General features: G+C 72.4%; 110 protein-coding genes and 1 pseudogene (1 of these 111 only partly in view). 62 read left to right on the forward strand and 49 right to left on the reverse strand.

Features of this window, described 5'->3' with window-relative positions; all coding sequences use genetic code 11:
• From ACY34M_RS28215 to ACY34M_RS28255, 9 genes are all read left to right on the forward strand, one after another.
• Positions 1 to 245, forward strand: partial view of an amidohydrolase family protein gene (locus ACY34M_RS28215; protein WP_462721123.1) — the end only. 607 nt of this gene lie to the left of the window's left edge; the window shows 245 of its 852 coding nt (coding positions 608-852); its start codon lies off the left edge, out of view; it ends in the stop codon at positions 243 to 245.
• Positions 246 to 320: 75 nt separating this feature from the next.
• The gene (locus tag ACY34M_RS28220; protein WP_462721124.1) at positions 321 to 1013 is read left to right on the forward strand and encodes a GntR family transcriptional regulator; all 693 of its coding nucleotides are present in this window, start codon (positions 321 to 323) and stop codon (positions 1011 to 1013) included.
• 26 nt (positions 1014 to 1039) lie between these two features.
• Positions 1040 to 2629, forward strand: a complete 1590-nt coding sequence (locus ACY34M_RS28225) for a carboxylesterase/lipase family protein (protein WP_462721125.1) — start codon at positions 1040 to 1042, stop codon at positions 2627 to 2629.
• A gap of 14 nt (positions 2630 to 2643) precedes the next feature.
• The gene (locus ACY34M_RS28230) at positions 2644 to 3681 is read left to right on the forward strand and encodes an ABC transporter substrate-binding protein (protein ID WP_462721126.1); all 1038 of its coding nucleotides are present in this window, start codon (positions 2644 to 2646) and stop codon (positions 3679 to 3681) included.
• 32 nt (positions 3682 to 3713) lie between these two features.
• Positions 3714 to 4580: an ABC transporter permease gene (locus ACY34M_RS28235; RefSeq protein WP_462721127.1), complete on the forward strand. Its 867-nt coding sequence runs from the start codon at positions 3714 to 3716 to the stop codon at positions 4578 to 4580.
• A gap of 58 nt (positions 4581 to 4638) precedes the next feature.
• Complete coding sequence (locus ACY34M_RS28240; protein WP_462721128.1) at positions 4639 to 5841, forward strand: lactonase family protein; 1203 nt, start codon at positions 4639 to 4641, stop codon at positions 5839 to 5841.
• A complete protein-coding gene (locus ACY34M_RS28245) occupies positions 5838 to 7745 on the forward strand; it encodes a hypothetical protein (RefSeq protein ID WP_462721129.1) in 1908 nt (635 codons plus the stop codon). The genes ACY34M_RS28240 and ACY34M_RS28245 overlap by 4 nt, the downstream gene beginning before the upstream one ends.
• Before the next feature lie 124 nt (positions 7746 to 7869).
• Entirely contained in the window at positions 7870 to 8976 is a 1107-nt protein-coding gene (locus tag ACY34M_RS28250) for a phosphotransferase (protein WP_462721130.1), read from the forward strand.
• A gap of 45 nt (positions 8977 to 9021) precedes the next feature.
• On the forward strand, positions 9022 to 10389 hold the full coding sequence (locus ACY34M_RS28255; protein WP_462721131.1) for an aspartate aminotransferase family protein: 1368 nt from the start codon (positions 9022 to 9024) through the stop codon (positions 10387 to 10389).
• Here the strand turns inward: ACY34M_RS28255 and ACY34M_RS28260 are convergent.
• Entirely contained in the window at positions 10383 to 11912 is a 1530-nt protein-coding gene (locus ACY34M_RS28260) for an MFS transporter (protein ID WP_462721132.1), read from the reverse strand. The genes ACY34M_RS28255 and ACY34M_RS28260 overlap by 7 nt on opposite strands.
• A gap of 191 nt (positions 11913 to 12103) precedes the next feature.
• On the opposite strand from ACY34M_RS28260, the gene ACY34M_RS28265 reads away from it, so the two are divergent.
• A complete protein-coding gene (locus ACY34M_RS28265) occupies positions 12104 to 12562 on the forward strand; it encodes an SRPBCC family protein (protein WP_462721279.1) in 459 nt (152 codons plus the stop codon).
• Positions 12563 to 12574: 12 nt separating this feature from the next.
• Here ACY34M_RS28265 and ACY34M_RS28270 read toward each other — a convergent pair whose 3' ends face one another.
• Positions 12575 to 13252, reverse strand: coding sequence for an AIM24 family protein (locus tag ACY34M_RS28270; RefSeq protein ID WP_462721133.1), 678 nt, complete (start codon positions 13250 to 13252; stop codon positions 12575 to 12577).
• A 103-nt stretch (positions 13253 to 13355) separates the two neighbouring features.
• On the opposite strand from ACY34M_RS28270, the gene ACY34M_RS28275 reads away from it, so the two are divergent.
• Complete coding sequence (locus ACY34M_RS28275; protein WP_462721134.1) at positions 13356 to 14471, forward strand: PP2C family protein-serine/threonine phosphatase; 1116 nt, start codon at positions 13356 to 13358, stop codon at positions 14469 to 14471.
• Here ACY34M_RS28275 and ACY34M_RS28280 read toward each other — a convergent pair whose 3' ends face one another.
• From ACY34M_RS28280 to ACY34M_RS28290, 3 genes are all read right to left on the reverse strand, one after another.
• Positions 14472 to 15626 carry a methyltransferase gene (locus ACY34M_RS28280; protein ID WP_462721280.1) on the reverse strand — a complete coding sequence of 385 codons (1155 nt, stop codon included), beginning with the start codon at positions 15624 to 15626 and terminating at the stop codon, positions 14472 to 14474.
• A 130-nt stretch (positions 15627 to 15756) separates the two neighbouring features.
• Positions 15757 to 16047 (reverse strand): tetratricopeptide repeat protein, encoded by a 291-nt coding sequence (locus tag ACY34M_RS28285; RefSeq protein ID WP_462721281.1) that lies wholly within the window; start codon positions 16045 to 16047, stop codon positions 15757 to 15759.
• A 147-nt stretch (positions 16048 to 16194) separates the two neighbouring features.
• Complete coding sequence (locus tag ACY34M_RS28290) at positions 16195 to 16767, reverse strand: helix-turn-helix domain-containing protein (RefSeq protein WP_462721135.1); 573 nt, start codon at positions 16765 to 16767, stop codon at positions 16195 to 16197.
• A gap of 132 nt (positions 16768 to 16899) precedes the next feature.
• Here ACY34M_RS28290 and ACY34M_RS28295 point away from each other — a divergent pair, with 132 nt between their 5' ends.
• Positions 16900 to 20127, forward strand: coding sequence for an amidohydrolase family protein (locus tag ACY34M_RS28295; RefSeq protein ID WP_462721136.1), 3228 nt, complete (start codon positions 16900 to 16902; stop codon positions 20125 to 20127).
• A 35-nt stretch (positions 20128 to 20162) separates the two neighbouring features.
• Here the strand turns inward: ACY34M_RS28295 and ACY34M_RS28300 are convergent, their stop codons facing one another.
• The 5 genes from ACY34M_RS28300 to ACY34M_RS28320 are packed head-to-tail and all read right to left on the reverse strand — an operon-like array spanning position 20163 to position 25456.
• Complete coding sequence (locus ACY34M_RS28300) at positions 20163 to 20807, reverse strand: ABC transporter permease (protein ID WP_462721137.1); 645 nt, start codon at positions 20805 to 20807, stop codon at positions 20163 to 20165.
• Positions 20807 to 21556 (reverse strand): ABC transporter permease, encoded by a 750-nt coding sequence (locus tag ACY34M_RS28305; protein WP_462721138.1) that lies wholly within the window; start codon positions 21554 to 21556, stop codon positions 20807 to 20809. Before ACY34M_RS28305 ends, ACY34M_RS28300 begins: the two co-directional genes overlap by 1 nt.
• On the reverse strand, positions 21553 to 22518 hold the full coding sequence (locus ACY34M_RS28310) for an ABC transporter ATP-binding protein (protein ID WP_462721139.1): 966 nt from the start codon (positions 22516 to 22518) through the stop codon (positions 21553 to 21555). Before ACY34M_RS28310 ends, ACY34M_RS28305 begins: the two co-directional genes overlap by 4 nt.
• 23 nt (positions 22519 to 22541) lie before the next feature.
• On the reverse strand, positions 22542 to 23438 hold the full coding sequence (locus ACY34M_RS28315) for an ABC transporter substrate-binding protein (protein ID WP_462721140.1): 897 nt from the start codon (positions 23436 to 23438) through the stop codon (positions 22542 to 22544).
• A 2-nt stretch (positions 23439 to 23440) separates the two neighbouring features.
• Positions 23441 to 25456 (reverse strand): CocE/NonD family hydrolase, encoded by a 2016-nt coding sequence (locus ACY34M_RS28320; protein ID WP_462721141.1) that lies wholly within the window; start codon positions 25454 to 25456, stop codon positions 23441 to 23443.
• A 143-nt stretch (positions 25457 to 25599) separates the two neighbouring features.
• Here ACY34M_RS28320 and ACY34M_RS28325 point away from each other — a divergent pair, with 143 nt between their 5' ends.
• Positions 25600 to 26394 (forward strand): N-formylglutamate amidohydrolase, encoded by a 795-nt coding sequence (locus tag ACY34M_RS28325; protein WP_462721142.1) that lies wholly within the window; start codon positions 25600 to 25602, stop codon positions 26392 to 26394.
• A gap of 15 nt (positions 26395 to 26409) precedes the next feature.
• On the opposite strand, the gene ACY34M_RS28330 is transcribed toward ACY34M_RS28325, so the two are convergent.
• The 3 genes from ACY34M_RS28330 to ACY34M_RS28340 all read right to left on the reverse strand — a co-directional run bounded on the left by ACY34M_RS28330 (position 26410) and on the right by ACY34M_RS28340 (position 29103).
• Positions 26410 to 27567 (reverse strand): alpha-hydroxy-acid oxidizing protein, encoded by a 1158-nt coding sequence (locus tag ACY34M_RS28330; RefSeq protein ID WP_462721143.1) that lies wholly within the window; start codon positions 27565 to 27567, stop codon positions 26410 to 26412.
• Between the two features lie 109 nt (positions 27568 to 27676).
• Positions 27677 to 28561, reverse strand: a complete 885-nt coding sequence (locus tag ACY34M_RS28335) for an alpha/beta hydrolase fold domain-containing protein (RefSeq protein ID WP_462721144.1) — start codon at positions 28559 to 28561, stop codon at positions 27677 to 27679.
• Positions 28546 to 29103, reverse strand: coding sequence for a quercetin 2,3-dioxygenase (locus tag ACY34M_RS28340; RefSeq protein WP_462721145.1), 558 nt, complete (start codon positions 29101 to 29103; stop codon positions 28546 to 28548). The genes ACY34M_RS28335 and ACY34M_RS28340 overlap by 16 nt, the downstream gene beginning before the upstream one ends.
• Positions 29104 to 29221: 118 nt before the next feature.
• Between ACY34M_RS28340 and ACY34M_RS28345 the strand changes: the two genes are divergently transcribed.
• From ACY34M_RS28345 to ACY34M_RS28375, 7 genes are all read left to right on the forward strand, one after another.
• Entirely contained in the window at positions 29222 to 29656 is a 435-nt protein-coding gene (locus ACY34M_RS28345; RefSeq protein ID WP_462721146.1) for a MarR family winged helix-turn-helix transcriptional regulator, read from the forward strand.
• 103 nt (positions 29657 to 29759) lie between these two features.
• Positions 29760 to 30413 carry a GntR family transcriptional regulator gene (locus ACY34M_RS28350; RefSeq protein ID WP_462721147.1) on the forward strand — a complete coding sequence of 218 codons (654 nt, stop codon included), beginning with the start codon at positions 29760 to 29762 and terminating at the stop codon, positions 30411 to 30413.
• Between the two features lie 47 nt (positions 30414 to 30460).
• Positions 30461 to 31213 carry a PIG-L deacetylase family protein gene (locus ACY34M_RS28355; protein ID WP_462721148.1) on the forward strand — a complete coding sequence of 251 codons (753 nt, stop codon included), beginning with the start codon at positions 30461 to 30463 and terminating at the stop codon, positions 31211 to 31213.
• Entirely contained in the window at positions 31213 to 31917 is a 705-nt protein-coding gene (locus ACY34M_RS28360; protein WP_462721149.1) for a 4-carboxy-4-hydroxy-2-oxoadipate aldolase/oxaloacetate decarboxylase, read from the forward strand. Before ACY34M_RS28355 ends, ACY34M_RS28360 begins: the two co-directional genes overlap by 1 nt.
• Complete coding sequence (locus ACY34M_RS28365) at positions 31914 to 33035, forward strand: 4-oxalomesaconate tautomerase (RefSeq protein WP_462721150.1); 1122 nt, start codon at positions 31914 to 31916, stop codon at positions 33033 to 33035. The genes ACY34M_RS28360 and ACY34M_RS28365 overlap by 4 nt, the downstream gene beginning before the upstream one ends.
• Positions 33032 to 33985 carry a catechol 2,3-dioxygenase gene (locus tag ACY34M_RS28370; RefSeq protein ID WP_462721151.1) on the forward strand — a complete coding sequence of 318 codons (954 nt, stop codon included), beginning with the start codon at positions 33032 to 33034 and terminating at the stop codon, positions 33983 to 33985. The genes ACY34M_RS28365 and ACY34M_RS28370 overlap by 4 nt, the downstream gene beginning before the upstream one ends.
• A 64-nt stretch (positions 33986 to 34049) precedes the next feature.
• The gene (locus tag ACY34M_RS28375) at positions 34050 to 35411 is read left to right on the forward strand and encodes an MFS transporter (protein ID WP_462721152.1); all 1362 of its coding nucleotides are present in this window, start codon (positions 34050 to 34052) and stop codon (positions 35409 to 35411) included.
• Positions 35412 to 35669: 258 nt separating this feature from the next.
• On the opposite strand, the gene ACY34M_RS28380 is transcribed toward ACY34M_RS28375, so the two are convergent.
• Positions 35670 to 36260, reverse strand: coding sequence for a TetR family transcriptional regulator (locus tag ACY34M_RS28380; RefSeq protein WP_462721153.1), 591 nt, complete (start codon positions 36258 to 36260; stop codon positions 35670 to 35672).
• 131 nt (positions 36261 to 36391) lie between these two features.
• Between ACY34M_RS28380 and ACY34M_RS28385 the strand changes: the two genes are divergently transcribed.
• Both ACY34M_RS28385 and ACY34M_RS28390 read left to right on the forward strand, forming a co-directional pair.
• Positions 36392 to 37153 carry a class I SAM-dependent methyltransferase gene (locus ACY34M_RS28385; protein ID WP_462721282.1) on the forward strand — a complete coding sequence of 254 codons (762 nt, stop codon included), beginning with the start codon at positions 36392 to 36394 and terminating at the stop codon, positions 37151 to 37153.
• A gap of 84 nt (positions 37154 to 37237) precedes the next feature.
• Positions 37238 to 37495 carry a hypothetical protein gene (locus ACY34M_RS28390; protein ID WP_462721154.1) on the forward strand — a complete coding sequence of 86 codons (258 nt, stop codon included), beginning with the start codon at positions 37238 to 37240 and terminating at the stop codon, positions 37493 to 37495.
• Between the two features lie 34 nt (positions 37496 to 37529).
• Here ACY34M_RS28390 and ACY34M_RS28395 read toward each other — a convergent pair whose 3' ends face one another.
• The 3 genes from ACY34M_RS28395 to ACY34M_RS28405 form a co-directional block, all read right to left on the reverse strand.
• Positions 37530 to 39182, reverse strand: a complete 1653-nt coding sequence (locus ACY34M_RS28395; protein ID WP_462721155.1) for a hypothetical protein — start codon at positions 39180 to 39182, stop codon at positions 37530 to 37532.
• A gap of 102 nt (positions 39183 to 39284) precedes the next feature.
• Positions 39285 to 39518: a hypothetical protein gene (locus ACY34M_RS28400; RefSeq protein ID WP_462721156.1), complete on the reverse strand. Its 234-nt coding sequence runs from the start codon at positions 39516 to 39518 to the stop codon at positions 39285 to 39287.
• A 102-nt stretch (positions 39519 to 39620) separates the two neighbouring features.
• A complete protein-coding gene (locus ACY34M_RS28405) occupies positions 39621 to 40790 on the reverse strand; it encodes an FAD-dependent oxidoreductase (RefSeq protein WP_462721157.1) in 1170 nt (389 codons plus the stop codon).
• A 125-nt stretch (positions 40791 to 40915) separates the two neighbouring features.
• On the opposite strand from ACY34M_RS28405, the gene ACY34M_RS28410 reads away from it, so the two are divergent.
• Both ACY34M_RS28410 and ACY34M_RS28415 read left to right on the forward strand, forming a co-directional pair.
• Complete coding sequence (locus ACY34M_RS28410; RefSeq protein ID WP_462721158.1) at positions 40916 to 41602, forward strand: TetR/AcrR family transcriptional regulator; 687 nt, start codon at positions 40916 to 40918, stop codon at positions 41600 to 41602.
• Positions 41595 to 42164 carry a MarR family winged helix-turn-helix transcriptional regulator gene (locus tag ACY34M_RS28415; protein WP_462721159.1) on the forward strand — a complete coding sequence of 190 codons (570 nt, stop codon included), beginning with the start codon at positions 41595 to 41597 and terminating at the stop codon, positions 42162 to 42164. Before ACY34M_RS28410 ends, ACY34M_RS28415 begins: the two co-directional genes overlap by 8 nt.
• A 15-nt stretch (positions 42165 to 42179) precedes the next feature.
• Here the strand turns inward: ACY34M_RS28415 and ACY34M_RS28420 are convergent, their stop codons facing one another.
• Positions 42180 to 43871, reverse strand: coding sequence for a chloride channel protein (locus ACY34M_RS28420; RefSeq protein ID WP_462721283.1), 1692 nt, complete (start codon positions 43869 to 43871; stop codon positions 42180 to 42182).
• A gap of 239 nt (positions 43872 to 44110) precedes the next feature.
• On the opposite strand from ACY34M_RS28420, the gene ACY34M_RS28425 reads away from it, so the two are divergent.
• Positions 44111 to 45109, forward strand: a complete 999-nt coding sequence (locus ACY34M_RS28425) for an NAD-dependent epimerase/dehydratase family protein (RefSeq protein ID WP_462721160.1) — start codon at positions 44111 to 44113, stop codon at positions 45107 to 45109.
• 32 nt (positions 45110 to 45141) lie between these two features.
• Here ACY34M_RS28425 and ACY34M_RS28430 read toward each other — a convergent pair whose 3' ends face one another.
• The 4 genes from ACY34M_RS28430 to ACY34M_RS28445 all read right to left on the reverse strand — a co-directional run bounded on the left by ACY34M_RS28430 (position 45142) and on the right by ACY34M_RS28445 (position 49030).
• Entirely contained in the window at positions 45142 to 45474 is a 333-nt protein-coding gene (locus ACY34M_RS28430; protein WP_462721284.1) for an ankyrin repeat domain-containing protein, read from the reverse strand.
• Between the two features lie 142 nt (positions 45475 to 45616).
• Entirely contained in the window at positions 45617 to 47080 is a 1464-nt protein-coding gene (locus ACY34M_RS28435; RefSeq protein WP_462721161.1) for a catalase, read from the reverse strand.
• An 89-nt stretch (positions 47081 to 47169) separates the two neighbouring features.
• Positions 47170 to 48294, reverse strand: a complete 1125-nt coding sequence (locus ACY34M_RS28440; RefSeq protein WP_462721162.1) for a sensor histidine kinase — start codon at positions 48292 to 48294, stop codon at positions 47170 to 47172.
• Position 48295: 1 nt separating this feature from the next.
• On the reverse strand, positions 48296 to 49030 hold the full coding sequence (locus ACY34M_RS28445) for a response regulator transcription factor (protein WP_462721163.1): 735 nt from the start codon (positions 49028 to 49030) through the stop codon (positions 48296 to 48298).
• A 123-nt stretch (positions 49031 to 49153) separates the two neighbouring features.
• Between ACY34M_RS28445 and ACY34M_RS28450 the strand changes: the two genes are divergently transcribed.
• The 3 genes from ACY34M_RS28450 to ACY34M_RS28460 are packed head-to-tail and all read left to right on the forward strand — an operon-like array spanning position 49154 to position 51245.
• The gene (locus tag ACY34M_RS28450) at positions 49154 to 49846 is read left to right on the forward strand and encodes a glycosyltransferase family 2 protein (protein WP_462721164.1); all 693 of its coding nucleotides are present in this window, start codon (positions 49154 to 49156) and stop codon (positions 49844 to 49846) included.
• A complete protein-coding gene (locus tag ACY34M_RS28455) occupies positions 49843 to 50499 on the forward strand; it encodes a TIGR04282 family arsenosugar biosynthesis glycosyltransferase (protein WP_462721165.1) in 657 nt (218 codons plus the stop codon). The genes ACY34M_RS28450 and ACY34M_RS28455 overlap by 4 nt, the downstream gene beginning before the upstream one ends.
• Positions 50500 to 50507: 8 nt before the next feature.
• On the forward strand, positions 50508 to 51245 hold the full coding sequence (locus ACY34M_RS28460) for a class I SAM-dependent methyltransferase (RefSeq protein WP_462721166.1): 738 nt from the start codon (positions 50508 to 50510) through the stop codon (positions 51243 to 51245).
• Here ACY34M_RS28460 and ACY34M_RS28465 read toward each other — a convergent pair.
• On the reverse strand, positions 51143 to 51616 hold the full coding sequence (locus ACY34M_RS28465) for a hypothetical protein (protein ID WP_462721167.1): 474 nt from the start codon (positions 51614 to 51616) through the stop codon (positions 51143 to 51145). The two genes, ACY34M_RS28460 and ACY34M_RS28465, sit on opposite strands and share 103 nt — an antisense overlap.
• A gap of 5 nt (positions 51617 to 51621) precedes the next feature.
• Entirely contained in the window at positions 51622 to 52902 is a 1281-nt protein-coding gene (locus ACY34M_RS28470; RefSeq protein ID WP_462721168.1) for a molybdopterin-dependent oxidoreductase, read from the reverse strand.
• A 65-nt stretch (positions 52903 to 52967) separates the two neighbouring features.
• Between ACY34M_RS28470 and ACY34M_RS28475 the strand changes: the two genes are divergently transcribed.
• Complete coding sequence (locus tag ACY34M_RS28475) at positions 52968 to 54317, forward strand: hypothetical protein (protein ID WP_462721169.1); 1350 nt, start codon at positions 52968 to 52970, stop codon at positions 54315 to 54317.
• Positions 54318 to 54354: 37 nt separating this feature from the next.
• Here ACY34M_RS28475 and ACY34M_RS28480 read toward each other — a convergent pair whose 3' ends face one another.
• From ACY34M_RS28480 to ACY34M_RS28495, 4 genes are all read right to left on the reverse strand, one after another.
• On the reverse strand, positions 54355 to 54981 hold the full coding sequence (locus ACY34M_RS28480; protein WP_462721170.1) for an NADPH-dependent F420 reductase: 627 nt from the start codon (positions 54979 to 54981) through the stop codon (positions 54355 to 54357).
• A gap of 111 nt (positions 54982 to 55092) precedes the next feature.
• A complete protein-coding gene (locus ACY34M_RS28485; protein WP_462721171.1) occupies positions 55093 to 55782 on the reverse strand; it encodes a phosphoribosyltransferase in 690 nt (229 codons plus the stop codon).
• Between the two features lie 79 nt (positions 55783 to 55861).
• Positions 55862 to 56266, reverse strand: a complete 405-nt coding sequence (locus ACY34M_RS28490) for an SseB family protein (RefSeq protein ID WP_462721172.1) — start codon at positions 56264 to 56266, stop codon at positions 55862 to 55864.
• A 95-nt stretch (positions 56267 to 56361) separates the two neighbouring features.
• Entirely contained in the window at positions 56362 to 56775 is a 414-nt protein-coding gene (locus tag ACY34M_RS28495) for a hypothetical protein (RefSeq protein ID WP_462721173.1), read from the reverse strand.
• Positions 56776 to 57240: 465 nt separating this feature from the next.
• Here ACY34M_RS28495 and ACY34M_RS28500 point away from each other — a divergent pair, with 465 nt between their 5' ends.
• Positions 57241 to 57480, forward strand: a complete 240-nt coding sequence (locus tag ACY34M_RS28500; protein ID WP_462721174.1) for a hypothetical protein — start codon at positions 57241 to 57243, stop codon at positions 57478 to 57480.
• On the opposite strand, the gene ACY34M_RS28505 is transcribed toward ACY34M_RS28500, so the two are convergent.
• Positions 57446 to 58192: a Pr6Pr family membrane protein gene (locus ACY34M_RS28505; RefSeq protein WP_462721175.1), complete on the reverse strand. Its 747-nt coding sequence runs from the start codon at positions 58190 to 58192 to the stop codon at positions 57446 to 57448. The two genes, ACY34M_RS28500 and ACY34M_RS28505, sit on opposite strands and share 35 nt — an antisense overlap.
• A 210-nt stretch (positions 58193 to 58402) precedes the next feature.
• Between ACY34M_RS28505 and ACY34M_RS28510 the strand changes: the two genes are divergently transcribed.
• Both ACY34M_RS28510 and ACY34M_RS28515 read left to right on the forward strand, forming a co-directional pair.
• A complete protein-coding gene (locus ACY34M_RS28510) occupies positions 58403 to 58600 on the forward strand; it encodes an antitoxin (RefSeq protein ID WP_462721176.1) in 198 nt (65 codons plus the stop codon).
• A 103-nt stretch (positions 58601 to 58703) separates the two neighbouring features.
• Positions 58704 to 59018, forward strand: a complete 315-nt coding sequence (locus ACY34M_RS28515) for an EthD family reductase (RefSeq protein WP_462721177.1) — start codon at positions 58704 to 58706, stop codon at positions 59016 to 59018.
• A gap of 12 nt (positions 59019 to 59030) precedes the next feature.
• Here ACY34M_RS28515 and ACY34M_RS28520 read toward each other — a convergent pair whose 3' ends face one another.
• The 3 genes from ACY34M_RS28520 to ACY34M_RS28530 form a co-directional block, all read right to left on the reverse strand.
• Positions 59031 to 59552: a hypothetical protein gene (locus ACY34M_RS28520; RefSeq protein WP_462721178.1), complete on the reverse strand. Its 522-nt coding sequence runs from the start codon at positions 59550 to 59552 to the stop codon at positions 59031 to 59033.
• Between the two features lie 99 nt (positions 59553 to 59651).
• Positions 59652 to 60179: an NUDIX hydrolase family protein gene (locus tag ACY34M_RS28525; protein ID WP_462721285.1), complete on the reverse strand. Its 528-nt coding sequence runs from the start codon at positions 60177 to 60179 to the stop codon at positions 59652 to 59654.
• A 23-nt stretch (positions 60180 to 60202) separates the two neighbouring features.
• Positions 60203 to 60862, reverse strand: coding sequence for a TetR/AcrR family transcriptional regulator (locus ACY34M_RS28530; protein WP_462721179.1), 660 nt, complete (start codon positions 60860 to 60862; stop codon positions 60203 to 60205).
• Between the two features lie 143 nt (positions 60863 to 61005).
• Here ACY34M_RS28530 and ACY34M_RS28535 point away from each other — a divergent pair, with 143 nt between their 5' ends.
• The 9 genes from ACY34M_RS28535 to ACY34M_RS28575 all read left to right on the forward strand — a co-directional run bounded on the left by ACY34M_RS28535 (position 61006) and on the right by ACY34M_RS28575 (position 70513).
• Positions 61006 to 61914, forward strand: a complete 909-nt coding sequence (locus ACY34M_RS28535; protein WP_462721180.1) for an aldo/keto reductase — start codon at positions 61006 to 61008, stop codon at positions 61912 to 61914.
• 258 nt (positions 61915 to 62172) lie between these two features.
• The gene (locus ACY34M_RS28540; protein ID WP_462721181.1) at positions 62173 to 62940 is read left to right on the forward strand and encodes a crotonase/enoyl-CoA hydratase family protein; all 768 of its coding nucleotides are present in this window, start codon (positions 62173 to 62175) and stop codon (positions 62938 to 62940) included.
• Entirely contained in the window at positions 62937 to 64082 is a 1146-nt protein-coding gene (locus ACY34M_RS28545; RefSeq protein ID WP_462721182.1) for a CaiB/BaiF CoA transferase family protein, read from the forward strand. The genes ACY34M_RS28540 and ACY34M_RS28545 overlap by 4 nt, the downstream gene beginning before the upstream one ends.
• 23 nt (positions 64083 to 64105) lie before the next feature.
• The gene (locus ACY34M_RS28550) at positions 64106 to 65782 is read left to right on the forward strand and encodes a class I adenylate-forming enzyme family protein (protein WP_462721183.1); all 1677 of its coding nucleotides are present in this window, start codon (positions 64106 to 64108) and stop codon (positions 65780 to 65782) included.
• Complete coding sequence (locus ACY34M_RS28555; RefSeq protein ID WP_462721184.1) at positions 65779 to 66708, forward strand: acyl-CoA thioesterase; 930 nt, start codon at positions 65779 to 65781, stop codon at positions 66706 to 66708. The genes ACY34M_RS28550 and ACY34M_RS28555 overlap by 4 nt, the downstream gene beginning before the upstream one ends.
• 74 nt (positions 66709 to 66782) lie before the next feature.
• On the forward strand, positions 66783 to 67940 hold the full coding sequence (locus tag ACY34M_RS28560; RefSeq protein WP_462721185.1) for an acyl-CoA dehydrogenase family protein: 1158 nt from the start codon (positions 66783 to 66785) through the stop codon (positions 67938 to 67940).
• Between the two features lie 63 nt (positions 67941 to 68003).
• The gene (locus tag ACY34M_RS28565) at positions 68004 to 68762 is read left to right on the forward strand and encodes a 3-hydroxyacyl-CoA dehydrogenase (RefSeq protein WP_462721186.1); all 759 of its coding nucleotides are present in this window, start codon (positions 68004 to 68006) and stop codon (positions 68760 to 68762) included.
• A gap of 37 nt (positions 68763 to 68799) precedes the next feature.
• Positions 68800 to 69960, forward strand: a complete 1161-nt coding sequence (locus tag ACY34M_RS28570) for a thiolase family protein (RefSeq protein ID WP_462721187.1) — start codon at positions 68800 to 68802, stop codon at positions 69958 to 69960.
• A 52-nt stretch (positions 69961 to 70012) separates the two neighbouring features.
• Positions 70013 to 70513 (forward strand): nuclear transport factor 2 family protein, encoded by a 501-nt coding sequence (locus ACY34M_RS28575; protein ID WP_462721188.1) that lies wholly within the window; start codon positions 70013 to 70015, stop codon positions 70511 to 70513.
• Here ACY34M_RS28575 and paaI read toward each other — a convergent pair.
• Positions 70494 to 70874, reverse strand: a complete 381-nt coding sequence (paaI, locus tag ACY34M_RS28580; protein ID WP_462721286.1) for a hydroxyphenylacetyl-CoA thioesterase PaaI — start codon at positions 70872 to 70874, stop codon at positions 70494 to 70496. The two genes, ACY34M_RS28575 and paaI, sit on opposite strands and share 20 nt — an antisense overlap.
• A 361-nt stretch (positions 70875 to 71235) precedes the next feature.
• On the opposite strand from paaI, the gene ACY34M_RS28585 reads away from it, so the two are divergent.
• Positions 71236 to 72042, forward strand: coding sequence for an acyl carrier protein (locus ACY34M_RS28585; RefSeq protein ID WP_462721189.1), 807 nt, complete (start codon positions 71236 to 71238; stop codon positions 72040 to 72042).
• On the opposite strand, the gene ACY34M_RS28590 is transcribed toward ACY34M_RS28585, so the two are convergent.
• The gene (locus ACY34M_RS28590; RefSeq protein ID WP_462721190.1) at positions 72036 to 73166 is read right to left on the reverse strand and encodes an NDMA-dependent alcohol dehydrogenase; all 1131 of its coding nucleotides are present in this window, start codon (positions 73164 to 73166) and stop codon (positions 72036 to 72038) included. The two genes, ACY34M_RS28585 and ACY34M_RS28590, sit on opposite strands and share 7 nt — an antisense overlap.
• A gap of 254 nt (positions 73167 to 73420) precedes the next feature.
• Here ACY34M_RS28590 and ACY34M_RS28595 point away from each other — a divergent pair, with 254 nt between their 5' ends.
• The 3 genes from ACY34M_RS28595 (at position 73421) to ACY34M_RS28605 (ending at position 77179) form a co-directional block, all read left to right on the forward strand.
• On the forward strand, positions 73421 to 74476 hold the full coding sequence (locus tag ACY34M_RS28595) for an AraC family transcriptional regulator (protein WP_462721191.1): 1056 nt from the start codon (positions 73421 to 73423) through the stop codon (positions 74474 to 74476).
• A 133-nt stretch (positions 74477 to 74609) separates the two neighbouring features.
• Positions 74610 to 76160, forward strand: a complete 1551-nt coding sequence (locus ACY34M_RS28600; RefSeq protein ID WP_462721192.1) for an acyl-CoA synthetase — start codon at positions 74610 to 74612, stop codon at positions 76158 to 76160.
• Positions 76157 to 77179, forward strand: coding sequence for a phosphotransferase family protein (locus ACY34M_RS28605; protein ID WP_462721193.1), 1023 nt, complete (start codon positions 76157 to 76159; stop codon positions 77177 to 77179). Before ACY34M_RS28600 ends, ACY34M_RS28605 begins: the two co-directional genes overlap by 4 nt.
• A gap of 48 nt (positions 77180 to 77227) precedes the next feature.
• On the opposite strand, the gene ACY34M_RS28610 is transcribed toward ACY34M_RS28605, so the two are convergent.
• The 7 genes from ACY34M_RS28610 to ACY34M_RS28640 all read right to left on the reverse strand — a co-directional run bounded on the left by ACY34M_RS28610 (position 77228) and on the right by ACY34M_RS28640 (position 86182).
• Complete coding sequence (locus ACY34M_RS28610; RefSeq protein ID WP_462721194.1) at positions 77228 to 78142, reverse strand: crotonase/enoyl-CoA hydratase family protein; 915 nt, start codon at positions 78140 to 78142, stop codon at positions 77228 to 77230.
• Between the two features lie 35 nt (positions 78143 to 78177).
• Positions 78178 to 78996, reverse strand: a complete 819-nt coding sequence (locus tag ACY34M_RS28615; protein WP_462721195.1) for a crotonase/enoyl-CoA hydratase family protein — start codon at positions 78994 to 78996, stop codon at positions 78178 to 78180.
• 72 nt (positions 78997 to 79068) lie between these two features.
• Complete coding sequence (locus tag ACY34M_RS28620; RefSeq protein ID WP_462721196.1) at positions 79069 to 80442, reverse strand: phosphotransferase family protein; 1374 nt, start codon at positions 80440 to 80442, stop codon at positions 79069 to 79071.
• Complete coding sequence (locus tag ACY34M_RS28625) at positions 80439 to 81620, reverse strand: acyl-CoA dehydrogenase family protein (RefSeq protein ID WP_462721197.1); 1182 nt, start codon at positions 81618 to 81620, stop codon at positions 80439 to 80441. The genes ACY34M_RS28620 and ACY34M_RS28625 overlap by 4 nt, the downstream gene beginning before the upstream one ends.
• Before the next feature lie 36 nt (positions 81621 to 81656).
• Complete coding sequence (locus ACY34M_RS28630) at positions 81657 to 83303, reverse strand: AMP-binding protein (protein WP_462721198.1); 1647 nt, start codon at positions 83301 to 83303, stop codon at positions 81657 to 81659.
• 205 nt (positions 83304 to 83508) lie between these two features.
• A complete protein-coding gene (locus ACY34M_RS28635; RefSeq protein WP_462721199.1) occupies positions 83509 to 85257 on the reverse strand; it encodes a PP2C family protein-serine/threonine phosphatase in 1749 nt (582 codons plus the stop codon).
• A gap of 100 nt (positions 85258 to 85357) precedes the next feature.
• On the reverse strand, positions 85358 to 86182 hold the full coding sequence (locus ACY34M_RS28640; RefSeq protein ID WP_462721200.1) for a triphosphoribosyl-dephospho-CoA synthase: 825 nt from the start codon (positions 86180 to 86182) through the stop codon (positions 85358 to 85360).
• Between the two features lie 192 nt (positions 86183 to 86374).
• Between ACY34M_RS28640 and ACY34M_RS28645 the strand changes: the two genes are divergently transcribed.
• The 5 genes from ACY34M_RS28645 to ACY34M_RS28665 are packed head-to-tail and all read left to right on the forward strand — an operon-like array spanning position 86375 to position 90896.
• Positions 86375 to 87460, forward strand: a complete 1086-nt coding sequence (locus ACY34M_RS28645) for a PIG-L deacetylase family protein (protein ID WP_462721201.1) — start codon at positions 86375 to 86377, stop codon at positions 87458 to 87460.
• Positions 87453 to 88514, forward strand: a complete 1062-nt coding sequence (locus tag ACY34M_RS28650) for an ATP-grasp domain-containing protein (protein ID WP_462721202.1) — start codon at positions 87453 to 87455, stop codon at positions 88512 to 88514. The genes ACY34M_RS28645 and ACY34M_RS28650 overlap by 8 nt, the downstream gene beginning before the upstream one ends.
• On the forward strand, positions 88511 to 89251 hold the full coding sequence (locus ACY34M_RS28655) for a PHP domain-containing protein (RefSeq protein WP_462721203.1): 741 nt from the start codon (positions 88511 to 88513) through the stop codon (positions 89249 to 89251). The genes ACY34M_RS28650 and ACY34M_RS28655 overlap by 4 nt, the downstream gene beginning before the upstream one ends.
• Positions 89239 to 90741 (forward strand): glycosyltransferase family 2 protein, encoded by a 1503-nt coding sequence (locus ACY34M_RS28660; protein ID WP_462721204.1) that lies wholly within the window; start codon positions 89239 to 89241, stop codon positions 90739 to 90741. The genes ACY34M_RS28655 and ACY34M_RS28660 overlap by 13 nt, the downstream gene beginning before the upstream one ends.
• Entirely contained in the window at positions 90738 to 90896 is a 159-nt protein-coding gene (locus ACY34M_RS28665; RefSeq protein ID WP_462721205.1) for a hypothetical protein, read from the forward strand. Before ACY34M_RS28660 ends, ACY34M_RS28665 begins: the two co-directional genes overlap by 4 nt.
• A gap of 2 nt (positions 90897 to 90898) precedes the next feature.
• On the opposite strand, the gene ACY34M_RS28670 is transcribed toward ACY34M_RS28665, so the two are convergent.
• Complete coding sequence (locus ACY34M_RS28670) at positions 90899 to 92119, reverse strand: hypothetical protein (protein WP_462721206.1); 1221 nt, start codon at positions 92117 to 92119, stop codon at positions 90899 to 90901.
• Between the two features lie 138 nt (positions 92120 to 92257).
• Between ACY34M_RS28670 and ACY34M_RS28675 the strand changes: the two genes are divergently transcribed.
• From ACY34M_RS28675 to ACY34M_RS28685, 3 genes are all read left to right on the forward strand, one after another.
• Positions 92258 to 93382, forward strand: coding sequence for a PP2C family protein-serine/threonine phosphatase (locus ACY34M_RS28675; RefSeq protein ID WP_462721207.1), 1125 nt, complete (start codon positions 92258 to 92260; stop codon positions 93380 to 93382).
• A gap of 53 nt (positions 93383 to 93435) precedes the next feature.
• Positions 93436 to 93702 (forward strand): hypothetical protein, encoded by a 267-nt coding sequence (locus ACY34M_RS28680; protein WP_462721208.1) that lies wholly within the window; start codon positions 93436 to 93438, stop codon positions 93700 to 93702.
• Between the two features lie 369 nt (positions 93703 to 94071).
• Complete coding sequence (locus tag ACY34M_RS28685) at positions 94072 to 95727, forward strand: tetratricopeptide repeat protein (RefSeq protein ID WP_462721209.1); 1656 nt, start codon at positions 94072 to 94074, stop codon at positions 95725 to 95727.
• 160 nt (positions 95728 to 95887) lie between these two features.
• Here ACY34M_RS28685 and ACY34M_RS28690 read toward each other — a convergent pair whose 3' ends face one another.
• Positions 95888 to 96616 carry a TetR/AcrR family transcriptional regulator gene (locus ACY34M_RS28690; RefSeq protein WP_462721210.1) on the reverse strand — a complete coding sequence of 243 codons (729 nt, stop codon included), beginning with the start codon at positions 96614 to 96616 and terminating at the stop codon, positions 95888 to 95890.
• Positions 96617 to 96705: 89 nt separating this feature from the next.
• Here ACY34M_RS28690 and ACY34M_RS28695 point away from each other — a divergent pair, with 89 nt between their 5' ends.
• Positions 96706 to 97566 (forward strand): SDR family oxidoreductase, encoded by an 861-nt coding sequence (locus ACY34M_RS28695; protein ID WP_462721211.1) that lies wholly within the window; start codon positions 96706 to 96708, stop codon positions 97564 to 97566.
• 45 nt (positions 97567 to 97611) lie between these two features.
• Positions 97612 to 97722: pseudogene (locus ACY34M_RS28700) on the forward strand (IS481 family transposase); the annotation flags it as partial.
• On the opposite strand, the gene ACY34M_RS28705 reads toward ACY34M_RS28700, so the two are convergent.
• The 4 genes from ACY34M_RS28705 to ACY34M_RS28720 all read right to left on the reverse strand — a co-directional run bounded on the left by ACY34M_RS28705 (position 97719) and on the right by ACY34M_RS28720 (position 101272).
• Positions 97719 to 98480, reverse strand: coding sequence for a hypothetical protein (locus ACY34M_RS28705; protein WP_462721212.1), 762 nt, complete (start codon positions 98478 to 98480; stop codon positions 97719 to 97721). The pseudogene ACY34M_RS28700 and the gene ACY34M_RS28705 overlap by 4 nt on opposite strands.
• 115 nt (positions 98481 to 98595) lie before the next feature.
• Positions 98596 to 99303, reverse strand: a complete 708-nt coding sequence (locus ACY34M_RS28710) for a TetR/AcrR family transcriptional regulator (RefSeq protein WP_462721213.1) — start codon at positions 99301 to 99303, stop codon at positions 98596 to 98598.
• A gap of 30 nt (positions 99304 to 99333) precedes the next feature.
• Positions 99334 to 100539, reverse strand: a complete 1206-nt coding sequence (locus ACY34M_RS28715) for a serine hydrolase domain-containing protein (protein ID WP_462721214.1) — start codon at positions 100537 to 100539, stop codon at positions 99334 to 99336.
• Positions 100540 to 100612: 73 nt separating this feature from the next.
• A complete protein-coding gene (locus tag ACY34M_RS28720) occupies positions 100613 to 101272 on the reverse strand; it encodes a TetR family transcriptional regulator (protein ID WP_462721215.1) in 660 nt (219 codons plus the stop codon).
• Between the two features lie 59 nt (positions 101273 to 101331).
• Here ACY34M_RS28720 and ACY34M_RS28725 point away from each other — a divergent pair, with 59 nt between their 5' ends.
• The 4 genes from ACY34M_RS28725 (at position 101332) to ACY34M_RS28740 (ending at position 105042) form a co-directional block, all read left to right on the forward strand.
• Positions 101332 to 102201, forward strand: a complete 870-nt coding sequence (locus ACY34M_RS28725) for an SDR family NAD(P)-dependent oxidoreductase (protein ID WP_462721216.1) — start codon at positions 101332 to 101334, stop codon at positions 102199 to 102201.
• Positions 102202 to 102384: 183 nt separating this feature from the next.
• On the forward strand, positions 102385 to 103266 hold the full coding sequence (locus ACY34M_RS28730) for a universal stress protein (protein ID WP_462721217.1): 882 nt from the start codon (positions 102385 to 102387) through the stop codon (positions 103264 to 103266).
• A complete protein-coding gene (locus ACY34M_RS28735) occupies positions 103263 to 104657 on the forward strand; it encodes an MBL fold metallo-hydrolase RNA specificity domain-containing protein (RefSeq protein WP_462721218.1) in 1395 nt (464 codons plus the stop codon). Before ACY34M_RS28730 ends, ACY34M_RS28735 begins: the two co-directional genes overlap by 4 nt.
• 163 nt (positions 104658 to 104820) lie before the next feature.
• The gene (locus tag ACY34M_RS28740; RefSeq protein WP_462721219.1) at positions 104821 to 105042 is read left to right on the forward strand and encodes a hypothetical protein; all 222 of its coding nucleotides are present in this window, start codon (positions 104821 to 104823) and stop codon (positions 105040 to 105042) included.
• Positions 105043 to 105044: 2 nt separating this feature from the next.
• On the opposite strand, the gene ACY34M_RS28745 is transcribed toward ACY34M_RS28740, so the two are convergent.
• On the reverse strand, positions 105045 to 105737 hold the full coding sequence (locus ACY34M_RS28745; protein ID WP_462721220.1) for a DUF899 domain-containing protein: 693 nt from the start codon (positions 105735 to 105737) through the stop codon (positions 105045 to 105047).
• Between the two features lie 266 nt (positions 105738 to 106003).
• On the opposite strand from ACY34M_RS28745, the gene ACY34M_RS28750 reads away from it, so the two are divergent.
• Complete coding sequence (locus tag ACY34M_RS28750) at positions 106004 to 107818, forward strand: alkyl/aryl-sulfatase (protein WP_462721221.1); 1815 nt, start codon at positions 106004 to 106006, stop codon at positions 107816 to 107818.
• Between the two features lie 42 nt (positions 107819 to 107860).
• Here the strand turns inward: ACY34M_RS28750 and ACY34M_RS28755 are convergent, their stop codons facing one another.
• Complete coding sequence (locus ACY34M_RS28755) at positions 107861 to 108616, reverse strand: IclR family transcriptional regulator (protein ID WP_462721222.1); 756 nt, start codon at positions 108614 to 108616, stop codon at positions 107861 to 107863.
• Between the two features lie 204 nt (positions 108617 to 108820).
• Between ACY34M_RS28755 and ACY34M_RS28760 the strand changes: the two genes are divergently transcribed.
• Positions 108821 to 109957, forward strand: a complete 1137-nt coding sequence (locus tag ACY34M_RS28760) for a zinc-dependent alcohol dehydrogenase (RefSeq protein WP_462721223.1) — start codon at positions 108821 to 108823, stop codon at positions 109955 to 109957.
• A gap of 93 nt (positions 109958 to 110050) precedes the next feature.
• Positions 110051 to 111337, forward strand: a complete 1287-nt coding sequence (locus ACY34M_RS28765; protein WP_462721224.1) for a Rieske 2Fe-2S domain-containing protein — start codon at positions 110051 to 110053, stop codon at positions 111335 to 111337.
• The last annotated feature ends 76 nt before the right edge of the window (positions 111338 to 111413 follow it).

The following is a 111413-nucleotide window of genomic DNA, read 5'->3' on the forward strand; positions in this document are numbered from 1 at the left end:
TCACCCACCGCAACCTCGAACGGCTGCGGGACGCGGGGGAGCGGGCCGCGGACTTCCTCGACCCGGTCGTCGAGGCGTTCGGCGCGCGCCGCATCGCCTGGGGCTCCAACTGCCCTGCCGCCGAACAGTCGTTGCCCGAACTCCTCGCCCTCGCCCGGGGCGTCCTCGAAGCACTGCCGGAGCAGGACCGGCAGGAGATCTTCGCGGGCACGTCCCGGCGCCTGTACCCGGCGCTGCGGGGATGAGGAGCTGACCTGGCATGCGGTCGGCTACTGTGCCCGCCTCGGCTCTCATCCTCACGGAAGACAAAGGCGGTCAAGGTGAACAGCGAAGGCATCGATGCCGAAATCGGGGCGAAGGCGTCTGGTACCCGCTACAGCCATGCCTACGAGGGGCTGCGTTCCCTGCTGCTGTCGGGCAGCATCCCGCCCGACACCCGGCTGACCGAGGCGGACCTCACCCGGATGTTCGACGTGTCGCGGAGCACCATGCGCACGGCCCTCGCCCGGCTGACGCAGGAGGGCTACGTCGTCGGCGAGGTCAACCGGGGCGTGCGCACCCGCAGCTTCTCCATCGAGGAGGCGGCGGACATCCTGGAGGCCCGCGAGATCCTGGAGGCCGCGCTCGCCGGCAAGGCGGCGGAGCGGGCCACGCAGGAGGAGATCGAAGACCTGCGCCGCACCCTCCACGACATGGAGGAAGCGCAGTCCCGCGGGGACCAGGACGCCTACTCGCGGGGCAACCGGCAGTTCCACCAGCAGGTCAAGCAGGCCGCGCACCAGCACACCCTGGCCCATGCCTACGACACACTGCTCTACCCCCTGGTGATGCGGCAGTACCGCAACCTCTCCGCACAGCATCCGCGCGCCGGGTCGCTGGAGGAGCACCAGACCATCTTCCTGGCCGTCGTCACCCGCAACCCCGATGCGGCGAGCGCGGCCATGCGCCATCACGTCGGCTCCGCCCGCAGGGCGCTGCTGCTGGACAAGTCCCCGGAGCCGCCCATCAGTTGACGGGCGGCTGGGGCGGAAAGGACTCCATGCGCCCCACCGTGGACACCGAGGCGGGACCCGTCGAGGGAATACCGTGCCGCGACCGCTCCGTCACGGTCTTCCGAGGCATCCCCTACGCCGCCGCGCCGGTCGGCGACCTGCGCTGGCGGCCCCCCGTGGCACCGCCGCGCCGGGAGGGGGTGAGACGCGCCGACCGGTTCGGCCCCCTGTGCCCGCAGGCGCCGACCGAGGCCGCCGCGACCGGCGTCGACGTCCCGATGAGCGAGGACTGCCTCAACCTGAACATCTGGACGGGCGCCCCCTCGCGCGAGGAGCGGCGACCGGTCCTCGTCTGGATCTACGGCGGCGGCTTCCGCGAGGGCACCGGCGCACACCCCCGCTACGACGGCGAGAACCTGGCCCGCCAGGGCCTCGTCGTCGTCACCTTCAACTACCGCCTCGGCGCCTTCGGTTTCCTCGCCGCACCCGAACTGAGCGAGGAGTCGGGGCACGACTCCTCGGGCAACTACGGGCTGCTCGACTGCGTCGCCGCCCTGCGCTGGGTGCGCGACAACATCGAGCGCTTCGGCGGCGACCCCGGCCGTGTCACCATCGCAGGGCAGTCCGCGGGCGCCGGCATGGTCAACTTCCTGGCCATGTCCCCGCACGCCAAGGGCCTGTTCCAGCGGGCGATCGCGCAGAGCCACGCCCGCTACTCCCGCGACCCCGAACTGCGCTACCTGTCCACCTCCTACCGGCGGCCGGCCGACGCCGAACGCGCGGGGGAGCGGTACATCCGCGAGCACGGCGCACGTGACATCCACGAACTGCGCACCCTGCACTGGCACAAGCTGGTCGACGGCAACCACCCGGTCGACACCGACGTCGAGACCGGGACCACGTCCGCGCCCCCACTGTTCCGCCCCGTCGTCGACGGCTGGGTGATCCCCGCCGGCTACGACACCACGTACGCCAAGGGGCTGCAGAACGACGTCGACTACCTCACCGGGAACAACCTCGACGAGGGCGGCGCCGTACCCGAATCGCTGGTCGCCGCGCTGCGCGCCGGGCGGCGCACACCCCGGCCCGGATCGCCGCCCGTCCACGTGACACTGGAGCAGCACCGCGCGGCGGCCACCCGGAAGTTCGGCCCGCTCGCCGACGAGTTCCTGCGGCTCTACCCGGCCACCACGGACGACGAGGCGGCGCGTGCGAGCAGCGACGCGGCCCGCGACAACTCCCGCCTGTCCACGTACCTGTGGGGTCAGGACTGGACGCGGCACACCACCGGCAGGCTGCACACCTACTTCTGGACCCACCGCACACCCGCGCGAGGCACCTCGCCCGGAGGTGCCTTCCACGGCTCGGAGATCGACTACGTCTTCGGCAACCCCGCGGGAGGTACCGCCGCGTGGACCGAGCAGGACCACGAGATCGCCCGGACCCTCTCCTCGTACTGGATCAACTTCGCCGCCTGCGGCGACCCCAACGGGTCCGGTCTCGCCCACTGGCCCGCTTTCTCGCCGGCCGCCGCGACCGTGATGGAGGTCGGCGCGCGGTTCGGCCCGGTCCCGGTGGCGGACCCGGCACACCTCGACTTCTGGACCCGCTTCTTTCGTACGCAACAAGCCTGGTGAACAAGGGAGTTCCCATGAACCAACGTATGAAGCACTCCTCGCTCGCACTGTCCGCCGTCACGATGTGCGGCGCCGCGCTGCTCACGGGCTGCGGCGGCGACGGCTCCTCGTCGGTCGGCTCGGACGGCAAGACGACCGTCTCGGTGGGGGTGAGCAGCAATGTCTTCGACCTGTCGATACGCCTGGCGGAGGAGAAGGGCTACTTCGACCGGCAGAACATCAAGATCAAATATGTGACGCTGACCGCCGCCACCGGCACCTCGGCCCTCCAGTCGGGCTCGGTGCAGTTCCTCAACTCCAGCCCGACGAGCTACATCGCGGGCCTTTCCAAAGGGCTGCCCGAGCTGTCCGTCGCCCACAACGGCGGCGGCAACCCGCTCGGCATCGTCGTCAGCACCACGTTCGCGAAGGAGCACGGACTGACCGCCAAGACGCCCGCGGCCAAGGTGGCCAAGGCCCTGGCCGACTCGACGGCCGGCGCGAGCTCCGCCAACACCAAGGCGGAGGCGGGCATCTTCCTCAAGGCCCACGGCGTCGACCCCGGCAAGCTGAAGTGGGTGTCGCTGCCGAGCCCGGCCGCAGACAAGGCCGCGCTCGCCAAGGGCGAGGTCGACTGGTTCATCACCTCCGAACCCATCCCGCTCCAGGTCCAGCACGAGGGCGACGGCGTCGTGGTGGCCGACCCGACCAAGGTGCCCGAGTGGTCGTACGAGCAGGCCGGCTACGGGCAGGCCGTGGTGGTCAAGAAGAGCTACGCGAAGACCGACGCGAAGACCGTGAAGGGCTTCGCCACCGCCGTCCAGCAGGCGACCGCGTACCTCGACTCGCACCCCTCCGACGACAAGAGCGTCCTGGCCGCCTCCCGCAAGACCCTGCCGGGTGTGCCCGACGACGTGCTGAGCGCGGCCGTCGAACAGGTCGAGTGGCCCAAGAGCGCCAAGCAGGACGAGGCCGGATGGCAGAAGACCGTCGCCTTCGTGAAGGACGGCATCGGCGCGGTGCCCGACGCGAAGGTCACATCCGACAACTGGACCAACACCTACCTGCCGTGAAACGGCCGACCCCAAGCGGAACGGAGCAGACCATGGCAACCGTCACCCAGAACGCCGTGACCGAGCCCGACACCCCGAGCCCGGTCAGGACCGCCAAGAAGCGGCGCACCGGCGGGCAGAAGAGCCCCACCGTCATCGCGCTGCGCGTGCTGGTGATCGTGGTCGCCCTCGTCCTGTGGCAGGTGATGAGCGGGCCCATAGTCCCCGAGTACGCGGTGAGCAAACCCACGGAGGTGTACGACGCGCTCGTCGACATGCTCGGCTCGGCGACCGGGTGGACCGACATCCGGGTGACCGCCGTCGAGGTACTCGCCGGATTCGGCCTCGGCGTCGCCCTGGGCACCGTGATGGGCCTCGTCCTCGGCTCGTTCCCGCTCCTCGGACGCGTCCTCGAACCGCTCGTCGCGGCCCTCAACGGCATCCCGAAGATCGCGCTCGCCCCGCTCTTCCTGCTGTTCTTCGGCATCGGCCCCTGGTCGAAGATCACCATCGCGATGACCGGTGTCGCCTTCGTGGTCTTCTACAACGTGTACCTGGGCCTGCGGCTGCGCGAACGCGAACTCGTCGAGGTCGTCCAGGTGATGGGCGGACGCAGGCACCACGTCCTGGGCTACGTCACCATCCCCACGCTCGCGGCCCCGTTCTTCGCCGCGCTCAAGACCGGCGGCCCGCTCGCCATCCTCGGTGTCATCGGCGGCGAGTTCATCGCCTCCTCCGAGGGAGTCGGCCACGAGCTGTTCACCGCGGCCCAGAACCTCGACGCGGCAGCCGAGTTCGCCGGCCTCATCGTCCTGGTCGCCCTGACCCTCGCCCTGAACGGAGTGCTGACCGCGCTCGACACGTACGCCCTGAAGCGCCTCGGCCTTGCCCCGCGCCGCCGTCCGAACGCGAAGGGCTGAGCGCTTCACCGGGGCCGTCGGGCCCGCTCACCACGACTTCTTGAAAGGCCTTCCCACGATGAAAGAGCCGCCGCACGTCCCACCGCACACGCGCAGAAGCGTCCTCGCCGCCGTCGCGGCCTCGGCCGCGGGCGCGCTGCCCCTTGTCTCCGCCACGTCCGCGTCCGCCGCCACCGGGGAGCAGCCGGACGACCTGCTCTACGTCGGCACCTGGGGCGGGAATCAGGTGCACGCCATCCGCTTCGATCCCCGCCGGGGCACCATGACACCGCTCGGCACGGTGGCCGAGGTCAGCTCCAACTGGGTCGCCGTGCATCCGAAGCATCCGGTGCTCTACGTCGCCGGTGGCGAGCAGGGCGGAATCATCCGTACCTTCCGCATCGACGGCGTCTCCGGTGCCCTTCGCCGGACCGGCGAGCTGCAGACCGAGGCGGTGCCCGGCGGCAGCGGTGGGCTGTCCTACATAGGCCCCGACGCGGACGCGGAGACGCTGCTGGTCGCCGACTTCGCCGCCGGGTCCGCGTCGACCGTGCCGATCCACCGCGACGGCCGCCTCGGCGCGGTGGCCTCCACCGTCCAGGACACCGGTTGGGGGCCCAACCCGCGCCAGGCCGGCCCACACGCGCACCACGTGGTCGTCGACCCGAGCCGCAGGTTCGCACTCGTCGCCGACTTCGGCGCGGACCGTGTGTTCGTGCACCACTACGACCCGGCCACCCGCACCCTCTCCGACCGCTCGCCCGGCCACTACGCGACCGCACCGGGATCCGGGCCGCGACGCCTCGCCTTCCACCCCGACGGCCGGACGGTCTACCTGCTGCACGAACTGACCGCGGACATCGAGGTACTGGCGTGGGAGCCGCGTACGGGCACGCTCACGCCCCGCCGACGCCTCACGACGAACGCCCCCGGCCACACCGGCGCCACCAGCGCCGCCGAACTGGCCCTCGGCCGCGACGGCCGCCACGTCTACGTCTCCAACCGGGGCGACAACGCGCTGGTCGTGTTCGCGGTCGACCGCGGGACCGGTCTGCTCACCGAGGCGCAGCGCCTGCCCTGCGCGGGCACCACCCCGTGGAGCTTCACCCTGCACCCCGGGGGCCGGTGGCTGTTCGTCGCGAACAAGGCGAGCGGCACCGTCGACCTCTTCGCCGTGGACCGCGCCTCCGGACGCCTCACCGACACCGGTACGTCCGTGGCCGTCCCCGCCGCCGACTGCGTCGGCGTCCACCGTCAACGAAAGGACAACGGACCGCGATGACTCCTGACACCCCGCGCAGAGACATGAAGCGCCGAGCCTTCCTCGCGGCCGGAGCGGCCGTCACCGGTGCCGCGTTCCTGCCCGCCCCCTTCGCCGTGGCGGCCGCCGCAGACGGCAAGAAGGGCGTGATGCTGATGAACCGCATCGGCCCGTCCGGCGCCACGCTGTACATCTGCGACGCCGACGGTTCCAACGAACGCAAACTGCTTCAGGACGGGGCCTTCGACCACCACGCGGCCTTCTCGGCCGACGGCCGGTCCGTGTTCTTCACGTCGGAGCGGACGGGCGACGGACACTCCTGCCTGTACCGGGCGAAGGCCGACGGCTCCGGAGTGCAGCGTCTGGTGGCCGACGCGGCCATGAACGACTGGGCCGTTCCGTCGCCCGACGGCAAGAAGGTGGCGTACGTGTCCACCAGCGGGGACCACAAGACGCACATCTGGGTGCTCGACCTCGCCACGAACCGACGCACCAACCTGACGGGCACCGCGGCCCTCGCCGGCAACCCCGCGAGCCCCGACGGCCACTTCCGGCCCTCCTGGTCGCCCGACGGCCAGTGGATCGCCTTCTCCAGCGACCGCAACACGACGTGGCGCGGGCACGGCAACGGCACAGGCTGGGAGCACACCCAGGAGCTGAGCGTCTACGCGATCCGTCCCGACGGCACCGGCTTCCGCCAGGTCGCGACGCGCGACGGCTACTGCCTGGGCTCGCCGAAGTGGTCCCCGGACGGCGGCAGAATCGTCTTCTACGAGATCACGGTCGAGGGAACCTGGGGAGCGCACAGGCCGGAGGCCATCGGCACCGTCGAATCCCAGATCGTCTCGGTGGACGTCACGACCGGCGCCCGTGTCGAGCACACCTCGGGACCCCACCTGAAGGTCGCGCCCCAGTACGTGTCCGCGACGGAGATCGGCTACCTCGTCAAGGGCGGATCCGACGAGGGACTCGCCTACGTCTCGGACACCCGGCAGCCCGTGAAGCGGGCGCTGCGCTCACCGGTCTGGTCGCCGGACGGGAAGTCGGTGATGTACGAGAAGCTCGACTACACGACGCGCCCGCTCGACACCCCGCTGCACAGCTGGGACCCCGACTGGGACTACCGCCACTGCGACGTGTTCCCCGCCCTGTCCAGGGACGGGCGCCTCGCCCTCACCAACAAGCAGCTCGGCAACTCCTCGATCGTCACCATGCGCCCCGACGGATCCGGCCAACAGGTCGTGTTCGACACCGCCACCTCGGGCCTCGACCAGACGCAGGTCCAGCACGGCCTGGCGGGCGCGTTCCGGCCCACGTGGTCGCCCGACGGAAAGTGGATCGCGTTCGGCCTGGGCGGCTGGTTCCAGACCCGCGCCACGAGCAACGCCCAACTCGTCCGCGTGCCCAGCGACGGCTCCTCGCACCAGATGCTCACCGACGGGTCGACCAACGCCGGCTTCCCCAGCTACTCCGCGGACGGCAACCGGATCGTGTACCGCGTGTGGGGCGAGGAGATGGGCCTGCGCGTCCTCGACCTCAGGACGGGCGCGACGATCGTCCTCACCACCGAGTCCGACAACCTGCCCGACTGGTCCCCGGACGGCAGGCTCATCCTCTTCACCCGCAAGACGAGCGCCACCAACTTCGACGTGTGCACCGTCCGACCGGACGGCAGCGGACTGAAGACCCTCACGAGCAGCGGCGCCAACGACGGCCACGCGGTCTGGAACCACGACGGCCGCATCCTCTACAACAGCGGCATGTACGGCTTCCGCGAAGAAGCGGCCCTGTACGACGACACGTTCCAGCCCTACGGCCAGATCTTCAGCATGAACGCGGACGGCACTGACAAGAGACTCCTGACCGACAGCCAGTGGGAGGACTCGATGCCCCTCTACCTCACCAAGGAGGTCCTGTCCGGCTGAAGCGCCGGGTGCCAGGTTTCGGCAAGGTCATCGCGGCGCATGCCTTTCGACGAGCGCGGAAAGGGGGCGGCGGCCGGTGTGAGGGCCGGGCCGTGCCGACGGCACAACCGTGGAGGGCGGTCGTATGACGGACGCTGTTGCCCGGCGGATCGGTGGCGCGGGGGCGGGGGCGACGCTCGAACGGCTCGGCCTCGGCACCGGTCGTCTGGCCGCCGCCCACGCGGTCATGGGCGAGGCCGAGGCGGTCGCGCTGGCCCGCGCCCACTGGTCCCTCGACGTCGTCGCCGCGACCCGCCTCGCCACCGAGAAGGACGACACCTTCCGGCTCGACACCGCGGCGGGCGGCACGTACGTCGTCAAGGTCTCCCATCCGGACGAGGCCGACGCCGAAGTCGACTTCGAGACCGAGTTGATGCGGCACGTGCACGCGTCGGCGTATGCCGTCCCGGTCCCGGAACTGCTGCGGTCGACGGACGGCCGGACGCTCGTTCCCCTGCGCGACGAGGCGGGTCAGCACCGGCTGGCCCGCCTCATGACGTTCGCCCCGGGGACGCCGCTCGACACCACGGGCTCCTCACCGGCCGAGCGGGAGCGGCTGGGGGAGACCCTGGCCGAACTGCGGCACGCCACCGCCGACTTCCGGCATCCGGCGGACGACCGGCCGTGCGCCTGGGACGTCCAGCACCTCCCCGCGCTGCGGCCGCTGCTCGACGACGTCACCGACACCGCACAGCACGACGCCCTGGCCGCCGGGCTGGCCCGCTGCATGGACGTCGTCGCGCCCCGACTCCCGTACCTGCGCGCCCAAGTGCTGCACAACGACTTCAGCACCTCCAACCTCCTCGTCGACCACGACGACCCCGCATTCGTCACCGGCGTCATCGACTTCGGCGACGCCGTGCACACCGCGATCGCCGTGGACGTCTCGACCGCGCTGCTCAACCAACTGCCGCGCGACGCCGCGACGCGCGAGGTGCCCGACCTGTTCGCCGAGGCCCGCGACGTCCTGCGCGGATACCTGCGGTACGCCGATCTCACCGAGACGGAACTCGCGCTGATCCCCCACCTCGTCCTGGGACGGGTGGTCGCCCGCGCCCTGATCACCCGGCACCGCGCCGCACTGATCCCCGGCAACACCGCCTACATCCTGCGCAACACCCGTCCGGGCTGGGGCCAGTTGGCCTGGTTCCTCGACCGCACGCCCGACGAGATCTCCGCGACCTTCCTCTGACCGCCCCGACAAGCCGCCGCACTCCGCACACCACCAAGGACGTGAATGAGCACCCCTGACAGCAAGACGCGCGGGAAGATGAACAACGCCTTCGACCCGAGCACGGCCGAGGGCCTTTCACCGGCCTCCCGCGCACTGGTCGCCCGCCGGGAGAAGTTGCTGGGACCCGCCTACCGCCTCTTCTACCAGCAGCCCCTGCACATCGTGCGAGGCGAGGGCTGCCGGCTCTGGGACGACGAGGGGCACGAGTACCTCGACGCCTACAACAACGTGGTCTCGGTCGGCCACGCCCATCCGCACGTCGTCGAGGCCGTGCACCGGCAGATGCAGACCCTGTGCACCCACACCCGCTACCTCCAGGAAGGCGTCCTCGACTACGCCGAGGACCTGCTCTCCACGCTGACCGGGCCGGTCGCCGACGGCCACGCCATGTTCACCTGCACCGGCTCCGAGGCCAACGACCTCGCGCTGCGCATCGCCAGGTACCGCACCGGCCACGAAGGCGTCATCGTCACCTCGGAGGCGTACCACGGCAACTCCGACCAGATAGCCGGAATCTCACCGGCGCTCGGCGAGAACGCCGCGCTCGGCACTTGGGTGCGCCGGATACCCACCCCCGACTCCTACCGCGTCCCGGCCGCGGGCATGGCCGAGTGGTTCGCCGACCACGTACGCGCCCAGATCCGTGACCTGGAACGCCACGGGCAGGGCGTGGCCGCGTTCGTCGTCGACTCCCTGTTCAGCTCCGACGGGCTGTACGCGCAGCCCACGGATCTGCTCGGCCCGGCCGTGAAGGCGGTGCAGGAGGCGGGCGGACTGTTCGTCGCCGACGAGGTGCAGTGCGGCTTCGGCCGCTCGGGGGAGCGGATGTGGGGCTACCAACGACACGACGTGCGCCCCGACATCGTCACGATGGGCAAGCCCATGGGCAACGGCTATCCGGTCGCGGGCATCGCCGTCACCCACGACGCCGTCGCCGCGTTCGGCCACGACATGCGGTACTTCAACACCTTCGGCGGCAACTCGGTCGCCATCGCCGCCGCGCAGGCCACCTTCGACGTCATCCGCGGCGAGCACCTCATGGACCATGCGCACACCGTCGGCGCGGACCTTCGCGCCGGCCTCGCCGACCTGGCAGAGCGGCACCCGGCCATCGGCGACGTCCGCGGAGCGGGCCTGTACGTGGGGGTGGAGCTCGTCGGCGACCGGGAGACCAAGTCCCCCGACGCGCGGCTGGCGACCGCGGTCGTCAACGGCCTGCGCGAGCGCCGTGTCCTGATCTCGGCCACCGGCGCCGACGGCAACGTCCTCAAGATCCGTCCGCCGCTGGTCTTCGGCAGCGAAGACGCCGACCGGCTGCTGACCGCGCTCGACGCGACGCTCACGGACTGCACTCGGCCTCAGCGTCACTGACGCGTCTGTCGCGTGTGCTCCTCGCCCGGTTCCAACGCCGGTGCGCTGACTCCGAGATGGGACCGGCACTGCGGCCGCGGTGCGTCCTCGAGGCGCGGACGCACCGCCCGTGGCCGGATGAACAGGGCCGCCGTGGCGCTGCCCAGCGCGAACAGCAGGGCGCTGCCCAGCGCGGCCCGGTGGAACGACGTGTTCACCGCGGCGGGCCGGGTATAGGCGTCGCCCGACAGGCCGACGGCGAGCGGCAGCGCCGCGACCACCAGCAGCTGCGCGACCCGCGCCGCCGTGTTGTTGACGCCGCTGGCCAGACCCGCGTGCTCCGGCTCCACCGACGCGAGGACCGTCGTCGTCAGCGGGGCCACGAACAGGCTCATGCCGAGGCCCAGGACGGCCACGGCGGGCAGCACATCGGCCGCGTACGAGGAGCCGGGCCCGATCCGCAGCATCAGCAGCACCCCGGCCGCCGCGACGACGGGCCCCACGACCAGCGGCAGCGTCGGCCCCACCCGGCGCGCCAGATCGCCGGCCCGCGCCGAGAGCAGCAGCATCAGCGCCGTCACCGGCAGCGTCGCCACGCCCGCCTCCAGCGCGTCGTAGCCGAGGGCGACCTGCAACTGGACCGGCAGGATGAACAGGATGCCGCCGATCCCCGCGTAGAGGCACAGCGTCATCCCGTTCGCGGCGCTGAAGAGACGCGAGCGGAACAGGGACGGCGGCAGCATCGGCGCGGCCCGCCGCCGCTCCACGGCCACGAAGGCGATTCCGGCGAGCACTCCGACGAGCGCGGCGAGCCCTGCCGCCACGCCCGACGCATCGCCCGAGGACCCGATCAGCGCATAGCTCACCCCCGCCAGGCAGACCGCGGCGAGCACCGCGCCGACCTGGTCGAACGGGGTGTCCGCGGCCGCCGCGTCCCGGCTCTCGGGCACATGCCGTACGGCGATGAGCAGCACCACGGCGGCGATCGGCACGTTGATCAGGAAGATCCAGCGCCAGCCGGGCCCGTCGATCAGCCACCCGCCCAGAAACGGCCCGAGCGCCCCCGCCACACCGGTCAGACCCGACCAGGCACCCACCGCCCTGGCCTGGTCGTCGGGGTGGAACACCGACCGCACCAGCGCCAGCGACCCCGGCGTCAGCAGCGCCCCGCCGACCCCCTGGAGCGCCCGCGCAGCGATCAGCGTGCCTTCGTCCGGCGCAAGCCCGCAGGCCGCGGAGGCGACCGCGAACCACGCGACACCCAGCACGAGCGCCCGCCGCCGCCCGATCCGGTCGCCCATCGCGCCGCCCCACAGGAGCAGCGCGGACAACGTCAGCATGTACGCGTTGACGACCCATTGCAGGGCCGACAGGGACGCCCCGAGGTCGCGCCCCATCGTCGGCAGCGCGACGTTCACCACCGTCCCGTCGAGCATCGCCATACCCGACGCCAGCACCACGCACGCGAGGATCCACCGCCCGCGCGCCGAGGAGAGCCGGACGCCGGGGACGGCGTCGGGGGTCGGTCCGGCCGTCGCTGCCATCGGGCACATTCTTGCCGAGCCCCCGCGACTGCGCGACTGTCCGCGGCGGCCGGGCGTCGCGACTGCCCGGGCGCGGGGGCGTACCCGCTGTTAGCTTGGTACCGAAATTCGCCTTATTTCCAGATATGGCGGCTGTGTCCGCCGGGACCCCGGGAACCCCGGAGCCCGGGAACAGGAGCGTGACGGAACCCATGGCCAGGACCCGCCGACTGATCCTGAGCCCGCCCTCGGAGGTCTGGGCGCTGCTCTGCGACGGATACCGCTACGGGGAGTGGGTCACGGGCACCCGGCAGGTGCTCGACGTCGACCCCGCCTGGCCGGCCGTGGGCACCGCCCTGAAAGTGCGGGTCGGCTTCGGCCCGCTGACCCTCGACGACACCAGCACCGTCAGGATCTGCGAGCCGGAGCACCGCCTCGAACTGGAGGCGAAGGCCGACCCGTTCGGTGCGGCCCGCATCGCGATGAACCTCGTACCGTGGGCCGAACACACCCTTTTCGTCCTCGACTGGCACCCGCTGAGAGGCCCCGGCACCCGGATGCACGGCCTTCCGGTCGACTACCTCGTCGCGGTCCGCAACGGAATGATGCTGACGAAGCTGGCGCGCATCGCGGTGACCGAACACCGGGGCACGACGCGCGCCGTGCACTGACGCGGCGACCGCTCAGTGCTGCTGCGGCTTCTGCGGGGTCGCCTCGCTGGGCCGCACCACCACGAACCCCTCGCCCTCCAGCATGAGTTGCACCGCCTCGCCGGACCCGCCGCGGATCATCGACCCCAGCGACTGCGAACGATGCAGCGAGGTGCGCAGATGGGCGCTCCACCCGACGACGGCGTCCGTGTCCACGTACACCGGCTGCTGCGGCGCGACGGGGAACACCAGCGGATTGCCCTCGCAGACGAGGCCGAGCCGCCCCTGCCCGGTGAACACACTGTTGAACAGCCCGCCGCCGCTGATCCCGGCGCCCTTCACGGTCTTGATCTCGTACGACAGCGTGGCGTCGAAGCACAGCACGTTGCGGCCGTTGACGGTGAACACGTCGCCGGGCTCGATGTCCACGACGAACACGTTCTGCGCCTCCTGCGCGAACCAGGCCTCCCCCTGCCCGTGCACCTTCATCACGGGAAGCCCCTCGCCGGTGACGGCACGCTTCAGCATGCCGCCGACGCCCTGCCCCTTCCGCTCGAACTCCAGATTCCCCCGGTAGGCGACCATCGCCCCCTGCCGAGCCAGCATCTCGCCGTTGACCACATACCGGATCGACTTGGCGTTCTGCACGGTCATGCCCGGCGCGGTGGCGGGCTGCACCATGTACTCATTCGCGAAAAGATCACCCTTCATGCGGGCATCGTGACCCGGAGGGAATCATTCCTTCAAGGGCAAGGAGGCCGGGCACCCGGGGGCTGCCGGTGCGCGTGTGGCAGGGGCGGTGTAGAGAGGAGGCATGTCCCAAGGTCACGACGTGCTCGGCCCGCCGGTGCGAACGGGCCGGGCCCTGGTCGCCATCCCGGTCGCGTGGATCGTCGTCGTGTCCGTCGTGGATGTGCTCGCGCCGCCCCATGTCCACCTGGGTCCGCTGCTCGTCGCGGCCCCGGCGATCACCCCGCTGTTCGGCGGGCCCCGCACGGTGGGGCTGGTGGCCGCACTGGCGGTGATCGCACAGACGACCATAGGCATCCTGCGTGATCCGGACGAGCTGCTCTCGGCCAACCACGAGGCGCAGATCGTCGCGCTGCTGGTGGTCGGAATCAGCCTCGTCGTCTTCTGCGTACTGCGCGAGCGCCGCGCGAAAGAACTGTCGCAGGTACGGTACGTGTCCGAAACCGCCCAGCGGGTGGTGCTGCCACCGCTGCCCCGGCGGCTCGGCCCGCTGCGCGCCGCGTCCTTCTACCTCGCCGCGGAGGCCGAGGCCCGGATCGGCGGCGACCTGTACGCGGCGGTGCGCACCACCAACGGCACCCGGCTGATCGTCGGCGACGTACGCGGCAAGGGCATGACCGCGGTCGGCGACGCCGCGCTGCTGCTGGGAGCGTTCCGCGGGGCGGCCCACCGCCAGGCCGGCCTGGGGGAGCTGGTGGCCTACCTGGAGCGGAGCGTGTGCTGGGGCCTGATGGAGCCGGGGGAGGCGGGCCGCTACGCGGAAACGTTCATCACCGCCACCGTCCTCGACATCCCCGACCAGGACGGCCCGGTCCACATGGTCTCCTGCGGACACCCGCCGCCGGTCGTCCTCCGCAACGGCCGACCCCTGACCATGGAGGCGAAACATCCCGCCCCGCCGCTGGGTCTCGGGGAACTCACGGAGCCGAGCCGCCACGTCGAGACCTTCGACTTCGAGCCGGGAGACCTCCTCCTGGTGTACACGGACGGTGTCACCGAGGCCCGCGACGCCACGGGCGCCTTCTATCCGCTCGCCGAGCGCATCACCGGCTGGACCGGATACGACTCCGATGCCTTCCTCGACCGCTTCAGGGGCGATCTGCTGCGCCACGTCGGAGGCCGGCTGAACGACGACGCCGTCATGATCGCGATCGAGCGCCCCGCCGAGTCCCTGACCTGATCATCCCCGCCGCTTGACCGCCTTCAGGATCACGAACTTCGGGTTGCCGGCGACCAGTTCGCTGTTGCCGAAGAGGCGGCGCAGCGTGACGTGGTAGCCGAGGTGGCGGTTGCCCACCACCCAGAGTTCGCCGCCGGGGCGCAGGGCCGTGCGGGCCTGGCGGAACATGCGGTGGGCCGTGGCGTCCGTGGTGGCCTGGTGGGTGTGGAACGGCGGGTTGTTGAGGATCAGGTCCACGGAGCCGGGAGGTGTGTCGGCGAGGCCGTCGCCGACGCGGAACTCGGCCTTTCCGGGGCGCCCGCCCGCGTTCCGGGCGTACGTCGCCTCGGCCGATGCCACCGCCTGGTGCGACTCGTCCGTGAAGAGGACGTCCGCGTCCGGGTGGGTCAGGGCCGCGCTCGTACCCACCACGCCGTTGCCGCAGCCCAGGTCCACGATCGTGCGCGCGGCCGTGTCCCGCGGGAGGTGCTGCAAGAGGAAACGGGTGCCGATGTCCAGGTGCTCCGCGCAGAACACGCCCGCGTGATTGACGACCGTGCCGGTCGACAACGGGCCGATGTCGGAAGGGAGTTCGTAGCTGTGCGGCCACGGGTTCGGGTCCGGGTCCGGGTCCAGCGAGGGGGCCGGCTCGGTGAAGATCAGGCGGGCCTTCTTCTCCGCCAGCGACGTACGCGTCGGTCCGAGGATCCGCTCGAACAGGTTCAGCGTCGAGGTGTGGATCTCCTTCACCATGCCGGTGCCGACCACCACCGTGTTCTCGTGCACGGCCGGACGCAGGCGGTGCAGCTGGTCCTCCAGGAGCGCGAGGCTCTTCGGGACGCGGACCAGGAGGACGTCGATGCGCTTCGGCGGGGCGTCCTGCGTGGTGCGGAGGTGTGCGCCCGCGCGCTCGTTCCGGCCCAGGTTCGTATGCGTCGCCTGCTGGCCGAGGTACGAGTCCGAGATCAGCGTCGGCGTGCAGCCGGGGACCCCCGTGAGCGTGGTGGCGAGCGCGCCCCAGCGGTCGCCCACCACCGTGACCGCGCCGGTCAGGTCCGTGCCGGTCTCGGCGAGGTGCCGCAGCAGGTACGTGTCCGCGGCGTCCCACGCGCGCAGCTGGTCGCGGGGGTCCTGAGGGAAGCGGGTGAGGTCGACGTCTCCCCAGGGGGTGGTCAGTCGGGTGGCCGGGGCGGGCTGATCGGTGCGGTTCATCGTCCAGCAAGGCTAGCCGAGGCGCAGCTCACGGGCGTGCGGCCGGGCCCCGTACCGCTGAGTGGGGCCCGGTCCGCACGCCCGTGCGACGGTGTCACTGCTCCGGGAAGTCGCCCGCGAGCGCCGCGGCCATCCGCAGGTGCGGCGCCGCCTCGTCCTGCCGGCCCTGCCGCTCCAGGGTGCGGCCCAGCATCAGGCGGGCGTAGTGCTCCACCGGGTCGCGCTCCACGATGGTGCGCAACTCCGTCTCGGCGCGGCGCAGTTGCGCCGAGTGGTAGTACGAGCGGGCCAGGAGAAGGCGGGGGCCGACCTGCTCGGGAACCTCCTCGACGAGACCGTCGAGGATCCGGGCGGCGTTCGCGTACTCCTTCGCGTCGAAGAACATCTGGGCGCGGTCCCAGCGCTCCGCGGCCGTCCCGTGCGTGTAGTACTTCTGCTCCACTGTGTGCCTCCTTGTGCGGCCTTCAACGGGGGAGGGGGTGGAGGTATTCCCTGGTGGCGCGGGGGTGGGTGCGGTGCCTCGCCGGCCGGGTCAGGGCTCCGGGGGAGGGGCCGACGCCCGCAGCGCCGCCTCCAGCTCGAAGCGGGCGTCCGCATCGGTCAGCGTCGGGCCGAAGAGGCGTTGCAGATGGTGCAGGCGCTGGCGGGCCGTCTGCGGGTGGATGGCCAGGCGCGCGGCGAGCTCGGGCGCGCTGCCGTGCGGGCTCTGCAAGTGGGCGAGGAGCGTCTCGGCCAGACGCTCGCGCTGCTTGGGGGTGAGCCCCGCGAGGGGCGCGAGGCGGCGCGTGGCCATGAGGCGGACGAGCGCGGGGTCGGCGAGCAGCAACAGATCCGTGAGACGCCGCCCCGCCTCCGGATCCCCTCCGGCCGGCCCGTGGTCGCGCAGCGTCCGGGCCCACCGCAGCGAGTCGGCGGCCTGCGCGAGCGGGACGACGGGGCCGATGACACCCGACCGCTCGTGCAGAAGCCGCCGCAGGCGGGGATCGGGAAGGAGGCGGCCGGGGTCGGGCACGAGCAGGCAGGGGTCGGGCCCGTCGAGGTCGGCGAGCACGGCGCCGGGCAGCGGCCTGCGCCGCCCGCCGCTCCTCACTCCGGTGGGCGGCACCCGTGTGTCCAACGGCGGGTTCGCGCCGTCGGCCGTGTTGACTCACTGCGGGTGCCACGTATGTTGCTGTGCGTCCCTTCTCCAGCACGCGCACAGTCCGGTCCCGCACACCCACCGCGCCTTGGGAGTCTCATGGACACCACCCCCGCCACCGGGCCCGTCACCACCCCAGCCACGGCCCCCACCACCGGCCCCTCCTTCACCCGCCGCCGCTTCCTGCAGACCACCACCGCCACGGCCGTCGCAGCGGGCGCGGGCGCAGGCGCCCTCCTCGAACCGGCGGCAGCGGCAGCGGAGGCCGCACCGCCGGTGCTCTCCTTCACCGGCGCCACCACCGGGGCCGCCACCCTCGCCCCGTCCGGCGACCGCTTCGTCGCCGAGATCCAGAACATCCTCTGGTCGATCCCGCGCAAGGGCGGCACCGCGAGAGCGCTCACCACCCCCGAACTCGAACCGACTCGCCCCCAGTTCGCCCCCGACGGAAAACGGATCGTCGTCTGCGGCTACCAGGGCGGCGGCTTCCACCTGTGGCTCCTGGACGCCGACGGCGGCACACCGAAGCAGCTCACCGACGGGCCGTGGGACGACCGGGGCCCCGCCTGGTCCCCGGACGGCACCCGGATCGCCTTCGCCTCCGAACGCGGCGGCGACCCCGAGTCCGCCGCCCCGTACCGCATCTGGACCGTGGACGTACGCGACGGAAGCCTCACCCGTCTCACCGGCGCGCCCGGCCAGGACGGGCCCCGACAGAAGGGGGCGTGGGAGGACTTCGACCCCACCTGGTCCGCCGACGGCACGCGCGTGCTCTTCGTACGAGCGGTCGTCACCGACGCCGGTACCCTCCAGGCCTCCACCGTCGCATCGGTCAACGCCGACGGCACCGGCGCCGTCACCGCCGAACACACCGACGACTCCGGCGCCCAGGTCATGACCCCGGCGGTGTCCCCGCGCGGCACGCTCGCGTACCTGCGGACCACCCCCGCACCCGCCGCCACCTGCACCCTCGTCGTCGACGGGAAACCGGTCGACGTCCCCGGCGACCTCGCACCCGTGCCGCCCCGCTGGACCGGCCCGGACACCCTGCTGCTCACCGTCGACGGCCGCTTCCGCCTCGTGCGCCCCACCGCGCCGAGCGAGGGCGAACGGATCGCGTTCACCGCGCGGCTCCCGGTCGACCGACCCCGCTACCGCGTCAAGCGCTACGACTTCGGGACCGGGGGAGGAGCCCGCCCGGTGCGCTCCCCGCACCTGCCCGCCCTGTCGCCCGACGGCAAGCAGGTCGCGTTCGCCGCCCTCAACTCCCTGTGGGTCGGCGCCACATCGGGCGGCCGTGCCCCGCGCAAGGTCGTGACCGCACCGCGGACCCGCTACGTACTCGCCCCGGCCTGGACCCCCGACGGCAAGGCGCTCGTCTACGCCGACGACCGGGCCGGTCTGTTCTCCGTACGCCGCCACGACCTGGACAGCGGGAAGGAGACCGTGCTCGCCGAGGGCGGGCGCGTGTTCCCCGCCCTGTCGCCCGACGGGCAGCGTCTGGCGTGCATCGACATGTCCGGCAACCTCGTCCTGCGCGACCTCGCCGCGGACACCGAACGCATCCTCGCCGCTCCGATGGGCAGCGGCGGACTGCCCGGCAGACCCTGCTGGTCGCCCGACGGCAGATACGTGGCCCTGTGCGACCGCGGCCGCCTCAACCAGCGCTTCCGCGAGGGCTACAACCTCGTCCGCGTCGTCGACACCACGTCCGGCAAGGCGGTCGTCCACCAGGTCGCCCCGCATGTCTCCATCGCCGACCGCTACGACTCCGGGCCCGCCTGGTCGCCGGACGGCCGCACCATGGCCGTGGTCGTCGAGTCCGCGCTGTGGCTGCTGCCGGTCCGCCCCGACGGCACTCCGGACGGCGCGCCCCGGCAGATCACCGACGAGGCCGCCGACCACCCGAGCTGGTCCGCCGACAGCCGGCAGCTCCTCTACCTGAGCGCGGGCAGGCTCCGCCTCCTCGACGTCGCGAAGGGCGCCGCCCGCACGGTCCGCATCCCGCTCGACCACCGCCGCCCCCGCCCCGCCGACACCGTCGTGCACGCGGGCCGCTTCTGGGACGGCACCGGATCCGAGGTCCGCGACGACGTCGACCTCACCGTCGAGGGCGGCCGGATCACCGCCGTCACCCCGCACCGCGCGAGCAACCGGAACGGTGCCAAGCGCATCGACGCCTCCGACAAGACCGTGATCCCGGGCCTCTTCGACGCCCACACCCACCCCTGGCAGTCCACCTACGGCGGCCGCCAGACCGCGCTGCAACTGGCGTACGGCATCACCACCGCCGTCTCCCTCGGCGGTTTCGCCTACGAGCAGGCCCGTATCCGGGAGGCCGTGTACGCGGGGGAGCTCGCCGGGCCGCGGCTCCTCGCCACCGGGGAGCTGCTCGACGGGCCGCGCGTCGCCTACAGCATGGGGCGCGCCCACCGCACCCGCGCGGGCCTGCGCCGCTCCCTCGACCGGGCCGCCGCACTCGACTGGGACTTCGTCAAGACCTATGTGCGGGCGCCGGGCTGGCTGATGAAGGAGGCCGCGTCCTTCGCGCACGAACGCCTCGGGGTGCGCAGCGGCAGCCACCTGTGCACACCGGGCATCCAGCTCGGCCAGGACTTGACGACCCATCTCCAGGCCACCCAGCGGCTTGAGTTCGGGCACGCGACGACGGCGACCGGGCACTGCGCCCAGGACGTGCCGGAGATCTACTCGAAGACCGGCGACTTCCATCTCATCGCCACCCCGTTCACGGCCCAGCCGCTGATCGGCGCCGACCCGTCCCTCGCGGAGGACCCACGTGTCACGCGCCTGATGCCACCCTGGGACACCGCCGCCGTCGAGAAGCTGGCCAAGACCCCGCCCAGCGCGGCCCAACTGGCCACCCTGGACACGGAACTGGCGGTCTACCGACGCGTGCTCGCGGCCGGCGGACACATCGCGCTCGGCACCGACCAGCCGCTCGTACCGGTCGGGCTCCACCTCCACCTCGCGTTGCGCGCCCTGCACCGTGGCGGCCTCACCGCGGCCCAGGCCCTGCACACGGCGACGCTCATGCCCGCGCGGGTCTTCGGCGCGGACGCGGACCTCGGCACCTTGGAGGAGGGCAAGCTCGCCGACCTCACGATCGTCGACGGCGACCCGTTCACCGACTTCGACGACCTGATCCGTACGACGACGGTGCTCCGCGGTGGCGTCCCCTTCCAACAGGCCGACCTGATAGGCTCGTTCGAACCGGTGGCCTCCAGATCGCTGAAGGCCACCGGTGACGACTGGCTGGAGGTGGGCCGCCTCATGCGCCGCGAGGGCTGCTGCGACGCGGGGATCTAGACGGCCGTACGAGACGGCCGTACGAGACGACCGTTCTAGACGCGTGTCCCTCGTGGCGCGAGCCGGTTGCCGACGGCTCCGAACAGGCCGTCGGCGACCAGTGCCAGAACCGCGACCCACAGCGCCGCCGCGATGACACCCGACAGCCCGTACGACACCTGGTTGAGGATGATGTCACCGAGCCCGCCGCCCCCGGCGACGGCCGCGAGGGTCGCGCTGGAGATGACGTAGACGACGGCGATGCGGATGCCGGTGAACAGCACCGGCAGCGCGAGCGGCAGTTCGACGCGCCACAGGATCTGCCACTGCGTGAGGCCCATGCCGCGCGCCGCCCGCACCAGGTCGGCGTCGACCTGCTCCACACCCAGGTACGCATGGGTGAGCACCGGCGGGATCGCCATGATGACCAGTGCCGTCATGACGTTCACGAAGCCGATGCCGAGCAGCCCCAGGAAGATCGCGATGAGGGCGAGCGAGGGCAGCGCCCGGCCGATGTTCGAGATGCTCACGGTCAGGAACGAGCCCTTGCCGCGGTGACCGAGCCACACACCGAGCGGCACCGCGATCACCAGTGCCACCGCGACACCCGCCGCCGAGAGCAGCAGATGGTCGACGGTCCGGCTGAGCAGCAGGCCGAAGTGCTCGGCCATGAAGGAGAAACTCGTGAGGAAGGTGTGCATCAGACGGTCCTCCGTGTCCTGGCCCACGGCGTGAGCACCCGGCCGAGCAGCACGAGCAGTCCGTCGGCCGCGAGGGCGAGCACCACGGCGAGCAGCCCGGCCCCGATGAACTGCGTGTTGAACGGCGACTGGAGCCCTTGGATGATCGGCGAACCGAGCCCCTGGTCGATGATGAACGCGGCGATCTCGACCACGCTGATCGTGGTCACGGTCGCCACCCGCAGCCCGCTGATCACGGCGGGCAGCGCGAGCGGAAGCTCGATCCGCCACAGGACCTCGCGCCGCGTCAGCCCCATGCCGACACCGGCACGGCGTACGTCCTCGGGCACCTCGCCGAGCCCGGTCACCGTCGACTTGAACAGCACCATCAGCGTGTACGCGACCAGGGCGATCTCGGCGGTGAGCACGGACAGCCCCGACACCGGCACCAGCAGCGTGAAGAGCGCCATCGGCGGGATCGTGTAGAGGAACGACGTCAGCCCGCCCAGCGGCCTGACCAGCCACCGCCGGAAGTGCGCGAGCAGCGCCAGCGGGAACGCGATGAGGAAGCCGATCCCGACCGCGATCACCGTGAGCCGCACGTGCTGGACGAGGGCGGGACCGAACACGCTGGAGAAGTTCGCGGTGAACCAGTCGACGCAGAACACGCCGTTGTCGCGCACGCACGAACTGGCCGTGCCGAAGTCGGGGATGACGGGATCGGCGCCGGTCGCCGAGGTCCCGGCTGCCAGGGCCAGCAGGCCGTTCACGCGGCCTCCCGGATGAGCGCGACGGTGACGGAGCCCGCCGGCTTGCCGTCGCCGTCCACCACGGGCAGTCGGTCCGCGCCGCCGGCCATCAGCGCCGACAGGGCGGTGCGCAGGGTGTCGCCCGTGCTCAGCGCACCGTCGCCCGCGGCACCGTCCGCCGGGTCCAGCTTCAGCTCGCCGAGCGTGCGCAGCGTCAGCGCCTTCAGGCCCCGGTCCGTGCCGACGAACCGGGCCACGTAGTCGTCGGCGGGCTCGCGCAGGATGCGCTCCGGGGTGTCGTACTGGAGCAGCTTGCCGCCCTTGGCGAGGATCGCGATGCGGTCGCCCATGCGGACGGCCTCGTCGATGTCGTGGCTGACGAACAGCGTCGTCTTCTGCACCTGCTCCTGGAGGCGCAGGAACTCGTCCTGCACGTGCTCGCGCGTCACCGGGTCCAGCGCGCCGAACGGCTCGTCCATCAGCATGATGGGCGGGTCCGCCGCCAACGCCCGTGCGATGCCGACGCGTTGGCGCTGGCCGCCGGAGAGCTGGGACGGGTAGCGGTGGGCGTACTCCTTGTGCGGGAGTCCGACGAGTTCCAGCAGCTCGCGCACCCGCTCCGCGACCTTGGGCTTCTTCCAGCCGAGCACCTGAGGCACCGTCGCGACGTTCTCCTCGATCGTCTGGTGCGGGAAGAGACCGGCCTGCTGGATGACGTAGCCGATGCCGCGCCGCAGTTCGATGACGTCCTGCTCGCGAATGCTGCTGCCGCCGATCCGGATGTCCCCGCTCGTCAGCTCGGTGAGCCGGTTGACGAGGGTGAGCGCGGTCGTCTTGCCGCACCCGGAGGCGCCGAGCAGGACACAGATCTCGCCCGCGGGAACCGTCAGTGACAGCGCGTCGACGGCGGGCTCGCCCGTGCCGTCGTACGTCTTGGTGGCCGCGTCGAAGACTATGTCTGCTGCGGCGCCGGCGGTCTGCATCGTGGAATGCTCCTCGGTCACGGTCATATCAGCTTGTTCGCTCTCAGGAACCGGTCGGCCACCTTCGCCGGGCTCAGCCGCATCATCGCGGCGGCCTCGTTCAGGGCCTGCATGGCTTCCTCCGTGAGCAGTTCGTCGACGGCGTTCAGCGGCTCGGTGAGCCGCTCGCCGTACTTCTCGACGAGGGACGTGCGCACGACGGGCGAGACGTTCTGGAACCCGAAGACGGCCTGGTCGTCGTCGAGGACGGTGAAGTCGTAGCGGCGCAGCTGCGGGTCGGTGGTGAACACGTCGGCCGCGTCCACGTCCCCGTTCTTCAGCGCCGGGTACTGCAGGCCGATGTTGAGCGGCCGCACCCTCATGTCGTGCAGGTCGTACGCCTTGACGATGGCGTCGAAGCCGAGCGGGCCCGTGATGTTGTCGGGGTACTCGGCGTACGAGATCTTCCCCAGCTTCTTCAGGTCACCGACGGTTTTGAGGCCGTGCCTGCGGGCGTCTGTGGTGCGCACGGCGACGGCGTTGCGGTTCTGGAAGGGCGTCGGCGGCAGCAGCGAAATCCCGCGCCCCGCTTCGAACTTCTTCGCCGCCTCGTACGTGCCGCGCGCGGTCGTCGGCATGTGCTTCGGCATCGCGAACGTCTGGAGGACGACGCCCGTGTACTCGGGGTACAGGTCGATCTGTCCGTTGCGCAGCGCGCGGTCGATGAGGTCGGCGCTGCCGACGTTCGACTTGAGGACCACCTGGAAGCCGCGCGCGGTGAGGATCTGCGCGTACAGCTCGCCCATCACCCACGACTCGGTGAACTGCTTGGAGCCGACCGTGATGACGGGCCCGGTGCCGGCGGCCGACCCGGTGGCCGTGGCCACCCCGGCGGCCGCGACGACACCGAGCGAGCCGGTCAGGAACGTGCGTCTGCGCATGGTCAGACTCCCTGCCGGGGGATCACGGCGTCCGTGGTGCGGTCGAAGACGCGGGTGTCCCCCTCGTAGGCGGTGAGGGTGTTGACGACGGTGAACGCGGTGGCGTCGGCGGTCATCCGGCTGTGCGTGACGACCTTCCAGTGCCAGTCGCCGCGCCCGCCCTCCTCGGTGCGCTCGCACTCCACGACGGCGGAGTGCGGGTCGCCCTCGGTGAGCGAGAACCGGTCGACGGCGTCGCCGCTCTTCCACAGCCCGTCGGTCGCGTCCTTGAAGTCCCCGTCGTTGATGGCGAGTTCGACGACGGTGCGGCCGGTGACCGGGTCGTGCTCGATCCGCCGGGAGGAGCCGTCACCGGTGGTGGCCAGCTCGACCGGCAGATCCGGCTGCGGCTCCCCGTACGGGCGCAGTGTCTCGTCCGCGTCCTGCGGCGGCCGTACGGGCAGGTGGAGCGCGGCGGCGGGGGAGGGGTGCAGGGTGACCGTGACCGGCTCGGGGGACGGCCAGGCCAGCGGCCAGTACGAGGACGACACGGCGATGCGGACGCGGTGTCCCGGCGCGAAGGCGTGCGCGGTCGCCACCAGCGGCACGGTCACGTCGTAGGCCTGCCCCGGCTCCAGCGGCAGCGGCTCCTCGTGCCCCTCGCGGTGCGTGAGGTTGAGCAGGCCGCGCGTGACGAGCCGGGAACTGCCGTCCGGGGCCACGTCGGTGAGGCGCACCGCGAGCTGCGCGGCGGGCCGGTCGGCGCTCACCCGCAGGGTCACGGACGGGGCGCCGAGGATCTCGGCGCGCTCGTCGAGGGGCACGGTGGTGAAGCAGTGCGAGAGCCCGTCGTCGGCGCCCTGCGGACCGAACTGCCCGGCTGCGTCGCCGAACTGGAGCCAGCTGCCGCCCGTGGTGCCGAGCACCCGCGTGCTGTCGAGGCGGGCGTCCCGGAAGCGCAGCGGATCGTGCCCGACCGCCTCGCCCGCCGACTCGCCGGCCAGCGCGAGTGCCTGGCGCTCGATGCGCGGGGAGGGCCACTGCTGTTCGGCGACCCAACGGCCGGGACGCTGCTCCCGGTCACCGCCAGGCGGCGCCCACTCCGGCAGCCACGCACGCAGCGCCGGATCGTCCAGTGCCCCGGTGTCCTTGCCGCGCAGGAACTGGTCGAACCAGCGCACCACTTCACCGTGGAAGTCGATCGCGGGCCCCGGCGCCGCCTGGTGCGGGTAGGTGTGCGCCCACGGCCCGACGAGCGCCCGCACGGGGGCGCCCTCGATGCCTTCGAGCAGGCGCAGCACGGCCCCGCAGTACGGGTCGTACCAGCCGCCCACCGCCAGCACGGCCGCCTCGATCGCCCCGAAGTCCTCGCACACCGAGCCGTGCTTCCAGAAGGCGTCGCGGGTCTGGTGCCGCAGCCACTCCTCGACGTACACCGGGGTGTCCGTCATCCGCTCCAGCCACCGCTCGCGCCACGCGTCGCCCACCACGGCGGGGTCGGCGGGGCGCGCGTTGTAGGCGAGCATCGTCGACGCCCAGGGCAGCATCTCGGAGGCGATCAGTGAACCGCCGGTGTAGTGCACGTCGTCGGCGTACCGGTCGTCCGTCGAGCAGACCGTCACGATCGCCTTGAGCGCGGGCGGGCGCAGGGCCGCGATCTGCAGTCCGTTGAAGCCGCCCCACGACTTGCCGATGATGCCGACGGTGCCGTCGCACCACTCCTGCTCGGCGAGCCAGGCGATGACCTCGACGCCGTCGTCCAGTTCCGCTTGCGCGTACTCGTCGAGCATCAGCCCGTCGGAGTCGCCGCTGCCGCGCAGGTCGACGCGGACGGCGGCGTAGCCGTTCGCGGCGAAGCGGGCGTGCAGGCTGTTGTCGCGGTCGGCCGTCCCGTCGTTCTTGCGGTACGGGATGTACTCGAGGATCGCGGGCGCCGGTCGGGCGGGGCCTTCCGGCAGCCAGACGCGGGCGGCGAGACGTGTGCCGTCGGCGAGCGGAATCCACAGGTGACGCACGAGTTCTGAAGGTGCTTCGGGCAAGGTGAGGTACTCCTGTCGCGCTCCAGCTACTCACTGTCCATTCAGTAGTAGCGGCGGGCTCCCTACCCCTCGCCCACACCTCGAAACCAGCCGTCCCAGAAAGTGGACGGATGTCCCTGGTGACGGATGGCACAGTGGGAGACATGGACACCCCGCCGTTCCGGCTGCTCCCCGGAGACCCTTCCTCGCCGGTGCTGCTGCACGTGCCGCACGCGTCCCGCGCGATCCCGGCGTCCGTACGGGAAGGGCTCCTGCTCGACGGAGCGGCCCTGGAGCGCGAACTCGACCTCATCACCGACGCCCACACCGCGGTCGTCGCGGACCGCGCCGCACGGGCCACGACGGTCACGCCCTGGCGGTTCGTCAATGAGCGGTCCCGGCTGGTCGTCGACCCGGAGCGGTTCCCCGACGAGCGCGAGGAGATGCGGGCGGTCGGCATGGGCGCGGTCTACACCCGCACCACGCACCGCGAGCCACTGCGCCGCGAGCCCCCTGCGGACGAGCTCGCCCTGCTGGAGACCTACTTCGAGCCGTACGCGCGGGCCATGACACGGGCCGTGGCCGACCGCCTTGCCGCGACCGGCCGGGCGGTCGTCATCGACGTCCACTCGTACCCGAGCCGCGCCCTGCCCTACGAACTGCACGGCACGGACCCGCGCCCGCCGGTCTGCCTGGGCGCCGACCCGTTCCACACCCCGGACTCCCTCCTCGCCCGCGCCCGCGAGGCCTTCGCCCCACTCGGCGAAACCGGCGTGAACACTCCCTTCGCCGGTGTCTACGTCCCGTTGGAGCACTACGGCAAGGAGCGCCGCGTCACCGCCCTCATGCTGGAGCTGCGCCGCGACGTCTACCTCCACGAGCCGGTCACCCCGCACGACGGCCTGGCGAAGGCGGCCGACGCGCTCGCGCACCTCGTCGAGGCGGTGACCGGCGACTGACGGGCGGCCGCCCGCTCAGTCCACCGCGACCAGCGACTCGGGTGTGAGGTCCGCGAGCGTCGGATAACCGTCCACCGCCATGATCAGGTCGGCCTCGGCGAGCAGGGAGCGCAGCACGTGCACGAGGCCGTCCACGCCGCCGACCGCGAGCCCGTACGCGTACGGCCGCCCGACACCCACCGCCGTCGCGCCCAGCGCGAGCGCCTTGACCACGTCGGCGCCCGAGCGGACCCCGGAGTCGAAGAGGACCGGCAGGCCGTCCGCCGCCTCGACGACACCGGGCAGTGCGGCGAGGGCGGGCAGGCCGCCGTTGGCCTGGCGGCCGCCGTGGTTGGAGCAGTAGATCCCGTCCACGCCGCCGTCCTTCGCGCGCCGCACGTCCTCGGGATGGCAGATGCCCTTGAGGATCAGCGGCAGATCGGTGAGCGAGCGCAGCCACGGCAGGTCGTCCCACGTGAGCGGGTTGCCGAAGATGCCGACCCAGGACCGCACCAGGTCCGTGGGGTCGGTGCTCGCGGCGATCTCCTGGAAGCGCGGGTCCGAGGTGTAGTTGGCGAGGCAGTGGCCGCGCAACTGCGGGAAGTTCGACGTCGACAGGTCGCGCGGGCGCCAGCCGGTGACCCACGTGTCGAGCGTGACCACGATGCCCTTGTAGCCCGCCGCCTCCGCCCGCTTGACCAGGCTCTCTGCGAGCGCCCGGTCGGTGGGTGTGTAGAGCTGGAAGAAGCCGGGTGTCTCCCCGAATTCCGCCGCCACGTCCTCCATCGGGTCCACCGTCAGCGTCGACGCCACCATGGGCACACCCGTGCGCGCCGCGGCCCGCGCCGTCGCCAGGTCCCCGTGACCGTCCTGCGCGCACAGCCCGATCACGCCGACCGGCGCCATGAACAGCGGCGAGGGGAGCCGCGTGCCGAACAGGTCCACGGACATGTCGCGCTGCGCGGCGCCCACCATCATCCGGGGCACGAGCCCGTACCGTTCGAAGGCCCGCACATTGGCGCGCTGCGTCTGCTCGTCGCCCGCGCCCCCGGCGACGTAGGACCAGACGGAGGGGGAGAGGGCGGCCCGCGCCCGCTCTTCGAGGGTGGCGAAGTCCATCGGCTGCGTGGGTGTCACGCCGCGCAGTCCGTCGAGGTAGATCTCGAATTGGTAGTCGCCGAACTGCGGGCTCATCACGCACCTCTTCCACGGGGCCTTGACGTCACGAAGTCGACGCCGGATTCGGGTCGTCCGGCGCTCGCGCCTCAATCTGCCAGGTGGGCGGCGGTACGCAAAGGGGCGGTCAGCTCCGCTTCCGTACGAAGTCCAGGGACGCGGCGAAGATCCGCCGCACCCCGGCGTCGTCCAGGCCGTGCCATCCGTGGTCGGCGCCCGGCACGGTCTCCAGCTCGACCGGCGTCCCGGCCGCCCACAGCGCCGCCGCCAGGTCCCGCCCGTGCGAGCACGGCACCATCGTGTCGGCCTCGCCGTGCACCACGAGGAAGGGCGGCGCCTCGGCGTGCACCCGCTTCAACGGACTCGCGGCGTGCGCCCGCCGCGGCACCGACGCGGGCGCCCCGCCCAGCAGCAGCGCCTCGGGAGTGGCCGGGTCCGCCGGATCGAACGGGGGCCGCGGCGCCGTCAGGTCCGCCGGTCCGTACCAGACCACGGCGCCCGCGAGCCGCGGCTCGTCGTGCGTGAGCGCGAGCAGCGAGGCCAGGTGGCCGCCCGCCGACTCGCCCCACACCACCGTGCGCGCCGGGTCGATGCCCAGCTCGTCCGCGCGCAGGCCCAGCCAGCGCAGCGCCGACCGCAGGTCCTCCAGCGGCGCGGGAAAGCTCGCCTCGCTGCTCAGCCGGTAGTCGACGCAGGCCACCGCGTGGCCCGCCGCGGCGAGTTGCTCGAACGGGCCCGGGTCCCAGCCGCGGGTGTGCACCCCCATGTCGTCGCGTCGGCCGCGCCGCCACGCCCCGCCGTGCACGAACAGCACCAGTGGGGCGGCGGCAGCCGTGGCGGGCAGCCACAGGTCGAGTTCCAGCGGGCGGGCGCCTTCGACCTCCGCGTACGGGACGCCGCGCAGTACCCGTGTCCCGCCCCCGCGTTCGGCGGCGGGCGGCAGCGGCGCGACGTCGGGGTGCGGCGCCGCGATGAGGGCGCGCAGCTCGCCCGGCGTCACGCGGTCCGCCACTGGTGGTCGGGCAGGAAGCGCACGTCGTACTCCTGCGGAACGGTGCCGAACTTGCGTGGTTCGGGGACGAACGGCCGGGCCGGCAGGCCCATCTCCTCCACCGGCGTGCCCAGCGACTCGAAGAACCGCTCGAAGGTGCCGCCCGGGCCCGCGGCGACGCCCACGACCTGGGAGTGGTGGCGCTCCATGCGGTAGGCGTGCGCGCAGTTCTTCGGCACGAAACCGAAGTCGCCCGGCATGAGCAGCCGCTCCAGTTGCTCGCCCTCGGGGTCCTCGGCGAAGAGCCGGACCGCGCCCTGCGTCACGTAGAAGACCTCGTGGGTGTCCGCGTGCACGTGCGCCGGGATGATGTCGCCCTTCGGGCCCTCGACGGTGAAGAAGTTGAAGGTGTTGTCGGTCTGCTCGCCGCCCGCGTAGACGGTCACGAGGTCGCCGAAGAGGTGGGCCCGGTCGCCCTCGCCCTTCTCGACGACGTACGGCTTCGAGGGGTCGGCTGGTATCCGTGAGGTGCCGCGGTAGCGCGTCGCGAACTCCATGGTCATGGCGCCTGTCCTTTCTTTGTCAGGGTGCCTGACGATCAATGTCAGGTAGCCTGACACATGAGGCGGTCGACGGGCAAGGATCCGTGTCCGCCCTGGATGCCGGAGAGGACGGGAAGCGATGAGCGAGCCCCGACGTGATCTGCCGCAGCTGCTCGGCGAGGCCCGCCGCTGGTTCGAGGACGGGCTGCTCGCGGCGCTGGAGGGGCAGGGCGTCGCGCCGATAACGCCCACTCAGGTGCAGCTCTTCGCGATGCTCGACGCCGACGGCACCACCGTCTCCGAGCTGGCCCGCCGCATGGGCGTGACCCGGCAGACCGTCCATCAGGCCGTGCGCGTACTGATCGCGGACGGGCTCCTGGAGCAGGTGCCCGATCCCGCGTCGGCCCGGCAGCGGCTCGTCCGCCGCACCGCGGACGGGCGCCGCGCCCACGAGCGTGCGCGCCAAGCCCTCGACGGCCTGGAGGCCCGGCTCGCCGGTCGTATCGGCGAGCCGGCGCTCGCCGCCCTCCGGGGTGCGCTCGAACTGCCGTGGGGTGAGCCCGTCTCCGAGTGAGCCCGCCCCCGCGTTCCTGAGGTTTCTGAGAGTGCGAACAAAATCGTTGACAATTCTGTTCGCCTAGATTTAGCGTCGACACGCACTCACTCAGGGAGGGCACATGCCGAAGGAAGCCCGTCCGGGCTCCGGAGAGCAGGCCAAGCAGTACGCGCTGGATCAGCTGCGGCAGGCGATTCTGCGCGGCGAGATGTCACCGGCCCAGCGGCTGGTGGAGAACGAACTCGCCGAGCAGTACGACGTGACGCGGGCGAGCATCCGCGCGGCACTGCTCGAACTGGCCGCCGAAGGACTGGTCGAGCGGATTCGCAACCGCGGCTCGCGGGTGCGGGTCGTCACGGTGGAGGAGGCCGTGGAGATCACGGAGTGCCGGATGGCGCTCGAAGGGCTGTGCGCGGCCAAGGCGGCTCAAGAGGCCACCGACGCACAGCTCGACGAGCTCACCGGGCTCGGTGACGCCATGACCAAGGCGGTCGAGAACGGTGACCCGCTCACCTACTCCGACCTCAACCACGGGCTGCACGCCCGCATCCGGGAGATCTCCGGCCAGCACACGGCCGTCGGGCTCCTGGAACGGCTCAACGCCCAACTGGTGCGTCACCGCTTCCAGTTGGCGCTGCGGCCGGGGCGTTCGCAGCAGTCCCTGAGCGAGCATCTGGCGATGATCGAGGCGATCCGCGCCAGGGACCCGCAGGCGGCCGAGACGGCCGTCCGCGCCCACCTCCGCAGCGTGATCGACGTACTGCGCGCCGACTGACGCCGCATCGGGGACGGGCGCACACCTGTCACCAAGGAGATGCAGCAATGAGCAACGGCCCCGCGCCCGGCACCCCGCCCCGATCGACCCTGGTGGTCACCGCGCATGCCGGGGACTTCGTGTGGCGGGCCGGCGGCGCCATCGCGCTCGCCGCCGCCCGCGGCGAGAGGGTGACCATCGCGTGCCTGACGTTCGGGGAGCGCGGCGAGTCCGCCAAGGCCTGGCGGGAGGGGAAGAAGCTCGACGAGATCAAGGCGATCCGCCGCGACGAGGCCGAGCGCGCCGCCGCCACGCTCGGCGCCGAGGTCCGGTTCTTCGACGCCGGTGACTACCCGCTGGTGGCGAGCGCCGAACTGACCGACCGCCTCGTCACCGTCTACCGGGAGACCCAGCCCGACGTGGTGCTCACGCACCCGGTCGATGACCCGTACAACGGCGACCACCCGGCCGCCAACCGCATGGCCCTGGAGGCCCGCGTCCTCGCGCAGGCCATCGGCTACCCCGGCGAGGGCGAGATCATCGGCGCCCCGCCCGTCTTCTACTTCGAGCCGCACCAGCCCGAGATGAGCGGCTTCAGGCCCGAGGTCCTCCTCGACATCAGCGAGGTCTGGGACACCAAGCGCAAGGCCATGGAGTGCCTCGGCGCCCAACAGCACCTCTGGGACTACTACACCGACCTCGCCGTACGCCGGGGTGTGCAGCTCAAGCGGAACGCCGGGCCGAACCTGGGGCTGGCCCACAAGACCATGGCCGAGGCGTACATGCGCCCGTACCCGCAGATCGCGAAGGAGCTCGCCTGATGCCCGGCGTCATCGTCACCGACCCGCCCAAGGCCGACCCGAAGGACGTCGAGGCGCTGTCCGCCTACGGGGTCGCCACCGTCCACGAGGCGATGGGCCGCACCGGCCTCCTCGGCCACCACCTGCGCCCCAACCAGCAGGACACCCGCATCGCCGGCACCGCCGTCACGGTGCTCTCGTGGCCCGGCGACAACCTCATGATCCACGCGGCCGTGGAGCAGTGCGGCGAGGGCGACATCCTCGTCGTGACCACCACCTCGCCGTCCATGGACGGCATGTTCGGCGAACTGTTCGCGACCGCGCTCCAGAAGCGGGGCGTGCGCGGCATCGTCACCAACGCCGGGATCCGGGACACCGCCGAACTGCGCGAGATGGGCTTCCACGCCTGGTCCGCCGCGGTGTCCGCACAGGGCACGGTCAAGGCCACAGGCGGAAGTGTCAACGTGCCGGTCGTCATCGGGAGCGAGACCGTCCGCCCCGGCGATGTCATCGTCGCGGACGACGACGGTGTCGTGGTCGTCCCGCGCGAGCGCACCGCCGAGGCCGCGCAGAAGTCGCAGGCCCGCGAGGAGAAGGAGGCCGCCACCCGCGCCGCCTTCATCGAGGGCCAACTCGGCCTGGACCGCTACGGATTGCGCGACACCCTCAAGCGGCTCGGCGTCGAGTACCGCACGTACGAGGAGCACACCGGAGCCGGATCGTGACCGGCACGGCGGACGGCGTGCGCTGTCTGCTGATGCGCGGCGGCACCTCCAAGGGCGCCTACTTCCTGGCCGACGACCTGCCCGCCGAACCGGCCGCCCGCGACGAGCTGTTGCTGCGGGTGATGGGCAGCCCGGACCCGCGCCAGATCGATGGCATCGGCGGCGCCCACCCCCTCACCAGCAAGGTGGCGGTGGTGTCACCCTCGGACGATCCGGACGCCGATGTCGACTACCTGTTCCTCCAAGTGAACGTCGACGAACCGGTGGTGTCTGACCGTCAGAACTGCGGAAACATCCTCGCCGGTGTCGGACCCTTCGCCGTCGAGCGCGGCCTGGTGCCCGCGGCGGGCGACGAGACCTCGGTCCGCATCCGCATGGTCAACTCCGGCGACCGGGCCACGGCGACGTTCCCGACGCCGGGCGGCCGGGTCGACTACAGCGGCGACGCCGAGATCTCCGGCGTACCCGGAACGGCGGCCGCGGTGGTCATCGAATTCCCGCCGGGGGAGGGCGCCCTGCTCCCCACCGGACACGTGCGGGACACCCTCGCGGGCACCGAGGTGACCTGCGTCGACAACGGCATGCCGACCGTGCTCGTCCCCGCCGAGGCACTGAAGGCCACCGGATACGAGAGCCCCGAGGACCTGGAGGCGGACGAGGAGCTGGCCGGACGGCTGCACGAGATCCGCCTGGCGGCCGGTGAGGCCATGGGACTCGGTGATGTCACCGGGGCCACCGTGCCCAAGCTGACCCTGCTCGCCCCGCCCCGGCACGGCGGCGCCGTCACCACCCGCACCTTCATCCCCGTGCGCTGCCACACCTCCATCGGCGTGCTCGGCGCGGCGAGCGTCGCGGCGGGCCTGCGCATCGAGGGCAGCGTGGCGGACGGCATCGCCCAAGCCCCCAGTAGCGGCGACCGCCTCCGCATCGAACACCCCACCGGCTTCACCGACATCGAAAGCACCCTCACCACGGGCCCCGACGGAACGCCCGCCGCCCGGCGCACCGCCGTCGTCCGCACGGCCCGAAAACTCTTCGACGGCACGGTCTTCCCGCGCCCTCTCGACACGGCACCACTCCCCGCACCCACCGCACAGACCCCAGGAGGCCAACGATGACTCCGCCCCTCGGCGACATCGCCCACATCGGCCACGCCCAGCTGTTCACCCCGGACCTGGACGCCAGCGTCGGCTTCTTCACGGACTTCCTGGGCCTGACCGTCTGCGGCAGGGACGGCGACACCGTGTACCTGCGCACCTTCGACGACTACGAGCACCACAGCCTCGTCCTCACCGCCCGCGAGCAGCCGGGCCTCGGCCGGATCGCCCTGCGCACCTCCAGCGAGGAAGCGCTGCAGCGCCGCGTGAAGGCGGTCGAGGAGTCCGGCGGCACCGGCCACTGGACCGAGGACGAGCCCGGCATCGGCAAGCTCTACGTCACCACCGACCCGGACGGCCACGAGCACGCCCTCTACTGGGACAGCGAGCACTACCGGGCCCCCGACGAGCTCAAGCCCGCTCTGAAGAACCAGCCGCAGGCCAAGCCCAACCGGGGCGTCGGCGTCCGCCGCCTCGACCACGTCAACTTCCTGGCCTCGGACGTCGCCCTCAACGCCGACTTCCAGTCGCACGTCCTCGGCGCCCGCCCCACCGAGCAGATCCAGCTCGACACCGGCCGCATCGCGGGCAAGTGGCTGACCTTCACCAACAAGTCGTACGACGTCGTCTACACCGAGGACTGGACCGGCGCCAACGGCCGCCTCCACCACATCGCGTTCGCGACCGACAACCGCGAGGACATCCTGCGCGCCGCCGACCTCGCCATCGACACCGGCGTGTTCATCGAGACGGGCCCGCACAAGCACGCCATCCAGCAGACGTTCTTCCTCTACGTCTACGAACCCGGCGGCAACCGCATCGAACTGTGCAACCCGCTCACCCGCCTCGTGCTCGCCCCCGACTGGCCGCTCATCACCTGGACCGAGGAAGAGCGCAAGAAGGGCCAGGCCTGGGGCCTGAAGACCATCGAGTCCTTCCACACCCACGGCACCCCGCCCGTGCAGGCCTGACCCCGCACATCCCACCCCACCATTACCGGGCCGCCACCGGACAGCCCGGACGAGAGGAACAACGATGTCCTCGCGTTACCGCTCCGCCCTGCCCAAAACCGCGGCCTCCGCCGCCGCGTCCGAGCCGTCCCGCCGCAGCCGCACCGTCGTCATCGCCCTGTGCTGGGCGCTGGTGTTCATCGACGGCATCGACACCTTCATCTACGGCTCCGCGCTGCCGCACATGCTCGGCTCCAAGGCGCTCGGCCTGACCGACGCCACCGCAGGTGACATCGGCAGCTACACCACCTTCGGCATGCTCGTCGGCACGATCCTGTCCGGCACCGTCAGCAACTGGGTGGGCCGCCGCAAGACCGTCTTCACCTCGGTCGTCGTCTTCACCATCGCCACCGTCGGCTGCGGACTCGCCCAGAGCGCCGGGGTCTTCGGCTTCTTCCGCCTGGTGTGCGGCTTCGGCCTCGGCGCGCTCCTGCCGATCGCCATCTCCTACGGCATGGAGTTCACCACCGGCGCCCGCAAGGCGCTCGCGACCGGTGTCATCATGACCGCCCACCAGACCGGCGGCGCCGTCGCACCGCTGCTCGCGCTGTGGCTGATCGACGACTTCGGCTGGCGCTCCGCCTTCGTCGTCGGCGCGATACCCGCGCTGATCTTCCTGCCGCTCGCCCTGAAGCTGCTGCCCGAGTCGCCGACCAACCTGCTCACCCGCGGCCGCACCGCGGACGCGCAGGGGCTCGCGGACTCGTACGGTCTCGAACTGCCCGCGCCCAAGGGGCACGCGGCCGACAAGCTGGAGAGCCTCAAGGCCCTCTTCCGGGGCCGCCAGTGGCTGACCACGCTGTGCTTCTGGCTGACGTCGTTCGCGGGCCTGCTCCTCGTCTACGGGGTCGGCCAGTGGCTGCCGAAGATCATGGGCGACCTCGGGTACGAGACCGGTGACTCGCTGCTCTTCTCGACGTTCCTCAACGTCGGCGGCATCGTCGGCATGCTGGTCGCGGGCCGGCTCGCCGACCGCATCGGCCCGCGCCGCATCGTCATCATCTGGTTCGCGCTGACCGCGGTCTTCGTGTACCTGATGGGCGTGCACATGTCGGTGGGCGTGCTGTACTGCGTGGTCTTCCTCGCCGGGCTGCTCCTGTTCAGCGGGCAGACCATGGTGTACGCGACGGTCGGCTCGCACCACGTCGAGGAGGACCGGCCCACCGCGCTCAGCTGGGTCTCCGGCATGGGCCGCTTCGGCGCCGTCTTCGGCCCGTGGATGGGCGGCCAGCTGCTCGCCGCGGGCCATGCCGACCTGGGCTTCACGATGTTCTCGGTGGCCGCCGTGTTCGGCGCCGTGATGATGGCGCTGGCCGCCCTCACCATCAGGGCCGGGGCGAACCGGGAGAGCGGGGGCCGCAAGGGCGCGCCGGCCCTGGCCGGTTGATCGCTCGGGCGCTGTAGCGGACACGAGGGGTGAAAGGGGGCGCGAGAAGCGCGAGAAAGGCGGCGGTCGCGTGGAACACACCCGCACAGTGTCGCGACCGCCGCCCGGACGCGTGCCGCGCTGTCGCTCGGGCGCGGCGACGTCCATCAGGGTCAACTTCGGTGCCTCGTGCGGGTGACGGTGCATCCGCCCGCGCCCCTCGGACGGTTGCCCCGTCGAGCGGATGTGCCCACGGCGGTCGGGCGTGGCGGTGTTGCGTCAGCGGGGGAGCGACCCGGCGACGGCCGACGCGACGACCCGGCGGACGTCCGCCTCCGTCGGCGGACCTTCCTCCCGGTTCGCGTACAGCAGATGGCCGGAGCCGACGAGGGTGAGGCCCAGGGAGTCGAGGTCCGTGTCGGCCACCAGTCGGCCCACCTGCCGTTCCGCCTCAAGGTAGGAGCGGAGCATGGCGGTGGCGTCCGCGAGGACGGCGAGGCCGGGTCGGCCGGCCGCCCGCAGCCGGGCGCGCAGCCCGTCGCGGAAGGTGAGCAGGCCGACCATGGCGACGACGACCGGGGTGAACAGGTCGGCCAGCGCGTCGGTGAGCAGGTCGACGACGGTGCGGGTGCCCGCGGAGGCGACGAGCGTGGCGGCCCGTTCCTCCATGCGGCCCGCGCGGTCGATCACGAGATCGGCCAGGAAGGCGTCGAAGTCGGCGAAGTGGCGGTGCAGCACGCCCTTGGCGCAGCCCGCCTCCGTGGTGACCGCACGACTGGTCAGCGCGGCGGCGCCGTCCCGCATGAGGATGCGCTCGGCCGCGTCGAAGAGTTGCTCGCGGACATCGCGGATGGCCACACCGGTCGGCACCTGCACTTCTCCTCTGTTCGACTCGGGCCAGACTAGAAGAGTGGGCAAGCGCCCATTATGGTGGGCGCATGCCCACTCATGGAACAGGGCCGACCCGGCCGCCCGCGAACGAACCGCACAAGGCCCGCTCCATGGCGGAGTCCTTCGGCGCCGACCCCGAGCGCTACGACCGCACCCGGCCCCGCTATCCCGAGGCCCTCGTGGCCCGGATCGCCGCCGCCGCGCCGGGGCCGGACGTCCTCGACGTCGGCTGCGGCACCGGCATCGCGTCCCGCCAGTTCCGGGCCGCGGGCTGCACGGTTCTCGGCGTCGACGTCGACGCGCGCATGGCCCAGTACGCGCGCGGTGGTGGACTCGACGTGGAGGTCGGCACGTTCGAGAGCTGGGACGCGGCGGGCCGCACTTTCGACGCGGTCGTCGCGGGCCAGACGTGGCACTGGGTCGACCCGGTGGCGGGATCCGCGAAGGCGGCCGAAGTCCTGCGCCCCGGCGGCCGCCTCGCCCTCTTCTGGAACGTCTTCCGCCCCGGCCCCGAGCTTGCGGACGCCTTCGCAGCCGCCCACCGCGCGGCACTGCCCGACTCCCCGCGCAACCCTTGGGACCGCCCCACCCTCGACGCCTACGGAGCGATCTTCGCGAAGGTCGCCGACGGGCTGCGGGACAGCGGTCTGTTCGGCGAACCCGAGGAGTGGCGCTTCGACTGGGAGGCCACATACACGCGCGACGCGTGGCTGGAGCAGATGCGGACCAGCGGGGAGGCGGGCACCTACCGGCCGGAACAGCTGGCGGATCTGCTGGACCGCACGGGCGCCGCGATCGACGCCCTCGGCGGCACGTTCACCCTGCCGTACACGGCGGTCGTGGTCACCGCGGCGCGCGCCGGTGCCGCCTGAGCGCCTCGCGCACGCTCTGCGCGGCGACCGATTGTCAGTGGTCGCTGATATCTCTGGAGCTGTACCGAACGCGTCGACGGATCCATGAGGGAGGTGCGAGCCATCAGCGAGGAAGCCAGGCGCCGGCCGCCCGGCGGGGACCTGTGTGTCCGGCGGCACCCGGAGACACAGGTGGAGTGCGTGCTCGCCGACACGCACTATCCGCGCCCGCACTATGCGCTGGACGGCACGACGTGGCACGACGGGCTGTGCGCGGCCTGCCACGGCAGCGGGATACGGGAGGACGGGGTGTGCGGCGATTGCCGTGGCGGCGGTTTCTGTCTGCTGGACGAGCAGGAGTGAGCGGGGGCCGCGCGCGGCCGTTCACATACGGGGGTCAGGACTGACCTCGGCAGAAGCACGACGAGCCGATCGGGACGTCCGCCACCGCGAGAGCCATGGTCAGCTGCGGGGCGACGATGCCGGCCTCCGCGTCGCGGCCGAGGCGGAGCAGGCACTCGTGGTAGCCGTGCAGCGCCCACACGTTGTTCGGATGCCGCAGGGCGCGGGGGAGCGCGTCGGTCACGCCGAGGTCGGCGGCGTACACCTCGGCGGCGTCCGCGACCCTGCCCTGCTCCAGGAGCAGCGCCCCGTACGCGTGCCGGGTCGGCTGCATCCAACCCCACGGCTCGTCGTAGGGAAGGGTGTCGTCGAGGCGGATGGCGCGGCGGAGGTCCGCGAAGGCGCGGTCGATGTCGCCCACCCGGTAGGCGAGTTCACCGTCGAGCATCGCCGCGGCGATGGCGAGGAGGTCGACGGCGGTGTTGTTGAAGACGGTGCGGGAGTGCGGCACGCGGTCCACGGCGGCGCGGAAGCGCGCGCGTTCGTCCGCCGCCTCGGGTGTGCGGCCCGTCGCGGCCAGGGCCACGCCCCTGCCGTAGTGGGTCATCGCCGTCGTCACGCAGTACAGCTCCGGGTCGGCGGGCAGCGGCAGGTCGATCAGCTCCTGCCAGCGGCCGAAGCGGACCAGGGCGTGCACCCGCATGCCCCGGAAGCCTTCGAGCCAGTCGGCCATCGGCGGGGAGTCGACGCGCAGCAGCTCCTCGGGGACGGCGGCTTCGAGGCGGGTCACGGAGTCGAACGCCACCTCGGCCTGGCCCGCGAACATCGCGGCGTAGAGCCGGAAGTGGAGGTTGTGGCAGCGGTACAGCGTGTAGAAGTTCATGGCGCCGTCGCGGGCCAGGGCCTTCTCGTCCGCCGCCGTGGCGCGGGTGTTGGCCGCGATGGTGCGCCGGTAGTCGCCGCAGAGCACGTCGATGTGCGAGGGCATGTGGTGCAGGTGGCCCGCGTCCGGGACCAGGCCCCGGAGCCTATCGGCGACCGGCAGCGCCTGCTCGGGGGTCGGTGACATCTCCATGAGGTGGATGTACAGGTGCAGCAGTCCGGGGTGGTCCCGGCCGTCCGGGCGGCCGATGGCGCGCTCCAGGGCTTCCCGTGCCTCGACGGTGCGGGCGCCCTCGGCGGGGCGGCCGGTGGGCAGGTCCCACAGCTCCCAGGGCGTCAGGTTCATCAGGGCGTCGGCGTACAGCGTCGCCACGTCCGGGTCGTCCCGGTGGTTCGCGTAGACCTTGCCCATGGCCTGCGCGTACTCCTCGTTCCACACCGACTGGTCGGGGGCCGGTTCGGGCGCCGGGTAGCGGGACTTGAGGGCGTCGATCAGCGCCTGCTCGGTCGGTGTCGCGTGCGCCGCGGCGAGCGTGGCCCGCTCCACGGCGCGGTGCGTGCGCGCGACGGTCGACGTCAGGTCCCGCTCGTCGAACGCGTCCCACTGTTTGTTGTAGTTCGGCCCCAGGGCGTAGGCGAGACCCCAGTGCGCCATGGCGCAGTGCTCGTCGGCCTCGGCGGCCCGCTCGAAGCAGGCGGCCGCCTCCTCGTGATGGAAGGCGTACACCCACACCAGGCCGCGGTCGAACCAGAGTTGAGCCTCGGGTGAGTCGGTGGTGATCGTACGGTGGAACGTTCCGAGGTCGTAGTAGCCGTCGTCGTTCACGGTGCCGCCTTCGACGAGAGTGCCGGGTCCATCCCGGTCGGGGGTGGATCCGGCACATTGTCCCGCTGCGACGGGCGCCGCACCATGGGCGGCGCCGGGACTTCAGCCCTGCAGGCGCGAACGCAGCAGCTGCTTGCCGATTTCGGCGCCCTTGCGGCTGTCGGCCTGCGCCTTGCGGAACAGCTCGGCGAGCTCCTGGTCCTTGCCGCGCTCCGCGTCCTGGACGTATGTCTCCAGGCGCAGCGCGTTGCTCAGGCAGGACTCGACGAACCAGACGAGGTTGTAGTCCTTGTCCAGCGTGCCGGTGACGTCACCGGTCTCGGTGCTGGTCGTCATGGCGGTGTCCTCCGTGTCGTCGTCTCGTCTCGGTGGACGTGGTGCGGGCGGCCGGGTACCCGGAGCCCGCCGACGTACGCACACGGGGTGGACGACTTCCGGTCAGGCCCGCGCGGTGTCGTCCTCGGCCTCACCTGCGGCGGTGAAGAAGTCGACGAGCGAGTGCGGTGCGCCGTCGCCGAGGCAGAGGTCCAGGATTTCGCGCGCGTCCTCGTAGAAGCCCGCGGTCCGGGCGAACATCGCCTCCTCGTACGCCGTGAGTGCCGCTTCGATGTCGCCGGGGTGCTCGGCGATCGCCCTGCCGAGTTCGGCGCCGTCGAACATGGCCAGGTTGGCGCCGTCGCCGGACGGCGGCATCAGGTGCGCGGCGTCGCCCAGGAGCGTCACGCCCGGCACGTGGTCCCAGCTGTGCCGGTCGGGCAGCGTGTGGATCGCGCGCGCGACCGGGGCGGAGGAGCCGTCGGTGATCAGCGCCGTGAGCTCCGGGGCCCAGCCCTCGAACTCGGCCGCGATCCGGGCCTTCGCCGCGTCGGCGTCCGTGAAGTCGATGTCGGCGAACCAGTCCGCGGGGCGGGTCAGTTGGACGTATGTGTGGATGATCCCGCCGGCCTCGCGGTGCGCGTTGATGCCCTTGCCGGGGGAGGGGGCGAGCATCGCGCCGACGCCGACCGCCTCGGCGGCCGCGGCGTGCCGCTCGTCGACGTCGTGCAGGTAGGTCTCGACGAACGTGGTGCCGATGTAGACGGGCTTGGCGTCCGAGACGAGCGGGCGGACCTTCGACCAGGCGCCGTCGGCACCCACGAGGAGGCCGGTGTCGACGGTGGAACCGTCGGCGAAGGTCAGCTCGTGACGGCCGTCGCCGAGCGGCCGGACGGCGGTGATCTTGTGCCCCCACCGGACGGTGCCCTCGGGCAGCGAGTCGAGCAGGATCCGGCGCAGGTCGCCGCGGAGCACTTCGGGGCGGCTCTCGTTGCCGTCGTCGGGCTCGTCGAGCAGCACCTTGCCGTGCTGGTCGAGCACGCGCAGCGCCTCGGCGCCCGCGTGGATGATCGCGCGGAACTCCTCGGTGAGCCCGGCCGCGGCGAGCGCCGCCTGCCCGTCGGCCTCGTGTATGTCGAGCTGGCCGCCCTGGGTGCGGGAGTCCGGTGAGGGATCGGCTTCGTAGACCGTCGCGGGGAGGCCGTGGACGTGCAGGACGCGGGCGAGGACGAGGCCGCCGAGGCCGGCGCCGACGATCGCGACGGGGGATGTGGTGTGCGCAGTCGTGTTCATGATCTTGCTCCATTTCGAGAACTTCGAGAACTTCGAGAACTTCGAGAGTGAGGTGGATGGTGATGTTGGAACGTTGTTCCACTGTCAGTTTGGAACAACGTTCCAGTCGTGTCAAAATGGGACGCATGGCGACCAGGGCACAGCGGGCGGAGCGGCGCACCGACGCGCTTTCCAAGGAGCGGATCGTCGAGGCCGCGATCGAGATCCTCGACACCGAGGCCGAGCGGGGGCTGACCTTCCGCGCGCTCGCGGCGCGCCTCGCCACCGGCGCGGGGGCGATCTACTGGCACGTCGCGAACAAGGACGAGCTGCTCTCGGCGGCCACCGACGGCGTCGTCACGCGCGTCATGGCGGAGGTGGCCCGGGACGGGGACCCGCGGGAGGGGATCCGGGACCTCGCGCTCGGCGTGTTCGACGCCATCGACGCGCGCCCGTGGGTGGGGACCCAGCTCTCCCGGGAGCCGTGGGGGGCCGCGCTGCTGCAGATCTTCGAAGGGCTCGGCGGACGGCTGCGGGCGCTGGGCGTTCCGCAGGCCGAGCAGTTCAACTCAGCCTCCGCGCTGCTGAACTACGTCCTCGGGGCCGCGGCGCAGAACGCCGCCAACGCCCGTCTGGTGCTCCCGGGCGCGACCGACCGCTCGGCGTTCCTCGGGGGCATCGCCGGGCACTGGGCGGAACTCGACCCCGCTCGCTACCCGTTCGTCCGGCAGGTGGCGGCGGAGCTGCCCGAACACGACGACCGGGCGCAGTTCCTGGCCGGCATCGACCTCATACTGACGGGTATCGATGCCGCGAGGAGGGCGCATGGCTGAGGGTGGGAACGGAACCCCGACGGGGGATCGGGCTGCCGGGCACCGGGACACCGAGGGTCGGGACGACGTGGACGCCGTCACCCGCGCGGTGCTCACCGCGTCGCGGCTGCTGGTCGCCGTGTCCGCGCGGTCGCTCGCGGAGGTCGAGGAACGGGTGACGCTGCCGCAATTCAGGATGCTCGTGGTGCTGTCCACGCGCGGCGCCACCAAACTCGTCACGCTCGCCGAGCAGTTGCACGTCGCGCCGTCGACGGCGATGCGCATGGTGGACCGGCTGATCGCCGCCGGACTCGCGGACCGCCGCGCGAACCCCGCCAACCGCCGGGAGACGCTGCTGCAACTGACCGACGAGGGGCGCCGCACCGTCGAGAACGTCACCGCGCGGCGCCGTCAGGACATCGCGGAGATCGTGCAGCGCCTCGAACCGGAGCAGCGGTCCTCGCTCATCGGGGCGCTGGACGCGTTCAACGAGGCGGGTGGTGAGCCCTCGGCGCCCGGCGTCCCCGACCCGACCCTGTACCCGCTCGGCTGGGCCGACCTGCCGACGGGCTCCGCGGGCTGAGCGCGCCGCCCCGGCTCACACGGGCGTCGGCCGGTGCAGAGCCCGCAGCGCCCCCTGATGGCTGAGCCAGCCGACCGGCTCGTCCTTGTCGGCGCCTGCGGCCATCACGGGAAGTCCCGTACCGGGCGCCGCGAGCAGCGTGTGCAGCGCCGTCGCGAGCGGCTGGTCGGTGGTGACGCGGGGTGCGCGCAGGGCGAGTTCGCCCACGGTGGCGGGCGCGCCGTCCGGCTGCTCCGCCAGCGCCTCGGCCACCGCCTGTGCCGTGACGACGCCGAGGTGGGCGCCGTCCCCGTCGCGCACCGGCAGGGCGCCGTGGCCCGAGCGGCTCAACAGGTCCGCGGCTTCGGCCAGTTGAAGGGCGGTCGGCAGGGGAGCGGGCAGCGGCTCCAGGACGGCTGCCACCGGCTGGCCGCCGAGCGGCGCGTCCGGCGCGGGCCCGTCCAGGTCGATGCCGCGGCGGCGCAGCTTGAGCGTATAGATGGTGTCGCGAGTCAGTAGCCGACTGGTGGCGGTGGCCAGCACGATCGCCAGCATCAGCGGCAGGATGATCGAGTACTCGCCGGTCAGCTCGAACAGGATCACCACGGCGGTGATCGGCGCACGGGACGAGCCCGCGAAGACGGCGCCCATGCCGATGAGCGCGTACGCGCCGACGGCCCCCGCGGTGCCCGGCAGCAGCCCGTGGGCGACCGCGCCGAACGCGGCGCCCAGCATCGCCCCGATGAAGAGGCTCGGCGCGAACACCCCGCCCGAGCCGCCGATCCCGATCGTCAGGCTCGTGGCGATCATCTTGCCGACGAGCAGGAGCAGCAGGAAGCCGACGGCGTACCCGCCCTCCGTGGCCTTCTCCAGGACCGGGTAGCCGACCCCGTACATCTCGGGGAGCGCGAGCAGCACCAGGCCGAGGGCCAGGCCACCGGCCGCGGGGCGCAGCCACTCGGGGCCGCGCCATAGCCAGTCGCAGGCGTCCTCGATCGCGTACAGGACGCGCGAGAACCCGACGCCGACCGCGCCCGCGAGGACACCGAGCACGGCGAACAGGGCGTACTGCCCGAGGTGTTGGACGGGAAAGGCGGGCAGGTCCAGGAAGGCGACGTCGCCGAAGGCGGCCCGGCCGATCACGCTCGCGGTGACGCTGGCCAGGACGGTCGCGCCGAACGCCTCGACGGTGAAGGTCCGCAGGATCAGCTCCATCGCGAAGAAGACCCCGGCGAGCGGGGCGTTGAACGTCGCCGCGATGCCGCCCGCCGCGCCGCACGCCACGAGGAGCTTCAGCCGCTCCTCGGTGAGCCCCGTGACCCGGCCGAGCGTGGAGCCGAGCGCCGAGCCGATCTGTACGATCGGCCCCTCGCGGCCCACCGACCCGCCCGAGCCGATGGTCAGCGCCGAGGCGAGGGTCTTCACGACGGCCACCTTCGGGCTGATCCGGCCGCCGCGCTTGGCGACCGCGAGCATCACCTCCGGCACGCCGTGCCCGCGTGCCTCCTTGGCGAAGCGGTTGACCAGCGGCCCGTAGAGCAGGCCGCCGAGCACGGGGGTGACGACGACGAAGAAGGGGCCGAGCCAGGGCACGTGCGGGTTGGCGCTGCCGGGGGTCGCCGCGTAGTCGGCGTGCCCGGAGAACAGGTGGGTGAACGTCTGGATGCACCAGCGGAAGACGATCGAGCCGAGGCCCGCTCCCGCGCCGACGAGCACCGCGAGGACCATCGTCGAACCCCGGCCGCCGAGGATCGGGCGCAGTGCCCGCAGGCCGCCTCCTGTGCCACTCACTCTTTCCGCTCCCTTACTTTTGCATCATGCAAAATCGTACCTTTGCATTATGCAAAACGTGTCAAGGGCCCTACGGGCGGGCCACTGCGGGGAGGGCGCCGCGGGAGGTCTTACGGAGTCGTGACGCATCGGCCCGTTGACGTGGTGCGAGGGGTCCGGGGGCCTAGCGTGGCGGCATGCGCGTACTGGTCACCGGCGGTGCCGGGTTCATCGGGTCCCATGTCGTCGAGGCGCTCACCGCGCGCGGGCACGAACCCGTCGTGTTCGACGTGCGGGACGCTCCCGGCGCCGATGTGCGGGACCCCGACGCGGTCGCCCGGGCGCTGGCCGGCGTGGACGCCGTGTGCCACCAGGCGGCGATGGTCGGGCTCGGGAACGGCGTCGCCGACGCGGCCGAGTACGTCTCGCGCAACGACCTCGGCACGGCGGTGCTGCTCGCCGCGATGGCGGAGGCCGGTGTGCCGCGGCTCGTGCTCGCCGGGTCGATGGTCGTCTACGGGGAGGGGCGCTACGCCTGTCCGCGGCACGGCGTCGTCCGGCCGGGGCCGCGGGACGCCGCCGACCTGGACGCGGGGCGCTTCGAGCCGCGCTGCCCCGACTGCGGCGCCGAGTTGGCGCCGGGACTCGTCGGCGAGGACGCCCCGGCCGATCCGCGCAACGTGTACGCGGCGACCAAGCTCGCTCAGGAACACCTCGCCGCCGCCTGGGCACGCGCGACCGGCGGGACGGCGGTGTCGCTGCGCTACCACAACGTGTACGGGCCGAGGATGCCGCGCGACACCCCGTACGCGGGCGTCGCCTCCTTCTTCCGCTCCGCGCTCGCCCGCGGCGAGGCACCCCGCGTCTTCGAGGACGGCCGCCAGCGCCGCGACTTCGTGCACGTACGGGACGTCGCCGAGGCCAACGCCGTGACGCTGGAGGCCGACGCCGAGCCGGGCGTGCTGCGCGCCTACAACACCGGCAGCGGGACGCCCCACACCGTCGGCGAGATGGCGCGGGCGCTCGCGGACGCGTACGGCGGGCCGGAGCCCGTCGTGACGGGGGAGTACCGGCTCGGCGACGTGCGGCACATCACCGCGGACTCGGCCCGGCTGCGCGCCGGGTTCGGATGGAAGCCCGCGGTGGAATTCGACGACGGGGTACGGGAGTTCGCGCGGGCCGCGATGCAGCGGTAGCCGCCGCCCCGCCCCGCCCCGCTCCGCCCGTCTCAGTCGGGCAGCAGGTGCGCGCGGCCGAACATCGTGGCGGCCGCACGCGCCGTCGGGGTGCCGGAGTCGAGATCGGCGCCCGCTTCGAGAAGCACCGTCACCACGTCGTCCGCCCCCTTGAACAGGGCGCCGGCGGCGGGTGACTGGTCGCGGTCGTTGCGCAGGTCCGGGTCGGCGCCGAGCCGGAGCAGGGCGCGCACCGTCTCCGCGTGGCCGTGGTACGCGGCCAGCATCAGCAGGCTGTTGGCCTGCGCGTCGGTCGTGTCCACGGGCAGTCCGTGTTCCACGAACTCCACGAGTTCCGCGGTGTCGCCCTGTCGCGCCAGGTCCATGGCGAGGGCGACGACCCGCTCGGTCTGCTCGGGCGTCAGCGCGCCGCTGTTCACGCGTACCACTCCTGAGGGGTGTAGGGACGGAACGTGCCGGTGGCCCGGTGTGCGGAGGGTTCCGCGCACCGGGCCACTCGCGTGGGGCTCAGAGGTTTCCCGCGGCCAGGGCCTCGACCGCCTTGCGGACACCCTCGCCGTAGGCCGGGTCGGCCTGTGTGCAGTTGGCGATGTGCCGCTCGACGGTGGCCTGCGAGGCGCCGTCGATCGCGCGCGCCGTGTTCGCGAACAGCACCTCCTGCTGCTCGGGGCTCATCAGCCGGAACAGGTTGCCGGGCTGCTCGAAGTAGTTGTCGTCGTCCTCGCGGAAGTTGAACCGGTCGGCGACGGCGCCCACGGCCTGGCTCGGCTCGCGGTAGGCGGGCTGCTCCCGCCAGCGGCCGTACGAGTTCGGCTCGATGCCGGGGGTGGCTCCCTGGTTGCCGTCGACGCGCATGGCGCCGTCGCGGTGGAAGGAGTTCACCGGGTTCCGCGGCGCGTTGACCGGGATCTGGTGGTGGTTCACGCCGAGCCGGTAGCGCTGGGCGTCACCGTAGGAGAACAGCCGGCCCTGCAGCATCTTGTCGGGCGAGAAGCTGATGCCCGGCACCACGTTCGCCGGGCTGAAGGCGGCCTGCTCCACGTCGGCGAAGTAGTTGTCGGGGTTGCGGTTCAGCTCCCACTCGCCGACCTCGATCAGCGGGTAGTCCTTCTTCGACCAGACCTTGGTGAGGTCGAAGGGGTGGAAGCGGTAGTTCTCCGCGTCGGCCTCCGGCATGACCTGGATGAACAGCTTCCACTTCGGGAAGTCGCCGTTCTCGATCGAGTCGAAGAGGTCGCGCTGGTGGGACTCGCGGTCCTTGCCGACCAGGGCCTCCGCCTCGGCGTCGGTGAGGTTCTTGATGCCCTGCTGCGTGCGGTGGTGGAACTTCACCCAGAACCGCTCGCCCTCGGCGTTGATCAGGCTGTACGTGTGCGAGCCGAAGCCGTGCATGTGCCGGTACGAGGCGGGGATGCCGCGCTCCGACATGACGATGGTGACCTGGTGCAGAGCCTCGGGGAGGTTGGTCCAGAAGTCCCAGTTGTTCTCGGGGTCCCGCAGGTTCGTGCGCGGGTCGCGCTTCACCGCGTGGTTGAGGTCCGGGAACTTCAGCGGGTCACGGAAGAAGAACACCGGCGTGTTGTTCCCGACCAGGTCCCAGTTGCCCTCGTCCGTGTAGAACTTCAGGGCGAATCCGCGGATGTCGCGCTCGGCGTCGGCCGCGCCGCGCTCACCTGCGACGGTGGAGAAGCGGGCGAACATGTCGGTCTTCTTGCCGACCTCGGAGAAGATCTTCGCGTTTGTGTACCGCGTGATGTCCTGCGTGACCGTGAAGGTGCCGTACGCGCCGGAGCCCTTGGCGTGCATCCGGCGCTCGGGGATGACCTCGCGGTCGAAGTGCGCGAGTTTCTCCAGGAACCACACGTCCTGCAGCAGCAGTGGTCCGCGCGGACCCGCGGTCACGGAGTTCTGGTTGTCGGGAACCGGCGCTCCGGCAACCGTGGTCAGCGGCTTCTGGTTGTTCTCGGGCAAGGCTGGCTCCTTGTGTAGTGCCGGGGCCTGCTCCTGAATCCGGGAGCGACCCAGTTCGCCTCGAAATCCTATCTTGGACTATGTCTAAGTCAAGTAAGGTTCCAGACAGTGGCGCTCGGCAGGGTGATCTCGAAGCGGCAGCCACCAGGGATGTTGCGGACCGTGGCCCGGCCCGCGTGCGCCTCCACGATGCCGCGCACGATCGCGAGGCCGAGGCCCGCGCCCGCCGGGGGAGTGCGGGCGTGGGTGCCGCGCCAGCCGGTGTCGAAGACGCGCGGCAGGTCCTCCTCGGGAATGCCGCCGCAGGCGTCGGACACCGACACCACCACGCCGTCCGGTGAGCGGTGCGCGGCGACGGCGACCGTGCCGTCCGCGGGCGTGCGCCGGATCGCGTTGACGAGGAGATTGCCCAGGACCCGGCTCATCTCCTTGCCGTCCACCTCCACCGGCACCGGCTCCACCCGCTCGCCGACGAGCCGCACCCCGTGCTCGCGGGCCAGCGGGTCCGCTCCCGCCAGCGCGTCACTGATCAGGTCGTACAGGGAGACCCTGGCCGGGGCGAGCGGCAGCGCGCCCGCGTGGATGCGGGAGAGTTCGAAGAGGTCTCCCACCATGTCGTTGAGCCGCTCGACGTCCGTGCGCATCTGTCGCAGATAGCGGGCCGGGTCGGAGGCGATGCCGTCCTCCAGTGCCTCGGCCATGGCGCGCAGACCCGCGAGCGGAGTGCGCAGGTCGTGCGAGATCCAGGCGACCAGCTCGCGCCGCGAGGTCTCCAGGGCGCGCTCGCGCTCGCGGGAGGCGGCGAGCTTCGCGCTGGTCGCCGCCAGCTCCCGGCTGAGCTCCTCCAGCTCGGCGGTGGCCGGTGCGTCGGGCGCGGCGAAGGCGCCGCCGTCGCCGAACGAGCGCGCGGCGACGGCCAGTTCCCGGCTGCGGGCCACCATCCACCGGCCGAGGGCGAGCGCGGTCGCGAGCGACACGGCCGCCGCCATCGCCACCACCAGGGTCACCACGGTCAGGTCGTGCGGCGACAGGAACATCGCCCACGCCACGGCGAGCGTGCCCGCCAGCATCGCCACCACGCCGACCGTCGCGACCACCGCGATCGACGCAGTGAGCGAACGCCGCCGCAGCAGCCGCAGCGCGCCCGCCCCGGCGAGCCCCGAGGCCGCGGCGCCCGCGAACGCGTACAGGGCGATGAGCAGGATGTCGTGCACCTCAGGCCTCCTGTGCGGCGGGCTCGAAGCGGTAGCCCACGCCCCACACCGTCTGGATCAGCCGCGGCCGGGCCGGATCGTCCTCGACCTTGCCGCGCAGCCGGCGGATGTGCACCGTGACCGTCGACAGGTCGCCGAAGTCCCAGCCCCACACCTCGCGCATCAGGTCCTCCCTGCTGTAGGCCCGCCCCGGATGCCGCAGGAAGAAGGACAGGAGGTCGAACTCGCGCAGGGTGAGGGCGAGTTCGGTGCCGCCCCGGCTGGCCCGGCGCGCTGCCGGGTCGACCGTGAGGCCGGCCGCGCGCAGCGGCCGCTCCCGGGTCGCGGCCGGGCGGGCGCGGCGCAGCACCGACTCGACCCGCAGCACCAGCTCGCGCGGGCTGAACGGCTTCGTCACGTAGTCGTCCGCGCCGACCTCCAGGCCGAGGATCCGGTCGTCCTCGTCGCCGCGCGCGGTCAGCATGATCACCGGAACGGGCCCGCGTTCACGCATCCGGCGGCACACCTCGAGTCCGTCCATGCCGGGCAGCATCAGATCGAGCACCACCAGATCGGGGCGGTGCGCGGCGGCGCGCGCGAGGGCCACCGGGCCGTCGTCGGCGCGGTCCACGCGATAGCCCGCGCGGTCCAGGTATCCCGCCACCACCTCGGCGACGGTGGGATCGTCGTCGACGACCAGGACGCGGGCCGCGCCGCCGTCGGGCTCTGCGCCCGTGGGCTCGTATGACTGCTGCATGCCCCCAGCCTCGCACCGCGCCGGGCCCGCGGGCCGTGCCGAGCGGGGCGCGGCGGTCGACGTCCGTGTTTCGTAAGGATCTGGCGGCCGAAATGTCCGAATCCGACTCGTAGGGTGAGACCCGTGACAAGCCCACCCACCACTGTCGACGTGGTCCTTCCCTGTCTCAACGAGGCCGAGGCCCTGCCCTGGGTGCTCGACCGGATCCCGCCGCACTGGCGCGCCCTCGTCGTCGACAACGGCTCCACCGACGGCTCCGCCGGGATCGCCCGCTCACTGGGTGCGACCGTCGTGCGCGAGGAGCGACGCGGGTTCGGCGCCGCCTGCCACGCCGGACTCACCGCGTCCGACGCCGACATCGTGTGCTTCTGCGACTGCGACGCGTCCCTCGATCCGGGCCGGCTCGTGCCCTTCGTGCGCGAGGTGGCCGAAGGCCGTGCCGACCTGGTGCTCGGCCGACGCCGCCCGACCAGGCGTGGCGCCTGGCCCCCGCACGCCCGCGCGGGCAACCTCGCCCTCGCCCGCATGCTGCGCCGCAGGACCGGACTGCGCCTGCACGACCTCGGGCCGCTGCGTGCCGCACGCCGCGAGGCGCTGCTCGGGCTCGACCTCACCGACCGGCGCAGCGGCTACCCCCTGCAGATGGTGGTGCGCGCGGCCGACGCCGGCTGGCGGGTCACCGAGCACGACGTGCCGTACCTGCCGCGCACCGGTGCCTCCAAGGTGACCGGCACCTGGCGCGGCACCTGGCACGCGGTGCGCGACATGAGCCGGGTGCTGGCCGAGACGCCCACGGGCGAAGGGAGCCCCCGATGACCCGGGCGCACACACCCCACCGCCGCGACACACCACCCGACCTGCTCGTCATCGCCAAAGAGCCGCGGCCGGGACGGGTCAAGACCCGCCTCACCCCGCCGTTCACCCCGCAGGAGGCGGCGGAACTCGCCGAGGCCGCCCTCGCCGACACCCTCGCGGCGGTCGCCGAGGCCCCGGCCGCCCGCCGCGTCCTCGTCCTCGACGGCGCGCCGGGTCCATGGCTCCCGCCCGGCTTCGAGGTCGTGCCGCAGTGCGCGGGCGGCCTCGACGAGCGCCTCGCGGCCGCCTTCGCCGGGTGCGCGGGGCCCGCCCTCCTCATCGGCATGGACACCCCCCAGGTCCGCCCCGACCTGCTCGCCGTCGACTTCGCCGACTGCGACGCCTGGTTCGGCCCCGCCCTCGACGGCGGCTTCTGGGCCCTCGGCCTCGCCGAGCCCGACCCGGCGCTGCTGCGCGGCGTGCCCATGTCCACACCGCACACCGGTGCCGCGCAGCGCGCCCGGCTCGCCGCCGCGGGCCTCACCGTGCGCGACCTGCCGCCGCTGCGCGACGTGGACACCGCCGACGACGCCGCGGCCGTGGCCGCGCGGGCGCCGCACGGCCGGTTCGCCGCACACCTGGCGCGATGTACGACGGCGGGGGCGCGCCGATGAGAACACCCATGGGTTCACCAGGTCCACCAGCGGGCGCGTCGGCCGCACCCTGGGCGGGCGCCGACCCGTACTCCGCCGCCCTGCGCGCCGGACGCGGACCGCTGTTCCTGCGCCGCACCGACGGCTGGCTGCTGCCGCTGGAGGTCGAACGCTGGTGCGCGCGGGCCGACGCCGTCGACCGGCAGGTCCTCGACCGCTGCGAGGGCGCCGTGCTCGATGTCGGCTGCGGGCCCGGACGGCTCGTCGCCGAACTCGCCGCACGAGGCCGCGCGGCGCTCGGCGTCGACGTCAGCGACGCCGCCGTCGCCCACAGCCGGGACCTCGGCGGGCAGGCGCTGTGCCGCTCGGTGTTCGACCCGCTGCCCGGCGAGGGCCGCTGGGGCACCGTCCTGCTCATGGACGGCAACATCGGCATCGGCGGCGAACCGCACGCCCTGCTCGCCCGTATGGCCCAACTCCTCAAACCCGGCGGCCTGTTGATGGCCGAGACGGCACCCGTGGACGTGGACGAGCGCGCCAGCGTCCACGTCACCGACTCGCCGGGACAGGCGGCACAGCCGGGCGGCCACCCCTTCCCGTGGGCCCGGCTCGGCACCCCCGCCCTGCTCCGGTACGCGGCCGGGGCCGGACTGCGCCCCGTCGATCAGTGGTCCGTGGGCGGCCGCTGCTTCGCCGCGCTGCGCACCCGCACCGCGAACAGCAGCGCGGAACCCGCGAAGAGCGCGGCCGTGACCAGCAGCCAGTGACTCAGGTACCCCTCGGCGGAGCGCCCGGTCGCCGACCGGTAGCGCTCGTCCACCGCCCCGCTGATCAGCGGGAACCAGACGAGCAGCAACAGCCCCGACAGCGCGGCCGGCACCCGCACGTACCCCACCCGCTCACGCTGCCCGGCCGCCGAGAAACCGCGCACGAGCAGACGGTCCACACCCGCGTAGGCGGGCACCAGTACGAGGTCGTGCAGCAGAGCGGCGCCCACGAACCACAGCGCCACACCGAACCAGTCGTCGGCCAGCAGCCGCAGCCCCGCGTACCCGGCGAGCGCGAACGAACAGAGCAGGAGCAGCAGTTGGAAGGGGCTTCCGACAGGGATGCGTCGCAAGGGCATGCGCAGTGACATGAGGGTCACACCTTTCCGAAGGTGAGCCGGGCCACCCACTTGGTGTTGAGGACACCCGGCGCGGCGGGCACGATCACGCGCGCCGGGTAGCCGTGGTCGTCGGACAGCGGTTCCCCGTTGACGTACAGAGCGAGCAACGAGCGTGGGTCGGCGACCTGATTGGCGCGCAGCGCGGCCCTGCGGAAGGCGCCGCGCCGTTGCAGCGACTCGACGAGCACATCCGGTGCATCGCCGTCCCCGGCCGGGAAACCCACCAGCTCCGCCAGGTCGTGGAGCCGTACGCCGCGCCACGACTGGTCGGACGTCGACCAGCCCTCCACACAGGCGATCGGCAACGCCGCGCTGTGCAGGGGAAGCCGGGACAGCTCGGCGCGGCTCAGGCGCACCGTGCGGCCCGCACGCCCGACCACGACGAGGCGCCACGCGTCCTCGGCCGTCTCCGCGCGGTCGATCCCCGCGTAGGCGGCGGTCTTGTTGATCTGGAAGCCGTTCGGACCCTCGGCCGGGTCGGCGCCGCCGTGCGGGGCGAGCAGCGCGGTGCGGCGCAGCGGCCCGTCGAAGCTCCGCCCCGCCGATGTGGCGAACAACAGCAGCGAGCCACCCCCGACGAACCAGAGCGCGCCCCGCCGCGACACCGTCGGCGGATCCGGACGCGGCGCCACCAACGCACCCTCCTCGCGCGCCTGCCGCACCGTGCGCACCGCCGCAGGCACCTTCAGCACGGCGTGCGCGACGAAGGCGGCGAAGAACACCCACGCGCCGTAGAAGTGCAGCGGATAGAACGAACCGGGGAAGACATAGTCGAGCTGCACATTGAGCACCCCCGTGACGAACTCGAAGAGCCCGCCGCCGACCAGCAGCAACAGCGAGACACGCTCCAGCGCGTGGGTCACCGAGCGGGCGGGCGGCAGCGCGAACAGCTTCGGCACCACCGACCACAGCTTCGCCAGCAGTACGGGGATCAGCGTGACACCGAGCGTCACATGCACGCCCTGCGTGAGCCGGTACAGCCAGTGCGGGTCCGTCGGCCAGGCGAAGAGGTAGAAGCCGAGGACCCCCTTGTCGGGCGTCTTGTCGTTGACCGGTGCCAGGTCCGGGTTGTACGCCGCGTACGAGACGAGTCCCGTCACGAACAGGACGGTGACACCGACGAGCAGCACCAGACCGAGGACCGAGGTGAGCCAAGGGCCGCGCAGCGGGCTGCGCCAGAAGGAGGGCGAGGCGGGAGTGTCGCGCATGCCCCGACCGTAGGCCGGGAGCACCCCCTGAAGGGGCGCGCGACTCATGACGAAACGCTGACATCAGGGCCGGTCGGCGCAGTATGTGCTGCCTCTCGGCCTAGCGTTCCCGTGTGACCCCCCGCACCGAACCGCGCGGCACCCGCCGCGACCTGTACGCCGCCGCGGCCGCGCTCCTCCTCGTGCTCGCCGCCGTGCTCGTCGGCCGCCACATCGAGGACACCTACGGCACCCTGCATGTCGGCGTCCCTCCGTTGTACGGCACTTGGCTCCCGCACCTCGGCCCCGGCACCCCCGCCGCGCTCGCGGTGGCCGCCGCGGTCGTCGCCTACGGGCCCACCCTCGCGACCCGGCTGAGATGGGGGGCGTTGCTCGCCGCCGCCTGGGCCGCGGCCACCGCCTGGATCCTCTCCCTCGCCCTGATCGACGGCTGGCACCGTGGCATCGCGCGGCGCCTCACCACCAAGTACGAGTACTTGCAGGTCGTCGACCGCTTCCAGGACATCCCGGCCACACTGCGCGACTACACGCGGCACATCCTCATCGACTCGCCCGACCACTGGCCCGCCCACACGGCAGGCCACCCGCCCGCCGCCCCGCTCACCTTCGTCCTCCTCGACCGGATCGGGCTCGGCGGCGGAGGCTGGGCGGGACTGTGGTGTGTCGTCGTCGGCGCGAGCGCGTGCGTGGCGGTGCTCGTCGCCGTGCGGGCGCTCGCCGGAGCGGAACTGGCGCGCCGGGCCGCCCCGTTCCTGGTCGCTGTGCCGGGCGCGGTGTGGATGGGCGCGTCGGCGGACGCGTACTTCGCCGCCGTCGCCGCGTGGGCGGTGGCCCTCCTCGCGCTCGCCGTCAGCGGCCGCGGCGTCGGCTGGGCGGTGGGCGCCGGGCTGCTCTCCGGACTCACCTGCTACCTCTCGTACGGGCTCACGCTGTTCGCGGTGATCGGGCTCGCGGTGGCGTACCTCGGGCGGGACCGGCTGCGGGAGCGGCCGGTGGCGCTCGCGGCGCTGTTCTGCGCCGGACTCGTCGTCGTCCCGGCCGCGTTCACGCTCGCCGGATTCAACTGGTGGGAGGCCTATCACCTGTTGCGAATCCGCTACTACCAGGGCGCCGGCGGCATCCGACCGTACGGCTACTGGGTGTGGGCCAATCTGGCGTGCACGGTCCTCGTCGTCGGCCCGGCGACGGTGGCGGGGCTGCGCCGGACGGCCGGACAGCTGATCCGCCCGGACGACAGGGCGGCCGGGCGGGCCCGGCTCGCACTCGTCGTGGCGGCCGCGTTCCTCGCCCTGCTCGCCGCCGACCTGTCCGGCATGAGCAAGGCGGAGACCGAACGCATCTGGCTGCCCTTCGCGATGTGGCTCGTCCCCGCCTGCGCGTTCCTGCGCGGGGCGCGGCCGTGGCTCGCCGCACAGGTGGTGCTCGCCCTGCTGGTGAACCATCTGCTGCTCACCGGCTGGTGAGACCGCGGAGGCGGGGGCGGCTTCAGGGCCTGCGGGCTCAGGTCACGTGCAGCCACGCGTCCATGTCGCGGGCCGACAGCTCCGAGGCGTACACCGGCGTGCCGGGCTGGTGCCTGCGGCCGCCCCGGCCGAGCCGCCCCGCGTCGACCGGGTCGAAGCCCATGTCGCGGATCAGGCCCGACACGACGGCCTTGGCCTCCTCGTCGTCCCCGGACAGCGGAATGGCGATCCGCTCCGGGCTGCCCTTGGGACGGCCGCCGTCGCGCAGGTTCTCCCAGAAGATCGCGTTGAACGCCTTCACCAGGTTCGCGTCCGTCAGGTTCCGCAGCTTCTCGCTCGACGTGGTGGCGTCGGCGTCCAATTCGGCGTCGTTGCCGTCCCGTTCGGGGTAGTAGTTGCAGGTGTCCACGACGACCTTGTCGCGCAACTCCGCCGTGGGCAGCTCGTAGACGCGGCCGTAGGGGACCGACACGACGACGACCTGCCCGAAGCGCGCGGCCTGCGCCGCGTCCACCGCGGAGACCGGTCCTTCGATCCCGGCGACGACATCGGTGAGGGTGTCCGGGTCGCGCGAGTTGGCGAGGGCGACGTGGTGGCCGATTCCGGCGAGATGCCCGGCCAGTGTCGAACCGATGTGGCCGGCTCCGATGATGCCGATGCGCATGGGGGCCTCCATGGGGCGGGCTTTTGTTGGGGGTGGGCTTTCCGGTGGAGGGACTTCCGGTGAGAAGACTTCCGGTGAAGGGTGCTCCTGCCTGCGTGCTCCTGGCGTGGTTCAGCCGCCCCGGCCGCTGTTCTCCCGGCGCTCCTCCCGGGCGGGGAACGCCTTCAGTACGTCCAGCACCTCCGCGTCGGTGACCTGCGGGAACCGGTCGTAGGCCTCGCTCACGGCGCGGAAGTTCCGCGGCTGCTCCAGGCAGACCACGTCGTCGGCGTGCGCGAGCAGGTCCGCCACGGTCTGCGGTGTACCGACGGGGGCCGCGAGGACGAGGCGGGCCGGGCCCCGGCGGCGCAGCGAGAGGAGCGTCGCGGTGGCGGTGAGGCCGGTGGCGAGCCCGTCGTCGACCAGGACCACCGTGCGGCCCTCGACCGGAAGCCGGGCCGGGCGTCCGGCGCGGTACAGGTGGGTCCGGCGGTCCAGTTCGGCGCGGGCCTCGGCGACGTCCGGGCCGAGCCTGTCCTCGCTCAGGCCCAGGAGTTCGAGGGCCACGCGGTCGAACAGCGGGGGCTCGTCGCCGACGATGGCGCCGATCGCGGTCTCCCGGCGGCCCGGCACGCCGATCTTGCGGGCGACCAGGACGTCGAGCGGCGCGTGCAGGGCGTGCGCGACGGGCGCCGCCACGGGGACGCCACCGCGCGGCAGTGCCAGCACGAGCACCGGGTCGGCCAACTCACCGGCGTCGGCCCGCTCCAGCATCCGCAGGGCGAGCTCCTCCCCGGCGTGCGTACGGTCACGGAAGGGCACGACGGCCTCCTCGGGGATCCTCAGTGGTCCTCGGTGGGGGGTAGGGGCGGCGGTCCGGATCGGGCCCGGTCGATCCGGCTCAGGCGCGGTGGCCGAGCAACTCCCGCACGCCCTCGCCGTTGAGCGTCAGGGCGTCGGGCGAGCCCGCGTCGATCGACATCGACAGCTCCGTGGGCCAGCGCGCGGCGAGCGCGCCCAGCGGCACAGGAGTGCAGCGCGAGATGAACGGAAGCAGCTCCGACATGCGCAGCTCCGACGTGAACAGCGGTACCAACTGCTCACCGCCGGGCTGCTCGATGACCGGCAGGGACAGGGAGTCGGAGCCGGAATCCTGCTCTTCGCCCACGTCGTCGGGGACGGGCACGAGGACCTCGCACTCGGCGAGCATGTCGAGCGCGCCCTGATCCTCCGTGTTCAGGCTGAGGGCGCTGAGCGCCTGCTGCGCGGGGGAGGGGCCGTTCTGCGGTGTTGCGTTCAAATCCATGATCAAAATCGCCTCTGGTGGATGGACGGGGCGCCCCGCGTACCCCTGGGGCGCCGGTCCATGCAAGAGGATTCCGGGGGCGGACGGCGGCCGGCTCAGGCCGCCGTCCGTCTCGCCCAGGCCCGGCCCCACCGCCCCATCATGTGCGGGCACAGCGGCCGGCCGTGCAGCAGTTCCACGCCCTCCGTGGCGCTCGTGGCGACGAAGAAGCGGCGGCCGATGGACGACTGCAGCGTGGTGGTCCAGCGGAATCCGTCACCGACGGCCATCGCGCCGCGCAGCAGCTCGTGGCCTATCCCCTCGCGGCGCCACGTCTCGTCCACCCAGATCGCCTGTATCCGGCCGGCCTCGCAGTCCTCGCACACCCGGAAGCGGACCTCGGCGATCTGCCGACCGGCCTGGGTGCGGGCGGTGATCCGCCACTGGCCGTCGGCGCCGGGGCGCTGCTCGGCGAGCATCACCACGGTCCCGTCACCGGTCGTGAACAGTCCGCCCGTCCTCCTACGCATGCGGGCCTCCTGCGGGCGTGCTGTGTCGGAGTTGTGCCCAGGCATCCTTTCACGCGGCGGGGGTGTGACGACAGGGGGTGCGGCGGCCCGAACTCCCTTCCGTGGCAAGCGTTGCGGAGGTCGCGGGAGGGGTCTCTGTGGCGGGGCTCCGTGTGCTTGCGGGGCGGGGGCCGGGGCCTCGGGGTCCGGACCCTCGGTTCTTCAGCGACGGCGTCGTCCGTCGGTCACACGAAAGAAGTCGCCTCCGCGCGACGTGGACGCGCCCGCCCTCACCGCGGTCCGAAGCCGTCACCGCCCTCCCCGCCACCGCCAGGCGTTCCGCATAAGCTGAATCCGTGCATTTCGCCTATAACGGTCACTTTCGCAAGGCGCTCCTCGGCTGCGGCGAGTACGTCCCGGCCGAACGGGCGGCCACGCCGCGGGCTCGGTGAGCCGCGGGGCGTCGATCCAGGTAGCGCCGAACCGGTGCGCTTCGCGGGCGTGGCGGCGGGCGCCGCGCAGGTGCAGCTCTGGGAGAACGGCCGTTTCCTGGGCCGGACGCAGGTCGCGGCGGACGGGACCTGGGCGTGGACGCCCGGCGCGCCGATGGCCCACGGCGACCACGTCGTCAAGGTCCTTGCGCTGACCGCGGACGGCGTCGACTCGGAGCGCACCGTGGTGCGCTGCCGCGTCACAGCGGGTCGGGCAGCGCCCGCCGCTGCTTGAACCGCCCGTCGATCCAGGCGAACAGCCACACCAGGACGCCCGCGAGGACCAGCACCCCGGCGATGTTCCGCAACGCCGTGCCGTACCCGCGCGCGTGCACGTCGAGGAACGGATACGGGTACCAGTCGGTGACCGCGCCGTGCACCAGCGTGTACGCGATCCACAGCGCGGGCCACAGGAACGCCCATGCCACACTGGCCGCGTCGATCCGCCGCCGCGGCCCGAACAGCAGCCAGCCGAGGACGGTCATCGGCGGCGCGACGTAGTGCAGCCCCACGGTGACCCACTGCGAGATGCCTTCGAGGTGCATCTGCGGCGCGAGGGCGATGGCGAACACCAGGCCGGTGATGGTGATGCCGAGCAGCGTGTCGAGGCGCAGCACCCGCCACACAGGCCCGTCGCGGTCGGGCCGCAGCACCAGCGACGCCGCGCAGAGCAGGACGAGCACATTGCTCTGGATGGTGAAGTAGCTGAACATGCGCACAAGTCGCGTCGCCAGGTCGGCCTGACCCTGCGTCGTGTCCCCGGCTCCGGCGGCCTGGTGGCCGGTGAACACGAGCACGAGCTGCGTGCCGAGCGCCGCCACGACGACGGCCAGCAGCACGCCGTGCCACAACCGGGAGGGTTGGTGTGTCGGGCCAACGGCCGCTCGCTGCGCGGGACCTGTGATGGTGATGGCGGACTCCTCGGGGTGCGGGTGTGTGCGTTTCACCGAGTATGACCGATATGGGGATGGTGATGGAATGTCACCTGCACTCAGGTGGTGCGTACGTGGCGGACGGTCGCGTCCGGTCGGTGAACCGGGCGACCCGGCCGGGGCGGTCGAGCGGGCCCGCGGGGCGTACGCCGCTCGGTGTGCGCATGCGAGCCGTGGCCGCAGGGGCGATCCTGGGGGTCAGGAGAGGCTCACGAGGAGGTTGCCATGTCCGCACTGGACAAGATCAAGCAGATGATCAAGGGGCGCGAGGACCAGGCCGGCAAGGGCATCGACATGGCGGGCGACGCCGTGGACAAGAAGACCGGGGGCAAGTACAAGTCCCAGGTCGACTCCGTCCAGGACCAGGCCAAGAAGCACCTCGGAATGGACCAGGGGAAGGGGCAGGACGGGTCGGAAAAGTAGCGCGCAGGGTGGTCATTGCGGCGGCGGAAGGTGATCGTGGTGCGCGAGGGGCGGACCGACACGGTCCGCGTCCGAGCGGACCGTGCCACGAGGAGGCCGACCGATGTACCGGATGACCGTCATCTACGATCACCCCGCCGACCCCGAGAAGTTCCTGACGCACTACCGCGAGGTGCACGCCCCGCTGGCGTCGGAGATGCCGGGGCTGCGGTCCTTCCAGTGGAGCGTGTCCGAGATGCCGGACGGCTCGCGGCCGCCGCACTTCCTGGTGGCGGCGCTCGACTGGGACTCCAAGGAGGACGCGCTCGCCGCGCTCGGCACACCGGCCGGGCGGGCGGGCGCCGAGGACATCGCCAACTTCGTCGCGCCGGGCGCCTTCCGCACGAGCTTCTCCGAGGTCGTCACCTTTCCGCTCTGAGGCGGCGCGCGGTCAGTGACCGGCGAGCAGTTTCACGGAGACCACGCCCAGGCCGATCGCGGCGTTGAGCGCCGATGTCACGGCGGCGTGCAGGGGACCGGCCCCGGCCCGCCGCCCGCCGACGAACCCCCACAGGGCCAGCGTCGCGACCTCGCTCCCGGCGGCGATCCACAGCGCCGTGGTGAGGTCGACGGCGCCCAGGGCGGACACCGCGATCAGCGCAAGGGGTCCGATGGCGCTCGTCAGCAGCGGACTGCTCGTGAAGAGTTCGTGCCGGACCTCGTGCGCGGTGGGTCGGCTGCCGTGCACGACGGGGTGCGCCTGCATGTCCGCGACCAGGGTGGCCAGCCACAGGCCGAGCGCGGTGGCGGTGACCGCCACGGCCGAGCCCTTGTGGGAGGCGTGTCCGCCCTGCGCGAGGCCCACCAGCACGGCGAGCAGGGTGAGGGAGGCGTAGATGCGCTCCTTGAGCCGCTCACCGAGCACCGCGGCGCGGTCGTACGAGGCGGCCTCGGGAGGGGTGCTTTCGCTCATGATCGCACCCTAGCGGTGCGTTCCGCGGTGGAGACGTGGCGCCGCCCGCCTCCGGCCACGGACTCTTCGCGGCCGGGGGCGGACTGCCGGGAGCCGGGCTCAGACCACGACGCCCGCGTGGGCGAGTGCCTGCTTGAGCAGGGCGCCGTGACCGCCGGGCATCTCGCTCTGCACGGCCTCCGAGAGAGCGTCCTCGGGGCTGAACCAGACCAGGTCGAGCGCGTCCTGCCGGGGCTGACAGTCACCGGCCACCGGCACGATGTAGGCCAGTGACACCGCGTGCTGCCGTGGGTCGTGGTACGGCGTGACGCCCTGAGTCGGGAAGTACTCGGCGACGGTGAAGGGTTGCAGGGAGGCCGGTACGCGCGGCAGCGCCACCGGTCCGAGGTCCTTCTCCAGGTGGCGCAGGAGGGCGTCGCGGACCCGCTCGTGGTGCAGGACGCGGCCGGAGACCAGGGTGCGGCTGACGTTTCCTTCGGAGTCGATGCGGAGCAGCAGGCCGACGCTGGTCACCTCGCCGTTGTCACCGACGCGCACCGGCACCGCTTCGACGTACAGGATCGGCATACGGGCCCGGACCAGCTCCAGTTCGTCGGAGGCCAGCCAGCCGGGCGTTGTCTCGGTCATGTCGGGCATGGAGTGATCATATTTCAGAGTGCCCGGTCTGCGGCCTGATTGGGCTCGTCCGCATCCCGCGCCCTCCCCTCGAAGGGCCGCAGCGCGTCGACGACGAGGTCGAGCAGGTGCCGGACACGGTCCGCGCGGTCGCCCGCCGACGTCGACAGGAACACCCCGAGCAGCATCGTGATCACGTCGTCCGCGGGCACGTCGCCGCGCAGCGTGCCCGCGCGTGAACCCGCGTCGAGGAACGTGGCGACCGCGGCGGTCAGCCGCTCCCGCGTGTTGGCGGTGACGCCGCGCCCGGAGGCCGGGGCGGGGGTGAGGCTGCCGGCCATGGCGCGCTTGGCCGTGACGAGATCCGCGTACCGGTCCATCCACTCCCGCAGCGCCCGCTCGGGCGGCAGTTCGCGCAGCAGCGGGTCGACGGCGGCCGTGACGGCGTCCAGTTCGGCGGAGTAGACCGCCTCGACGAGGGCCTCGCGGGTGGGGAAGTGCCGGTAGAGGGTGCCGATGCCGACTCCCGCCTCGCGGGCGATCGCCTCCAGCGGCACCGTCGTGTCGTCCCGGGTGAACGCGGTCCTGGCGGCGGCGAGGAGCCGCTCGCGGTTGCGGCGCGCGTCCTTGCGGGCGGGGCGGTCGGTGCCGCCCCCGGTGGACGGCGGATTCGGGCCGGATCTGGACGCAGGCAAAGCGGAGGCTCCTCCGGTTGTGCTACCTTCGGTTTAACGGAGGTTCCTCCGTTTCCTCTATCTTCGCACGAGGCGGGATTCCCATGACCTTTTCCGCGTCTTCCTCTGCTTCCTCTCCCTCCGTCGGGCTCACGGCGGGCGGCATGCCCCGGCCCGGCGGCGCCGGCCGGCTCCTCGGCCGCGACGTCTCCCGCGTCGGCTTCGGCGCGATGCAGCTGCCCCGCCTGGAGCCGGACCGCGCCGCGGCCGTCGCGCTGCTGCGCCGCGCCGTCGAACTGGGCGTCGACCACATCGACACCGCCCAGTTCTACGGCCACGGCTTCTCCAACGAGATCATCCGCGAGGCGCTGCGCCCCGAGGACGAGGTCCTCGTCGTCAGCAAGGTCGGCGCCACCCCCGACTCCGGCGGACCGCTGCCGCTGCGGCTCGCCCAGCGGCCGGAGGAGCTGCGGGCCGGTGTCGACGACAACCTCAAGAGCCTCGGCGTCGACCGGATCCCGCTGGTCAACCTGCGCCGCGCCGAGACCGGCCCCGGACTGCGGGCCGAAGGCGATCAGGTCGTCGACCTGGACGACCAGCTCGCCGTCATGACCGCCCTGCGCGACGAGGGCAAGATCGGCGCCATCGGGCTCAGCAACATCGGCCCCGACGAGCTGCGCCGCGGACTGCCCGCCGGGATCGCCTGCGTACAGAACGCGTACAGCCTCGTGGCCCGCGGCGACGAGGAGATGCTGCGGATCTGCCGCGCCGAGGGCATCGCCTGGGTGCCCTACTTCCCGCTGGGCAGCGCCTTCCCCGGCATGCCCAAGGTCACCGACGAGCCCGCCGTGATCGAGGCCGCCGAGGCGCTGGGCGCCGCACCGGCCCAGGTCGGGCTCGCCTGGCTCCTGCACCACGCCCCGAACGTGCTGTTGATCCCCGGCACCGCCGACCCCGAGCACCTCGCGGCGAACGTCGCGGCCGGTGCGCTCACCCTCGACGCGGCGACGCTGGCGCGCCTTGACGCGGTGCCCACGCGGTCGGGCGACATCGAGATCGAGGGTCACGAGTGAGCCCGACCCCCGACGAACGCCGTCACACGGGCGAGGAGCTGGACCGGTCCCTCGCCCAGGCCCGCTGAGGCCGTACTCGGCCGAACTCGGTGAGCGGCAGCCGGAATTGATCAAGGGTCTGGACAGGTCCGCACCCGCCCTCGTAGCTTAACGATTGTTCAATGCGGGGTGGGTGGGACCGATCCGTGCCGGGCGGAGCGGTCGCCGACCGCTCCGTTCGCAGCGTACGCAGTCCGCGACCCACTCCGGGAGCCCCGCATGACCGACGCCGTGCTCAGCGAATTCCGTGCCGACGGCATCACCGTCATCACCCTCAACCGCCCCGAGGCCCGCAACGCGGTCAACCGGACTGTCGCCGAGGGCGTCGCCGCCGCGCTCGACGAACTGGACCGCAGGGACGACCAGACGGTCGGCGTGATCACCGGAGCGGGCGGCAGTTTCTGCTCCGGCATGGACCTCAAGGCGTTCCTCGCGGGGGAGACCCCGGTCGTCGAGGGGCGCGGGCTCGCCGGCATCACCGAGGCACCGCCGCGCAAACCGGTGATCGCCGCCGTCGAGGGATACGCCCTCGCGGGCGGCTGCGAGATCGCGCTCGCCTGCGACATGGTCGTCGCGGCGCGCGACGCCAAGTTCGGGATACCCGAGGTCAAACGAGGTCTTGTGGCCGCCGCGGGCGGACTGCTGCGGCTGCCGCGGCGCATCCCGTACTCCGTCGCCCTGGAGATCGCCCTGACCGGCGACTTCCTCGACGCCGACCGTGCCCACACCTACGGTCTCGTCAACCGGCTCACGGAGTCCGGCGCCGCCCTCGACGGCGCGCTCGACCTCGCCCGCGCCATCGCCGCCAACGGTCCGCTCGCCGTCCGCGCCACCAAGGAGATCGTCGCGAACGCGCCGGACTGGCCCGCCGACGAGTCCTGGCAGCGCATGCGCGCGATCGCGGGACCGGTGATGGAGTCCGACGACGCGCGCGAGGGAGCCCGCGCCTTCGCCGAGAAGCGCGCCCCGCGCTGGACCGGCCGGTGAGCGGCGGACCGCTCGCCGGGATCCGGGTCGTGGAGCTGGGCGGCATCGGCCCCGCACCGTTCTGCGGAATGCTCCTCGCCGACCTCGGCGCCGAGGTCGTCCGGATTGACCGCCCCGCCGAAGCCGGACGGCCCAGCCCCCACCCCGTCATCCAGCGGGGACGCCGCTCCGTCGCCGTCAACCTCAAGGACACCGAAGGCGTTTCTGTCGTACGTGAGGTGATCGCGCGCTCCGACGCCGTCGTCGAGGGGTTCCGGCCCGGCGTCGCCGAACGCCTCGGCCTCAGCCCCGACGTCCTGCTCGCCGCCAACCCGAGTCTCGTGTACGGGCGGATGACCGGATGGGGGCAGGACGGGCCGCTCGCCCTGGAGCCCGGTCATGACATCAACTACATCGCCATGGCCGGTGCACTGCACGCCATCGGGCCCGCCGACGGCGACCCCGTGCCGCCGCTCAACCTGGTCGGTGACTTCGGTGGCGGCGGCATGCTGCTCGCCCTCGGACTCGTGAGCGCGCTGCTGCACGCCCGGACGAGCGGCGTCGGGCAGGTCGTCGACGCCGCCATGACCGACGGCACGGCCCTGCTGCTGGCCATGACGTACGGCTTTCTGGCCAAAGGCGGCTGGGAGGACCGGCGCGGCGTCAACATGCTCGACGGCGGCGCCCCGTTCTACGCCGTGTACCGCTGCGCCGACGACCGGCACGTCGCCGTCGGCGCGATCGAGCCGCAGTTCTACGCGGCGCTGCTGCGCGTCCTCAACCTCGAACACGACGAGCGGTTCGCCCGGCAGCACGACCGCGCCAACTGGGCTGCCATGAAGACGGAGTTGACGCGCCTCTTCGCCACCCGGAGCCGCGACGACTGGGCCCGCGCCTTCGACGGGCAGGGTGCCTGCGTGAGCCCCGTCCTGTCGCTGAACGAGGCACCCGAACACCCCCACAACGCCGCCCGCTCGACCTACCGGCGCGGCGACCACGGCGGCCACGAGCCCGCGCCCGCCCCACGCTTCACCGCCACACCACCCGCCGACCCCGCGCCCGCCCCACCGGTCGGCGCGGACACCACGGAGGTCCTCACCACGCTGGCCGGGCTCGACCCCGACGACGTCGACACACTCCGCGAGAAGGGAATCGTCGGTTGACGAAGCGCTACGTGCCTCCGGGCATGCCCGACAGCCTCACCTACCCCGACGCCGCCGTCGGCGACCTGCTCGCCGGGACCGCCCACCACCACCCCGACCGCACCGCCCTGCGCGACGGCGAACTCACCTTCACCTACCGCCAGATGTACGACACCGCGCTGCGCCTGGCCGCCGGGCTGCACGAGCGGGGGGTACGGCGCGGCGACGCCGTGGCGCTGCACCAGCCCAACTCCGCCTGGTTCACGGTCACCTACTACGCCGTCCTGCTGGCCGGCGCGGTCGTCGTCCCCGTCAACCCGGCCCTGCCGCCGAAGGCGCTGCGCGAGCAGCTCGACGAGGCGCGCGCCGTCGCCGCGTTCACCCACCCGGCGACCGCGCCCGCGCTCGCCGGGGCCGCCGCTCCGGGCGTCCGCCTGTCCGTCCTCGTCCCGGCGACGGCCACCGCGCCCGCCCCCGAGGGCGCGGTCCCCGACGGCGTACCGCTGGAGGAACTGCTCGCGGCCGAGCCGAGGGAGCGGGCCGACGTGCGCGGCGACGACCTGGCGCACCTCGCCTTCACCGGCGGCACCACGGGACGCTCCAAGGCGGTGCGCGTGCTGCACCGCAACGTCCTCGCCAACGCCCTCCAGATGGCCTGCTGGCGCGGCGCCGCCGTGCCCCGCGCCGACGCCGAAGGGCGGGTGCGCCTGGAGTCCGTCCCGGCGGCCCGCACCCCGCACTCGATGGACCTCGGCACGTCCACCGCCGTCGCCCTCGCCCCGCTCTTCCACGCCATGGGCCTGGTCGGCCAGTCCGTGAGCGTCGCCGTGGCCAGCACGGTCGTGATGGCGGGCCGCTTCGAGCCCCGCCGCTTCGTGCGGCTCATCGAGGAGCACGGTGTCACCACCGTGCCCGGCTCGCCCGCCCTCTTCCACGCCCTGCTCGCGCTGCCCGGCGTCGAGGACCTCGACCTGTCCTCGGTGCGCAGCGTCAACTCCGGGGCCGCGCCCGTCGACACGGACACCATGCGCCGCCTGGGCGCGCTCTTCCCGAACGCCACGGTCGTCGAGGGGTACGGGCTCACCGAGGCCACCATGGCGCTCGCCGCGCACCCGCTGGTGGCGGAGAACCCCGTGCCGGAGGGCAGTGTCGGCGCCCCGGTCTTCGACACCGAGGTCGAGATCAGGGAACTCGGCTGCGGCCCCGCACTCCCCGTCGGCGACACCGGCGAGGTGTGGGCGCGCGGACCGCAGATCACCGACGGCTACCAGGGGCACTCCGACCTGACGGCCGAGCAGTTCCAGGACGGCTGGCTGCGCACCGGCGACATGGGACGCGTCGACGAGGAGGGCTGGCTGTACCTCGTCGGACGGGCCAAGGACATGCTGATCTACAAGGGGTACAACGTCTATCCGACACCGCTGGAGGACCTGCTCCACCGGCACCCCGCCGTCGCGGGCGCCAGCGTCATCGGCGGACCGCGGGCCGAGGTCGGCGAGATCCCCGTCGCGTACGTCGTGCCGCGCGCCGGTCACCCGGCGGGCCCCGAACTCGCCGAGAAACTCATGGTGTTCGTGGCCGAGCACGTCGCCCCGTACCAGCGGCTGCGCGAGATCCACTTCCTGGAGACCCTGCCGGTCTCGGCCGCCGGGAAGATCCTCAAGACGGAACTGCGGCAGCGGTACGCGGCCGGAGACACGACGGGAGTGACACAGGCGTGAGCGGCGGCACGGTCGACGAGGCGACGCGGCGGGACGCGTGCGGGGGCACGGACAGCGCGCCGGCTGCCGCGCTCGGTGAGCTCGGCACAGGCAGACACGTACGGGTCGAGGCGACCGGCGACGGCGCCTACGAGGGGTACTGCCACTCCGGCCGCGCCGCCGCCCGCAGCTACGGTGGCGCCGTCCTGGCCCAGGCCCTGGACGCCGCCCACCGCAGCGTCGAGGCCGACCGGGTCGTGCACTCGCTGCACGCCTACTTCCTGCGCGCCCTGTCGCCGGAGCGGTCGGTGCGCTTCACGCCCGAGGTCGTGCGCGACGGGCGCAGCTACTCGATGCGGCAGGTGACGGGGGTCCAGGACGGCAAGGAGTCGCTCGCCATGAGCGTGTCGTTCAAGCAGCCCCAACCCGGAGGCAGTTGGCGTCAGCCCGGCATGCCCGACGTGCTGGGCCCCGAGGGGCTGCCGAACTCCTGGGCCCACCGCCCGCAGGGCCACCCGCTGCGCACCTCGGTCGAGTACCGCGAAGTGCCGCTCGCGCGCCGCCCCGACGGCGTACGGGCCGACGCCGCGCGGATCGACGGCGGGCGCATCGACCGCTACGCGTGGATGCGGACGGTCGGCGCCATGCCGGACGAGCCGGGACTGCACGCCTGCGTCCTCGCGTACATCTGCGACGCCCCGCTCGCCCCCACCGCCCTCGTGGCCTACGGCGAGCCGCGGCCGCGCGGCATCTCGCTCGCCTCGCTCGACCACGCCATGTGGTTCCACCGCCCCGCGCGCGTCGACGAGTGGCTGCTGTTCGCGTGCCACAGCGTCGTGGCCGGTGACGGCCGCACCCTGGCGCAGGGTGAATTCTGGACGCGGCACGGGGAGTTGGTGGCCTCGGTCACCCAGGAGGCGCTGCTGCACGTACCGAGCCCCCGGTAGGGGCGGACGGGTTGTCAGGGCCCGTCGGACCGACGTAACTTAACGATCGTTCTACACAGGCAGAAGGGGCCGCTGTGCGCCGTACGCTGTTCGACGAGGACCACGAGGCGTTCCGCCAGATGCTGCGGGACTTCATCGCCAAGGAAGTCACCCCCGTCCACGACGCGTGGGAGGAACAGGGGCACCCGCCGCGCGACTTCTACCGCAGGCTCGGCGAGCTGGGCGTGCTCGGCATCCAGGTGCCGCAGGAGTACGGCGGCGCGGGCGAGCCCAGCCTCAAGTTCGCGGCCGTGGCCGTCGAGGAGACGACACGGGCCGGAGTCACCTTCGGCAACTACTCGGTGCACGCGAACCTCATCCTGCCGTACCTGCTGCGGTACGCCACGCCTGAGCAGAAACAGCGGTGGCTGCCCGGCTTCGCCTCCGGCGACCTCATGACGGCGATCGCGATGACCGAACCCGGCACGGGCTCCGACCTCGCCAACATCCAGACCAGGGCCGAACGCTCCGCCGACGGCACGCACTACGTCCTGAACGGCGCGAAGACGTTCATCACCGGAGGCGTCCTCGCCGACCTCGTCCTGGTCGTCGCGCGCACCGCGCCCTACGACCCCGAGAACCGCCGCGGCGGCCTGTCGATCCTCGTCGTGGAGTCGGCGAGCGAGGGCTTCTCCGTCGGCCGCAGGCTGCAGAAGATCGGCCTCAAGGCGTCCGACACCGCCGAACTCGCCTTCGTGGACGTCAAGGTGCCCGTCGAGAACCTGCTCGGCGCGGAGGGCGAGGGCTTCACCTACCTCTCCCACAACCTCGCCCAGGAACGCCTCATGATCGCGCTGGGCGGCGCGGGGACGGCCGCGGCGGCGCTGCGCTTCGCGACCGACTACGTCAAGGAGCGCACGGTCTTCGGCAAGCCCGTCGCCCACTTCCAGAACACCAAGTTCGTGCTCGCCGAGTGCGCCACCGAGGTCGAGGCGGCGCAGCTGATGGCCGACCGGTGCCTCGAACTGCACGACGCGGGCGAGCTGTCCGTCGCCGACGCCGCGAAGGCGAAGCTGTTCTGCACCGAGGTCGCCGGCCGCGTCATCGACAAGTGCCTGCAACTGCACGGCGGGTACGGCTACGTCACGGAATACCCGATCGCCCGCCTGTACGCCGACACCCGCGTCTCGCGCATCTACGGCGGCACCAACGAGGTCATGAAGACCATCATCGCCAAGTCGCTGGGCCTCTGACCCCGCCCCGCTGCCTCTCCTGCCACTACGGCTGCTACTGCTACTACGAGCAAGGGACTTGCCATGCAGATCGACGCCCAGTCCTCCGCCCTGATCACCGGCGGGGCCTCCGGTCTCGGCCGCGCCACCGCCGAGCGGCTCGTCGCGGCGGGCGCCAAGGTCGTCATCTTCGACCTGCCGACCTCCGACGGGGGACACGTCGCCAAGGAGATCGGTGCCACCTTCGTCGCCGGTGATGTCACCAGCGAGGCCGACGCCACCGCCGCCGTCGAGGCCGCCGTCGGGCTCGGCCCGCTGCGCGTCACCGTCAACTGCGCGGGCATCGGCTCCGCCGGTCGCACCGTCGGCAAGGAGGGCCCGTACGCCCTCGACACCTTCCGCAAGGTCGTCGAGATCAACCTGATCGGCACCTTCAACGTCATCCGCCTCGCCGCCCAGGCCATGACGGGCAACGAACCGGTCGACGGCGAGCGCGGTGTCATCGTCAACACCGCGTCCGTGGCCGCGTTCGACGGGCAGATCGGCCAGTGCTCGTACTCGGCGTCCAAGGGCGGCATCGTCGGCATGACGCTGCCGATCGCCCGCGACCTCGCCCGCATGAACATCCGCGTGATGACCATCGCGCCCGGCCTGTTCGAGACCCCGCTGCTCGGGCGTCTGCCGCAGGAGGCCAAGGACTCGCTCGGCGCCCAGGTGCCGCACCCGGCCCGCCTCGGACAGCCCACCGAGTACGCGCAGATGGTCGAGGCGATCGTCACCAACCCGATGCTCAACGGCGAGACGATCCGCCTGGACGGCGCGATCCGCATGGCCCCGAAGTAGACCGCCCCCAGCCTGTTACGAGCGTGAGGAGTTCACCATGCGTGATGCAGTCATCGTCGACGCCGTCCGTACTCCCGTCGGCAAGGGCAAGCCGGGCGGGGCGCTCTCGGACATCCACCCCGTCGACCTCTCCGCCCATGTCCTGCGCTCGCTCGCCGAGCGCAACGGCCTCGACCCGGCCACCGTCGACGACGTCATCTGGGGCTGTGTGTCCCAGGTCGGTGAGCAGGCGGGCGGCGTCGGCCGGTTCGCGGTGCTCGCCGCGGGCTGGCCCGAGTCCGTGCCAGGACTGACCGTCGACCGGCAGTGCGGCTCCTCGCAGCAGTCCGTCCACCAGGCGGCCGCCGGAGTCATCGCCGGACAGTACGACATCGCCGTCGCCGGTGGTGTCGAGTCCATGTCCCGCGTCCCGATGGGCTCGGCGCGGGCGGGCGGCGTGGCCGGCAAGCCGTTCGGGCCGCTCGTCGGCGAGCGCTACGACCACGTCGTCTTCAACCAGGGCGTCGGCGCCGAGATGATCGCCGAGGAGTTCGGCCTCACCCGCGCCGAGCTCGACCAGCACGCGGCCGACTCGCACGAGAAGGCGGCCCGCGCCATCGACGAAGGCCGGTTCAAGAACCAGATCACCCCGGTCCTCCGCGCCGACGGCACCCTCTTCGACACCGACGAGGGCGTACGGCGCGGCACGACGGTCGAGAAACTGGCCGGCCTGAGGACGCCGTTCAAGGAGGACGGGGTCATCTCCGCGGGCAACGCCTCGCAGATCTCCGACGGCGCCGCCGCCCTGCTCGTCACCACCTCCGAGATCGCCGCGCGCAACGGCTGGACGCCACTGGCCCGCTTCCACACGGGCGTCGTCACCGGCGTCGACCCGGTCACCATGCTCAAGGGCCCGATCCCCGCCACCGCGAAGGTCCTCCAGCGCGCGGGCCTCTCGCTCGACGACATCGGCACGTACGAGATCAACGAGGCGTTCGCGTCCGTCTCCCTCGGCTGGCAGCGGCAGACCGGCGCCGACTACGCGCGCCTCAACCCCAACGGCGGCGCCATGGCGCTCGGCCACCCGCTCGGCGGCTCCGGCGCCCGCCTGATGACCACGCTGGTGCACCACATGAAGGACAACGGCATCCGCTACGGACTGCAGTCCATGTGCGAGGGCGGCGGCATGGCCAACGCCACGGTGCTCGAACTGCTCTGACGTCGCGGCGGTGTGGGCGCATCCTGGTCACGACAGAAGGAGTGAGCAGACCTTGACCGACCACACCGCCCCGGCGGGCGACCCCGCCACCGCCCGTCCGCCGCTGCCCCCGTTCACGCGCGAGACCGCCGTGCAGAAGGTGCGTCTGGCGGAGGACGCCTGGAACACCCGTGACCCGCAGCGCGTCGCGCTCGCCTACACACCCGACAGTCAGTGGCGCAACCGCGCCGAATTCCCCTCGGGGCGCGGCGAGATCGTCGCCTTCCTCACCCGGAAGTGGAACCAGGAGCTCGACTACCGGCTGATCAAGGAGCTGTGGGCGTTCGACGGCTACCGCATCGCGGTCCGCTTCGCGTACGAGTGCCACGACGACGCGGGCAACTGGAAGCGCGCGTACGGCAACGAGAACTGGGAGTTCGACGACAACGGCCTGATGCGCAGGCGGCACGCCTCCATCAACGACCTGCCGATCGCCGAGGCGGACCGAAAGTTCCACTGGCCGCAGGGCCGCCGCCCCGACGACCATCCGGGCCTCAGCGAGCTGGGTCTGTAGCGACGCTGCGGCTGCGCCCCCGGAACTCGGCGACCACCGATTCCCCGCGTGTCACCCGCACGTCGTACAGTCCGCTGCGGCCGAAGCGGGTGACCTCGCGGGCGGTGGCCACCAGCACGTCGCCCTCGTGCGCGGGCGCGACGAAGGTGATGTCGGCGCCGGACGCCACGGTGACGGGGCCTTCGCTGTTGCAGGCGCAGGCGAAGGCCGTGTCGGCGAAGAGGAACACGTAGCCGCCGTGGGCGATGCCGTGGCCGTTGACCATGGACTCCGTCACCTTCATCCGGAGCGCGGCATGGCCCGCGCCGTGCTCCAGGAGTTCGATGCCGAGGAGCTGGGAAGCCCGGTCCGCGGCGAACATGCGCTCCGCGGGCCCCGGTTCGGCGGATTCCCTCACGCTTGCTTCTCCTCCCGCTCACCGCACCGACCGACCATTCGGTGCGTGGTGGGGCCAAGCAATCAGGGCGAGAGAGGGCTGTCAAGGGTGGCCGGGGGAGTGGAGGTGGGGTGTCCCGCGGTGGTGTGTCCCGTGAGCGACATCGAGGTGAACGCCGAACCCGGACAAAGCGGGCCCCCGCCACAGCCGTGTAACGGCGCCCCTACCGCGAACAACTCCCGCCCGGCCCCGTCCATCGAACCTTGTGTGATGCACACACGCGCCGCGGCGGGACCGGTACCGCCCGGCGCAACTCCTCACGACCGAACCGACCTGGAGTTGACCCGTGCGCAGAAACACCCTTCCGGCGCGGACGGCCGCCGTCGCCGCAATCCTGCTCGCGGCGGGCGCCCTGTCCGCACCCGCAGCCTCGGCGCGGAGCGCGGACGCCGCACCCGGCGACGCCTACGTCCTGAAAGTGACCACCAACCCGGCCGGCACCGACTACGACGACCGCCGCGTCGACGTCACCGGCACCGTCACCAAGGCCGACGGTACCCCGGCGCCGAACATCCCGGTCACCGTCAAGGAGACCGTCCGCTTCACCACCTGGAACCCGTGGGGCGACCCGATCGACCCGAACTACTACGAGCCGCGGGAACTGGGTACCCCGGTCAGCGACGCCGACGGAAAGTTCACCATCCCGAACGTCGACATCGACCACGTGGGCGGCAGCAGCCTGCTCAACGCCGAGCACGAGGTGCAGATCTCGGCCCTCTACGACGAGGACGGCGACCTCGACACCCCGCAGGACGGCTACTACGCGGACACCACCGTCGGTGTCGAGGCCAGGTCCAGCACCGTCAGCTACAAGGTCAACAAGCGGAAGGTGAAGGCGGGCGACATCCTCACCGTCCAGGGCAAGGTCACCACGCCCCAAGGAGTCGACCCCTACGACACCGAGGTCTTCCTGCAGACGTACTGGGAGAGTCAGTACCACGTGAAGACGACCACCGAGCACGACGGCTTCTTCGTCATGTCCGTGCGGGTCGACGGGGACGACGACACGTTCGTGCTGCGCACCGCTCCGCGGGACCTCTACGTGTCGGGAGCGCAGAGAACGCTCCCGGTCACCAACACCTCGGCTCAGTAGTCCGCGTCGGTGTAGCGGACCACGCCGCGCAGGTTCTTGCCGTCCCGCATGTCCTGGTAGCCCTGGTTGACCTCCTCCAGGCGGTACGTGCGGGTGGTGAGCTCGTCCAGCTTCAGCCGGCCGGCGCGGTACTGCTCCAGCAGGCGGGGGATCTGGGTGCGCGGGCTGATGCCGCCGAAGATGGCGCCCTGGATCCGCTTCTGCATCAGCGCCAGGTCGAACAGGCCGACCTTGGCGTCGATCTGCTGCATGTCCGCGATGGCCGTCACGACGACCTGACCGCCCTTGGCGGTCATCGCGAGTGCGGGCGCCAGCTGGTCGCCCTGGAGTTCGCCCACGGTGAGGACGACGGTGTGCGCCTGCGCGCCCCACGTCAGCTCCGCGACGGGCCCCGCGGCCTCCTCCATGGACGCGAAGGTGTGCGTGGCGCCGAACTCCCGTGCCTTGTCCTGCTTGAACTCGACGGGGTCCACCGCGATCACGAAGCGCGCCCCGGCGGCCGCCGCACCCTGCACCGCGTTGATGCCGACGCCGCCGACCCCCACGACCACGACGGTGTCGCCGGGCCGCGTGTTGCCGATGGACACCGCGGAGCCCCAGCCCGTGGAGACACCGCAGCCCAGCAGCGCCGCCGTCTCCAGGGGGACGTCCTTCTCGATCTTGATGACGGAGGACTGGCTGACGGTGACGTACGGGGCGAACGTGCCGAGCAGACACATCGGGGTGACCGGCTCCCCGCCCGCGGTGTGCGTGCGGAAGGTGTTGTCGGCGATGGACTGTCCGGTGAGCAGGTTGGCGCCCTGGTCGCACAGGTTCTGCAGGCCCTGCGAGCAGGGGCGGCACACGCCGCAGGCCGGGATGAAGCCGAGGACCGCGTGGTCGCCCTCCTCGACGCCGGTGACACCGGGGCCGACCTTCGTCACGACGCCCGCGCCCTCGTGCCCGCCGAGCAGCGGGTAGGAGGCGGCGAGGTTGGCGCCGCCCCGGAAGTGCTCGTCGGAGTGGCAAAGACCCGAGGCCGCCAGGCGCAGCTGCACCTCGCCCGCGACCGGGTCGCCGACCTCGATCGGCTCGACCGTCCAGTCGTCGCCGGGCTTGTGGAGCAGGGCTCCCTTGGTCTGCATGCGCGTCCTCCCTGCTTCGACGTCCATGACCGTGCGCCCGGCCGCGCCCCGCGCCCTGGACACGGACGCGGCCGGACACACTTGCCTCAAGCTAGGCCGCGCCCCGCGGACGCCTCCATGACCGAAGCGGACAACGCCGGGACAGATTCGGACACGCAGCCGGGTTGTGGCCGCTGAGAACGCCGTGCTGTCATGAACTCCCCGGACTGCTATGGGCGTTGGCCGCGTGAACGGCGGGAAACGGAGGGCCGGTCATGACCGTGTCGGTGGACACGGCTGCCGCGCAGCCGGAGGTCATCGCCGAGGGATTCACCGACTGGGACTTTCCGCGAGCGCCCTCGGGCGTCGTCCTGCTCCTCGACTTCGCCGCGGAGCGGGGCCTGGACGCGGCCGACTGCCTCGCGGGCACGGGCCTCGGCCCCGCCGCCCTCGGCGACCCGCACCACCTCGTCGAGGCCTCCCAGGAGATCGCCGTCGTCCGCAATCTGCTGCGCGGCCTCGGCGACCGCCCTGGCCTCGGCATCGAGGTCGGGGCCCGCTACCACGTCACCACGTTCGGCCTGTTCGGCTACGCGCTGCTCAGCGCCCCGACGATGCGCGAGGCGTTCCGGTGCGGGCTGCGGTACTCGGCCCTGACCTTCGGATTCGCCCGGCACAGTGCGGTGGTGGACGCGACGGGCCACGTCGTGCACCGGATGGACGGCGACCGGATCCCCGCCGACGTACGGCGCTTTCTCGTCGAGCGGGACTGCGCCGCCAATGTCGCCCTCGGCCGGCAGCTGTTCGCGGGCGGCCCGCCCGTGCCGCTGCGCCGGATCGACCTCGCCTTCCCCGAGGCGCCGGGCGGCGCGTTCGACGCGCCCGTCCGCTACGGCGCCGAGACCACGGCCCTCGTCTACGACGGCGACTTCCTCGACCTCCGGCTGCCGCACGGCAACCCGCACACCGCGCAGATCTGCCGGGAGCTGTGCGAACGCCTCGTGGCGCAGCGGGCGAGAGCCGGCGGGGCCGCCCGCACGGTGCGCCGGCACCTGCTGGCGGGCGGCGGCCCCGACCCCGGCATCGAGCACGTCGCCCGCCGCATGAACACCACGTCGCGCACCCTGCGCCGCAAGCTCGCCGCCGAGGGCACCACCTACCGGCGGCTGCTCGACGACGTGCGGCTCACCCTCGTGCAGGACGGGCTGCGCGACGAGCGGCTGTCCGCCGCCGAGCTGGCGCACCGGCTCGGCTACTCGGAACCGTCGAGCTTCATGCGGGCCTTCCGCCGCTGGACGGCGGCCGATACCCATCGGTTCGAGGAGAGTTGAACCGCGTACGCCCGCGCCGAGATCCCCTGAACGAACGATCAATTCATGCCGTCGTACGTCTTGCTGCCCGCTCGCAGGGTGACTTAGAAAGATTCCACCGCCACCGGCGTCCACTCCACGCGAAAGGCGTCCCGTGTATCCAGGTGCCCATGCCAAGAGTGATCCGCAGCGCGCCGCCGTCGTCATGGCGTCGACCGGCGAACAACTGACGTACGGGGAGCTGGACGAGCGGTCCGTCCGGCTCGCCCATGTGTTCCGGGAGGCGGGACTGCGGCGCGGCGACGTGGTCGCGCTGCTCACCGACAACTCGATCCACGCCTACGAGGTGTACTGGGCGGCGGTGCGCTCCGGTTTCTACATCACCCTCGTCAACCACCACCTGTCCGCGCCCGAGATCGCCTACATCGTGGGCGACTCCGGGGCCGCCGCCCTGGTCGTCTCGCACGCGCTGGACGACCTCGCGCGGGACGTGGCGGGGCAGATCCCGGCGGCCGTGCGCGTGCGGCTCGCCTACGGCGGCGGCGTCGACGGCTACGACGACTACGCGACCGCGCTCGCCGCGGCCTCGCCGGAGCCGCCCGCCGACCAGCCGCGCGGCGCCGACCTGCTCTACTCGTCCGGCACCACGGGACGCCCCAAGGGCATCCGCCCCGAACTGCCGGACCGTCAGGTCGGCGAACCGGGCGACACCCTCGTGGAACTCCTGCGCCTGTTCTACGGCTTCGACAAGGACGCGGTGTACTTGTCGCCCGCGCCCGTCTACCACGCCGCGCCGCTGCGCTACGGCGCCTCCGTGCACGCGCTCGGCGGCACCGTCGTCATGATGGAGCGCTTCGACCCGGAGGACGCGCTGCGCGCCATCGAGCGCTACCGCATCACGCACAGCCAGTGGGTGCCGACCCACTTCATCCGCCTGCTGCGCCTGCCGGAGAAGACCCGCACGGCCTACGACCTCTCCAGCCATCGCGTCGTCGTGCACGCCGCCGCGCCGTGCCCGCCGGACGTCAAGCGCGCGATGATCGACTGGTGGGGCCCCAAGCTGTACGAGTACTACTCGGCGACCGAGGGCATCGGGATGACCCTGATCACCTCCGAGGAGTGGCTGACGAAGCCGGGTTCGGTCGGCCGTCCCATCCTCGGGCAGCCCCGGATCTGCGACGACGAGGGCCGCGTGCTGCCCGCGGGCGAGACCGGCACCGTCTACTTCGCCCGCGAGGGCGACGGCACGTTCGAGTACCTGGGCGACCCGGACAAGACCAAGGGCGCCCAGCACCCGGAGCACGCGGACTGGGTGACGCTCGGCGACGTCGGCCATCTCGACGAGGACGGCTACCTCTTCCTCACCGACCGCCGCACCTTCATGATCATCTCGGGCGGCGTGAACATCTACCCGCAGGAGATCGAGAACGTCCTCGCCCTCCACCCCGACCTCACGGACGTCGCGGTCATCGGCGTCCCCGACCCCGAGATGGGCGAGGCCGTCAAGGCGGTCGCCCAGGTCGCGCCCGGCGTGACACCGGGACCCGACCTGGAGGAGCGCCTGATCGCCTATGTACGGGAGCGGATCGCGCACTACAAGGCGCCGCGCAGTGTCGACTTCGTGGACGAACTGCCGCGCACGCCGACGGGCAAGCTGGTCAAGGGGAAACTGAAGGCACGGTACATACCGCAGGGACCGGCATGACGACCGGCGTCGAACCCGCCGTCGACGACTGGCTGGCGGCGCACGTCCCCGGTCTCTTCCCGCCGCTCACCTACGACCTGGTCTCCGGCGGCCGGTCGAACCTCACCTACCGGGTCACCGACGCGACCGGCACCGTACGAGCGCTGCGCAGGCCGCCGACGGGAGGCGTGCTCAGCACCGCCCACGACATGGGCCGCGAATGGCGCTTCCTGACGGCCCTCGCACCCACCGCGGTACCGGTGCCCCAGCCGCTCGCCCACTGCACGGACACCGCCGTCACCGGGGCGGAGTTCTACGTCATGGACTTCGTCGACGGCACGGTGGGCGCCGACCGGGACGCCGTGCGGGACTGGCCGCCGGAGGCCCGCCGCCGGGCCGGTACCAGCCTCGTCGAGGTCCTTGCCGCCCTGCACCGCATCGACCCGGTCGAGGCGGGCCTCGGCGACATGGCGCGCCCCCGCGGCTACGTGGAGCGCCAACTGCACCGCTGGCAGCGACAGGTGCACCAGTCCGGCGCCCCCGACCTGCCGCTCCTCGACACGGTCCACGACGCGCTGCTAGCCCGCGTGCCCGCGGGGGCGACGGGCATCGTGCACGGCGACTTCCGGCCCGGCAACCTCTCCTTCGCTCCCGACGGCTCGGTGAACGCCGTGTTCGACTGGGAACTGGCCACGCTGGGCGAACCGTTGGCCGACCTCGGCTGGCTCGTCTCCACCTGGGAGGAGCCCGGCGACACCGTGCCGCCCACGACGGCGGGACCGAGCGCGGCCCCAGGCTTCTGCACCCGCACGGACCTGACCGACGCCTACGCCAAGGCCTCCGGGGCCGACGTGTCCGACCTGCCGTACTACGTGGCGTTCTCCCGCTGGCGCTCGGCGTGCATCGGGGCCGGAGTGGCGGCCCGGTTCGCCGCCGGGGTAATGGGCGAGAACGAACTGCCCGTCCAGGAACTGGAACGCCAGGTACTGCGCCAGAGCGAGGCCGCGTACGCGGCGGTACGCGACCTCGGGCACGCCTGACGTCGGCTCAGCAAACGTGACAGGCGCGGCCCGTGGCGATCCTCGCGCTCACCGCACGTCCTGCGGCGGCTCCGGCCACGACGGCAGGGTGTCCGCGTGGTCGGCGAGGGTCGCGGGGAACTTGGCCGGGCGCTTTTCCAGGAACGACATGACGCCCTCGGCGGCGTCCGGCCCCTGGCCGAGGCCCACCATGGCTGTGGAGTCGAGCCGGTGCGCGTCCCACGGGGAGGACGCGCCGAGCATCGACCACATCAGGCGGCGTGCGTGGGCGACCGACACCGCGGAGGTGTTGTCGACGATCTCGGCGGCGAGCGCGTACGCGGTGGGGAGAAGGTCGGCGTCGGGGACGACGCGGGAGACCAGGCGCCCGGCGAGGGCCTCCTCGGCGTCGAAGAGGCGGCCGGTCGCCACCCACTCCATCGCCTGCGAGATCCCCACGACCCGCGGCAGGAACCAGCTCGACGCCGCCTCAGGGACCAGGCCGCGCCGCGCGAATACGAAGCCGAAGCGCGCCGAATCGGCGGCGATCCGGATGTCGGCGGGCAGCGTCATCGTCGAACCGACCCCCACGGCGGGCCCGTTGACCGCCACGATCACCGGTTTCACGCTGGCCGCGATGCGCAGCGCCACACACCCGCCGCCGTCGCGCGGCACACCGCCGATCGTGCCGAAGTCCGTGCGCCCACCGGCCCGCCCGACCGCCTCGTGGTCGAACGTGGCCGCACCCCCGGACAGGTCCGCGCCCGCGCAGAAGCCGCGGCCCGCGCCGGTCAGGACGACGGCCCGGACGGAGTCGTCGGCGTCGGTGACGTCGAACGCGGCGATCAGTTCCTCGGCCATGGTGTGCGTGAACGCGTTCAGCCGGTCGGGGCGGTGCAGGGTGACGGTGGCGACATGGTCGGCGATCCGCAGCTGGATCTGCGTGAAGTCGGAGCCGGTGGTGGACTGTTGGGCGTCGGTCATGCGGTGGTCCTCAAGTCTCTCTGTCCGGTGCGGGGTCAGACGTCGGTGAAGCGCGGGGCACGCTTGCCGAATCGGGCGGCGACCGCCTCGACCTGGTTCGGGCTGCCGATCAGGGCGCCGATCTCCTTCTGCTCCTCGGCGAAGCCGGTCGCGAGGTCGGTGCGGCCCGCCAGGTCGAGCAGCCGCTTGGAGGCGCGCACGGCGTGCGGGCTGTGCGCCGCGATCCGGTGCGCCGTCTCCAGGGCGGCGGCCACCGGATCGTCCGCCGTGTACGTGGCCAGGCCAATCCGCGCGGCCTCCTCGCCGCCGACGATCCGGGCGGTGAAGGTGAGTTCCTTCGCCACGTCGCGGCCCACGAGCTCGGGCAGCAGCTGCGTGCCCGTCATGTCCGGGACCAGGCCCCACGCCACCTCGAACACGCTCAGCCGGGCATCCGGCGCGACGATGCGGATGTCGGCGCCCAGCGCGATCTGGAGGCCACCGCCGAGCGCGTTGCCCCGCAGTGCGGCGATCACCGGCACGGGCAGTTCGGCCCACACGTGCGCGGCGCGCTGCCCGGCCGCCTGCGCGGGCCCGTCCGACGGCGGCAGCGCGGCGAGTGCGGACAGCCGTCCCCCGTCGCGCATCGCCTCGAAGGAGGCGAAGTCGAGGCCGGCGCAGAAGTCGGGCCCCTCGCCGGACAGGACCACGGCCCGCACCCCGTCCTCGGTCTTCAGCCGCTCGCCCGTGGCGATGAGCGCCTCGAACATGGCGGGGTCGAGCGCGTTGCGCTTCGCGGGCCGGTCGAGCCGCACATCGGCGACTCCACCGGTCACGGCGACGGACACCCGCCCGTCCGTCTCTGAGCTGGTCATGCGTGTGCTCCCTTGGGTTCGTTGCTCCGTGTCCGGTCCTGTGGCCGTGGTCCTACGTGTCCGGGCCCCCGGTCACCGCGCCGCCTGGCCCGCGTACGCCGGGTTGGCGACCGCCACCTTGTCCGTGACGCCACCTCGTACGGCCTCCAGCACCGCCGGGTCGGCCGGGTCCACGGCGCCGTCGCGGATCGCCCCGGCGAGGTCGCGGTCGTCGGTGCGGCCGAGCGCGGCCAGACGGCGGGCGTGCGCCTCGGCGTGGGCGGGCGCGAGCAGGGCCTCACGGCGGGCGACGGCGACCGCGTTGGCCGCCACCCGCGACAGGAACCGCCGCCGCGGGTCGTCCGGCATCTCCTCGGTGAGGAAGGCCTGTACGGAGCGGAGCAGCGCGTCGGCGCCGGGCCGGTCGTGCGGGGGAGCGGCGGCGGTGTCGTCGCGGCCCGCGAGGACGTCGGGCAGGGCGCCGGGCGCGACGACACCGAGCGCGAGCAGCACGTCGTACTCCTGCTCGCACACCTTGCGGCCCAGCACGGCGTACTCCACGTCCTGTTCGGCCCCGGACAGGAACCGTTCGGCCTGCATACGGCACAGCACCGCCCAGCGGAGCGTGCCGTACACCTCCCACCAGTGCAGCTCCTCGTCGCCCGGGCGGGCGCCGGCGATCTCGGCGTATCCGGCGAGCAGTTCCTCGCGCGGGCCGAAGCCGCCGACCGGCTCGGGCGAACCGAACCGCCAGGCCTTCACGCACAGCCAGCCCAGATCCTCGACGGGATCGCCGACGTGGGCGAGCTCCCAGTCGAGGACGGCGCGGACCCCGCTCTCGTCCACCATCAGGTTTCCGTTGCGGAAGTCGCCGTGCACGACACGGGCGGGGCGTGCGGGCGGCCGATGGTCCGCGAGCCAGCGCAGGCCGAGTTCGACGGCCGGGCGCGGATCGTCGAACTCCCGGTACAGATCGGTCAGGTGGCGGACGGGGTCGGTCTCGGGCAGTCCGGGGACCGACGCCACCGGGATGGCGTGGATGCGCGCGAGGATCCGGCCCAGCTCGCACGCCAGCTTCGGGCGCACCGCCGCGAACCGCTCGTCCCGCAGCAGGCGGCGCGGGATCGTCTCGCCCGCCACGCGCTCCATCAGCAGATAGGCCCGGCCGAGACCGGTGCCGTGGTCGACCAGGCGCGGCACCGGCACCCCGGCCTCGGCCGCGGCGGCCAGGGCCGCGGCCTCGCGGGCCATCACCTCGGGGCTCGCCTTGACGGGCGGATCGCAGCGCAGGATCAGCGGCTGCGGGACACCGTCCGCCGCCGTGGCGTCGAGGGCGAAGGTGTCACGGCTCGCCCCGCCGGAAAGCCTCCGCCAGCCCTCGACGACCACGGGCGAGTCCCACAACTCGGCGAGCCGGAAGAGCAGTTCGTCGCGCAACCGCGCCTCGGACGCGTCGGCTGCGCTCACGCGGGCAGCCCCGCCCACGGCGCCCTGCCCACGTCGGCGAGCAGCTTGCGCGCGACGACCATCCGGTGCACCTCGTCGGGGCCGTCGTAGATGCGGGCGTAGCGGGCGCGCCGGTACATGCCCTCCAGCGGGGTGTCCGCGGTGACGCCCAGCGCGCCGTGCACCTGGATGGCGCGGTCGACGACATTGTGCAGGACCTGCGCGCCCCAGAACTTGACCATGCTGATCTCCAGCCTGGCCTGCCCGTCCTGGTCGTAGCGGCGCGCCGCGTCCAGCGTCATCAGACGGGCGGCCTGGATCTCGGCGGCCGACTCGGCGATGTACCGGCGGATCTCGCCCTTCTCGGCGAGCAACGACCCGTGCGCGTACCGGGTGTTGGCCCGCTCGACCATCAACTCGAAGGCGCGCTGCGCCTGGCCGAGCCAGCGCATGCAGTGGAAGATGCGGCCGGGGCCGAGCCGGCGCTGCGCGATGGTGAACCCCTCGCCGCGCTCGCCGAGCAGATGGTCGGCGGGCACCCGCACGTCGGTGAGCCGCAGCTCGCAGTGGTCGCCCTCGGTGCCACCCATCGTCTCCAGTACGCGGGTGATCTCCAGGCCCGGCGTACCGGCCGGGACGATGATCGCGGAGACCGCGCCGTGCGGGCTCGCCGCGTCCTCCTCCGTGCGGGCGAAGACCGTGGTGAAGGCGGCGCGGCTGGCGCCGGTGGTGAACCACTTGTGGCCGTTGATCACCCACTCGTCGCCGTCGAGCACGGCCGTCGTCGCGATCCGCGTGGGGTCGGAGCCGGCCACCTCCGGCTCGGTGAGGCCGACACTCGGGCTGATCTCCGCGTTGACGAGCGGCCTGAGCCAGCGCTCGCGCTGCGCCCGGGACGCGTACAGGTCGAGCATGATCGAGTCCTGCATGGTGTACGTACCGACGGCCATCTGCCCGTACTCGGAGCGTCCGATGATCTCGTTGACGAGCGCGAACTCGTACAACGGCAGCCCCTTGCCGCCGAGTTCGGCCGGGTGGCCGAGGATCCACAGGTCCAGTTTCTTCGCCCGGTCCTGGAGGGCGGCGAGCGTGGCACGGGCCTCGGGGGTGCCGGCGCCGAGGACCTTCTCGGCGGGGATCACCTCGTCGTCGATGAAGGCGGCCATCCGGGCGCGCAGTTCGGTGATCTGGTCGGGCATGCGGCATCCGTCCTGTCGGGGGTGGGGGACGTCCGGTCAGTCGCGGGCCGCTTCCCGCAGCCGCACCTTGAGCACCTTCCCGGCGGCGTTGCGCGGGAGCGCGTCGACGACGACGACCGAGGTCGGCTTCTTGTACGAGGCGAGCCGCTCGCGGCAGAAGTCGGCGATGTCGTCCTCGGTGGGCGGGTCGGCCGGGTCCTTCGGCACGACGTACGCGCGCGGCGTCTCCACCCACTGGGGGTGCGGCACGCCGACGACGGCGACCTCGGCGACCTTCGGGTGCTTGTCGACGACGGCCTCGACCTCGGCGGAGTAGATGTTCTCGCCACCCGAGATGATCATGTCCTTCTTGCGGTCGACGACGTAGATGTAGCCCTCGTCGTCCATCCGGCACAGGTCTCCGGAGTGGAACCAGCCGCCCTCGAAGGCCGCGGCGGTGGCCTCGGGGTTGTTCCAGTACCCCAGCATGAGGTTGCCGCCGCGGTAGACGATCTCGCCGACCTCGCCTACGGGCACGTCCCGCATCTCCTCGTCCACGATCCGCGCGTCGACGTGGCGCACGGGCTTGCCGACGGAGCCGAGCTTGCGCACCGCGTCCTCGCCGCCGAGGTAGCAGGTGACCGACGCCATCTCGGTCTGGCCGAAGGCGCTGCGGATGACGACGCCGGGGAACGTGTCGTTCATGGCCTCCAGGACCGAGGGCGGGGCGGCGGACGCGCCCCAACTCAGGCTGTTGAGGACGAGTTTGCGGTCCCGGATCCCCGGCACCTCGCAGATCGCCTTCCACTGACTGGGCACCAGGAAGCAGCCGGTGATCCGCTCCCGCTCCAGCAGGTCGACGGTCTCGGCGGCGTCGAAGCCGACGGTGGCGCCGATGACGGTGCAGGTGCCGTAGAGCATGGAGGCGACGACGGAGTCGACGCCCGCGATGTGGAACATCGGGATGTTGAGCAGGCTGCGGTCGGTGGGCTTCGGTGTCTGGACCTCCACCATGTGCAGGGTGTTCACCACCAGGTTGAGGTGGCTGAGCACGGCCCCCTTCGAGCGGCCGGTGGTGCCCGAGGTGTACATCAGGAAGGCAGGGTCGTTCTCGTCGACGTCGGCCTCGACGGGCCCGGAGCCGTACGCGTCGCGCACCTCGGCGAGGCTCTCCGTGTCGGCCGGCGCCGAACCCCCGCTGTCGCCTTCGCCCACGCCGAGGTGCAGCACCCGGCACGCCGAACCGGCCAGGCGTCGCGCCTCCAGGCCCAACTCCGCGAGCGGTGCGTCGACCACGAACACCTTTGGTGTGCAGTCGCCGAGGACGTGGGCCACCTCGGCGGCGACGAGCCGGAAGTTGATCGGCACGGCGATCGCGCCGAGCCGCAGCGCGGCGAACCACACCTCCACCGTCTCGATCCGGTTGGTCGTCAGCGCGGCGACCCGGTCGCCGGGGCCGACACCGCGCTCGGCGTAGGCGCGCGCGAGCCGGTTCACGCGGGCGTCGAGCTCGGCGTAGGAGAGTTCGCGGTCGCCGTGGCGGAGGGCCGCAGCGGTGGGCGTGCGCCGTGCCTGGCGGGCCAGTTGGTGGGCGAGCGAGAGGCGGCGACCGGCCCGCAGCGACGCCTCGAGCGAGTCGGTGGGCGAGGGGGCGGGTGGCGTGGTGGGACCTGATGCGTCAGTTGCGTCGGTCGCGTTGGACACGCGGGGCTCCCGTCGACGGCTGCCGGACGGCCCGGGTCGCCCCGGCCGCGGCGGCCTGTGCGGGGACCCGATCCAGGACTGATCGAACGTTAAGAGTCCCGCGGTCGGATCCACAACCCCCAGGGCGTGAGAGGCCTCCGGAACGGGAGTTGGGCGCTGTTGTCGGCCATGCGGCTGAGCGATCGTTAAGGCATGCCCGTGAGCGTCACGGCGTGCCCCTGAGGGACGGCGCGTCGGCCACCGTGCGCCGCAGGACCAGGAGTGTGGCGTCGTCCGAGCGGTGCGGGCCGTCGAGCCGGGCGACGATGCGCCCGGCGTACTCCATGAGCGCCGCGTGCCCTGCTTGGGGGGCCGCTTCGCGGAAGCACTCCTCCGCCGCGTCGAGGAAGCGCCGCGTATCGAGGTCGGGGTCGCTGCCGCGGCGCTCGGTGAGCCCGTCGGTGTACATCAGGACGATGTCGCCGAGCCGCAGCGTGGCCTCCGCCGCGCCGTAGTGGGCGCCCGGCAGGACGCCCAGCGGGATCCCCGGCCCGCCCTCGGGGTCCGGCAGTGGGACGGCCGCGCCGTCGCGTACGAGGACCGGGCGCGGGTGGCCCGCGCAGGTCCAGCGCAGCAGGCCGGCCTCGGGGTGGTAGCGGGCGATGATCGCGGTCGCGGTGGACTCGTACCCGTCGGCGCAGGCCAACTCGTTGAGCCAGCCCGTGATCTGCTCGATGCCCTGCTCGGTGTAGGCGAGTCCCGCGAGGGCGTAGCGCAGTTTCGCCATCAGGGTGGCCGCCGCGAGGCCGTGGCCGCGGGCGTCACCGAGCGCGACCAGGAGGCGGTCGCCGGGGAGCCGGCGCGCCTTGTACCAGTCGCCGCCGATGCCGGCCTCGCGCGCGTCGGGCCGGTACACCGCGGCCGTGTCGAGGCCGTAGGAGGCCAGCTCGTCCTGGAAGTGCGGGAGCACCGCCTCCCGCAGCGCGTCGGCGACCTCGGCGAAGGCCTCGGCGCGCTCGCGCTGGCTGCGCGCCTCCAATTCGGCGCTTTCGACGATCGCGCGGCGGCGCCGCTCGGCGGTCACGTCGGTGAGGACCGCGCGCAGGGCCCAGACCAGGCTGCCGGGGGCGATCGGTACCGGCTCCGCGGTCATCCGGATCACGCGGGACCCGGCGCCGAGCAGGTGCAGCTCGCAGACGCCCGTCCGTTTGCGCAGGATGACGTCGTACAGCGTCCGGTACAGGTCGGGCAGGGTCGCCGGGGTGACGGTGGCGGCCAGATCGGACAGCGTGGGCACGGGCGCGCGGTTGCCGAGTCCCAGCACGTACCGGAATCCGCGCGAGGGGTCGACGCCGCCGTCGGCGAGGTTCCACTCCGCCCAGCAGGTGCGCACCAGCTTCTGGGCGGCGGCCGCCATGTGCATGCGCTGACCGCGCTCCCAGCTGATCAGCAGGTGCTCGCCGCACGGGGCGACCCGCACCCGGTCGTTGATCCGCACGGGTCCGTGCGTGGTGCTCACGACCCATTCGATCACCGTGGGGCCCTGCGGGGCGCGCTCGCGCAGGGCGGTGGCCAGCATGTCGGTGAGCGCGGTCCCGGCCAGCGAGGGAAACCGCTCGTACAGCGAGACGGGGCCCGTGCGCTCGGGGAACCCGCCCTGCGGCAGGCGCTCGGCGGCGTAGTCGCGGGCCGCCGCGTTCCGGGCCACGTACAGCGCGTCCCGGATGCGGCCGTCGTCGTCCACGACCGGCGCCACGAGCAGCGCCGGAACGGGCACCGCTTCGAGGACCTCCAAGCCGGTGGGGGCGGGCGGCGCGGTCGCGGACGCGGCGACGGCCGACTCCACCGGCTCGGCCGCACCCCGGTACGACTCGGTGTACTTCCTGATCCGGCGCTGCTGGGACTGCAGGAGCTGACGGATCGACTGGAGCGCCAGGTGGGTGCGGGCGTCGGGCACCGGTGAGGTGGCGTCCATACGGGGGAGTGCCTCCAGTGTGCCGCGTGGTCGGGTGACCCTCAGCCTCGGCCGCCGCGCCGGGGCGGGCCAAGTCTGCCTACGCCATGCGGTGTCCCGTTCAGACCGCTACCGGCAGCGGCCGTTCGACGACGGAGTCGAGGAAGAGCAGCACCGTGAGCAGGGCGCCGCTGGACGCCGGGCAGATCCCGTAGCGGCGCATCTCCTCGTCCAGCTCGGACAGCAGCCGGCGCCCGTCCTCGGTGCCGGAGCCGCCCGCGGCCAGGACGGCGGCGGCGTCCTGCTGGATCAGGCGGACGGCCAGCGGCCCGTTGTCCCGCCGCACACGGACGTCGTCGACGGACGCGATCAGCGTGAGGAGCGCGTCGAGCTGCGCGGTCTCCTCGGGGACGCCCCGCGTCCGCGCCGAGCGCAGCTCCGGCAGGGCGCCCAGGGCGGTGGTCAGCTGGCGCCGCTTCTCCTCGGCCGGCATGGCCCGGTAGCCGTCGCTGAAGTCCCCCGAGGGTGCGACCCGCTCATCCAGGTCCATGGCGAGTCGGCAGGCGTGCTCGGGGCCGGCCGCGCCCTGTGCCCACGCCGACGACAGCAGGCACAGCGAGCGGGCGGCGACGTCGAGCCCGTTCAGGGAGCCGACGTAGGGCATCCGGTGCTGTGCGTCGGCGCAGGCCGCCGCGAGCCGGTCCAGGTCGGCGCCCGCCTCGGCGGCGGCCCGGAACGAGCCGTGCAGGCCGACACCGGCCTCGACGAGGGAGGAGAACACCGTGTTGGCCGGGGTCTGCGCGGTACGGCAGTCCGGCAGCCCCGGCTTCGGCGTCAGGAACACCTCGCGGGTGAAGGCGGCGACGGCGAGATCCGCGAGGTGATCGGCGGACTCGTTCGGCCCGGAGGCCGGGCTCACGGGGCGGGGCGGGGTGCTGGCGAGCATGCTGGGTCGCTTCCACTGGACGGCACGGGCGGGACCGGCGGCAGGCCGGACGCATCGGTCGTACTGCCCGGAGCAAGTCCGGCGAACCGGGACCAAAGTCCTCTGATTCCCCGCAAGTTCTTCGCGCGGATCTCCTTGCGTCGAAGCGCTGTTAGGGTGGGCTTTATGTCCGACATTTCGAATAATTCCCTTATGGGGAACCGCGATGTGGGCTCTCCCGCCGAAGGTGGCGAATCCGTGCTGTCGGGGGCCCGCGTACTGCTGGCCGACCGGGACGCGGAGGCGGCATCGGCCACCGCCGACGTACTGCGCGCCCGGGGAGCGGCCTACGTCCACACCGTGGGATCCGCGGAGGAGTTCTTCGATGTCGGGCAGAGCCCGCCCCCGCCGGTACAGGACTGGGACGTCGCCGTCTGGGACACCGGACTCACCGGCGACGACACCTCGCTGACCGGGCACCTCGGACAGTGGCACGAGCGGCACCCGGGCGTGCCGGTCGTGGTCACCGAGGAGACACCGAGCACCCGCCGCGCCCTGGCCGTGCTGCGCGGCCGGGCCAGCGACATGGTGGAGCGGCGCGACCCCGACGGCCTGGTGGCGGCCGTGACCCGCGCCCTGCACGAGCGGCCCGAACCGTCGAGCCGGGTGCACATGCTGGTCGTCGGCGCCCACCCCGACGACGTGGAGATCGGCGTCGGCGGCACCATCCACCTGAGGGCCGACGAGGGCTGGGACGTCACCATCCTGACGCTGTCCCGCGGCGCCGGCGGCGGCGACCCCGAGGAGCGCCGCGCCGAGGCCCACCGCGCCGCCCGTGCCATGGGCGCCCGCCTCGTCATGGAGGACCTGCCCGACGGCTCGATCGCCGACGACAGCCACACCGTCAGGACCATCGAGCGCACCGTGGCCGACACCCGGCCCGACGTCGTCCTCGTGCACTCCGACAGCGACACCCACCAGGACCACCGGGCCGTGCACCGGGCCACCCTCGTGGCCTGCCGCCGCGTGCCGCGCGTGGCCTGCTACCAGTCGCCGTCCGCCACCGTCGCCTACCGGCCCAACCGCTTCGTCGGCCTGCGCGAGCGCGACCTCGACGCGAAGCTCGCCGCGATCAACGAACACCACTCGCAGGCCGCGAGCCGCTGGTACCTCGAAGAGGACCTGCTGCGCTCCACCGCCCGTTACTGGGGCCGCTTCTCGCAGGCCCGTTTCGCAGAACCTCTGGAGGTCATCCGCGATGCCACTCCGCTCGGCTTCTTCCCCGCGGACCATGTCTGAGCCGCACACCACGCCGGCCCCCGACCTTTCCGCCGCTCTCGGCCGGCCGCCCCGCGTGCTGGTCACGGGCGCGGGCGGACCGTCCGGCGTGTGCTTCCTGCGTGCCCTCGAAGGATCCGCCGAGCGGTACGCCGCCGACATCGACCCCAACGGCGCGGGCCTGTACCTCGTGCCGCGCGCCTACCGCCTGCTGCTGCCGCCCGGACACGCCCCGCACTTCGCCGACGCCGTGCTCACCCTGTGCCGGCGCTACGCCGTCGACGTCCTGGTGCCGACCGTGGACTCCGAACTGGTGGCCCTGGCCCGCGCCGCCAAGACCTTCGAGGACGCCGGGGTGCGCGTCCTCGTCCCGTCCGCCGAAGGCCTGGAGACCTGCCTCGACAAGTGGCGCCTCGCCGAGGCGTGCGAAGGCCGGGTGCGCCAGCCGGTCAGCCGCCTCATCGGCCCCACGGAGGTGCCCGGCGCCGACTTCCCGGGCGGTTTCCCCGCCATCGCCAAACCGCGCACCGGATCCGGCTCCCGCGGCGTCACCGTCGTCGTGCACCCCGACGACCTCGGACGCCTTCCGCACGACGGCACGTACCTGCTGCAGGAGATGCTGCCGGGCACCGAGTACTCCGTCGACGTGCTCACCGACGCCGAAGGACGCGTGGTCGCCGCGGTGCCGCGCGCCCGCGACAAGACGGACTCCGGGATCGTCGTCGCGGGCCGGGTCCTGCACGACCCCGGACTGTCCGCGCTCGCCGAGGACACCGTGCGCACCCTCGGCCTGCGCGGCGTCCTCAACGTCCAGGTGCGCGAGGACCGCGAGGGCAGGCCCGCGCTCCTGGAGGTCAACCCCCGCCCGCCCGGCGGCCTGTCGCTGACCGTCGCCGCGGGCGTGGACATGCCCGCCTGGGCGGTCGCGGGCCTGCTGGGCGCCGCGCTGCCGGAGCACATCGACCACCGCGAGACGGCCGTCGTACGGCACTGGCAGGACGTCGTTCTGCACCCCCGCGAGCTGGGCGACATGGGCGACGTACGGGAGGCGGGCGGCGCGGGAGGCGGGGCATGAGCGGCACCGCGCATCCGCTGCTCGGCTCGGACCTGCACACCCACACCGACTTCTCCGACGGCCACGACCCGCTCGACCGGGTCGTCGCCGCCGCCGAAGCGGCCGGACTGCACACCCTCGTCGTCACCGACCACGTGCGCGCCGACACCGACTATCTGCCGGGGTACGTGGCCGCCGTCCGCGTCGCGCGGGGCGGCACACGGGTGCGCCTCGTCTGCGGGGTCGAGGCGAAGATCATGGACACCGGGGGCCGGATCGACCTCCCCGACGACCTCACCGGAATCGACCACATCGCCATCGCCGACCACCGCTTCCCGCTGCCCGACGGGCCCGCCCACCCCGGCGCGGTCCGCGAGCGGATCGAGGCCGGAACGCTCACCCCGGCCGAGGCGCTCGACCACCTCCTGACGGCCACCGCACGCGCCGTCGGCCGCGTCCCGGCAGGCCGCACCGCGCACCTCGCCCACCTGTTCAGCGTGCTGCCCAAGGCCGGACTCGACGAGAGCGCGCTCGACGCGCACCTCCTCGCGCCGCTCGCCCGCGCCTGCCGGGAGCACGACGTCGCGGTCGAACTCAACGAGAAGTGGCGCTGCCCCGCCCCACGTACGGCCGCCCTCCTGGCCCGCGTCGGAGTCCACCTCGCCGCGGGCAGCGACGCGCACCACGCGGAGGCCGTCGGAGTCTTCCCCTGGGTCGCCCGGGCCCTGACCGAGACGGAAGCGCGGTGCGCGACGTGATGGAGATCCTGCACTCCGTCGCCGAGGTGATCGTCTTCCTCGGCGCGGTCCCCCTGGTCACCGCCGTCGTCCAGTTCCTGCTCATCGGCTTCCAGCGCTTCCGGCACCTGTACGAGGACCAGGACACCCTGCACCTGCCGCGCACCGCCGTCCTCATCCCCGCCTGGAACGAGGCCCCCGTCCTCACCGCCTCCGTCGAGGGCCTGCTCGCGATGCGCTACCCGGCCGACCGGCTGCGCGTCGTCGTCATCGACGACGCCAGCACGGACGAGACACCCGAGGTGATGGGGGAGTTGGCCGAGCGCCACCCGGGCCGGGTGCTCCACCTGCGCCGCGAGAACGGCGGCCAGGGCAAGGCCCACACCCTCAACCACGGCCTCGACCATGTGCTGCGCGACGACTGGGCCGAGGCCGTCCTCATCATGGACGCCGACGTCGTCTTCGACGAGGACGCGCTGTGGCGCATGACCCGGCACCTCGCCAAGCCCGACGTCGGCGCCGTGACCGCGTACATCAAGGAAGGCAGCGGAAAGCAGGGCAACTACCTCACCCGCTACATCGCCTACGAGTACATCACCGCACAGGCCGCAGCGCGTCGCGCCCAGAACGTGCTCGGCGTCGTCGCCTGCCTGGCCGGCGGCGCCCAACTGCACAGCAGGGCCAACCTGGAGGACATCGGCGGCCGCATCGACACCAGCACGCTCGCCGAGGACACCGTCACCACCTTCGAGACCCAACTCGCCGGACGCCGCGTCGTCTTCGACGGCTTCGCCACCGTGCTCGCCGAGGAACCGGCCTCGCTCGCGGGACTGTGGAAGCAGCGACTGCGCTGGGCCCGCGGAAACGTCCAGGTCACCCGCCGCTACAAGGACGTCTGGTTCCGCGGCCGCACCGCGCGCGGCGACCACCACCACCGGCTCGGCTCCTTCCTCTTCGGCCTGATCTGGTTCTCCCTCCTGATCACGCCCGTCCTGCTCGTGCTGTGCTCCGCGTCGCTGCTCTTCCTCTACCTCACCGACCCCGACCGCGCCTGGCCCCTGTTCCACTGGCTCTGGGTGACGAACCTGATCTGCTACCTCCTCATCACGTTCATGTCGGCCGTCATCGACCCCAAGACCTTCCGCCGCAGCTGGTTCGAGGCCCTGATCTACCCCGGTGCCATCGCCGCGGCGATCCTCGTGATCACCGCGCTGCCCGGCGTCTTCACACCGCTACTGGAGCGCTCCGGACTGCTCCCGCACGACGGCTCGATCCACCCCGTGATGATCGCCGTCTACGCGTGGCTCGCGCTCTCGATGCCGATCGCGTGGATCGCCAAACTCCTGACCGGCACCCGACTGCGGTGGCTCGCACCACCGCTGCTGCATCTCGCCGGGTACGGCTCGCTGCTGGCCGCCTGCCTGGTGGCCTCGTTCGTCCAGGAACTCCGCAACAAACAGCTGACATGGGACAAGACCGAGAAGACCGGAAAGGTGGCGGCACGCCGATGACGAGCGAGGACCACGGCCCGGAAGCCCTCGCGCAGCGGGCCCGCGAGCTGACCCGTGAGGACCGCCGCAGCGACCACCGCCTGTTCTGGCTGGAGCTGGTGGTGCTGCTGCTCGTCGCGGCGGTGCTGGTGGCACGGTGGCTGTGGCTGCTGTGAGGTCAGCTGGGCAGCACGAACGGATTGGTCCTGGTGCCCGCCAGGACGAACCACGCCGTCGTGCCCGTGTGCAGGCTGGCGTAGATCTTGTCGCCGTCCCCGGTGTCAAGCCCGTCGGACGAGGCCGCCACCAGGCCGTACCCGTCCGCGTTCGGCGCGTCGGACTGTGCGGCCCGTAGGGAGTCGAGGAAGCGGTCCGCGTGCTGGGCGTCGCCTTCGTCGTTCCGGGCCCGCAGCGCGCACACCATGTGGGCCGTGCCCTCGAACCACACCTTTGATGTGTCGGCGTCACTGACCGACACCCCTACGAAGTCCCCGTCCTCGGCCGCCAGCTGCTTCAGCGCCCAGTCGACGGAAGCGGCGTGCCGGGAGTCGCGTGTGGCCAGGTACGACCAGGTCTGCGGGTCCTCGGGCACCGGTGTGCGGTTGACCGTACGGCCGTCGGTGCCCGTCCCGGTCCAGAACGCGCCCCGGTCGGCGTCCCACATGGCGTCGAGGAAGGCGGCGGCGGTGTCCGCCCGCCCGGCCCACCCGGACTCCCCGGCCTCCGCGAGACCGCGGAAGAAGCCCGCGACGTCTGCGTTGTGCTCGCTGGACTTCCACCGCACGGCGCTGCCCCGCGCGGTGACACCCCCGCTGTAGCCGGGCACCCCCGTCGACCGGTACGCGTGGCGCTGGATCCACTCGGCGGCGGCCACCGCGCCGTCCCGGAAATCGGCCGTCCCCGTCGCCCTGTAGGCGTGCAGCAGCGCGAGACCCGCCCAGGCGAGGGTGCCGGTGAAGGTGTCACCGGCCGCGACCTCGGGCCTCTTCTGCCCCGATGGCACCCGCCCCGACGCGTAGGACTGCCCCAGTCGGCCGTCGTCGTCCTGGAGCGCCCGCAGCGTGCGGGCGAGCGCCCCGGCCCGCTTGAGGTCGGCGTCCGTGCCGCGCGCGCAATAGGCGATGACCACGAGGGCGACGTCGTACGTGAAGGCCGTGGTGGCGTGATGGCGCGCCATGTACCCACCGGTGTAGCTGCGCGGCAGCCCGTGCGGGCTGCCGTCCGCGGCGTCGACCCGGCGGTCCAGGAACGCGTAACCACGCCGGACGGCGTCCCGCGTCGTGCCGCCCGTCGCGCCGTCGGACCGGGCGCAGCCGAGGAGCGGGACCGAGGCCGCCGCGGCGGCGCAGCCCAGCAGCAGCGCGGAGAAGGAGCGGCGGTTCATCGGGGTGCGAGGCATTGATCCATACAATCCCATATCCGCCCTTTGGGGATGTTCTGGGGTGGGGGACTTTCGGCCCATGGTTTAACTCTCAATGAAAGCTCACGATGGATACGTCCGGGATTCCCTCCCTTCCGCCCGTCCATCGGAGCTGACGTGAACCAAGTGCTGCCGAGGCTCGCGGCTCTCGAGCGCCGCCTGCAGCCCACGACGGCCCTGGCGCCGCTGCTGATGCTGGTGGCGGCCACCGCAGTGGAGCTGTGGGCGCCGGTCTGGTGCACCGGGACGCCGCTGGCCCTGATGGCCGCCCTGACCGCCGCCGCGGTGTCGAACCTGCGCACCACGCTCGCGATCGGTCTCGTGTGGCTGGCCGTCTCGGTGACCGTGGTCACCGTCCGGCACAACGCCCCGGACTACGAGCTCATGCGGGTGACCACCGCCGTCACCGCCCTGGTGCTGGCGTTCCTCGTGGCCCGCGTGCTGCAGGGCGAACGCGAACACGTCGACTCCGCCCGCTCCGTCGTGGGCCGTCTCCAGCAGGCCATCCTGCCCGAACTGCCGCGCAGCGTCGGCGGGTTCACACTGGCCAGCCGCTACGAACCGGCCGACACGGAGGCCGCGGTGGGCGGGGACTTCTACGCGCTGGTGCACACCCGGTACGGGCTGCGCGTCATGATCGGCGACGTACGCGGCAAGGGCGTCTCCGCCGTGCGAGCGGTCGCCGTCGTCGTGGGCGCCTTCCACGAACGGGCCGGCAGTGCACCGGACCTTGCCGCGCTGGCGGCCGAGCTGGACCGGTCCGTCGCCCGCACCGCGGCGTCGGGCGCGGGCCGCGACGCGTCGGAGAAGGAGGGCTTCGCCACCGCGCTGCTGCTCCAGTTCGGCGCCGACGGCCAGGTCACCGTGCTCAACTGCGGCCACCCCGCCCCGTACGCCGTCGCCGACGGCCTCGTACGGGAAGTGGAACTGCCGGACGCGGAGCTGCCGTTGGGCATGTTCCACCTGTCGTCCGAGCGCGGCAGGGCCCACGCCATCGACTCGGCGCCGCCCGTGCTCGTCTGCGTGACCGACGGCATCACCGAGACCCGCGCCCCCGAAGGAACCTTCTTCGACCCCGCCAGGCACTGGTCGCCGCCACCGCACGCGAACGCCGCACAGGTCGTCGACCATCTCACCGCCGCGGCGCGGGCCTGGGGCGGCCGGCCGCGCAGCGACGACGTGGCGGTGGTGGCCGTCGAGGCGGCGACCCCCAGCGCCCTGCTGAGCACCACGCTGCCGTGAGGGAGTGGTGGGGGCTGCGTGATAATAGGAGGCGGATCCTTGGGAGGGGACGTATGAGACGCACCGCCATAGCCGCCACGGCACTCCTGGCCGGCGCCCTGCTCGCCGGATGCGCGCAGGACAGCCAGGAGTTGCGCCCGACCAGGTCGGCGGGGGAGGGGGCCTGGTACGAGAGCAGCAAGGCCGACCGTCGCGAGTACTGCGCTGCCTACCGCGCGCACGACCCGCAGCGCCCCATCAGCATCCCCACGTACGCGTCGGAGGAGACGAGGGACGAGTTCGCCGACGACTTCTACGACGTGCTGAAGGCGAAGTGCTGAAGACGGAGCGCTGAAGACGGAGCGCTGCGGGTGAGGGGCGGACGGGCCCCTACCCGGCGCCGAAGTGCAGCAGCACCCGCTCCCCTCCAGCGGGTGCCACCACGTCGAAGGACCGCTCGTACCCTCGCTGAGCTTCGACTCCGGCGGATACGGCACCACGATCGTGCGGTCGAACGGTTCCGGGCGGCCGGACCCGGACGCCGCGAACCAGCGCCGCGCGATCCCACGGTCCTCTTCATCGTAGGAGAAACGCCAAGTTCCGCACAGGTCGCTCCAGTTGTCGCGCCGGAACTGCGGTCGGGCGCGTGCCGACACGTTCCCGCCGCATTCGCTCACGGTGCTGGAGTGCGCGGTGGAATCATCGGCGCCATGGGGATCGACGGTCTGAGGCTTCAGTACGACGACAGCGTCCGCACACTGGGCGAGGATCATCCGCGTACGCTCGCCGCCTGCGGCGAGTTGGCCCACGCGCACTACCGGGAACGGAGGTACGTGGAGGCCTTCGGGCTGCAGGAGCGGCTGCTGGCCGGTGTGGTGCGGGTCGTGGGCCCGGACGATCGCGTCACCGTCTCCACGCTCGCCAACCTCGCCTCCATCTGGTTCGCCGGGTGGCTCGCGGAAAAGCGGCCCGAACTGGCCGTTCCCCTGTACGAGTTGGCCTTGTCGGAGCGTCGACGTGTCACCGGGTCCGACGATCCCGACACTCTCTCCGTGCGCAACGACCTCGCCACCGCGTACCTGATGTCCGGTCAGGTCGAGCGTGCCGCCGCGACCTTCGAGCACGCCTACGCCGACTGCCTGCGCGTGCTCGGGGAGGACCACGCCCTGACGGCGACCGTGCGGGACAACCTCGCGTCCCTCGAGTCCCTGCCCCTCGGCCGCGAGCGGGACGACACCGCGAAGGCCCGTGAGATCGCGACCGCTTTCACCGAGGTACTGGGCCTGCGTCCCGTCGTAGAGGGCGGGCGGGTGAGCGTGGAGATACCGGCGATCGGCGAGACGCTCGGCCTGCCGGTCCGCGAGGTCAAACGCGTCACGCGGAGCCGCACCCCGATGGGCGACGCGGCGCTCGAGTTCGTGATGATCGACGGCGACGGCGTCCGACCGCTGATCGTCCTCGCCGACGACGTGGTGTTCGCCCCCGAGGACCCGGTGACGGTCCTCCAGTCGCCGGTCCCCGTGGTGATCTCGGACGCGCCGCCGCTGATCAGCCATGCCGAGACCGTCGTCGCCGCCGAGCGTTTCGCGACGTCCGCCGCCGATTCGGGCGCCAATCTCGACACCGTCTCGGCGAGGGGGCTGCTGGTGCGCTGCGAGATCGCGGGCGCGCTCCGGTTCGGTCTGAGGTCGCTGAAGGCCGTCGCGTGGTGGCAGCGGGGCTGGGAGGCCTGCGCGGACGACTGGAGCCTGCCGCCCTTTCCCAAGGACCCGGTCTGGGACCACCTGGTGCGCTGCGCGTCCGTATTGGCCCTGGAACCGGCTGCCGCGGCGCCGCACGCCCACGACAGGGAAGCGGCCAGGCGGTCCGTCGCCGCCCTCACGGTCGCGGAGTTCCAGGCGTTGGAGCCGAGACTGCTCGTCGGTCGGCTGGACGAGGAGTTCGTCGAGATCTGGAAGGCGCTGGTGCCGATCACCCCGGCGACGTTCACCGACCTGCTCCTGGACCGGCTGACCGGGGCGCAGGCGGAGGTCGCGCTCTACCCGGAGGGCGCGGGCAGCGTCGACGTGGTGCTGCGGGACGGCGGGGAGAACCGGGGCGTGCTGCAGCTCCGGTTCGACTTCCGGACGAAGGACATCACCATGGACGAGGTCCGCATCGCGGCGGACGCGCGGGGGAGCGGGTTGTTCCAGCGGCTGCAGTTCAACACCGAGCGGCTCGCCGGGGCGCTCGGCCTCGACGCGATCCGGATCCTCGCCACCGGCGCGGGCAGCCTGGCCTTCGCCAGGGCGGGTTTCCCCCGGGACCCCGAGCTGTACGAGCAGGTGAACAAGCCGGCTAGGTGTATGGACCACGAGCGTTGTTAACGGTGGGCGGCGGAGACGTGATCAAGGTTGGCGGCGCGTCATAGAGAAGGGGAAGCCAGCCGGAGCCGTGTGATCGCCCCTGTCTCATCGCGTGGACGTTGCTTCATCGCACGATCTCTCCTCGGGAGGTTCAACCTGTACCAGGGCGTCTGGCGAGCGATCAGGCATCCGGCGCGCCACTGGCCTCCGCCAAGCGGGTGAGCCACTCGCGCAGCAGGTGCTGCTCGGCGTCGCTCAGGACGTCGGCGTCGTCGGGCAGGGCGGCGCGCAGCGCGCGGGCCGCCGCGGCGGGACCGGTCCCCTCGTCAGGGAGTGTTGGTTCGGCGCGGGTGATGGTGGTGACCATGGCCTCGCGCAGGGCGGTCAGCAGTGCCGGATTGCGGCGTTCCGCGGGGGTGGAGTGCCAGGCGGTGACCGCGCCCTGGCCGGTGGCATGGATGATCTGGGCGGCCAGCTCCTCGTCGACCCGCAGCCATCCTCCGGCCGCCAGGCGGCGCACCCGGCCGTGGAGGATCTCCAGGCCCGCGCGGTGCGCCGTATCTGAGCCCCGGCCGGTGGCCCGGTTCATCACCGCGAACAACTCGGGCCGGGAGACTCCGAACTCGACCACCGTGTCCCAGCCGCGGCGCAGGTCCGCCACCGCGTCCTGCGGGTCGGGGTCGAGCTGCGCGCGCTTGCTCTCCAGGAACTGCGCGTAGCCGTGCTCGGCGACGGCCTCGAGGAGCCCGTCCTTGTCGCCGAAGAGTCGGTAGATCGCCGGAGGCTGCATTCCGGCCGCGGCGGCGACCGCGCGGGTGCTCACTGCGTCCGGGCCGCCCTTCTCCAGCAGCTCGACGGCCGCCTGGACGATGCGGTGACGAGGGCTGTCGGTGGTATCACGTGCAGTCATGTATCGATGATATCGAGAGTTTGATTCCGCCGATATTCCAGTGTTACCGTCGAAATGATTCCACTGGAAACACCGTCGGGAGAACCCCAATGATCATCGTGACCGGAGCCACCGGAAAGCTCGGCCGCCGCACCGTCGAGCGCCTCCTGGAGCGCGTCGGCGCCGACCGCATCGGCGTCAGCGTTCGCGACCCCCGCAAGGCGAGGGACCTCGCCGACCGCGGCGTCCGGGTCCGGAAGGGCAACTTCGACGACCCCGCCTCACTCGTGCACTCCTTCGAGGGGGCCGAGCAACTGCTCCTCGTCTCCCTCGACCGCACGGGCGAGGAGTGCGTCAGCGGCCACCGCGCCGCAATCGACGCCGCCGTGCAGGTCGGCGTCGGCCGCATCCTCTACACCAGCCAGACGGGCGCCGCCCACGACTCCCGCTTCCCGGCATGCCGCGACCACGCGGCGACCGAGGACCTGCTACGCGCCACCGGCCTGCCCTGGACCGCGCTGCGCAACGGCTTCTACGCCTCCAGCGCCCTGCTGTTCCTTCAGTCCGCCCGCCACACCGGCGACATCACCCTCCCCGCCGACGGCCCCGTCGCCTGGACCGGCCACGACGACCTCGCCGAGGCCACCGCGGTGATCCTCGCCGAGGAGGGCCGCTTCGAGGGGCCCACCCCGCCGCTCACCGGCCCGGCGGCGCTCGACTTCGACACCGTCGCCGAGATCGTCTCCCGGGCCACTGGACGGCCCTTCACCCGCACCGTCGTCCCCGACGACACCTTCCGGGAGCAGGTTCTGGCGCACGGCACCCCGGCCCCGGTCGCCGACCTGATGCTGAGCATCTTCGCCGCGGCGCGCAACGGCGAATTCACCGCTGTCGACTCGACCCTGGCCGAGTTGATCGGGCGAGAGCCCGCCACCTTGCGCACCCAGCTGGAGCGTGCCTGGGCCGCATAGGTCCAGTGGAGCTCGCAACCGGCCCCGGCCCACCTCGCCGCCCACGAAGCCCCGACGGACTTCCTCCACACCTACGACTACCACTGATGCCACACCGCACTCGACGGCCAACCACCCATCAGCCGCGTCAACAACCCTGCGGGTCAATACAGCTAGGCCGAGGTCCGGCCGGTCCTAGCGGCACCCTGCTTCGGCACCAGCCGGCGCCGCAGCCGCGCCATCGCCTCCGGCCCCACCGCCTCCTGGACGGAGTCCACGAGCTGCTGGCACAGGGCGCCGGCGCGCGTCAGTTCGTCCTTGGCCCCGGTCAACTCGACCCTGACGGCGGGGGCGTAGCGCGTCGCCGCGGCGCGGCTGATGTCGCGCACCTCACGGGCGCGTGCGGCGCGCATGCCTTCGCCGATCGCCAGCAGATAGTCCGTGCGGTCGCCGGGCAGCCCGTCCGGGGTCGCGTGAGCCCTGCCGACGGCCAGGGCCTCGTCCAGCGCCGCCCGCGGCAGGAAGAACAGGGTCGTCGTCGACAGCGCGCTCATCGTGGCCTGGTGCTGCCACCGCGTCAGCAGTCCGGACTTCGCGTCGAGGAACGGCGCGAGTTCCACGTAGACACCCGCGTCGACGGTGGCCATCAGTTCCTGACACTCGACGAGGGTGTCACGCACCGCGTCGACCGCTTCCGCCTGCGCGTTCACGAGGCCGGCGAACTCCTGCGCCGCGGCGGGCCTTTGGGGGCCGTCCAGCAACTCTTCTGCGAGGACCAGCAGCCGGTCACCGCGTACGCACAGATCCTGCACTGCCACCGCGCAGCGCAGCAGCGCGGCCGCCACGTCGGTGTCCTGCGCGGTGCGCCGCAGGGTGACGAGGCCCGTGCCGAACTGGGCGAGCAACTCCGCGAGTTTGGACAGCAACCCGAACACAGCCCGGTCTCCTTCCCCCGGCGCCACGATTTCCCCGGGCGCCACGACGATCCCGCGCCCCATCGTCGTGGATGTCGGGCGGCCGCGGGGCCGCATTGCCCCATCAGGCGCGTACCTACCGCGGTATCCGCAGCTCCACCGCGTCGAGGAGCAGCCCGAGGACCGTCTCGAACTGGTCGTCCTCGTCCGCCTCGGCCAGGTGCGGGGCGACCGCCGCGAGGTCCGGATAGGCGGTCGGCGACACGGCCAGGTACTCGCGCCGCCAGGCCAGCCGGTCGCCCTCGCGGGCGGTGCTGTCCAGAGCGGCCATGGCGGCCTCCTGGGCGCCCATGGACAGGGCGGTGGCGGTGAGCGCGCGGTAGTAGCGGGCGGCGTCACGGTCGCCGAAACCGGCCTGCCGCAGCGCGCCGACGACGAGGTTCGCGCCCCGGAACTCGGCGTCGCGGCGGGAGACCCGGCCGGCCACGAGGGCGGCGACCCGCGGGTGGGTGAGGCAGGCGCCGCGCACCCGGCGGGCCAGTCCGGCCAGGGTCTCGCGCCAGGAGTCGGCCGGTTCGTACCCCGTGACGGCCTCCTCGATCAGCTGCTCGGCGAGGCCGAGGAGGATGTCCTCCTTGCCGGAGAAGTGGCGCAGCACGGCGGTGTGGTTGGAGCCGAGTTCGGCCCCGAGGCGGCGCAGCGTGAGGGCGTCCGGACCCTCGCGTTCGACGAGGGCGCGGGCGGCGTCCAGGATCCGGCCGCGGTTGAGGGCCGTGGACGGTGGCCGGCCGCGCCGGGCGGCTCGGGCGGCCGGTGCCGGGGTGCTGCCGCCGTGGTCTGTCATGGCGCCAATCCTATGCACCGGCCCGCCACGTCACCCCGCCGTCGCCAGGTGGGTGACCAGGGCCGAGAGCGCCGCCACGGTCTCGGCGTCCCGGCCCGTGTCCTCGGCCGTGGGCCAGGCGCTCGTCTTCACCACGACGACGTCCGCCACCGGGTCGACCCACAGGAACTGCCCGTAGATGCCGAGGCCGGTGAAGGCGCGGTGCTCGCCGCCGAGGCTCCACCACTGGTTCGCGTAGCCGTAGTGCGCGGGGTAGAGCTCGCCGAGCGCTCCCGGCCGCAGGAACTCCTTGTCGCTCCCGCGTCCGCGCTCGACCCACTCCTCGGGGACGACCTGCTCACCGGCGACGGCCCCGCCGCGCGCCATGAGCAGTCCCACCCGGGCCATGTCCCGCACCGTCGCGTTGAACGAACCGCCGCCGACGGCGGTGCGCGGACGGCTGCGCGAGAGCCCGTAGTACGCGTCCGTCTCCGCGCCGATCCTGCTCCACAGCCGCTCGGCGGCGTACCGCGCCAGCGGCATGCCGGCGGCGGCCTCCAGGACCCAGCCGAGGACCTGCGTGTCGAGGGTCGAGTAGTTGAAGAACGTGCCGGGTGCCGCACCGGGGTCGACGGAACGGACCACGTCGAGCACCGAACCCCGCCCGGTCACGGCCCGCATCAGACGGTTCACGGGGGCCTGCGGGTCCTCGTAGTCCTCGACCCCGCCGGCCCCGCTCGTCATGTCGAGCAGATCCGCGAGCGTCGGCCCGTCGTAGGCCGATCCGGCCAGCTCGGGGCAGTACGTCACCACCTTGTCGTCGACCGAGCCCACCGTGCCCTCCGCCAGCGCGATACCGAGCAGCACCGACGTCACCGACTTGCTGAGCGAGAAGAGCTGGAAGCGGCGAGCGGGCCCGCCGAACCGGCCCGGATGGCTCTCGTGCACGAGCCGCCCGCGGTGCAGCACGGCGAAGCCCGTGGTGTGCGTCCGCGCGTGCAGCTGCTCCAGGGTGCGGCGCGCACCGCGGAACTCGTACGTGAATCCGGGCGGCAGTTCCCCGTGGGGCAGCGGGCGCACCCGCGCGGCGGCGGGCACGCTCGCCACCGGCAGCACCGTCGACATGTGCGTGAACGTCCACTCGTTCACGGGCCGCCGGAACGCGACCTCCTCCTGGTGCCGCCACAGCCAGGCCATCCCGGCCCCGGCGGCCGCGACCGCTCCTCCGCCTGCCATCCAACGCGCCGTGCGTGCCATGCGTGTGCTCCCGAGGGCTCCCAAGCGATTTATGAACCGATGGTGACACCAGTGGTTCGCCGGGGGCAATGGGCTAGTGGACGGTGAGGCCGCGGAGGAAGCTGCCGAGGATTCGGGTGAGCCGGGGTTCGAGCTCGACGACCGCGTGGCTCAGTCGCGGGTCGCTGCGGTAGAGCTCGGCCAGTTCCGGGCCCGGCGAGGCCATCTGCCACATCGCTCCCGCGAGCGAGGTGGCGGTGGCGATCAGGTCCACGCCGTCGAGTTCGGTGAGCTCCGGCAGGAGGCGGCGCACGGCCGCGACGATGGCATCGACCTGGGCGTGGGTGCCGATTTTGAAGGCGCGTACGGACTCGATCGAGACATTGCGCTCCAGGTTCAGGGGTGCCTGGGCGAGCAGGTCGCAGAAGGGGCCGCGTGCGGCGAGCGTGCGGGCGAAGACGCCCGCGATCTCGGCCGGGTCCGGGTGCGTTGTGAGCCGGTCGAGTTCCGTGCGCAGGGCCGCCGACCACTCACGCCAGCCCTCGGCGGTGAGGCGCAGGAAGATCTGCTCGCGCGTCTCGAAGTAGCGCAGCAGCGCGGACTTGTGCATCCCGACCGCCCCGGCGATGTCGGTCAGGGTGACGCGCCGGATGCCGCCCTCGGCACCCAGTCTCCGGGCGGCATCGAGAATCGCCGCCTCGCGTGCCTGTTTCGCCGCGCTGCTGCGGGCGCGCTGGAACTCGGGAGTGCTCATGGCGGCACCTTAGCGCAACGGGGTTGTGCAATTAAGAGAACGGTGTTGTACTAACTCTCATGACACAGACCATGACACAGACGTGGTTCATCACCGGATCCTCGCGCGGCCTCGGCCGCGCCCTCGCCGTCGCGGCCCTCGAAGCCGGACACAATGTCGCCGCCACCGCGCGCCGCCCCGAGCAGCTCACCGATCTCGTCGACCGGTACGGCGACCGCGTCCTGCCCGTCGCGCTCGACGTCACCGACCCGTCGGCCGCGAAAGAGGCGCTGGCCTCCGCCGCGCGCCGCTTCGGCCGCGTCGACGTGATCGTCAACAACGCCGGGTACGCCAACGTCGCCCCCATCGAGACCGGCGAGGACGACGACTTCCGCGCACAGTTCGAGACCAACTTCTGGGGCGCCTACAACGTCTCGAAGGCGGCCGTTCCGCTGCTGCGCGGCCAGGGCGGCGGGCTCGTCGTGCAGATCTCGTCAATGGGCGGCCGCGTGGGCGGCTCGGCCGGCATCGCCTCCTACCAGGCCGCGAAGTTCGCCCTCGACGGGTTCAGCCGGGTGCTGCGGGCCGAGACCGCCCCCTTCGGCATCAAGGTCCTCGTCGTCGAGCCCAGCGGATTCCGTACCGACTGGGCGGGCGCATCGATGGCCGTCCACGACGTCCCGGAGGGGTACGAGGAGACGGTCGGCCGGATGGCGAAGCTGCGCTGCGCCGGGGTGCCCGCCGGCGACCCGCGGCGCGCCGCCGAGATCCTCGTCCAGGTCGCCGGGCGCCGGGACATCCCCGACCACCTGCCGCTCGGGGTCAACGCGGCCGAGGGCTCGATCGACCTCGACCGACGCCTGCTCGCCGAGGACGAGAAGTGGCGCTCCGTGGCCCGGTCGGCCGATTTCGCCGAGGACTACCCCGTGGCGCTGCCCGTCGACGCCTGACACGGGCGACGGCGGACCGGGCTCGACGACCGGGCTCGACGGCCTGATCGCGGTGCCGTGCGCCGGGCCCGTGCCGTACCCGGCGAAGGCGCTTCGCCGTGCGGTGCCCTGCGGACCGGGTCACGCTGGAACCGGGCCGCGCAGGCGGCCGCGAACGGTGACAGGCGACAAGGGAGCGCACGCATGGCAGGCCATGTGCTGGTCGGGGCCGACGGGTCCGATTCGAGTCTGGAAGCGGTGGCCGTCGCGGCCCGCGAGGCGCGCGAGCGCGGCCTCGGGCTGCGTGTCGTGCACGCCTTCATCTGGCCGATCATGCGCGCGGCCGGTTTCCTGGCCGCCGCGGACGCGCTGCGCGGACAGGCCGAGAAGCTCGTGGAGACGGCCGTCGAACACGCCCGCGCGGCGGAACCGGACCTCACCGACGTGGAGGGCGAGGTCGCCACGGGCGAGCCGCTGACCCTCCTGGCCGGACGCTCGAAGCAGGCGGACCTCGTCGTCGTCGGCAGCCGCGGCCTGGGAGCCTTCACCGGGCTCCTCATCGGCTCGGTCGCCGTCCACCTGGCCGCCCACGCGGAGTGCCCCGTCCTCGTCGTCCGTGGGCGGGCCGATGCCGAGGGGCCCGTGGCCGTCGCCGTCGACGGTTCGGGCGACGCCCGGGCCGCGGTCGACGCGGCCTTCGACGAGGCCGACCGCCTCGGCACCGGACTCCTCGCCGTACACGTCTGGAACACCTGGTCGGCCGAGGGACCGGAGCGCCCCGGCGCCCTCACCCCCCTCGTGTCCAACATCAGGGAACTGCGCCTGGAGGCCCAACAGACCCTCGAGGACTCCCTCGCCGCCGGGCGCGCCGAGCACCCCGGCGTCGCAGTGGAACGGCGCCTGCTGGAGGGCCGGGTCCGCCCGGCCGTGATCGAGGCGTCCAAGGAGTCCCGGCTCCTCGTGGTGGGCGCGCGCGGCCGCGGCGGGTTCACCGGGATGCTCCTGGGCTCGGTCAGTCAGGCCATGCTGCAGCACGCGGACTGCCCCGTCCTCGTCGTACGCGGCGGTGCGCGGGAGGACGCGTGAGCGGTCCCCGGCCGGAGCTGCTCACCTTCCTCGGCGGCGTCGGCACGGTCACCGGGAGCAAGTACCTCGTCGAGAGCGACCACAGCCGCATCATGATCGACTGCGGTCTCTTCCAGGGCGTACGCGAACTGCGCCGGCGCAACTGGCGCCCGCTGCCCGCCGACACCGCGTCGGCGCGCGCCGTCGTCCTCACGCACGCCCACCTCGACCACTGCGGCTATCTGCCGAGGCTCGTGAAGGAGGGCTTCAACGGGAAGATCGTCTGCACCCCCGACACCGCCGGACTCGCCGAGATCGTGCTCCGCGACAGCGCCCGCCTCCAGGTCGAACAGGCCGAGCACGCCAACCGCCGCGGCTGGTCCCGGCACCGCCCCGCCCTGCCCCTGTACGACGAGAACGACGTCGAACGGACCCTGCGCCTGCTGCGCCCCGTCCCCCTCGACGAGGACACGCCCCTCGCCGACGGCACCAGCGTGCGCCTGCACCACGCGGGGCACATCCTCGGCTCCGCCTGGGTCCACCTCACCCTGGAGAGCGGCCACACCCTCGCCGCCAGCGGCGACCTCGGCAGGCCGGGACATCCGCTGCTGCGCCCGCCCGACCCGTTCACCGGCGCGGACGTCCTGCTGATGGAGTCCACGTACGGCGACCGGGACCACGAGGACGCCGCCGACGCACGCGACCGCCTGGCGCAGACCCTCACGGAGACCTTCCGCCGCGGCGGTACCGTCGTCGTCCCCGCCTTCGCCATCGACCGCACCGAAGTCGTCCTCAGCGAACTCGCCGAACTGCGCCGCACGGGCGTCCTGCCCGCCGGGGTGCCCGTGTTCGTCGACAGCCCCATGGCCCTCAAGGCCCTCGACGTCTACCAGCGGGCCGTCGCCCGCGACGACCCCCAACTCCTGCCCGGCGCAGGCGGGTCGGCCCTCGACACGACCGGCTTCACGGCCGCCCGCACCGTGGCCGACTCCATCGCCATCAACGACGTGACCGGCCCCGCCGTCATCGTCTCCTCCTCCGGCATGGCCACCGGCGGCCGCGTCCTGCACCACCTCAGACGCCTGCTGCCCGACCCCCGCAACACGGTCGTCCTCGTCGGCTTCGCCGCGCAGGGCACGCGCGCCCGCGATCTCGTCGAAGGCGCGGAAGTGCTGAAGATGTTCGGCGAGTACGTCAAGGTACGCGCGCGGATCGAGCACGTGCCGTTCTTCTCCGCCCACGCGGACGCCGGGCAGATCGTCGACTGGCTGCGCGGCGCCCCCGCCCCCAGCACCACGTACCTCGTGCACGGCGAACAGGCCTCCGCCGAGGCGCTGCGCGACCGCGTCCGGTCCGAACTCGGCTGGCACGCGGTCGTCCCCAGGTCCGGCGAGCACGTCCTGGTCCGCTGACGGGTGCCGCCGCGGCGGCACCCGTCGAGGAGTCAACGCGCCACCCGAAAGTAGGAGTTGTTCGAACCGGTGCGCCACCGGCGGTGTCGCGGTTGGACACCTCCGGGGCGCGTCTGGCAAGGTCGCCGGTCCGATCCCGTGAAGACCCGATGGGAGGGGCGCGATGACCGAAGTGAACACGATCAGCGTCGAGGAAGCGACAGCCGTCGCCCGGCTGCGCATGAACACCACGACACTGGACATCCCCAAGGACTTCGACCGCTGGTCGCCCGACGAGATGTCGGACTGGCTCGAGCGGACCGAGGACGATCCGGACGTCTCCGACACGGACTTCTACGAAGCCCAGCAGACCGTGCACCGCGTGCTCGGCGTCGAGGACGCCTGACCTCAGCCGCGCTCGCCGTACGCCGCCGCGATCTCCTGCGGCGACGCCCACCGGCTGTACGTCGGTGACTGCGGCCAGCCGGCGGGGGAGTCCTGCCACTCCTCCTGCCGGCCGTACGGCAACAGGTCCACCAGACCGAACAGATAGCTCAGTTGCTCGGTGCCGCGACCGTCCGTGTGCCAGGTGCGGTACACGGTGTCGCCGTCACGGAGGAACACGTTGACCGCGAACCCGGCGTCCGGCGGCGCCCCGTGGTCGGCGCCGAACGGGCTGTTCGCCGTGGAGTACCAGGTCATCGTATTGCCGACCGTGCGCCGGTACGCGAGCGCCTCGTCGATCGGCCCCTGCGTGACGATCACAAAGCGCGCGTCGAACTTCTCCAGCCCCGCGAGCCGGGTGAACTGGGACGTGAAGCCGGTGCACCCGCCGCACTGCCACTCGGCGCCCTCGTGCCACATGTGGTGGTACACGATCAACTGCGGGTGCTCACCGAAGACTTCGGCGAGCCGCACCGGCCCGTCCTCGCCCTCCAGTACGTAGTCGGGCAGCTCGACCATCGGCAGCCGGCGGCGCTGCGCGGCGATGGCGTCGAGCTCCCGGGTGGCGGCCTTCTCCCGGACCCGCAGCGCCGCCAGCTCCTTCTCCCATGTGGCGCGGTCGACGACGGGCGGCAGGGCTTTGCCGGTGGTGGACATGGTGCCTCCGGAGGATCGGGTGCGGCGCGCGGGCCGCGCGCTCTGCCTTACGTGGGTGCAGACCCTCCCCGGCGCCGAAAGTCATCGGTCGCCGGTCCTCTTGGCGCGACACGGGTTTCCGCCGCGCCGTGTCACCCGGTCGGCCCAGTCCCGATGGTCCCCGCCCCGGCCGCCCCAGAGGCTGGGGCACCAGGGCCCGTGGTGGGGGGACCCGCGCAAGGGCGGGATCCCGGCCGCTCCGGGGCCCGGCACCCGAGGAGGGACCCATGCCCGCGCACGACCTGCCCCTGGACGACGGAACCGACGCGGCCGAGGCCGACAAGGGGTTCGTGGCAGCCCTGGAACCAGGTGTGGTCAAGAACGCCGACGGGGCGACCGTCTGGGACAGCGACGCCTTCGCCTACCTGCGGCAGGGCTCGGAGCCCGCGGACACCGTCCACCCCGGCCTGTGGCGGCAGGCGGCGCTGTGCGCGCGCCAGGGCCTCTACGAGGTCGCCCACGGCCTGTACCAGGTGCGCGGCCTCGACCTGTCGAACATGTCGCTGATCGAGGGTGAGCGCGGCGTGGTCGTGGTGGATCCGCTGGTGTCCGCCGAGACGGCCGCCGCCGCGCTCGGCCTGTACCGCGCCCACCGCGGCGACCGGCCGGTCACCGCCGTCGTCTACACCCACCCCCACCTCGACCACTTCGGCGGCGTCATGGGAGTGATCGGCCCCGACTCGGACGTACCGGTCGTGGCACCCGAGCACTTCATGGAGCACGCGGTCTCCGAGAACGTGTACGCGGGCACCGCGATGATCCGGCGCGGCATGTACTTCTCCGCCTTCGGCACCCCCGTCGGGCCCACCGGGCAGTTCACCATGGGACTCGGCATGGCCACGTCGTCGGGCGCCGTCGGACTGATCCCGCCGAGCGTGACCGTCACCAGGACCGGACAGGAAGAGGTCCTGGACGGGGTGAAGTTCGTCTTCCAGATGACACCGGGCACCGAGGCGCCCGCCGAGATGAACTTCTACCTTCCCGACCGGCGCGCCCTGTGCATGGCCGAGAACGCCTGCCACACGCTCCACAACCTCCTCACCCTGCGCGGGGCGCAGGTCCGCGACGCCCGCATGTGGTCCCGCTACCTGAACGAGGCCCTCGAACTCTTCGGCCACGAGGCCGAGGTCGTCTACGCCTCGCACCACTGGCCGACCTGGGGCACAGACCGGATCGCCCGCTTCCTGTCCCAGCAGCGCGACCTGTACGGCTATCTGCACGACCAGACGCTGCGCCTGATGAACTCCGGACGGACCGGCACCGAGATCGCCGAGGAGCTCGAACTCCCGCCCGAACTGGCGAACGCCTCGCACGCCCGCGGCTACTACGGCTCCGTCTCCCACGACGTGAAGGCCGTCTACCAGCGGTACATGGGCTGGTTCGACGGCAACCCGGCCCACCTGTGGCAGCACCCGCCGCAGGCACAGGGCGAGCGGTACGTCCGCGCGCTCGGCGGGGCCGACCGGGCCGTGGCCGCCGCGCGGACCTTCGCGGACGAGGGCGACCTCCGCTTCGCGGCCGAACTCGCCTCCCACGTCGTCTTCGGCGCCCCCGGTCACACGGGTGCCAAGGAATTGCTGGCAGACGTACTCACCCGGCTCGGGTACGGCGCCGAGTGCGCGACCTGGCGGAACTTCTTCCTCGAAGGGGCGCACGAACTGACCGAGGGCGCCCCGAAGACCTCCATCGCGCTCGCGGCGAGCATGGCCTCCGCGCTCTCGGTGACGCAGATCTTCGACTCGCTGGCCATCCGCGTCAACGGCCCGCGCGCCTGGGACGTGCGCCTCAGCATCGTATGGAAGGTGATCGACCTCGCCGAGACGCACCGCATGGAACTCTCCAACGGCGCGCTCGTCCACTTCCAGGACCCCAGGAACACGGACGCCGACCTGACCCTGACGCTCACCAAGGCCCAACTGCTCGCCATGCTCGACGGCCAGGGCCTCGACGGCATCGGCCAGCAGGGCGACGCCACCGCACTGGCCCGGCTCTTCGGCCTGCTGGACCGGCCGAACCCGAACTTCGCCATCGTGACGCCCTGACGCGGACGGGGGCTGCGCTCCCGCGGTCGGTGAGGGGGCGCCTCAGCTGCTGAGCGCCGCCGAAATCCGCTCGGCCGCCGCCCGCACCTGCCCCAGGACCGCCTCCCGCTTGCCCTCGTCCAGCCGGAACGCGGGACACGGCGCGGAGAGCGCGGCGCGGGTGACCGGGCCCTCCTTGATGGGTGCCGAGGCCGCCCAGATGCCCTGGTCGATCTCCTCCTGGCTGATGTCGTAGCCCTGTTGGACGGCGCGCTCGATCTCGGCGAGGAACGCGTCGCGCCCGTGCACCGGCGGCTCCGTGCCCGCGGCGAGCGCCCGGTCGACATAGCGTTCGCGCTCGTCCGCCGGCATGGCCCCGATCAGGAGCCGGACGCTGGCCCCGCGCAGCGGCGGCATGTTCTGGCCGGTCTCGAAGGACAGCCGGAACGGGCGCAGGCTCTCCACGCGGTGGATGCACACGGGCAGTCCGTGGACCATGCGGACGAGCAGCACGGACTCCTCGATCTGCTCGGACAGTTCGCGCATGTACGGCTCCGCGATGTGCACCAGCGGCGTGGCCCGGCGCGCGGCCCGGCCGAGGGCCGCCACGCGCATCGTCAGGTGGTACTGCCCGCGGTCCCGCTCCTCGACAAGCCCCATGTCCTTGAGCAGCGCCACGTAGCGGTGCGCCGTGGGCACGGGGATCGCCAACTCCTCCGCGAGCTGCCGGACCGAGGCCACGGGGCGCTGTTCCGTGAAGGCGAACAGCAGGTCAAGTGCCCTGCGCCCACTGTCGGCGCCTGCCTTCGAGGCTGCCATGCACTGTCCTTCCGCGCGGTTGCCGATCGATCCGGACCACTCTAGTCGCGGCATCGCACAGCAAGATCACGATTCTCTCCCAGCGATCCCGTCGCCGGACGTCTCCCTGCCGCACACCCATTGACGGGCCCGAATCGACGGCTTACCTTATCGAATCACTAAGCGATAAGAGCGTATCGCACAGTGATAGTAAGGAGGTGGGTCGTGCTCGACACCGCTGCCACCGCGGTACCGGAAGCGGTACCGGAATCGGTTCGCGCGGCCGTGGCTCTGCCCGGAGCCCGCGGCGAAGTACGCAGGCTGCCGACGAGATCCGCACGGCCCGGCGAAGGCTGGCTGCGCGTCGCGTCGGCCGGTATCTGCGGCACCGACGTCAACCTGTACGCACGCGGCCTCGCCGCACCCACGGTGCTGGGACACCACGTCGCCGGAACCGTCGCGGAGATCGCCGCGGACCCCGGCGCGCGCCGCTGGTCGGCAGCGGTGGGGGAGCGTGCCGTGGTGGAGGAGTACCTCCCCTGCGGCACCTGTCCTGCCTGCGATTCCGGTGCGTACCGGCTGTGCCCCGACACCGACCTGTGGGGCGGCGGCCGCCGGATCGGGACCATTCCGGTGGACGAGGAGCCCGGACTGTACGGAGGCAACGCCGAGTACCTGCTGCTGCCGCCCAACGCCGTGCTGCACCCCCTGCCGGACGGCCTGTCCGACGAACTCGCGGCCTGGGTCCTGCCCTACGCCAACGCCCTGGACTGGACGGTCCGCGCGGGCGGCGTCCGCAAGGGTGAGACCGTCGTCGTCCTCGGCCCCGGCTACCACGGCCTCGCCGTCACCGCCGCCGCCCGCAGGGCCGGTGCCGACGTGATCGTGGCGGGCCTCGGCCGGGACCGCGCGCGCCTGGCCATGGCGGAACGGATCGGCGCGCTCCCCGTCACCGCCGACACCGGCGACGAACTCGCCCACGGCGTCCGGCGCGTGCTCGGCTCCGGGTCCGCCGACGTCGTCGTCGACACCGTGGGCCCCGCCCCGCACGTCCTCGCGGTCGCCGTCGACCTCCTCGGCCAGGGCGGCCGGCTCGTCCTCACCACCCCCAAGAACCCCGCCCAAGTCCCGCTCGACACAGCGGCCATGACCCGCCGCAATCTCACGGTCACCGCCGTCCGCGGCCGGCGCCCCGAGGCGATCACCGAAGCGATCTCCTCCCTCGCCGACGGCACGTCCCGGCTGCAGCACGTGCCCTCGGCCGACACCACGCTCGACGGCACGGGCGCCATGCTCGACCGCCTCGCCGCGGGCACCGGGCCCGAGACCCCGCACGTCGTGGTCCGCCCGCACGCGAACTGACCGACGCGCCACAGCACTTCCCTTCCACGGCCGTGCGGCCGGGCAGCACCGCCGCACGCCCGGCTCACCCGTACCAATGACAGGAGCCTCACCATGCTGACCCGTGAACAGAACGAGCGGCTCGTCCGCACCGACCGCGGCACCGAGATGGGCACCCTGCTGCGCCGCTACTGGATTCCGGCGCTCCTTGCCGAGGAACTGCCCGAACCGGACTGCCCGCCCGTGCGCGTCAAGCTGCTCGGCGAGAAGCTCATCGCCTTCCGTGACAGCGAGGGGCGCATCGGCCTCCTCGACGAGATGTGCAGCCACCGCACCGCGTCCCTCTTCTTCGGCCGCAACGAGGAGGGCGGGCTGCGCTGCGCCTACCACGGCTGGAAGTACGACATCGACGGCAACTGCGTCGACATGCCCTCCGAGCCCCCGGAGAGCCGTATGTGCCAGAAGATCAAGCAGCCCGCCTACCCGTGCGTCGAGCGCGGCGGTGTCATCTGGACCTACATGGGTCCCGCCGAACTCAAGCCGGAACTGCCCGAATTGGAATGGGCGGGCCTGCCCGAGGGGCACGTCGTCCTCACCAAGCGCCGCCAGATGACGAACTTCATGCAGGCGATGGAGGGCGGCATCGACTCCAGCCACGTGTCCTTCGCGCACCGCTTCAACATGGACGACGACCCGATGCACGCCGGTACCGCCGGCATCGAGTACCTGAAGGCCGACACCCGGCCCAAGTTCGAGGTCGTCGAGTCCGACGGCGGACTCCTCATCGGCGCCCGCCGCAACGTCGACGACGAGCGGTACTACTGGCGCATCACCCAGTGGATCATGCCCTGGTACACGATCATCCCGCCGTTCGGCACCCACAACCCGCTCGGCGCCCACGCCTGGGTCCCCATCGACGACGAGACCTGCTGGGCCTGGTCGATCAACTACCACCCCACCCGCGAGCTCACCGGGGCCGAACTCGCCGCCGCGCGCAACGGCGACGGCATCCACGCCAAGTACATCCCCGGCACGTACGACACCCTCGCCAACGCCTCCAACGACTACCTCATCGACCGCCAGGCGCAGAAGGACAAGAAGTCCTTCTCCGGCGTCGCGGGCATCGCCGCCCAGGACTTCTCCCTCCAGGAGAGCATGGGCCCGATCGTCGACCGCACCAAGGAACGCCTCGGCACCTCCGACGCCGCGATCATCCTCGCCCGCCGCCGACTGCTCGCCGCCGCGGAGATCGCGGGCAAGGCCGACCCCGTCCCCGGCGACCGCGCCGCACACCACCGCGTCCGCTCCGCCTCCGTCCTGGTGCCCAAGGAGGTGCCCTTCCAGGAGGGCGCCGCCGACGCGCTCGTCGTCCGCGACGGCGAGGACTTCGTCTCCATCTGACACACCACCCTCCCCGCCACCCGGAGCCCGGCGCCCATTTCGCGCCGGCTCCGACCAGCAAGAGACCAGCAAGAAA

It is taken from the genome of Streptomyces sp. EDA2-14 (assembly GCF_054963755.1).

Coding starts and splice junctions, on each gene's coding strand:
- ACY34M_RS28665 (WP_462721205.1), top strand. CDS start 90,738: ATGACGAGCGAGGACCACGGCCCGGAAGCCCTCGCGCAGCGGGCCCGC.
- ACY34M_RS28755 (WP_462721222.1), bottom strand. CDS start 108,616: ATGGCAGCCTCGAAGGCAGGCGCCGACAGTGGGCGCAGGGCACTTGAC.
- ACY34M_RS28255 (WP_462721131.1), top strand. CDS start 9,022: ATGAGCACCCCTGACAGCAAGACGCGCGGGAAGATGAACAACGCCTTC.
- ACY34M_RS28750 (WP_462721221.1), top strand. CDS start 106,004: ATGCCCGCGCACGACCTGCCCCTGGACGACGGAACCGACGCGGCCGAG.
- ACY34M_RS28610 (WP_462721194.1), bottom strand. CDS start 78,142: ATGACCGACGCCCAACAGTCCACCACCGGCTCCGACTTCACGCAGATC.
- ACY34M_RS28655 (WP_462721203.1), top strand. CDS start 88,511: ATGAGCGGCACCGCGCATCCGCTGCTCGGCTCGGACCTGCACACCCAC.
- ACY34M_RS28520 (WP_462721178.1), bottom strand. CDS start 59,552: ATGAGCGAAAGCACCCCTCCCGAGGCCGCCTCGTACGACCGCGCCGCG.
- ACY34M_RS28670 (WP_462721206.1), bottom strand. CDS start 92,119: ATGCCTCGCACCCCGATGAACCGCCGCTCCTTCTCCGCGCTGCTGCTG.
- ACY34M_RS28385 (WP_462721282.1), top strand. CDS start 36,392: ATGGCGGAGTCCTTCGGCGCCGACCCCGAGCGCTACGACCGCACCCGG.
- ACY34M_RS28720 (WP_462721215.1), bottom strand. CDS start 101,272: ATGAGCACTCCCGAGTTCCAGCGCGCCCGCAGCAGCGCGGCGAAACAG.
- ACY34M_RS28640 (WP_462721200.1), bottom strand. CDS start 86,182: ATGCTCGCCAGCACCCCGCCCCGCCCCGTGAGCCCGGCCTCCGGGCCG.
- ACY34M_RS28270 (WP_462721133.1), bottom strand. CDS start 13,252: ATGAAGGGTGATCTTTTCGCGAATGAGTACATGGTGCAGCCCGCCACC.
- ACY34M_RS28350 (WP_462721147.1), top strand. CDS start 29,760: ATGCCGAAGGAAGCCCGTCCGGGCTCCGGAGAGCAGGCCAAGCAGTAC.
- ACY34M_RS28415 (WP_462721159.1), top strand. CDS start 41,595: ATGGCTGAGGGTGGGAACGGAACCCCGACGGGGGATCGGGCTGCCGGG.
- ACY34M_RS28445 (WP_462721163.1), bottom strand. CDS start 49,030: ATGCAGCAGTCATACGAGCCCACGGGCGCAGAGCCCGACGGCGGCGCG.
- ACY34M_RS28745 (WP_462721220.1), bottom strand. CDS start 105,737: ATGTCCACCACCGGCAAAGCCCTGCCGCCCGTCGTCGACCGCGCCACA.
- ACY34M_RS28425 (WP_462721160.1), top strand. CDS start 44,111: ATGCGCGTACTGGTCACCGGCGGTGCCGGGTTCATCGGGTCCCATGTC.
- ACY34M_RS28370 (WP_462721151.1), top strand. CDS start 33,032: ATGACTCCGCCCCTCGGCGACATCGCCCACATCGGCCACGCCCAGCTG.
- ACY34M_RS28315 (WP_462721140.1), bottom strand. CDS start 23,438: ATGCGCAGACGCACGTTCCTGACCGGCTCGCTCGGTGTCGTCGCGGCC.
- ACY34M_RS28490 (WP_462721172.1), bottom strand. CDS start 56,266: ATGGATTTGAACGCAACACCGCAGAACGGCCCCTCCCCCGCGCAGCAG.
- ACY34M_RS28625 (WP_462721197.1), bottom strand. CDS start 81,620: ATGCCCGACCAGATCACCGAACTGCGCGCCCGGATGGCCGCCTTCATC.
- ACY34M_RS28355 (WP_462721148.1), top strand. CDS start 30,461: ATGAGCAACGGCCCCGCGCCCGGCACCCCGCCCCGATCGACCCTGGTG.
- ACY34M_RS28285 (WP_462721281.1), bottom strand. CDS start 16,047: ATGTTCTTCGACGCGAAGGAGTACGCGAACGCCGCCCGGATCCTCGAC.
- ACY34M_RS28410 (WP_462721158.1), top strand. CDS start 40,916: ATGGCGACCAGGGCACAGCGGGCGGAGCGGCGCACCGACGCGCTTTCC.
- ACY34M_RS28535 (WP_462721180.1), top strand. CDS start 61,006: ATGCCCCGGCCCGGCGGCGCCGGCCGGCTCCTCGGCCGCGACGTCTCC.
- ACY34M_RS28325 (WP_462721142.1), top strand. CDS start 25,600: ATGGACACCCCGCCGTTCCGGCTGCTCCCCGGAGACCCTTCCTCGCCG.
- ACY34M_RS28650 (WP_462721202.1), top strand. CDS start 87,453: ATGTCTGAGCCGCACACCACGCCGGCCCCCGACCTTTCCGCCGCTCTC.
- ACY34M_RS28405 (WP_462721157.1), bottom strand. CDS start 40,790: ATGAACACGACTGCGCACACCACATCCCCCGTCGCGATCGTCGGCGCC.
- ACY34M_RS28525 (WP_462721285.1), bottom strand. CDS start 60,179: ATGACCGAGACAACGCCCGGCTGGCTGGCCTCCGACGAACTGGAGCTG.
- ACY34M_RS28230 (WP_462721126.1), top strand. CDS start 2,644: ATGAACCAACGTATGAAGCACTCCTCGCTCGCACTGTCCGCCGTCACG.
- ACY34M_RS28390 (WP_462721154.1), top strand. CDS start 37,238: ATGAGGGAGGTGCGAGCCATCAGCGAGGAAGCCAGGCGCCGGCCGCCC.
- ACY34M_RS28340 (WP_462721145.1), bottom strand. CDS start 29,103: ATGACCATGGAGTTCGCGACGCGCTACCGCGGCACCTCACGGATACCA.
- ACY34M_RS28250 (WP_462721130.1), top strand. CDS start 7,870: ATGACGGACGCTGTTGCCCGGCGGATCGGTGGCGCGGGGGCGGGGGCG.
- ACY34M_RS28645 (WP_462721201.1), top strand. CDS start 86,375: ATGGGGAACCGCGATGTGGGCTCTCCCGCCGAAGGTGGCGAATCCGTG.
- ACY34M_RS28730 (WP_462721217.1), top strand. CDS start 102,385: ATGGCAGGCCATGTGCTGGTCGGGGCCGACGGGTCCGATTCGAGTCTG.
- ACY34M_RS28510 (WP_462721176.1), top strand. CDS start 58,403: ATGTCCGCACTGGACAAGATCAAGCAGATGATCAAGGGGCGCGAGGAC.
- ACY34M_RS28710 (WP_462721213.1), bottom strand. CDS start 99,303: ATGACAGACCACGGCGGCAGCACCCCGGCACCGGCCGCCCGAGCCGCC.
- ACY34M_RS28225 (WP_462721125.1), top strand. CDS start 1,040: ATGCGCCCCACCGTGGACACCGAGGCGGGACCCGTCGAGGGAATACCG.
- ACY34M_RS28605 (WP_462721193.1), top strand. CDS start 76,157: ATGACGACCGGCGTCGAACCCGCCGTCGACGACTGGCTGGCGGCGCAC.
- ACY34M_RS28265 (WP_462721279.1), top strand. CDS start 12,104: ATGGCCAGGACCCGCCGACTGATCCTGAGCCCGCCCTCGGAGGTCTGG.
- ACY34M_RS28460 (WP_462721166.1), top strand. CDS start 50,508: ATGGGTTCACCAGGTCCACCAGCGGGCGCGTCGGCCGCACCCTGGGCG.
- ACY34M_RS28295 (WP_462721136.1), top strand. CDS start 16,900: ATGGACACCACCCCCGCCACCGGGCCCGTCACCACCCCAGCCACGGCC.
- ACY34M_RS28725 (WP_462721216.1), top strand. CDS start 101,332: ATGACACAGACCATGACACAGACGTGGTTCATCACCGGATCCTCGCGC.
- ACY34M_RS28570 (WP_462721187.1), top strand. CDS start 68,800: ATGCGTGATGCAGTCATCGTCGACGCCGTCCGTACTCCCGTCGGCAAG.
- ACY34M_RS28345 (WP_462721146.1), top strand. CDS start 29,222: ATGAGCGAGCCCCGACGTGATCTGCCGCAGCTGCTCGGCGAGGCCCGC.
- ACY34M_RS28615 (WP_462721195.1), bottom strand. CDS start 78,996: ATGACCAGCTCAGAGACGGACGGGCGGGTGTCCGTCGCCGTGACCGGT.
- ACY34M_RS28400 (WP_462721156.1), bottom strand. CDS start 39,518: ATGACGACCAGCACCGAGACCGGTGACGTCACCGGCACGCTGGACAAG.
- ACY34M_RS28480 (WP_462721170.1), bottom strand. CDS start 54,981: ATGCGCATCGGCATCATCGGAGCCGGCCACATCGGTTCGACACTGGCC.
- ACY34M_RS28540 (WP_462721181.1), top strand. CDS start 62,173: ATGACCGACGCCGTGCTCAGCGAATTCCGTGCCGACGGCATCACCGTC.
- ACY34M_RS28420 (WP_462721283.1), bottom strand. CDS start 43,871: ATGGTCCTCGCGGTGCTCGTCGGCGCGGGAGCGGGCCTCGGCTCGATC.
- ACY34M_RS28470 (WP_462721168.1), bottom strand. CDS start 52,902: ATGAGTCGCGCGCCCCTTCAGGGGGTGCTCCCGGCCTACGGTCGGGGC.
- ACY34M_RS28235 (WP_462721127.1), top strand. CDS start 3,714: ATGGCAACCGTCACCCAGAACGCCGTGACCGAGCCCGACACCCCGAGC.
- ACY34M_RS28685 (WP_462721209.1), top strand. CDS start 94,072: ATGGGGATCGACGGTCTGAGGCTTCAGTACGACGACAGCGTCCGCACA.
- ACY34M_RS28680 (WP_462721208.1), top strand. CDS start 93,436: ATGAGACGCACCGCCATAGCCGCCACGGCACTCCTGGCCGGCGCCCTG.
- ACY34M_RS28550 (WP_462721183.1), top strand. CDS start 64,106: ATGCCCGACAGCCTCACCTACCCCGACGCCGCCGTCGGCGACCTGCTC.
- ACY34M_RS28260 (WP_462721132.1), bottom strand. CDS start 11,912: ATGGCAGCGACGGCCGGACCGACCCCCGACGCCGTCCCCGGCGTCCGG.
- ACY34M_RS28715 (WP_462721214.1), bottom strand. CDS start 100,539: ATGGCACGCACGGCGCGTTGGATGGCAGGCGGAGGAGCGGTCGCGGCC.
- ACY34M_RS28330 (WP_462721143.1), bottom strand. CDS start 27,567: ATGAGCCCGCAGTTCGGCGACTACCAATTCGAGATCTACCTCGACGGA.
- ACY34M_RS28695 (WP_462721211.1), top strand. CDS start 96,706: ATGATCATCGTGACCGGAGCCACCGGAAAGCTCGGCCGCCGCACCGTC.
- ACY34M_RS28595 (WP_462721191.1), top strand. CDS start 73,421: ATGACCGTGTCGGTGGACACGGCTGCCGCGCAGCCGGAGGTCATCGCC.
- ACY34M_RS28310 (WP_462721139.1), bottom strand. CDS start 22,518: ATGCAGACCGCCGGCGCCGCAGCAGACATAGTCTTCGACGCGGCCACC.
- ACY34M_RS28375 (WP_462721152.1), top strand. CDS start 34,050: ATGTCCTCGCGTTACCGCTCCGCCCTGCCCAAAACCGCGGCCTCCGCC.
- ACY34M_RS28765 (WP_462721224.1), top strand. CDS start 110,051: ATGCTGACCCGTGAACAGAACGAGCGGCTCGTCCGCACCGACCGCGGC.
- ACY34M_RS28740 (WP_462721219.1), top strand. CDS start 104,821: ATGACCGAAGTGAACACGATCAGCGTCGAGGAAGCGACAGCCGTCGCC.
- ACY34M_RS28240 (WP_462721128.1), top strand. CDS start 4,639: ATGAAAGAGCCGCCGCACGTCCCACCGCACACGCGCAGAAGCGTCCTC.
- ACY34M_RS28360 (WP_462721149.1), top strand. CDS start 31,213: ATGCCCGGCGTCATCGTCACCGACCCGCCCAAGGCCGACCCGAAGGAC.
- ACY34M_RS28245 (WP_462721129.1), top strand. CDS start 5,838: ATGACTCCTGACACCCCGCGCAGAGACATGAAGCGCCGAGCCTTCCTC.
- paaI (WP_462721286.1), bottom strand. CDS start 70,874: ATGTTCGCCGCGGACCGGGCTTCCCAGCTCCTCGGCATCGAACTCCTG.
- ACY34M_RS28590 (WP_462721190.1), bottom strand. CDS start 73,166: ATGCAGACCAAGGGAGCCCTGCTCCACAAGCCCGGCGACGACTGGACG.
- ACY34M_RS28300 (WP_462721137.1), bottom strand. CDS start 20,807: ATGCACACCTTCCTCACGAGTTTCTCCTTCATGGCCGAGCACTTCGGC.
- ACY34M_RS28635 (WP_462721199.1), bottom strand. CDS start 85,257: ATGGACGCCACCTCACCGGTGCCCGACGCCCGCACCCACCTGGCGCTC.
- ACY34M_RS28455 (WP_462721165.1), top strand. CDS start 49,843: ATGACCCGGGCGCACACACCCCACCGCCGCGACACACCACCCGACCTG.
- ACY34M_RS28275 (WP_462721134.1), top strand. CDS start 13,356: ATGTCCCAAGGTCACGACGTGCTCGGCCCGCCGGTGCGAACGGGCCGG.
- ACY34M_RS28495 (WP_462721173.1), bottom strand. CDS start 56,775: ATGCGTAGGAGGACGGGCGGACTGTTCACGACCGGTGACGGGACCGTG.
- ACY34M_RS28690 (WP_462721210.1), bottom strand. CDS start 96,616: ATGACTGCACGTGATACCACCGACAGCCCTCGTCACCGCATCGTCCAG.
- ACY34M_RS28465 (WP_462721167.1), bottom strand. CDS start 51,616: ATGTCACTGCGCATGCCCTTGCGACGCATCCCTGTCGGAAGCCCCTTC.
- ACY34M_RS28565 (WP_462721186.1), top strand. CDS start 68,004: ATGCAGATCGACGCCCAGTCCTCCGCCCTGATCACCGGCGGGGCCTCC.
- ACY34M_RS28515 (WP_462721177.1), top strand. CDS start 58,704: ATGTACCGGATGACCGTCATCTACGATCACCCCGCCGACCCCGAGAAG.
- ACY34M_RS28430 (WP_462721284.1), bottom strand. CDS start 45,474: ATGGACCTGGCGCGACAGGGCGACACCGCGGAACTCGTGGAGTTCGTG.